At 71.5% G+C, this 115,343-nt stretch carries 100 protein-coding genes and 3 pseudogenes (2 of these 103 cut by a window edge); 78 read left to right on the top strand and 25 right to left on the bottom strand.

Going from position 1 to position 115,343, the window contains the following annotated elements:
- The 3 genes from ABEB28_RS21320 to ABEB28_RS43190 form a co-directional block, all read left to right on the top strand.
- Nucleotides 1–90, top strand: the 3' portion of a protein-coding gene (locus tag ABEB28_RS21320; RefSeq protein ID WP_345729914.1) for a phosphatidate cytidylyltransferase. 930 nt of this gene lie to the left of the window's left edge; the window shows 90 of its 1,020 coding nt (coding positions 931–1,020); its start codon lies beyond the left edge, outside the window; the stop codon is at nucleotides 88–90.
- Between the two features lie 183 nt (nucleotides 91–273).
- Nucleotides 274–1,374 (top strand): dual-specificity RNA methyltransferase RlmN, encoded by a 1,101-nt coding sequence (gene rlmN / locus ABEB28_RS21315; protein WP_345729913.1) that lies wholly within the window; start codon nucleotides 274–276, stop codon nucleotides 1,372–1,374.
- Between the two features lie 5 nt (nucleotides 1,375–1,379).
- Complete coding sequence (locus tag ABEB28_RS43190) at nucleotides 1,380–3,149, top strand: DivIVA domain-containing protein (RefSeq protein WP_376981171.1); 1,770 nt, start codon at nucleotides 1,380–1,382, stop codon at nucleotides 3,147–3,149.
- 64 nt (nucleotides 3,150–3,213) lie between these two features.
- On the opposite strand, the gene ABEB28_RS21305 is transcribed toward ABEB28_RS43190, so the two are convergent.
- The 3 genes from ABEB28_RS21305 to ABEB28_RS21295 all read right to left on the bottom strand — a co-directional run bounded on the left by ABEB28_RS21305 (nucleotide 3,214) and on the right by ABEB28_RS21295 (nucleotide 5,455).
- On the bottom strand, nucleotides 3,214–3,435 hold the full coding sequence (locus ABEB28_RS21305) for a DUF2631 domain-containing protein (RefSeq protein WP_345729912.1): 222 nt from the start codon (nucleotides 3,433–3,435) through the stop codon (nucleotides 3,214–3,216).
- Nucleotides 3,436–3,527: 92 nt separating this feature from the next.
- On the bottom strand, nucleotides 3,528–4,922 hold the full coding sequence (locus ABEB28_RS21300) for an aspartate aminotransferase family protein (protein ID WP_345729911.1): 1,395 nt from the start codon (nucleotides 4,920–4,922) through the stop codon (nucleotides 3,528–3,530).
- Nucleotides 4,919–5,455: an Lrp/AsnC family transcriptional regulator gene (locus ABEB28_RS21295; RefSeq protein ID WP_376981169.1), complete on the bottom strand. Its 537-nt coding sequence runs from the start codon at nucleotides 5,453–5,455 to the stop codon at nucleotides 4,919–4,921. Before ABEB28_RS21295 ends, ABEB28_RS21300 begins: the two co-directional genes overlap by 4 nt.
- A 216-nt stretch (nucleotides 5,456–5,671) precedes the next feature.
- On the opposite strand from ABEB28_RS21295, the gene ABEB28_RS21290 reads away from it, so the two are divergent.
- Nucleotides 5,672–7,096 (top strand): gamma-aminobutyraldehyde dehydrogenase, encoded by a 1,425-nt coding sequence (locus ABEB28_RS21290; RefSeq protein ID WP_345729910.1) that lies wholly within the window; start codon nucleotides 5,672–5,674, stop codon nucleotides 7,094–7,096.
- A gap of 82 nt (nucleotides 7,097–7,178) precedes the next feature.
- On the opposite strand, the gene ABEB28_RS21285 is transcribed toward ABEB28_RS21290, so the two are convergent.
- The gene (locus ABEB28_RS21285; protein ID WP_345729909.1) at nucleotides 7,179–8,567 is read right to left on the bottom strand and encodes an NAD(P)/FAD-dependent oxidoreductase; all 1,389 of its coding nucleotides are present in this window, start codon (nucleotides 8,565–8,567) and stop codon (nucleotides 7,179–7,181) included.
- A gap of 308 nt (nucleotides 8,568–8,875) precedes the next feature.
- Between ABEB28_RS21285 and ABEB28_RS21280 the strand changes: the two genes are divergently transcribed.
- The 7 genes from ABEB28_RS21280 to ABEB28_RS21250 all read left to right on the top strand — a co-directional run bounded on the left by ABEB28_RS21280 (nucleotide 8,876) and on the right by ABEB28_RS21250 (nucleotide 16,443).
- Complete coding sequence (locus ABEB28_RS21280) at nucleotides 8,876–10,423, top strand: gamma-aminobutyraldehyde dehydrogenase (protein WP_345729908.1); 1,548 nt, start codon at nucleotides 8,876–8,878, stop codon at nucleotides 10,421–10,423.
- A gap of 132 nt (nucleotides 10,424–10,555) precedes the next feature.
- Nucleotides 10,556–11,764: a polyamine ABC transporter substrate-binding protein gene (locus ABEB28_RS21275; RefSeq protein WP_345729907.1), complete on the top strand. Its 1,209-nt coding sequence runs from the start codon at nucleotides 10,556–10,558 to the stop codon at nucleotides 11,762–11,764.
- Nucleotides 11,761–12,921 (top strand): ABC transporter ATP-binding protein, encoded by a 1,161-nt coding sequence (locus ABEB28_RS21270; RefSeq protein WP_345729906.1) that lies wholly within the window; start codon nucleotides 11,761–11,763, stop codon nucleotides 12,919–12,921. The genes ABEB28_RS21275 and ABEB28_RS21270 overlap by 4 nt, the downstream gene beginning before the upstream one ends.
- A complete protein-coding gene (locus ABEB28_RS21265) occupies nucleotides 12,918–13,763 on the top strand; it encodes an ABC transporter permease (protein ID WP_345729905.1) in 846 nt (281 codons plus the stop codon). The genes ABEB28_RS21270 and ABEB28_RS21265 overlap by 4 nt, the downstream gene beginning before the upstream one ends.
- A complete protein-coding gene (locus ABEB28_RS21260; RefSeq protein WP_376981185.1) occupies nucleotides 13,760–14,641 on the top strand; it encodes an ABC transporter permease in 882 nt (293 codons plus the stop codon). The genes ABEB28_RS21265 and ABEB28_RS21260 overlap by 4 nt, the downstream gene beginning before the upstream one ends.
- Before the next feature lie 394 nt (nucleotides 14,642–15,035).
- Nucleotides 15,036–15,836, top strand: a complete 801-nt coding sequence (locus ABEB28_RS21255; RefSeq protein WP_345729904.1) for a GntR family transcriptional regulator — start codon at nucleotides 15,036–15,038, stop codon at nucleotides 15,834–15,836.
- Between the two features lie 58 nt (nucleotides 15,837–15,894).
- Entirely contained in the window at nucleotides 15,895–16,443 is a 549-nt protein-coding gene (locus ABEB28_RS21250; protein WP_345729903.1) for a DUF6328 family protein, read from the top strand.
- A gap of 16 nt (nucleotides 16,444–16,459) precedes the next feature.
- Here ABEB28_RS21250 and ABEB28_RS21245 read toward each other — a convergent pair whose 3' ends face one another.
- A complete protein-coding gene (locus ABEB28_RS21245; RefSeq protein WP_345729902.1) occupies nucleotides 16,460–16,678 on the bottom strand; it encodes a hypothetical protein in 219 nt (72 codons plus the stop codon).
- Between the two features lie 297 nt (nucleotides 16,679–16,975).
- Here ABEB28_RS21245 and lon point away from each other — a divergent pair, with 297 nt between their 5' ends.
- The 6 genes from lon (at nucleotide 16,976) to metX (ending at nucleotide 25,224) form a co-directional block, all read left to right on the top strand.
- A complete protein-coding gene (lon, locus tag ABEB28_RS21240; protein WP_345729901.1) occupies nucleotides 16,976–19,402 on the top strand; it encodes an endopeptidase La in 2,427 nt (808 codons plus the stop codon).
- 199 nt (nucleotides 19,403–19,601) lie between these two features.
- Nucleotides 19,602–19,871 carry a hypothetical protein gene (locus ABEB28_RS21235; RefSeq protein ID WP_345729900.1) on the top strand — a complete coding sequence of 90 codons (270 nt, stop codon included), beginning with the start codon at nucleotides 19,602–19,604 and terminating at the stop codon, nucleotides 19,869–19,871.
- The gene (locus ABEB28_RS21230; RefSeq protein WP_345729932.1) at nucleotides 19,868–20,086 is read left to right on the top strand and encodes an EAL domain-containing protein; all 219 of its coding nucleotides are present in this window, start codon (nucleotides 19,868–19,870) and stop codon (nucleotides 20,084–20,086) included. Before ABEB28_RS21235 ends, ABEB28_RS21230 begins: the two co-directional genes overlap by 4 nt.
- Before the next feature lie 59 nt (nucleotides 20,087–20,145).
- Entirely contained in the window at nucleotides 20,146–22,620 is a 2,475-nt protein-coding gene (locus ABEB28_RS21225; RefSeq protein ID WP_345729899.1) for a putative bifunctional diguanylate cyclase/phosphodiesterase, read from the top strand.
- A gap of 152 nt (nucleotides 22,621–22,772) precedes the next feature.
- The gene (locus ABEB28_RS21220) at nucleotides 22,773–24,089 is read left to right on the top strand and encodes a bifunctional o-acetylhomoserine/o-acetylserine sulfhydrylase (RefSeq protein ID WP_345729931.1); all 1,317 of its coding nucleotides are present in this window, start codon (nucleotides 22,773–22,775) and stop codon (nucleotides 24,087–24,089) included.
- A complete protein-coding gene (metX, locus tag ABEB28_RS21215) occupies nucleotides 24,055–25,224 on the top strand; it encodes a homoserine O-acetyltransferase MetX (protein WP_376981183.1) in 1,170 nt (389 codons plus the stop codon). Before ABEB28_RS21220 ends, metX begins: the two co-directional genes overlap by 35 nt.
- Here the strand turns inward: metX and ABEB28_RS21210 are convergent.
- From ABEB28_RS21210 to ABEB28_RS21200, 3 genes are read right to left on the bottom strand one after another with little or no spacing between them, the layout of a single operon-like run.
- Nucleotides 25,198–26,907, bottom strand: coding sequence for a glycoside hydrolase family 9 protein (locus tag ABEB28_RS21210; RefSeq protein WP_345729898.1), 1,710 nt, complete (start codon nucleotides 26,905–26,907; stop codon nucleotides 25,198–25,200). The genes metX and ABEB28_RS21210 overlap by 27 nt on opposite strands.
- Complete coding sequence (locus tag ABEB28_RS21205; protein ID WP_345729897.1) at nucleotides 26,904–27,524, bottom strand: TrmH family RNA methyltransferase; 621 nt, start codon at nucleotides 27,522–27,524, stop codon at nucleotides 26,904–26,906. The genes ABEB28_RS21210 and ABEB28_RS21205 overlap by 4 nt, the downstream gene beginning before the upstream one ends.
- Complete coding sequence (locus ABEB28_RS21200) at nucleotides 27,521–28,126, bottom strand: class I SAM-dependent methyltransferase (RefSeq protein WP_345729896.1); 606 nt, start codon at nucleotides 28,124–28,126, stop codon at nucleotides 27,521–27,523. The genes ABEB28_RS21205 and ABEB28_RS21200 overlap by 4 nt, the downstream gene beginning before the upstream one ends.
- Before the next feature lie 180 nt (nucleotides 28,127–28,306).
- On the opposite strand from ABEB28_RS21200, the gene ABEB28_RS21195 reads away from it, so the two are divergent.
- From ABEB28_RS21195 to ABEB28_RS21185, 3 genes are all read left to right on the top strand, one after another.
- Nucleotides 28,307–29,854, top strand: coding sequence for a Rieske 2Fe-2S domain-containing protein (locus ABEB28_RS21195; RefSeq protein WP_345729895.1), 1,548 nt, complete (start codon nucleotides 28,307–28,309; stop codon nucleotides 29,852–29,854).
- Nucleotides 29,855–30,250 (top strand): hypothetical protein, encoded by a 396-nt coding sequence (locus tag ABEB28_RS21190; protein WP_345729894.1) that lies wholly within the window; start codon nucleotides 29,855–29,857, stop codon nucleotides 30,248–30,250.
- A 131-nt stretch (nucleotides 30,251–30,381) separates the two neighbouring features.
- Nucleotides 30,382–31,596 carry a saccharopine dehydrogenase family protein gene (locus tag ABEB28_RS21185; protein ID WP_345729893.1) on the top strand — a complete coding sequence of 405 codons (1,215 nt, stop codon included), beginning with the start codon at nucleotides 30,382–30,384 and terminating at the stop codon, nucleotides 31,594–31,596.
- Here ABEB28_RS21185 and ABEB28_RS21180 read toward each other — a convergent pair.
- From ABEB28_RS21180 to ABEB28_RS21170, 3 genes and pseudogenes are all read right to left on the bottom strand, one after another.
- A complete protein-coding gene (locus ABEB28_RS21180) occupies nucleotides 31,556–32,947 on the bottom strand; it encodes an EAL domain-containing protein (protein WP_345729892.1) in 1,392 nt (463 codons plus the stop codon). The two genes, ABEB28_RS21185 and ABEB28_RS21180, sit on opposite strands and share 41 nt — an antisense overlap.
- Nucleotides 32,948–33,194: 247 nt before the next feature.
- Nucleotides 33,195–33,830, bottom strand: coding sequence for a TetR-like C-terminal domain-containing protein (locus tag ABEB28_RS21175; RefSeq protein ID WP_345729930.1), 636 nt, complete (start codon nucleotides 33,828–33,830; stop codon nucleotides 33,195–33,197).
- 6 nt (nucleotides 33,831–33,836) lie between these two features.
- Nucleotides 33,837–34,004 (bottom strand): annotated as a pseudogene (locus ABEB28_RS21170) (helix-turn-helix domain-containing protein); the annotation flags it as partial.
- A gap of 385 nt (nucleotides 34,005–34,389) precedes the next feature.
- On the opposite strand from ABEB28_RS21170, the gene dxr reads away from it, so the two are divergent.
- The 4 genes from dxr to ABEB28_RS21150 all read left to right on the top strand — a co-directional run bounded on the left by dxr (nucleotide 34,390) and on the right by ABEB28_RS21150 (nucleotide 39,136).
- Nucleotides 34,390–35,664: a 1-deoxy-D-xylulose-5-phosphate reductoisomerase gene (gene dxr / locus ABEB28_RS21165; RefSeq protein ID WP_376981167.1), complete on the top strand. Its 1,275-nt coding sequence runs from the start codon at nucleotides 34,390–34,392 to the stop codon at nucleotides 35,662–35,664.
- A gap of 6 nt (nucleotides 35,665–35,670) precedes the next feature.
- A complete protein-coding gene (locus ABEB28_RS21160; RefSeq protein WP_345729890.1) occupies nucleotides 35,671–36,921 on the top strand; it encodes a M50 family metallopeptidase in 1,251 nt (416 codons plus the stop codon).
- A 13-nt stretch (nucleotides 36,922–36,934) separates the two neighbouring features.
- A complete protein-coding gene (ispG, locus tag ABEB28_RS21155) occupies nucleotides 36,935–38,101 on the top strand; it encodes a flavodoxin-dependent (E)-4-hydroxy-3-methylbut-2-enyl-diphosphate synthase (protein WP_345729889.1) in 1,167 nt (388 codons plus the stop codon).
- A 192-nt stretch (nucleotides 38,102–38,293) separates the two neighbouring features.
- Nucleotides 38,294–39,136, top strand: coding sequence for a GNAT family N-acetyltransferase (locus tag ABEB28_RS21150; RefSeq protein WP_345729888.1), 843 nt, complete (start codon nucleotides 38,294–38,296; stop codon nucleotides 39,134–39,136).
- Between the two features lie 133 nt (nucleotides 39,137–39,269).
- On the opposite strand, the gene ABEB28_RS21145 is transcribed toward ABEB28_RS21150, so the two are convergent.
- Complete coding sequence (locus tag ABEB28_RS21145) at nucleotides 39,270–39,917, bottom strand: fasciclin domain-containing protein (protein WP_345729887.1); 648 nt, start codon at nucleotides 39,915–39,917, stop codon at nucleotides 39,270–39,272.
- Between the two features lie 86 nt (nucleotides 39,918–40,003).
- Nucleotides 40,004–41,350 carry a transaminase gene (locus ABEB28_RS21140; protein ID WP_345729886.1) on the bottom strand — a complete coding sequence of 449 codons (1,347 nt, stop codon included), beginning with the start codon at nucleotides 41,348–41,350 and terminating at the stop codon, nucleotides 40,004–40,006.
- 432 nt (nucleotides 41,351–41,782) lie between these two features.
- Between ABEB28_RS21140 and ABEB28_RS21135 the strand changes: the two genes are divergently transcribed.
- From ABEB28_RS21135 to ABEB28_RS21095, 9 genes are all read left to right on the top strand, one after another.
- On the top strand, nucleotides 41,783–42,199 hold the full coding sequence (locus tag ABEB28_RS21135) for a DUF6504 family protein (RefSeq protein WP_345729885.1): 417 nt from the start codon (nucleotides 41,783–41,785) through the stop codon (nucleotides 42,197–42,199).
- On the top strand, nucleotides 42,196–42,705 hold the full coding sequence (locus ABEB28_RS21130; RefSeq protein WP_345729884.1) for an SAV_6107 family HEPN domain-containing protein: 510 nt from the start codon (nucleotides 42,196–42,198) through the stop codon (nucleotides 42,703–42,705). Before ABEB28_RS21135 ends, ABEB28_RS21130 begins: the two co-directional genes overlap by 4 nt.
- A gap of 187 nt (nucleotides 42,706–42,892) precedes the next feature.
- Complete coding sequence (locus ABEB28_RS21125) at nucleotides 42,893–43,696, top strand: hypothetical protein (RefSeq protein ID WP_345729883.1); 804 nt, start codon at nucleotides 42,893–42,895, stop codon at nucleotides 43,694–43,696.
- The gene (locus ABEB28_RS21120; protein WP_345729882.1) at nucleotides 43,693–45,255 is read left to right on the top strand and encodes a DNA polymerase Y family protein; all 1,563 of its coding nucleotides are present in this window, start codon (nucleotides 43,693–43,695) and stop codon (nucleotides 45,253–45,255) included. The genes ABEB28_RS21125 and ABEB28_RS21120 overlap by 4 nt, the downstream gene beginning before the upstream one ends.
- 61 nt (nucleotides 45,256–45,316) lie before the next feature.
- Entirely contained in the window at nucleotides 45,317–48,649 is a 3,333-nt protein-coding gene (locus tag ABEB28_RS21115) for an error-prone DNA polymerase (RefSeq protein WP_345729881.1), read from the top strand.
- A gap of 51 nt (nucleotides 48,650–48,700) precedes the next feature.
- Nucleotides 48,701–49,423 (top strand): methyltransferase domain-containing protein, encoded by a 723-nt coding sequence (locus ABEB28_RS21110; RefSeq protein WP_345729880.1) that lies wholly within the window; start codon nucleotides 48,701–48,703, stop codon nucleotides 49,421–49,423.
- A complete protein-coding gene (locus tag ABEB28_RS21105; protein ID WP_345729879.1) occupies nucleotides 49,420–50,634 on the top strand; it encodes an alkaline phosphatase family protein in 1,215 nt (404 codons plus the stop codon). The genes ABEB28_RS21110 and ABEB28_RS21105 overlap by 4 nt, the downstream gene beginning before the upstream one ends.
- Before the next feature lie 142 nt (nucleotides 50,635–50,776).
- Nucleotides 50,777–52,063: a DNA polymerase IV gene (locus ABEB28_RS21100; RefSeq protein ID WP_345729878.1), complete on the top strand. Its 1,287-nt coding sequence runs from the start codon at nucleotides 50,777–50,779 to the stop codon at nucleotides 52,061–52,063.
- Between the two features lie 201 nt (nucleotides 52,064–52,264).
- Nucleotides 52,265–52,681: a DUF3040 domain-containing protein gene (locus ABEB28_RS21095; protein ID WP_345729877.1), complete on the top strand. Its 417-nt coding sequence runs from the start codon at nucleotides 52,265–52,267 to the stop codon at nucleotides 52,679–52,681.
- A 245-nt stretch (nucleotides 52,682–52,926) separates the two neighbouring features.
- On the opposite strand, the gene ABEB28_RS21090 is transcribed toward ABEB28_RS21095, so the two are convergent.
- The 4 genes from ABEB28_RS21090 to ABEB28_RS21075 form a co-directional block, all read right to left on the bottom strand.
- Complete coding sequence (locus ABEB28_RS21090; protein ID WP_345729876.1) at nucleotides 52,927–55,260, bottom strand: transglutaminase TgpA family protein; 2,334 nt, start codon at nucleotides 55,258–55,260, stop codon at nucleotides 52,927–52,929.
- Complete coding sequence (locus ABEB28_RS21085; RefSeq protein ID WP_376981179.1) at nucleotides 55,257–56,699, bottom strand: DUF58 domain-containing protein; 1,443 nt, start codon at nucleotides 56,697–56,699, stop codon at nucleotides 55,257–55,259. Before ABEB28_RS21085 ends, ABEB28_RS21090 begins: the two co-directional genes overlap by 4 nt.
- Nucleotides 56,700–56,709: 10 nt before the next feature.
- Nucleotides 56,710–57,696 carry an AAA family ATPase gene (locus ABEB28_RS21080; RefSeq protein WP_345729929.1) on the bottom strand — a complete coding sequence of 329 codons (987 nt, stop codon included), beginning with the start codon at nucleotides 57,694–57,696 and terminating at the stop codon, nucleotides 56,710–56,712.
- A gap of 132 nt (nucleotides 57,697–57,828) precedes the next feature.
- Nucleotides 57,829–58,158 (bottom strand): hypothetical protein, encoded by a 330-nt coding sequence (locus ABEB28_RS21075; RefSeq protein ID WP_345729874.1) that lies wholly within the window; start codon nucleotides 58,156–58,158, stop codon nucleotides 57,829–57,831.
- A gap of 152 nt (nucleotides 58,159–58,310) precedes the next feature.
- On the opposite strand from ABEB28_RS21075, the gene ABEB28_RS21070 reads away from it, so the two are divergent.
- From ABEB28_RS21070 to ABEB28_RS20985, 18 genes and pseudogenes are all read left to right on the top strand, one after another.
- On the top strand, nucleotides 58,311–61,235 hold the full coding sequence (locus ABEB28_RS21070; RefSeq protein WP_345729873.1) for a leucine--tRNA ligase: 2,925 nt from the start codon (nucleotides 58,311–58,313) through the stop codon (nucleotides 61,233–61,235).
- A gap of 329 nt (nucleotides 61,236–61,564) precedes the next feature.
- Nucleotides 61,565–61,996, top strand: a complete 432-nt coding sequence (gene mraZ, locus ABEB28_RS21065; RefSeq protein WP_073252599.1) for a division/cell wall cluster transcriptional repressor MraZ — start codon at nucleotides 61,565–61,567, stop codon at nucleotides 61,994–61,996.
- A 281-nt stretch (nucleotides 61,997–62,277) separates the two neighbouring features.
- A complete protein-coding gene (gene rsmH, locus ABEB28_RS21060; RefSeq protein ID WP_345729872.1) occupies nucleotides 62,278–63,315 on the top strand; it encodes a 16S rRNA (cytosine(1402)-N(4))-methyltransferase RsmH in 1,038 nt (345 codons plus the stop codon).
- 76 nt (nucleotides 63,316–63,391) lie between these two features.
- Nucleotides 63,392–63,955, top strand: a complete 564-nt coding sequence (gene ftsL / locus ABEB28_RS21055; RefSeq protein ID WP_345729871.1) for a cell division protein FtsL — start codon at nucleotides 63,392–63,394, stop codon at nucleotides 63,953–63,955.
- Nucleotides 63,955–66,261 carry a peptidoglycan D,D-transpeptidase FtsI family protein gene (locus tag ABEB28_RS21050; RefSeq protein ID WP_345729870.1) on the top strand — a complete coding sequence of 769 codons (2,307 nt, stop codon included), beginning with the start codon at nucleotides 63,955–63,957 and terminating at the stop codon, nucleotides 66,259–66,261. Before ftsL ends, ABEB28_RS21050 begins: the two co-directional genes overlap by 1 nt.
- A 22-nt stretch (nucleotides 66,262–66,283) precedes the next feature.
- Nucleotides 66,284–67,825: a UDP-N-acetylmuramoyl-L-alanyl-D-glutamate--2,6-diaminopimelate ligase gene (locus ABEB28_RS21045; RefSeq protein ID WP_376981165.1), complete on the top strand. Its 1,542-nt coding sequence runs from the start codon at nucleotides 66,284–66,286 to the stop codon at nucleotides 67,823–67,825.
- Nucleotides 67,822–69,288: a UDP-N-acetylmuramoyl-tripeptide--D-alanyl-D-alanine ligase gene (locus tag ABEB28_RS21040; protein WP_345729869.1), complete on the top strand. Its 1,467-nt coding sequence runs from the start codon at nucleotides 67,822–67,824 to the stop codon at nucleotides 69,286–69,288. Before ABEB28_RS21045 ends, ABEB28_RS21040 begins: the two co-directional genes overlap by 4 nt.
- The gene (mraY, locus tag ABEB28_RS21035) at nucleotides 69,285–70,361 is read left to right on the top strand and encodes a phospho-N-acetylmuramoyl-pentapeptide-transferase (RefSeq protein WP_345729868.1); all 1,077 of its coding nucleotides are present in this window, start codon (nucleotides 69,285–69,287) and stop codon (nucleotides 70,359–70,361) included. The genes ABEB28_RS21040 and mraY overlap by 4 nt, the downstream gene beginning before the upstream one ends.
- Nucleotides 70,358–71,770, top strand: a complete 1,413-nt coding sequence (murD, locus tag ABEB28_RS21030) for a UDP-N-acetylmuramoyl-L-alanine--D-glutamate ligase (RefSeq protein ID WP_345729867.1) — start codon at nucleotides 70,358–70,360, stop codon at nucleotides 71,768–71,770. Before mraY ends, murD begins: the two co-directional genes overlap by 4 nt.
- Nucleotides 71,771–71,852: 82 nt before the next feature.
- Nucleotides 71,853–73,181, top strand: a complete 1,329-nt coding sequence (gene ftsW / locus ABEB28_RS21025; RefSeq protein ID WP_345729866.1) for a putative lipid II flippase FtsW — start codon at nucleotides 71,853–71,855, stop codon at nucleotides 73,179–73,181.
- On the top strand, nucleotides 73,178–74,293 hold the full coding sequence (locus tag ABEB28_RS21020; RefSeq protein ID WP_345729865.1) for a UDP-N-acetylglucosamine--N-acetylmuramyl-(pentapeptide) pyrophosphoryl-undecaprenol N-acetylglucosamine transferase: 1,116 nt from the start codon (nucleotides 73,178–73,180) through the stop codon (nucleotides 74,291–74,293). Before ftsW ends, ABEB28_RS21020 begins: the two co-directional genes overlap by 4 nt.
- A gap of 61 nt (nucleotides 74,294–74,354) precedes the next feature.
- Nucleotides 74,355–75,776 (top strand): UDP-N-acetylmuramate--L-alanine ligase, encoded by a 1,422-nt coding sequence (gene murC, locus ABEB28_RS21015; protein ID WP_345729864.1) that lies wholly within the window; start codon nucleotides 74,355–74,357, stop codon nucleotides 75,774–75,776.
- 265 nt (nucleotides 75,777–76,041) lie between these two features.
- A complete protein-coding gene (locus tag ABEB28_RS21010) occupies nucleotides 76,042–76,833 on the top strand; it encodes a cell division protein FtsQ/DivIB (protein WP_345729863.1) in 792 nt (263 codons plus the stop codon).
- A 463-nt stretch (nucleotides 76,834–77,296) separates the two neighbouring features.
- A pseudogene (gene ftsZ / locus ABEB28_RS21005) lies at nucleotides 77,297–78,263 on the top strand (cell division protein FtsZ); the annotation flags it as partial.
- A gap of 364 nt (nucleotides 78,264–78,627) precedes the next feature.
- Nucleotides 78,628–79,324 (top strand): annotated as a pseudogene (locus ABEB28_RS21000) (YggS family pyridoxal phosphate-dependent enzyme).
- 71 nt (nucleotides 79,325–79,395) lie between these two features.
- Nucleotides 79,396–80,028, top strand: a complete 633-nt coding sequence (locus ABEB28_RS20995; protein WP_345729861.1) for a cell division protein SepF — start codon at nucleotides 79,396–79,398, stop codon at nucleotides 80,026–80,028.
- A 14-nt stretch (nucleotides 80,029–80,042) separates the two neighbouring features.
- Nucleotides 80,043–80,342, top strand: a complete 300-nt coding sequence (locus ABEB28_RS20990; RefSeq protein ID WP_073250795.1) for a YggT family protein — start codon at nucleotides 80,043–80,045, stop codon at nucleotides 80,340–80,342.
- 46 nt (nucleotides 80,343–80,388) lie between these two features.
- Nucleotides 80,389–81,222, top strand: coding sequence for a DivIVA domain-containing protein (locus ABEB28_RS20985; RefSeq protein WP_345729860.1), 834 nt, complete (start codon nucleotides 80,389–80,391; stop codon nucleotides 81,220–81,222).
- Between the two features lie 452 nt (nucleotides 81,223–81,674).
- On the opposite strand, the gene ABEB28_RS20980 is transcribed toward ABEB28_RS20985, so the two are convergent.
- Entirely contained in the window at nucleotides 81,675–82,127 is a 453-nt protein-coding gene (locus ABEB28_RS20980; protein ID WP_345729859.1) for a hypothetical protein, read from the bottom strand.
- Nucleotides 82,128–82,617: 490 nt separating this feature from the next.
- On the opposite strand from ABEB28_RS20980, the gene ABEB28_RS20975 reads away from it, so the two are divergent.
- The 9 genes from ABEB28_RS20975 (at nucleotide 82,618) to ABEB28_RS20935 (ending at nucleotide 90,032) form a co-directional block, all read left to right on the top strand.
- On the top strand, nucleotides 82,618–83,460 hold the full coding sequence (locus ABEB28_RS20975) for a hypothetical protein (RefSeq protein ID WP_345729858.1): 843 nt from the start codon (nucleotides 82,618–82,620) through the stop codon (nucleotides 83,458–83,460).
- A complete protein-coding gene (locus tag ABEB28_RS20970; RefSeq protein ID WP_345729857.1) occupies nucleotides 83,457–83,774 on the top strand; it encodes a DUF167 domain-containing protein in 318 nt (105 codons plus the stop codon). The genes ABEB28_RS20975 and ABEB28_RS20970 overlap by 4 nt, the downstream gene beginning before the upstream one ends.
- 230 nt (nucleotides 83,775–84,004) lie before the next feature.
- Complete coding sequence (locus ABEB28_RS20965) at nucleotides 84,005–84,532, top strand: TraR/DksA family transcriptional regulator (RefSeq protein WP_345729856.1); 528 nt, start codon at nucleotides 84,005–84,007, stop codon at nucleotides 84,530–84,532.
- Nucleotides 84,496–85,299, top strand: coding sequence for a signal peptidase II (lspA, locus tag ABEB28_RS20960; protein ID WP_345729855.1), 804 nt, complete (start codon nucleotides 84,496–84,498; stop codon nucleotides 85,297–85,299). The genes ABEB28_RS20965 and lspA overlap by 37 nt, the downstream gene beginning before the upstream one ends.
- Nucleotides 85,292–86,272 (top strand): RluA family pseudouridine synthase, encoded by a 981-nt coding sequence (locus ABEB28_RS20955; RefSeq protein ID WP_345729854.1) that lies wholly within the window; start codon nucleotides 85,292–85,294, stop codon nucleotides 86,270–86,272. Before lspA ends, ABEB28_RS20955 begins: the two co-directional genes overlap by 8 nt.
- Nucleotides 86,269–87,096 (top strand): hypothetical protein, encoded by an 828-nt coding sequence (locus ABEB28_RS20950; protein ID WP_345729853.1) that lies wholly within the window; start codon nucleotides 86,269–86,271, stop codon nucleotides 87,094–87,096. The genes ABEB28_RS20955 and ABEB28_RS20950 overlap by 4 nt, the downstream gene beginning before the upstream one ends.
- 58 nt (nucleotides 87,097–87,154) lie before the next feature.
- Nucleotides 87,155–88,120, top strand: a complete 966-nt coding sequence (locus ABEB28_RS20945; protein WP_345729852.1) for a GNAT family N-acetyltransferase — start codon at nucleotides 87,155–87,157, stop codon at nucleotides 88,118–88,120.
- A gap of 225 nt (nucleotides 88,121–88,345) precedes the next feature.
- Complete coding sequence (locus ABEB28_RS20940) at nucleotides 88,346–89,278, top strand: MinD/ParA family ATP-binding protein (RefSeq protein ID WP_425558982.1); 933 nt, start codon at nucleotides 88,346–88,348, stop codon at nucleotides 89,276–89,278.
- Between the two features lie 16 nt (nucleotides 89,279–89,294).
- A complete protein-coding gene (locus tag ABEB28_RS20935; RefSeq protein ID WP_345729851.1) occupies nucleotides 89,295–90,032 on the top strand; it encodes a DUF2567 domain-containing protein in 738 nt (245 codons plus the stop codon).
- Between the two features lie 4 nt (nucleotides 90,033–90,036).
- On the opposite strand, the gene ABEB28_RS20930 is transcribed toward ABEB28_RS20935, so the two are convergent.
- A complete protein-coding gene (locus ABEB28_RS20930; protein ID WP_345729850.1) occupies nucleotides 90,037–90,774 on the bottom strand; it encodes an LON peptidase substrate-binding domain-containing protein in 738 nt (245 codons plus the stop codon).
- A gap of 172 nt (nucleotides 90,775–90,946) precedes the next feature.
- On the opposite strand from ABEB28_RS20930, the gene hisD reads away from it, so the two are divergent.
- Genes hisD through hisF form a run of 7 tightly spaced genes read left to right on the top strand, consistent with a single transcriptional unit; the run spans nucleotide 90,947 to nucleotide 96,636 of the window.
- A complete protein-coding gene (hisD, locus tag ABEB28_RS20925; protein ID WP_376981141.1) occupies nucleotides 90,947–92,362 on the top strand; it encodes a histidinol dehydrogenase in 1,416 nt (471 codons plus the stop codon).
- A 53-nt stretch (nucleotides 92,363–92,415) separates the two neighbouring features.
- Entirely contained in the window at nucleotides 92,416–93,510 is a 1,095-nt protein-coding gene (locus ABEB28_RS20920) for a histidinol-phosphate transaminase (RefSeq protein WP_376981147.1), read from the top strand.
- Nucleotides 93,507–94,109 (top strand): imidazoleglycerol-phosphate dehydratase HisB, encoded by a 603-nt coding sequence (gene hisB / locus ABEB28_RS20915; protein ID WP_345729848.1) that lies wholly within the window; start codon nucleotides 93,507–93,509, stop codon nucleotides 94,107–94,109. Before ABEB28_RS20920 ends, hisB begins: the two co-directional genes overlap by 4 nt.
- Complete coding sequence (hisH, locus tag ABEB28_RS20910; protein ID WP_345729847.1) at nucleotides 94,106–94,717, top strand: imidazole glycerol phosphate synthase subunit HisH; 612 nt, start codon at nucleotides 94,106–94,108, stop codon at nucleotides 94,715–94,717. Before hisB ends, hisH begins: the two co-directional genes overlap by 4 nt.
- A 40-nt stretch (nucleotides 94,718–94,757) precedes the next feature.
- Nucleotides 94,758–95,144, top strand: coding sequence for a hypothetical protein (locus tag ABEB28_RS20905; RefSeq protein WP_345729846.1), 387 nt, complete (start codon nucleotides 94,758–94,760; stop codon nucleotides 95,142–95,144).
- Nucleotides 95,141–95,866: a bifunctional 1-(5-phosphoribosyl)-5-((5-phosphoribosylamino)methylideneamino)imidazole-4-carboxamide isomerase/phosphoribosylanthranilate isomerase PriA gene (gene priA / locus ABEB28_RS20900; RefSeq protein ID WP_345729845.1), complete on the top strand. Its 726-nt coding sequence runs from the start codon at nucleotides 95,141–95,143 to the stop codon at nucleotides 95,864–95,866. The genes ABEB28_RS20905 and priA overlap by 4 nt, the downstream gene beginning before the upstream one ends.
- Nucleotides 95,863–96,636, top strand: coding sequence for an imidazole glycerol phosphate synthase subunit HisF (gene hisF, locus ABEB28_RS20895; protein WP_345729844.1), 774 nt, complete (start codon nucleotides 95,863–95,865; stop codon nucleotides 96,634–96,636). The genes priA and hisF overlap by 4 nt, the downstream gene beginning before the upstream one ends.
- A 69-nt stretch (nucleotides 96,637–96,705) precedes the next feature.
- On the opposite strand, the gene ABEB28_RS20890 is transcribed toward hisF, so the two are convergent.
- The 5 genes from ABEB28_RS20890 to ABEB28_RS20870 all read right to left on the bottom strand — a co-directional run bounded on the left by ABEB28_RS20890 (nucleotide 96,706) and on the right by ABEB28_RS20870 (nucleotide 100,607).
- Nucleotides 96,706–97,410 carry a hypothetical protein gene (locus tag ABEB28_RS20890; protein WP_345729843.1) on the bottom strand — a complete coding sequence of 235 codons (705 nt, stop codon included), beginning with the start codon at nucleotides 97,408–97,410 and terminating at the stop codon, nucleotides 96,706–96,708.
- Nucleotides 97,411–97,814: 404 nt separating this feature from the next.
- Nucleotides 97,815–98,447, bottom strand: coding sequence for a TIGR03085 family metal-binding protein (locus ABEB28_RS20885; protein WP_345729842.1), 633 nt, complete (start codon nucleotides 98,445–98,447; stop codon nucleotides 97,815–97,817).
- A gap of 24 nt (nucleotides 98,448–98,471) precedes the next feature.
- Entirely contained in the window at nucleotides 98,472–99,074 is a 603-nt protein-coding gene (locus tag ABEB28_RS20880; RefSeq protein WP_345729841.1) for a TetR/AcrR family transcriptional regulator, read from the bottom strand.
- Nucleotide 99,075: 1 nt separating this feature from the next.
- Nucleotides 99,076–99,810, bottom strand: a complete 735-nt coding sequence (locus ABEB28_RS20875; RefSeq protein WP_345729926.1) for an ABC transporter permease — start codon at nucleotides 99,808–99,810, stop codon at nucleotides 99,076–99,078.
- Between the two features lie 59 nt (nucleotides 99,811–99,869).
- On the bottom strand, nucleotides 99,870–100,607 hold the full coding sequence (locus ABEB28_RS20870) for an ABC transporter ATP-binding protein (protein WP_345729840.1): 738 nt from the start codon (nucleotides 100,605–100,607) through the stop codon (nucleotides 99,870–99,872).
- 110 nt (nucleotides 100,608–100,717) lie between these two features.
- Here ABEB28_RS20870 and ABEB28_RS20865 point away from each other — a divergent pair, with 110 nt between their 5' ends.
- The 3 genes from ABEB28_RS20865 to hisI are packed head-to-tail and all read left to right on the top strand — an operon-like array spanning nucleotide 100,718 to nucleotide 102,474.
- Nucleotides 100,718–101,110, top strand: coding sequence for a MerR family transcriptional regulator (locus tag ABEB28_RS20865; RefSeq protein WP_345729839.1), 393 nt, complete (start codon nucleotides 100,718–100,720; stop codon nucleotides 101,108–101,110).
- Nucleotides 101,107–102,090, top strand: coding sequence for an aldo/keto reductase (locus ABEB28_RS20860; protein ID WP_345729838.1), 984 nt, complete (start codon nucleotides 101,107–101,109; stop codon nucleotides 102,088–102,090). Before ABEB28_RS20865 ends, ABEB28_RS20860 begins: the two co-directional genes overlap by 4 nt.
- A gap of 9 nt (nucleotides 102,091–102,099) precedes the next feature.
- Nucleotides 102,100–102,474 carry a phosphoribosyl-AMP cyclohydrolase gene (gene hisI / locus ABEB28_RS20855; protein ID WP_345729837.1) on the top strand — a complete coding sequence of 125 codons (375 nt, stop codon included), beginning with the start codon at nucleotides 102,100–102,102 and terminating at the stop codon, nucleotides 102,472–102,474.
- Here hisI and ABEB28_RS20850 read toward each other — a convergent pair.
- Nucleotides 102,451–103,650 (bottom strand): PP2C family protein-serine/threonine phosphatase, encoded by a 1,200-nt coding sequence (locus tag ABEB28_RS20850; RefSeq protein ID WP_345729836.1) that lies wholly within the window; start codon nucleotides 103,648–103,650, stop codon nucleotides 102,451–102,453. The genes hisI and ABEB28_RS20850 overlap by 24 nt on opposite strands.
- Nucleotides 103,651–103,744: 94 nt before the next feature.
- Between ABEB28_RS20850 and ABEB28_RS20845 the strand changes: the two genes are divergently transcribed.
- The 8 genes from ABEB28_RS20845 to gltB all read left to right on the top strand — a co-directional run.
- Nucleotides 103,745–105,259 carry an anthranilate synthase component I gene (locus ABEB28_RS20845; protein ID WP_345729835.1) on the top strand — a complete coding sequence of 505 codons (1,515 nt, stop codon included), beginning with the start codon at nucleotides 103,745–103,747 and terminating at the stop codon, nucleotides 105,257–105,259.
- On the top strand, nucleotides 105,256–105,852 hold the full coding sequence (locus tag ABEB28_RS20840) for a Trp biosynthesis-associated membrane protein (RefSeq protein ID WP_345729834.1): 597 nt from the start codon (nucleotides 105,256–105,258) through the stop codon (nucleotides 105,850–105,852). Before ABEB28_RS20845 ends, ABEB28_RS20840 begins: the two co-directional genes overlap by 4 nt.
- 190 nt (nucleotides 105,853–106,042) lie before the next feature.
- Nucleotides 106,043–106,855, top strand: coding sequence for an indole-3-glycerol phosphate synthase TrpC (gene trpC, locus ABEB28_RS20835; protein ID WP_345729833.1), 813 nt, complete (start codon nucleotides 106,043–106,045; stop codon nucleotides 106,853–106,855).
- Between the two features lie 117 nt (nucleotides 106,856–106,972).
- The gene (gene trpB, locus ABEB28_RS20830) at nucleotides 106,973–108,193 is read left to right on the top strand and encodes a tryptophan synthase subunit beta (RefSeq protein ID WP_345729832.1); all 1,221 of its coding nucleotides are present in this window, start codon (nucleotides 106,973–106,975) and stop codon (nucleotides 108,191–108,193) included.
- A 1-nt stretch (nucleotide 108,194) separates the two neighbouring features.
- Nucleotides 108,195–108,989, top strand: coding sequence for a tryptophan synthase subunit alpha (trpA, locus tag ABEB28_RS20825; protein WP_345729831.1), 795 nt, complete (start codon nucleotides 108,195–108,197; stop codon nucleotides 108,987–108,989).
- A 203-nt stretch (nucleotides 108,990–109,192) separates the two neighbouring features.
- Entirely contained in the window at nucleotides 109,193–109,837 is a 645-nt protein-coding gene (locus tag ABEB28_RS20820) for a VanZ family protein (protein ID WP_345729830.1), read from the top strand.
- A 69-nt stretch (nucleotides 109,838–109,906) separates the two neighbouring features.
- Complete coding sequence (lgt, locus tag ABEB28_RS20815) at nucleotides 109,907–110,947, top strand: prolipoprotein diacylglyceryl transferase (RefSeq protein WP_345729829.1); 1,041 nt, start codon at nucleotides 109,907–109,909, stop codon at nucleotides 110,945–110,947.
- 521 nt (nucleotides 110,948–111,468) lie between these two features.
- A protein-coding gene (gltB, locus tag ABEB28_RS20810) for a glutamate synthase large subunit (RefSeq protein WP_345729828.1) crosses the window boundary here: on the top strand, nucleotides 111,469–115,343 show its 5' portion. Its footprint extends 691 nt past the window's final position; only the first 3,875 of its 4,566 coding nucleotides appear in the window; its start codon is at nucleotides 111,469–111,471; the stop codon falls past the right edge of the window.

Raw genomic sequence — 115,343 nt, 5'->3', positions numbered from 1 at the left:
CACGGCGGCCTGATGGACCGGCTGGACTCCCTGCTCTTCGCGGCGCCGGTGGCGTACCTGCTGTTGACGGCATTTGCGCCCGCCGCGTGACCGCCGGAAAACAGTGAGCGAAAAAGTGATCGCGAAAATGCGCGAACCCATTGCTGGCTGCGATCGTAGAACTACTGAGAGCTGTGAAACGGTAGCAAGTCACTGTGAGAGACGCCTTCGTGGCGGATGCCTCTGTCCGAGACCAGCCGCGAGCCCGCTGCGGCGTGTGACAATAAGCAAGCGATGACGACGACACTCCCTTTGGTGCTTGACGCGCCCCGCCGAACCGCCCCGCCCCGCCACCTGGCGGATCTCGACCCAGCGGAGCGTCGTGCGGCCGTGTCCGCCCTGGGTCGTCCCGCCTATCGGGCCAAGCAGCTGTCCGCCCACTACTTCGGGCGTCTGAACTCTGATCCGTCTGCCGACCCGGCCGGGATGACCGACCTGCCCGCTGCCGACCGTGCACCGCTCGCCGAGGCGCTGCTGCCCCGACTGCTGACGCCGGTGCGGTCGGTCGCGTGCGACGACGACTCGACCCGCAAGTGGCTCTGGCGCACGTTCGACGGCGCGCTCGTCGAGAGCGTGCTGATGCGCTACCCCGACCGCGCGACGGTCTGCATCTCCAGCCAGGCCGGCTGCGGCATGGCGTGCCCGTTCTGCGCCACTGGTCAGAACGGCCTGACCCGGAACCTCTCGACGGCTGAGATCGTCGAGCAGGTGATGGTGGCGGCACGGGAGATGGCGAAGACGGGCGACCGACTGTCCAACGTGGTTTTCATGGGCATGGGCGAACCGCTCGCCAACTACAAGCGGGTGCTCGCGGCGTTCCATCGGATCACCGACGCCCCACCGGACGGCCTGGGTCTCTCCCAACGTTCGGTCACCATTTCCACGGTGGGCCTGGTACCTGCGATCAAGCGGTTGACAGGCGAGGGTATTAACGCCACTCTCGCGGTGTCCCTGCACGCGCCTGACGACGAACTACGAGACACCCTGGTACCGGTGAACTCCCGATGGAAGGTCGCTGAGGTTCTCGGGGCGGCTTGGGAGTATGCCGAGCGAACCGGGCGACGCGTCTCGATCGAGTACGCCATGATCAAGGACGTGAACGATCACCCCTGGCGAGCGGACCTGCTGGGTCGGCTGCTGGCGGGCCGGCTCGCTCACGTGAACCTGATTCCGCTCAATCCGACCCCGGGCAGTGACTGGGACGCCAGCCCGAAGTCAGTGGAGCGGGAGTTCGTGCACCGGTTGCGGGCCGCAGGCGTCCCGACCACGGTCCGGGACACACGCGGTCGAGAAATCGACGGCGCATGTGGCCAGCTCGCGGCAGCGGAGGTATGAGGACGATGGCGCAGGGCGACAGGTTCCGCCGCAAGGCTCTGAAGCGGGGATACAAGGTCGACGAGGTCGACGAGTTCCTCGACCGGGCCGAGGCGACGCTGGCGCGGCGACCCATTGGCGAGCCGCTGACCGCCGCGGACATCCGGGACGTGGTGTTCCGCACCCGCTTCGGCGGCTACGACGAGTGGCAGGTGGACCTCCACCTCGACCGGCTCGAGAAGGAGCTGGACGAGCTGGCCTCCGGCCTACCGCCGCGCGGCTCGAACGGATTCCGCGCGCTGGAAGCCGGTCCGTCGGCGTACCAGGACCGCGAAGAGGTGCCCGCATACGGCGCGGCTGGTGCCGCGGCGCTGCCGCCCGAGCCGGCCACGTACGGCGGCGGTGGTGGGTTCCGCAACGAGCCCTCCGGCGCGTACGGCCGTCCCGGCTTCCGTGACGAGCCCGCCGGCGTGTACGGCCAGAGCCCGTACCGCGACGAGCCGGACGACCGCGCGGGCTTCCGCGACGAGCCGGGCGTCTACGGCGGCGGGGGCTACCGCGAGGAGCCGTCCTACGGTGGTGGCTACCGCGGTGCGGAGCCCGGCTTCGCGGCCGGGTACGACCGTGGTGGGCCGGCCCGCGAGCCGATGCGTGAGGCCGCGACGATCCACCAGCCGGCCCCGATGCGCGAGCCCGCGGAGTACCGGGGTGCCCCGGTCAGCGGCGGTGGCTGGAACGAGCAGCCCGAGCCCTACCGCGACGACCGCTACCGCGACAGCGCGCCCTACCCGGAGCAGGCGCCGTACGGCGACCGCTACCGGGAGGAGCCGTCCTACGGCGGTGGCGCCGGGTACCGCGGTAACGAGCGGTACGACAACGCGCCGCCCTACGTCGACCAGCCGTCCTACGGCGAGGGCGCGCCCTACGCCGAGCAGGTGGCCTACGCGGACCGCCCGGGTGCCGGGCGGTACCAGGAAGCCCCGACGCAGTACCCGGAGCAGGCGCCGTACCTCGACCAGACCGCGTACGCGGAGGTGCCGCCGTACGGCTCTGCGGGTGGGTACCGGGAAGGCCCCTCGTACGCCGAGGGAGCGCCGTACCGGGAGGGCCCGTCCTACCCGGAGGGGCAGCCGTACTCCGGCGCTCCGTACGGCGGTGGGCGGCCGCGCGGTGGTTACCCCGAGCCGACGCCGTACCAGGAGGGCCCGTCCTACGGTGACGTGCCCGCCCGCGAGTTCGCCGGCCAGTACCGAGGCGGCCAGTACCCGGGTTCCGACCAGTACCAGACCTCCGGCGAGTACCGCACCGGCGGACGCTACCCGGAGCCCGAGTCGACCGGCCCGCAGCCGGTGGTCTCCGGGATCCCGGTCTCCGGATCGGTGCCGCCGCCCCGCGGCGGTCGCCAGTTCGGCGGCGAGTCGTCGTTCCGCGAGCTCCCCGCCGGCCGCGGCGCGGCCGAGCCCGAGTACGCGGGCCGGTACGGCAAGGAGATGACGATGGAGATGGGGGCGGTTCCCGGCCTCGTCTCGCCGTTCACCAACGAGGACAAGGCCGTCGTCGCCGAGCTGCGGTCGAGCTTCCGCCCCCGTCGCTTCGGCTCCGGGTACGACCCGGGTCAGGTGGAGCGGCTGTTCGATGCGATCCAGGCGATGATGGAGGGCCGCAGCGGCGGCCAGGTCTCCGACAGCGACCTGATGCCCGGCCAGTTCGGCCTGGTGCAGGGTGGCTACTTCGAGGACGACGTGGACGAGGCGCTGCGCCAGGTCCGCGGCCTCTACAGCCGCCGAGTCGGCTGACGCGTTACCAACGGAGAAGGGCCCCGGGGTGATCCCGGGGCCCTTCGTCGTTCGATGCGGGGTGTCAGCGCTTGACGCCGTACCGCCGCTGTACGGCGTCCCACGCCAGCGCGAGGGCGATGAAGGCCGCGATGCTGATCAGGATCAGATCCTCGACGCGTCCCTCGTGGTTGCCGATGATCATCAGCAGCAGCGAGACGATCGAAGCGACGGCAAGCCAGCGCCACAGCTTCGGGTGTCCCTCCCTCAGCTGGTCCGGTGCGATAACCGGCTCGTCCTCAGCCACGGTTCCCTCCTCGTCCACGGGCCCAACGGTGGCATCTTCCCACGCGTCGGCGCCCCGGTTCCGCCGGGGCGCCGACACGCCGTAGAAGGGGGCTAGATCTTCGTCCAGGCTTCGGTGAGGACGCCGCGGAGGATCTGCTCCATCTCGTCGAAGTGCGCCTGGTCGGCGATGAGCGGCGGCGAGAGCTGGATCACCGGGTCACCCCGGTCGTCCGCCCGGCAGTACAACCCGGCCTCGAACAGGGCCTTGGAGAGGAATCCGCGCAGGAGCCGCTCGCTCTCCTCGGCGTTGAACGTCTCCTTGGTCGCCTTGTCCTTGACCATCTCGATGCCGTAGAAGTACCCGTTCCCGCGCACGTCACCGACGATCGGCAGGTCGTAGAGCCGCTCCAGCGTCGACCGGAACGCGCCCTCGTTCGCGAGCACGTGCTCGTTGAGGCCCTCGCGCTCGAACAGGTCGAGGTTCGCCAGCGCCACCCGCGCCGAAACCGGGTGTCCGCCGAACGTGTAGCCGTGCGGGAAGTACATGTCCTCCTGCAGGAACGGCTCCATGATGCGGTCGGAGAAGATCGCCGCACCGATCGGCGAGTATCCCGAGGTCATGCCCTTGGCGCAGGTGATGATGTCCGGCACGTAGTCGAACTTGTCGCAGGCGAACATCGTCCCGAGCCGGCCGAACGCGCAGATCACCTCGTCGGAGACGAGCAGCACGTCGTGGCGGTCGCAGATCTCCCGGAGACGCTGGAAGTATCCCGGCGGCGGCGGGAAGCACCCGCCGGAGTTCTGCACCGGCTCGACGAAGACGGCGGCGACCGTGTCCGGCCCCTCCATCACGATTGCCTGCTCGACCTGGTCGGCGGCCCAGCGTCCGAAGCGCTCGAGGTCGTCGCCGTGCTCCGGCGCGCGGTAGAAGTTCGTGTTCGGAACCTTGTGCGCGCCCGGCACCAGCGGCTCGAAGTACTTCTTCGCGTCCGGGATACCGGTGATCGAGAGCGCGCCCTGCGGCGTGCCGTGGTAGGCGATCGAGCGGCTGATCACCTTGTGCTTTAACGGTCGGCCGGTGAGCTTGAAGTACTGCTTCGCGGCCTTCCATGCGGTCTCGACCGCCTCGCCGCCACCGGTGGTGAAGAACACCCGGTTGAGGTCACCGGGGGCGTAGTGGGCGAGCCGCTCGGCCAGCTCGATCGCGCCCGGGTGGGCGTACGACCAGAGCGGGAAGAACGCGAGCTCCTGCGCCTGCTTGTAGGCCGCCTCGGCGAGCTCCACGCGGCCGTGCCCGGCCTGGACGACGAACAGGCCGGCGAGCCCGTCCAGGAACCGTCGGCCGTGGGTGTCGTAGATGTACACCCCATCGCCACGGACGATCGTGGGGACGGGCTCGGAGGCGTACGACGACATCCGAGTGAAGTGCATCCACAGGTGGTCGTACGCGGTACGGGAGAGCTTGTCCCCTCCTGCCCCGGAAGTATCGATCGGGGTGGTGGTCATCTGGTCCCCCAGGAGTAGGTCTGCTTCACCAGACGCAGGTACATGAAGATCTCGGTGCTCCGCACACCGGGTACCTGCCGGATCAGCTCGTTGACGACGCGCAGCAGGTGGTCGTCGTCCTCGGCGACCACCTCGAGCAGGACGTCGTACGACCCAGCGGTCAACACGACGTAGTCGATCTCGTCCAGCTTGCCGAGGCGCTCGGCCACCTCACGGAGATCGCCCTCCGCGCGGACACCAACCATCGCCTGACGCCGGAACCCCAGCATCAGCGGGTCGGTGACCGCGACGATCTGCATCACCCCCGCCTCGAGGAGGCGCTGGATCCGCTGGCGAACTGCTGCTTCGGAGAGGCCGACGTCTTTCGCGATCGCCGCGTAGGAGCGTCGCCCGTCCCGTTGGAGCTGCTCGATGATCCGTTTCGCGATGTCGTCGAGGACGACAGGCGGGCCAGCGGAGCGACTCGAGGAGGTGGGCTGCACCCGCTCATGGTCGCGGAGGAGGGGCCAGTTCTGCAAGTGATTCCGTTGCATGGGCTCCAACTTCTTGCGGATTCCGTTACGGATGCCGTGAGATAGTGAGTGCTCCGCGCGTCCCCCGGGTGTTGCCACGAGACTGATGGCCGTCCGGGACAGGCCCCGGAGTGGATTCTTTCGACCGGCGCCGGCTGAGGTCTCAACCAGGGCGACGGCCGGAGGTCGCAAAGAGTTCAGTGCCCTGTGCAGGTCAGGCGAGGTTACGGAGAGACGATGACGCTGCAGAACTTCGTCGGTGGGGCGCGCGCGGCCGCCGCCGACGGTCGGACGCTCGATGTGGTGGACCCGAGTACCGGAGACGTGTACACCAGCGCTCCGCTCTCCGGCGCCGCCGACGTGGATCGTGCGGTGCAGACCGCGCGGACCGCGTTCGAGTCGTGGCGGGACTCCACCCCGAGCGAGCGGCAGCGGGCGCTGCTCAAGCTCGCGGACGCGATCGAGGAGCGCGCCGAGGAACTCGTGAAGGTCGAGTCGGAGAACACCGGCAAGCCGATCCAGCTGACGATGGAGGAAGAGATTCCTCCGATGGTCGACCAGATCCGGTTCTTCGCCGGCGCGGCCCGGGTGCTGGAGGGCAAGTCGGCCGGCGAGTACATGGCCGGGCACACGTCGATGATCCGGCGGGAGCCGGTGGGCGTCTGCGGGCAGGTCGCGCCGTGGAACTACCCGATGATGATGGCGGTGTGGAAGTTCGCGCCGGCGATCGCCGCGGGCAACACCGTGGTGCTCAAGCCCTCCGACACCACCCCGGCATCCACGCTCCTGTTGGCCGAGATCGCGGCCGAGTTCCTTCCCGAAGGCGTGTTCAACGTGATCACCGGTGACCGGGACACCGGCCGAGCGCTGGTGGACCACCCGGACGTGGACATGGTGTCGATCACCGGTTCGGTGCGGGCGGGCATGGAGGTCGCCGGGGCGGCGGCGCGCGATCTCAAGCGCGTCCACCTGGAGCTGGGCGGCAAGGCGCCGGTGATCGTGTTCGACGACGCCGACCTGGAGGCCGCCGCGGAGGCGATCGCTGTCGCGGGCTACTTCAACGCCGGTCAGGACTGCACGGCGGCCACCCGGGTGCTGGTGGCGCCGGGTCTGCACGGCGACTTCGTGGCGGCCCTGGCCGAGCAGGCGCGGGGCACTCGCACGGCCCCGCCGTCGGACGGCGACGCGCTGTACGGGCCGGTCAACTCCGCGGCGCAGCTGGAGAAGGTGTCCGGCTTCATCAACCGGCTGCCCGACCACGCGTCGCTCGACGCGGGCGGCGCCCGGGTGGGCGACCGTGGGTTCTTCTACGCGCCGACGGTGGTGTCGGGCCTCAACCAGGACGACGAGATCGTGCAGAACGAGGTGTTCGGGCCGGTCATCACCGTGCAGAAGTTCTCCGACGAGGACGAGGCCCTGCGTTGGGCCAACGGGGTGAAGTACGGGCTCGCGTCGTCGGTGTGGACGAAGGACCACGGGCGGGCGATGCGGATGGCCAAGAAGCTGGACTTCGGGTGCGTCTGGATCAACACGCACATCCCGCTGGTGGCCGAGATGCCGCACGGTGGCTTCAAGCACTCCGGCTACGGCAAGGACCTGAGCATGTACGGCCTGGAGGACTACACCCGCATCAAGCACGTCATGACCAACATCGACGCCTGACCCCCGCGTCAGAAATCTGGCCAGTTATCGACCTGTCACCGGCCGGCGATAGGTCGATAACTGGCCAAAGAATTGCGGGGGGCTAGCCGCCGAGCACACCCTGCATCAACGAAGCGCGGCGGGCGGTGCGGCCGGTGCGGGCCTCGACACGATCGGCGCTGGTCATCGCCCACAGCCCCCCGGACATCCCCAGCCACCGCAACGGCTCGGGCTCCCACTGCGGCGACCGGTGCCCGACCCACGGCAACCGCGTGAGGTCGGTGTCCCGTCGCAAGATCAGGTCGGCGAGCGTCCGGCCGGCGAGGTTCGTCGTCGAGACGCCGTCGCCGACGTACCCACCGGCCCAGCCGAGGCCGGTGGAGTGATCCAGCCCCACCGACGCGTGCCAGTCGCGGGTCACGCCCAGCGCCCCACCCCAGGTGTGGGTCACCGCGGCGCCGGTGGCGCCCGGGAACAGCTCCAGCAGCGTCTGGTGCAGGGCGGAGAACACCGCCTGGTCCCGCTCGGCCTCCGGCCGCAGCTTCGAGCCGTACGGGTACGGCGCCCCCCGGCCACCCAGCGCGATGCGGTCGTCCGCGGTCCGCTGCGCGTAGATGATCAGGTGCCGTCCGTCGGTGAGCGTCTCCCGCGCCCCCCAGCCGACGTTCTCGAAGAACGAGGCAGGCAGCGGCTCGGTCGCGATCATCAGTGAGTAGAGCGGCGCCACCGCACGCCGGTACCCGGGCAGCGACGGGGTGTACCCCTCGGTGGCCCGGATGACCACGTCGGCGGTGACGGTGCCGGCCCGCGTGACCGCACGACCGGGCTCCACCCGCAGCACCCGGGTCTGCTCGAACAGCCGGACGCCCCGCGCCTCCACCAGGTCGGCCAGGCCGCGGGCGAGCTTCGCCGGGTGCAGCGCCGCACAGTGCGGCGTGTAGAGCGCACCGCGCACCTCGGTGGCCACGTCGACGCGGGCCCGCGCCTCGTCCGGGCCGAGCCATCGGTAGTCGTCGGCGCCGAACCCCCACTGCCGCTCGTCCTCCAGTTCGGCGCGGAGGCGCTCCTCCTGGGCTGCAGCGGCGGCGCCGGCCGCGAGCGTCAGCGTCCCGCCCTTGGCCCAGTCGATGTCGAGGTCCTCCGCCGCGGCGACGCGCCCCACCTCGTCGACCGTGTCGAACATCGCCCGGCGCAGCGCGATCGCGGCGTCCCGACCGTGCTCCCTGGCGATCCGGGCGGTGGACGCTGGGAACAGGGCCGAGCACCAGCCACCGTTCCGTCCGGACGCCCCGAAACCGGCGAACTCCGCCTCGAGGACCGCGATGCGCAGCCCCGGGTCGGCTGCCGCGAGGTAGTACGCGGTCCACAGCCCGGTGAAGCCGGCGCCGACGATCGCGACGTCGACGGCGAGGTCGCCGTCGAGTGCGGCACGCCGGGCGGCCGGGCCGGGTGCCCGGCCGTCGAGCCAGAGGCTGAGTACTGATTCCGGCATGCCGTTACTCCTCGGAACGAATACAACACCGACGGCGTCCGCTCGACGGACCGAAAAGCGGTCCGAAGGGACTCATCGGAAAGCGTCGCGAACCATAGTTACCGAAATGTTTCTGATGCTCCACAACGGATTCAACATCCGAGACAGGATTGTTTCACGGATTCCTTGCCCCACGGCCATCTCGCCTGACATTCTCAGCCCATCCGGCCGGTACCTGGGCCCGGATCGGTTGTCCGCCGCCGACTACCGTTCCCGCGCTGAAACCGGCATGACGTAATCTCGCGGCGCGAGAAGAGGACGGGCATCGGGTGCACCAGTACATCGCCGGGCAACGGTCACGTGGCTCCAGTGGGACTCGCTACGACGTGATCGACCCCTCGACGGGGGAAACGGTCGAGACGACTGAGCTCGCCAACACCGACGACGTCGACCGTGCGGTCGCCGCAGCCAGTGCCGCGTTCGGCGAGTGGTCTCGCGCGACGCCGGGGGAGCGGTCGGCCGTTCTCACCAAACTCGCCGGCCTGCTCGAGGCCGAGGCCGAAGGCCTCGCGACGCTGGAGAGCAGGCAGACCGGCAAGCCCATCCGCCTCTCCGGGGAGTTCGACGTCCCGGGAACGGTCGACAACACCGCGTTCTTCGCCGGTGCGGCCCGGGAACTGGCGGGTAAAGCAGCCGCCGAGTACTCGCCCGACCACACGTCGATGGTGCGGCGAGAGCCGGTCGGCGTCGTCGGTTCGGTGGCGCCGTGGAACTACCCGCTGCAGATGGCGGCGTGGAAGGTGCTCCCGGCGATCGCCGCAGGCAACACGATCGTGCTCAAGCCGGCCGAGAACACGCCGCTCACGTCGCTGCGCCTGGCCGAGCTGGTCACCGAGGCCGGTGCGCCGGCCGGCGTCGTGAACGTGATCACCGGCACCGGGCCCGTCGCCGGAGAGGCGCTCATCTCCCACCCGGACGTCGCGATGGTGTCGTTCACCGGGTCGTCCCCGGTCGGACGCCGGGTGATGGAGCTGGCCAGCGGCGGCCCGAAGCGCATCCACCTGGAGCTCGGCGGCAAGGCCCCGTTCGTGGTGCTCGACGACGCCGACCTGGAGGCCGCCGCCCACGGTGCGGTCGCCGGCGCCCTGATCAACACCGGCCAGGACTGCACCGCCGCCACCCGTGCCTACGTCCACCACTCCCGCTTCGCGGAGTTCGTCGACCGGGTGGCCGAGCTGATGGCCGCGGTCCGGCTGGGTGCGCCGCTCGACCCGGCGACCGACCAGGGACCCCTGATCCACCGGGCCCAGCAGGAGCGGGTCGCGGGGTTCGTCGACCGGGCCCGCGGTTACGGCGCTCGGGTCGTGGTCGGCGGTGAGATCCCGAAGACCGACGAACTCATCAGAGGTTCGTACTACGCGCCGACGCTGATCGTCGACGTGGCGCAGGACGCAGAGATCGTTCAGAGTGAGATCTTCGGTCCGGTGTTGGTCGCCCTGCCGTTCGGAAGTGGCGCCGCCCGCCAAGGTGGGGACGACCCCGACCTTGACGAGGCGATCGCGCTGGCCAACGACACCCCGTTCGGGTTGGCGGCCTCGGTCTGGACCCGGGACGTCCACCGCGCGATGCACGCCACGCGCGCGATCCGCTCCGGGTGCGTCTGGGTGAACGACCACATCCCGATCATCAGCGAGATGCCGCACGGCGGCGTCAAGGCATCCGGCTTCGGTAAGGACATGTCGAGCTACTCGTTCGAGGAGTACACCACGGTCAAGCACGTGATGTACGACTTGACCGCTAATGCGGCGAAGTCCTGGCACCGAACCGTGTTCCGCGACACCCCGCCCAGCGCGATGCATCCGCTGGCCGGCGCGTAGGTCGCGTGGGAACACGACCTAATTCATTGAACCGTTCGCCTCAGCCGCACCGTAGCGGAAGTATTACCCCGACACATCTATACAGTCACGGTCCGCTATCGCGGCCCACCCAGGTTTGAAGGAGCAGCCCCGATGACGGATGTCGACCCGGACGTAATGCGGTCGCTGCGCCAGCTGCTGTCGCGTCGGTCGGTGCTCCGTAGCGCCGGTGCCGCGGGCTTACTGGCCGCCGGCGGACCGCTGTTGGCGGCGTGTGGCACGGAAGGCGCCTCGAAGACCGAGGCCGAGCAGGCCGCCGCGACCGACCTGTCCGACAAGGACAAGGTCGTCAACTTCTCGAACTGGCCGTTGTACATCGACGTGGACGAGAACGACGAGAAGGTCCACCCGACCCTCGACAAGTTCAAGCAGCAGACCGGCATCTCGGTCAACTACGTCGAGGACATCAACGACAACGACCAGTTCTTCGGCAAGGTCCGCGCCGACCTCGCGGCCGGGAACGACATCAAGCGCGACGTCATGGTGCTCACCGACTGGATGGCCGCCCGGCTGATCCGGCTCAAGTGGGTCCAGAAGCTCGACCCGAAGAACGTGGCGAACAAGAAGAACATCGAGCCCTCGCTCACCGAGGTCGAGTTCGACGCGGCGCGGGAGTACTCGCTGCCCTGGGCCGGGATCATGGCCGGCATCGCCTACAACGAGAAGGTCACCGGACCGGTCACGTCGATCACCGACCTGCTGACCCGCAGCGACCTCAAGGGCAAGGTCACCGCGCTCACCGAGCTGCGCGACACGATGGGCCTGATCCTGCTGGAGAACGGCAACGACCCGGCGTCGGTGACCGACGCCCAATTCGACGAGGCGCTCGCCACGTTGGACGCCGCGGTCAAGAGCGGCCAGATCCGCCGCTTCACCGGTAACGACTACACGCAGGACCTCGCGGCCGGGAACGTCGCCGCCTGTATCGCGTGGTCCGGCGACATCGTCCAGCTGCAGGCCGACAACACGGACATCAAGTTCGTCACGCCGGAGGCCGGCGGTATCCGGGCGAACGACAACATGCTGATCCCGAACAAGGCAGCCCACAAGAAGAACGCCGAGCTGCTGATGAACTACTACTACGAGCCTGCGGTCGCCGCGGAGCTCGCCGCCTACGTCAACTACATCTGCCCGGTCGTCGGGGCGAAGGAGATCCTGGAGAAGTCCGCTCCCGAGGTCGCGAAGAACGAGCTGATCTTCCCGACCGAAGCCACGCTGGCGAGGCTGCACACCTTCAAGGCGTTGGACGACGCCAGCGAGCGCGCCTTCTCCGACAAGTACGCAAAGGTCATCGGCGCGTGACCGGGCCGGGCACGGGGCGGGACCTCCGGCTGGTCGAGGTCTCGAAGCGCTTCGGACCGATGACCGCCGTCGACAACCTGACGCTGACCATCCCGGAAGGGTCGTTCTTCGCGCTGCTCGGCCCGTCCGGCTGCGGCAAGACGACGACGCTGCGGATGGTCGGCGGACTCGAGGAGCCGACCGAGGGACGGATCCTGCTCGGGCAGGACGACATCACGACGAAGAAGCCGTACCAGCGGCCGGTCAACACGGTGTTCCAGAGCTACGCGCTCTTCCCGCACCTGACGATCTTCGAGAACGTCGCGTTCGGCCTCCGCCGTCGCCGCCAGTCCGAGGTCAAGGCCAAGGTCGTCCAGGCGCTGGAGATGGTGGAGCTGGGTGACCTCGCCCAGCGGAAGCCGACCCAGCTCTCCGGTGGCCAGCAGCAGCGCGTCGCGCTGGCCCGTGCGCTGGTCAACCGTCCGCAGGTACTCCTGCTGGACGAGCCGCTCGGCGCACTCGACCTCAAGCTGCGCCGTCAGATGCAGCTGGAGCTCAAGCAGATCCAGACCAGCGTCGGATCGACGTTCGTGCACGTCACGCACGACCAGGAAGAGGCCATGTCGATGGCCGACACGATCGCGGTGATGAACCAGGGCCGGGTCGAGCAGCTCGGCGGTCCGGTCGAGCTGTACGAGACCCCGGCGACGGTGTTCGTCGCGAACTTCCTCGGTCAGTCGAACCTGCTCACCGGTACGGTCACCGGACGCAACGGCGGTGACCTGCTGCTCGACGTCTCGGGGCACCGGATCGTGCTGCCGACCGCACGGTCGGTGTCGGCGTCGAACCGGCTCTACGTCGGCGTCCGGCCGGAGAAGCTGCACCTGAGCCCGAACGGCGCACCGGTCCCGGACCGGCACAACCGGCTCGACGCGCAGGTGATCGACTCCAGCTTCATCGGCGTGAGCACGCAGTACCAGGTGCGCACCCGGTGGGGCCAGCAGCTCTCGGTCTTCGCCCAGAACCTGTCCTCCGACCTCGGCCCGCGGCCGGGGCACGAGGTGCAGATCCACTGGGACCCGGCGTCGGCATTCGGTCTGGACGGCACTCAGGACGCGCAGGCGGGCGCGATCCTCGACCCGGAGCTGGGCGGGGTGCCGGCGGGAACGGTCTCATGACCGCGCGGAAATCGACGGCGTACCTGCTGATCCTGCCCGGCCTGCTGTGGCTGGGCGTGTTCTTCATCATTCCGACGATCACGCTGGTCAGCCAGTCGCTGCAAGAGGGCTCGCTGGAAACCGGGTACGTGATGACCTGGAACTTCGCGGTCTACGCAGAGGTCATCCAGGACTACGCGCCGCATTTCCTCCGGTCGCTGATCTACGCCAGTCTGGCCACGCTCGCGGCACTGATCATCGCCTATCCGCTGGCCTACACGATCGCGTTCAAGGCCGGTCGATGGCGGAACGTGCTGCTGATCCTCGTCGTGGCGCCGTTCTTCACCAGCTTCCTGGTGCGGACGCTTGCCTGGAAGATCATCCTCGCCGACGAGGGCTGGGTCGCCGACGTGCTGCGCGCGATCGGGCTGCTGAACTTCACCGACGACCGGCTGCTCGCGACGCCGATCGCGGTGGTCTGTGGTCTGACCTACAACTTCCTGCCGTTCATGACGCTGCCGCTCTACACGAGCCTGGAGCGCCTCGACGGCCGGTTGCTGGAGGCCGCCAACGATCTGTACGCGAACCCGTTCACGACGTTCCGCAAGGTGACGTTCCCGCTGTCGCTGCCGGGCGTCGTGGGCGGCACGCTGTTGACGTTCATCCCGGCCGCGGGTGACTACGTCAACGCGGAGTTCCTCGGCACGCCGCAGACCTGGATGATCGGCAACGTCGTCCAGCAGAAGTTCTTGGTCTCGCTGGACTACCCGGGCGCGGCCGCGCTTTCGGTGATTCTGATGGTCGCGATCATTTCGATGGTGCTCGTGTACGTCCGCCGGGCAGGGACGGAGGAGCTGGTCTGATGACCACGGCTACCGAAAATCGACAGGGTGAGTGGACCGGTGGCGGGCATCGGGCCCAGCGGACCCGGCCTCCGCTGTCGGCGGCGCTGTCCTGGATCCGTGAGCACCTGGTGACGTTCGCCGGCCTGGCGGCGTTGGGTTACCTGCTGCTCCCGGTCGCGGTCGTGTTCGTCTTCTCGTTCAACGATCCGGCGGGGAACTTCAACTTCGCGTGGCACGAGTTCTCGCTCGACGCCTGGACCGACGTCTGCGGCATCGGCGGGATGTGCGACAGCCTCTGGCTCTCGATCCGGCTGGCTCTGGTCGCGACGCTCGGCGCCACCGTGCTCGGAACGCTGCTGGCGTTCGCGCTGGTGCGGCACCGCTTCCGCGGGCGGCAGCCGACGAACCTCCTGGTGTTCCTACCGATGGCGACCCCGGAGGTCGTGCTGGGTTCGTCGCTGCTGGCGCTGTTCGTGCAGGGCGGCGTGGGGCGCGGGTTCACGACGCTGTTCATCTCGCACGTGCTGTTCTGCATGAGCTTCGTCGTCGTGACGGTGAAGGCGCGATTGCAGGGGATGGATCCACGCCTCGAGCAGGCTGCTGCCGACCTGTACGCCACGCCGTACCAGACGTTCCGGCGGGTCACGCTGCCGCTGGTACTGCCGGGCATCGTGGCGGCGTCGCTGCTGTCGTTCTCGTTGAGCTTCGACGACTTCATCGTCACGAACTTCAACTCGGGCAACCTGGTGACGTTCCCGATGTTCGTCTTCGGGGCCAATCAGCGAGGCGTTCCGCCGCAGATCAACGTGATCGGCTCGATCATGTTCTTCCTCGCGCTGTTCCTGGTGCTCGCGGCGCAGTACCGCACGAAGGCTTCCCGCCGCGCGACGAAGTAGGACGACCTAAGCGACGTAGAAGACAGCTAAGTGTGGTGTGGGCCCTCGCCCACACCACACTTAGCTGTTTCCGGATTCGGACGGGTGGCGGCCCTCGGGGTTGGCGACCGGGAGGCCTGCGCGGCGCAGAACCTCCATGGACCACCGCCAGCGCCCGCACGGCCAGGGCGGCGCCTTCGCCCCGACTGCGCAGGTCAGCGCCGGGCACTGTCCGTTGTGATCGGACCGGTGCTGATCGATCAACAGTTGAGCGGTCTCGATTTGCTCGGCGTCCGGTTCCGCGGGCAATACGAACGAATTCATCCCGCATCCCCTTTGCTTCGTCGAAGTGATTCGCCCTGTGGGGGCAAGCACGACCGTAGTGCAACTTGTACCAACGTGTCAACGAGCTATCGTGAGAACGACCGTCGGTAGCGTCCCCGGCATGATCGATCCGCACGGTGACCGGGCCGTTTACCGGCAGTTGGCCGACCAACTGCGCGCGGACATCGCCAGCGGGGAGTACGGGCCCGGCTCGTTGATCCCCTCCGAGATGACCCTGATGCAGCGGTACGGCGTCGCCCGGAACACCGTGCGCCTCGCGATGACGATGCTGCGAGAGGAGGGCCTGGTCGTCACCCACCACGGCCGCGGCACCTACGTCCGCGACGCGTTGCCGATCCGGCGCGTCGCGTCGAGCCGGTACCGCCAGGCCCTCGACGCCGCCACGACCGGTGCTCCGCTCGATTGGGCGGAGTACCGGGCCGAGTCGTCCTTCCAGGAGGTTCCGGCCACCGATCAGGTCGCCGGGCTGCTGGGCATCGACACCGACACGTCGGTGCTGGAGCGCCGGATCCTCTTCCTCGACGGCAACCTGCCGCAGCAGCTGAGCATGTCGTACCTGCCGCTCGACCTGGTGGCGGGCACTCCGGTGGCCGATCCGCGCAACGAGCCGTGGGTCGGGGGCACGGTCGCGGCGCTGGCCAGCATCGGCGTGACCGTCACGCGCGTCGACGAACTGGTGCGGGCGCGGATGCCGCGGCCCGAGGAGACCCGCGCGCTCTCGGTCGCGGTCGGTACCCCGATGCTCACGATCACCCGGACGATGTTCGCCGGCGACCGCGCGGTGGAGACCGCGGTCGACATCGTGGTGCCCGGCGATCGCGCCGAGCTCGAGTACCGCATCGACCTGGCGCCGGTGGCGACCACCGAGTAGCTGCGCCACCGCAGGTGAACCAGGATTGAATAGCCCCTGAACGGGGGACGACGGTGCCATGACCACCGACGAGCACCCAGTACGAAACAAGGATGAAAGCGGTCATCTCTGGCGGGATGAGACGCCGGCGGAGCGGCTGGACCGCAACATGAACGAGTTGCTTCAGGAGTTGCGGGTCGCACAGACCGGCGTCCAAATTCTCTTCGCGTTCTTGTTAACGATCGTGTTCCAGCAGCGCTTCACCGAGGTCGACTCGTTCGGCCGGGCGGTCTACGTCGGTGCTCTGATCTGCGCCCTGCTCTCCAGTGGCTTCCTGATCGCGCCGGTCGGCTACCACCGCCTGGTTTTCCGTCGTGCGATGAAGGACGAACTGGTCAAGATCGCGAACATCTTCGCGCTGACCGGCCTGGTCTGGCTTTCGTTAGCGCTCGGTGGCGCGCTGACCGTCATCCTCGACGTGATGTTCAGCAAGGAAGTCGCGATGGCCGGCGGTGCCGCCGCGCTGCTGTTCCTCATCGTGCTGTGGTTCCTGATTCCGTGGACGCGGATGCGCGTCAGGCGCGCGGAGGCCAACGCCGACGGGAAGTCCGGCGCCGACGGGCGGTGAGACTTCGACCGGACGATCAGTCGCTGGGTGGGTCGTCGATCTCGCCTCGCTCGTCGGCCGCGAGGACGGCGACCGCCCAGCGGTGGCGGGCGCAGGGCCAGAGAGTCGGCGTGTAGTGGGTCGCGCTCGCGCAGTAGGACCGGTCGTGGCCGTCCGGGGCCGTGGGTTGGTGCATCGAGAGCAGCCGGTGGGCCGTCTCGACGTCTTCCTGGAGCAACGGCCGGTGGTACTGCACTAGCCCTCCCTTTCGATCCGCGTTTCGCGGCCTGTCATCGGCCCGTTACCGAACACGCGGACCATGGCACAATTCCCCGAGCCGGAAGGCCTAATTCTCGGCTGCCGTCCCCCATTTGGGGCCATGTTCTACCGGATTGGCCGATACATCCGTCTCGTCCGCCTCACGGGCTTCACGGTCGGCTGTTCCGCTCGGCGGCTCTGCTCAGAGCGAACAGCCGACCGGCGAGGGAATGATCGCAACGCTGTAAGCATTGAGCCGGTCGGACTCAACTTCCGACTGCTGTGAGGTACGGCGATGGATCGATCCCCCGGCGGGCCGCGCGGGCCCGTCACCACTCTCACCCTGCCGGTGCTGCCGCTGGCCGACGCAGTCGTGCTGCCCGGAATGGTGATCCCGGTCGAGCTCGACGGCGAAGCGCGAGCCGCCGTGGACTCGGCCAGGGCGAAGGACACGAACGACGACGACGCTCGTTTACTGATCGTCCCTCGCATCGAGGGCCAGTACCGCGAGGTCGGCGTCCTGGCCACGATCGACCAGGTGGGCCGCCTGCCCAACGGACGCCCGGCCGCCGTGCTGCGTGCGGTCTCGCGAGCCAAGGTCGGCCGCGGCGTGAACGGGCCGGGCGCCGCACTCTGGGTCGAGGCCACCACGCTGCCCGACCGCGTCAGCGCCACCGACCAGGAGAAGGTCGACACGCTCGCGGCCGAGTACCGCGAGGTCGTCCAGGAGATCCTGGGTCACCGGGAGAGCGACAACGGCGGCTGGCAGGTCGTCGAGATGATCCGGCGGATCACCGAGCCCGGTGAGCTGGCCGACATCGCCGGCTGGGCTCCCTACCTGGAGATCGACCAGAAGCTGCGTCTGCTGGAGACCCCCGAGGTCGTGGCCCGGCTGGAGCTGGTGCTCGACTGGGGCAAGCAGCAGCTGGCCGAACTGCAGGTGGCGGCGACCATTCGGGACGACGTCCGGGAATCGATGGAGAAGACGCAGCGGGAGTTCCTGCTGCGCCAGCAGCTGGCCGCGATCCGCAAGGAGCTCGGCGAGATCTCCGGCGACGACGACAACCCCGAGGCGGACCCGCGGGCCCGCGTCGAGGCCGCCGACCTGCCGGAACAAGTCAAGAAGGCGGCGCTGCGCGAGGTCGACAAGCTGGAGCGCACCGGTGACCAGTCGCCGGAAGCGTCCTGGATCCGCACCTGGCTGGACACGGTGCTGGAGCTGCCGTGGAACGTCCGCACGGACGACGCCACCGACGTCTCCGCGGCGAGGAACGTGCTCGACGCCGACCACGCCGGCCTGGACGACGTCAAGGACCGGATCGTGGAGTACCTGGCGGTACGCAACCGCCGGGCCGCGCGCGGCCTGGAGATCGTCGGTGGCCGGGGGAGCGGCGCGGTGCTCGCGCTCGTCGGTCCGCCCGGCGTCGGCAAGACCTCGCTCGGCGAGTCGGTCGCGCGGGCGCTCGGGCGGAAGTTCGTCCGGGTGGCGCTCGGCGGCGTGCGGGACGAGGCCGAGATCCGTGGTCACCGGCGCACCTACGTCGGCGCGCAGGCCGGTCGCATCGTCCGGGCGATCAAGGAGGCCGGTGCGATGAACCCGGTGGTCCTGCTCGACGAGGTCGACAAGATCGGCGCCGACTACCGGGGCGACCCGGCGGCCGCGCTGCTCGAGGTGCTCGACCCGGCGCAGAACCACACGTTCCGCGACCACTACCTGGAGGTGGAGCTCGACCTGTCCGACGTGCTCTTCCTCGCGACGGCGAACGTCGCCGAGGCGATCCCGGAGGCGCTGATCGACCGGATGGAGGTCGTCCGGCTGGACGGCTACACCGAGGTCGAGAAGGTTGCGATCGCGCGGGACCACCTCTGGAAGCGCCAGCTGGAGCGCGCCGGCCTGGAGCCGGGTGACGTCACGATCGACGAGGGCGCGCTGAAGCTCATCGCCGGTGACTACACCCACGAGGCCGGGGTCCGTCAGCTGGAGCGCTCGCTCGCGCGGGTGCTGCGGAAGGTCGCGACGAAGCTGGCTGGTGACAACCCACCGGCGACGCCGGTCGACGTGACGGCCGGGACGCTGAAGGACTACCTGGGCCGGCCCCGGTTCACCCCGGAGTCCGGCGAGCGCACCGCGGTTCCGGGTGTGGCGACCGGTCTGGCCGTCACCGGCGCCGGTGGCGACGTCCTCTTCATCGAGGCCAACATGGCCCCGGGTGCCGAAGGTTCCAAGGGGGAGCCGGAGCTGGTTCTCACGGGCCAGCTGGGTGACGTCATGAAGGAGTCCGCGCACATCGCGCTCTCCTACCTGCGGAGCCAGGGCGACCGCTTCGGCGCCGACCCCGAGGACCTGCGCGGACGTCGGCTGCACGTGCACGTGCCGGCCGGAGCGGTGCCGAAGGACGGCCCGTCCGCGGGGGTCACGATGGTCACCGCGCTGGCGTCGCTGCTGACCGGGCGGCTGGTCCGGGCGGAGGTCGGCATGACCGGCGAGGTCTCGCTGACCGGGCGGGTGCTGCCGATCGGCGGCGTCAAGCAGAAGCTGCTCGCCGCGCACCGGGCCGGGCTGACCGAGGTGCTGCTGCCGGCGCGCAACGCTGCTGACCTGGACGACGTCCCGGCCAGCGTCCGGGACGCGCTGACGATCCACCTGATGGAGGACGTGGCGGACGTGGTCGCGCTCGCGCTGGAGCCGGCCGTGCCCGCGCAGGCCGTCCAGGCTGCCTGAGGCGGCACCGACCCGAAGGGCGCCGGGTATCCCGGCGCCCTTCGGCGTGCCAGGGATACCCGGCGCCCTTCGCCGTGCCGACCACCGGCGTGGACGCGGCGCCGCCCTCGGTCGCACAACGTGAACGAGGTATAGCTAGAGCGCGCCGAGAACGCGACTGACAGGGCTGCCGGGACCGCTGCGCGGCCTGGGGCGTCCGTTGGCGGGTGGCCTGCTGCCGCTCTGCGTCCTGCCGTTGCTGCCGATGGCCGCTGCGGTCGCGGTCTACGCGGGCGCGGTGACCTGGCTGGTCGTCACGGTCCTCGCCGACCAACTGCCGCGCCTGCGCTACTCGACGCCGGGCGCGCCGATGGTGCTCGTCGGGATCGGGCTGACGCTGCTCGGCGACGGGGTCATCGCTGCGCTGCTGGCCACGGGCACCCGGCCGGCCCCGCGGTACCGGACGCCCCCGTCGTCGACGCGGCGCTGACCGGAGCCGTCCTGCAGATCTGCCAGACGCTCCAGCTGCGCGTCGTCGCCGAGCACGTGGAGACCGCCGAGCGTGCCGAGTGGCTGCGCGCGCTGGGCTGCCGGTACATGCAGGGCGACTACTTCTCCCCGCCGGTACCGGCCGATCGGGTCGAGGAGTGCCTGGCTGCCCGGCCGTGGGCCGAACCGGAGCAGTACTCCACTACCGGGTTGTGATCGCCACGAGTCCTCAGGTCGGGTGCCTCCCGTCCGTACAAAGAACCGTGCAAACCCACATGGTCCCGCCGACGCCGGCGGTGGCCGATCTCCCGACCGACGGCCTGGTCGTCCGGACCAGGACCGGCGAGGTCACGCCGATGGACGGCGGGTCCGCAACCAGCGCGCTCGCGCGGGAAGCGGACCGCCGGGCTGCCCGTGAGCGGACGATCACGGTGGTCGCCATCGGCGCCACCCTGCTGGCGCCGTGGCTTCTGTACGTGCTGCCCGGCCCGCTGACCCCGACGTTCTACCTGGCCATCGTCGTGTGGGCGATCGCCTGGTACGCCGTCGGCGTCGCCGCGCGCCGGCCGAGCCCGGCGTGGCCCTGGTGGTTGATCGGCGCGGGTGTCCTCGCGCGCTTCTGCGGCCTGATCGCCGCCGAGGTGGTCCCGCACCACCCGGTTCTGCCGGAGTCGCCACTGACCGTGGCGCTGGCGATCCGGCTGGTGTCGTTCCCGCTGCTGGTCGCTGGCCTGATCGGCATCGTGAAGCGGAGCGGGCCGTTCCGCACCCAGGGGATCGTCGACGGGCTCGCGGTCAGCTACGGGGTCGGCACGATCGGGTGGCTGCTGGTGCTGGCCCCCTACCTCCGTGCCCTGAGCGGGGCCGAGCGCGCGCTCGCGTTCGTCTTCGTCATCGCCGACCTCACGCTGCTGACGATGGCGGTGATCGTGCTGGTGGTGGCGATCCGGCACACCGCTCAGGCGCTGGTAGGCCTGGCGTCGCTGCTGTTCGTCGCCGGCGACTTCCTCTGGGGCGTCGACAGCGGCGCACACCCGGTGGGCATGATTCCGACGGCCGGGCCCGGCGTCATCGTGCTTAGCGGCTATCTGTTCCTGGCGATCGCCGCCGGCCACCGGTCGACCGCCGTCCGGCGCCAGGAGCCGCAGGGCGAGCTGCCCGCCGGACGCCTGAAGATGGCGCTGTTCGGCGCCGCGACGTTCGCCTACCCCGCCTTCGCCGTGTTCGCCGCGGTCGAGAAACGGCCGATCGATCCGCTGGTGGACGTCGCGTACCCGGTGGCGATGACCACGGGCTTCTGCTTCTACCTGGCCGTCCGCAGCGCCGGGCTGGCGCGGGACGCCTACCGCCGGGAACAGGAGCAGGCCGCGCAGGCGGCCGCGCTCGGCGCGGCCCTCGCCGAGCAGCAGGCGTTGCAGGGCCAGCTCACCTACCGAGCGCTGCACGACCCGCTGACCGGGTTGCCGAACCGGTCGAAGCTGACCGACGCGCTGGACGGGACGCTGGCCGATGCGCGCCGACCGGAGTACGCCGACCGGCCCTACGCCCTGGTGCTGGTCGACCTGGACGGGTTCAAGGACGTCAACGACACGCACGGGCACCCGGTGGGGGACGAGCTGCTGATCCAGGTCGCGGCCCGGTTCACCGCGGCGCTGCCGGAGGGCACCCTGCTGGCGCGGCTCGGCGGGGACGAGTTCGCGGTCCTGCTGACCGATGCCGACACCGAACACGCGTCGATGATCGGCCGACGCCTGACCGAGGCACTGTGGGGACCGTTCCGCGTCGCCGCGCACGACCTCTACCTCACGACCAGCGTCGGCCTGTACGTCGGAACCGGCCCGGCCACCCCGAGCGACGTCCTGCGCAACGCCGACCTGGCGCTCTACGCCGCGAAGGGCGGCGGCAAGAACCAGGTGGTCGGCTACCGGCCGGAGCTGCGCACCGCACATCTGGAGCAAGTGGAGCTGCTGGCCGGACTCCGCCGTGCGGTGGCGATGGGCGAGTTCGTGCTGGAGTACCAGCCGGTCGTGGATCTGGTCACGGAGCGGATCAGCTCGGTCGAGGCGCTGCTGCGCTGGGACGCCCCCGGCGCGGCCCGGGTGTCGCCGGCGGACTTCGTGCCGGTCGCCGAGGAGAGCGGCCTCATCGTGCCGATCGGCGCGTGGGTGCTCGGACAGGCCTGCGTGGACGCCACCGACTGGTACTCGCGCTTCGGCATCTCGGTGGCGGTCAACGTGGCCACCGCCCAGCTGCGGGACCCGGAGTTCGTCACGACCGTGCTCGGTGCACTCCGGTTCAGCGGGCTGCCGCCGCAGGCGCTCGTGCTGGAGATCACCGAGTCCACGATGATCGCGGCCACGGCGGCGGAGACCGAGATCGTGGTGGCACGGCTGCAGCAGCTCCGCAGCCGCGGGATCCGGATCGCGATCGACGACTTCGGCACCGGCTACTCGTCGCTGTCGTACCTCCGCCGGCTGCCGGTGGACATCCTGAAGATCGACCGGGCGTTCAGCATGGAGGGTCCGGAGGGGGCGGACAGCGAGGACACCGCGCTGACCAAGGCCATCCTGCAGCTGTCCCACTCGCTGGGGCTGTCCACGGTGGCCGAGGGGGTGGAGACGGCCGAGCGCGCGGACGTCCTGCGCGAGCTGCGCTGCGACCGCGCCCAGGGGTTCCTGTACTCCAAGCCGGTGGACGTGAGGGCACTGGACGCGCTCCTCGAGGCACCGCATTCCCTATCTTCTCGATAGGCTATGGCGTTAATCCGGGATCTGTGTCAGGGTGAGGTCGAGCCGGGGGTGGGCTTTCCGCTGCACCCGGCGTTCGCCGCGTACCGCACCCAGGAGGCCCCGTGTCCGAACTCTCGTCCGATCCCGGGCCCCAGGCGACCGCTCCGGAAACCGTGCCCGACTCGCCCCGGGAGCGGGACACCAGCGCCTGGTCGTTCGAGACCCGGCAGATCCACGCCGGCGCCACCGCGGACCCGGCGACCGGTGCCCGGGCGACGCCGATCTACCAGACCACCTCGTACGTGTTCCGCGACACCGACCACGCCGCCGCGCTGTTCGGCCTCGCCGAGCCGGGCCACATCTACACCCGGATCAACAACCCGACCCAGGACGTGCTGGAGCAGCGCGTCGCCGCGCTGGAGGGCGGTGTCTCCGCGGTCGCGCTGGCGTCCGGCCAGGCCGCCGAGACTGCGGCGATCCTGACGCTGGCGAGGAGCGGTGACCACTTCGTCTCCAGCGCCTCGCTCTACGGGGGCACGTACAACCTGTTCCACTACACACTCCCCAAGCTCGGCGTCGAGGTGTCGTTCGTGGAGGACCCGGACGACCTCGAACAGTGGCGCGCGGCCACGCGTCCGAACACGAAGTTGTTCTTCGCCGAGACGCTGGGGAACCCGCGCAGCAACGTGCTGGACGTCCGGGCGGTCGCCGATCTCGCCCACGAAGTGGGCGTACCGCTGGTCGTCGACAACACGGTGCCGACGCCGTACCTGCTCCGGCCGATCGAGCACGGCGCGGACTTCGTGATCCACTCCGCGACCAAGTACCTCGGCGGGCACGGCACCGCGATCGCCGGTGTCGTGGTGGACGGTGGCACGTTCGACTTCGGTGTGCATGCCGATCGCTTCCCCGATTTCCACGAGCCGGACCCGAGCTACCACGGCCTGCGGTACTGGGACGCGCTCGGGCACGGTTCCTTCGCGGCGAAACTCCGGGTGCAGCAGCTGCGCGACACCGGTGCCGCGATCGCGCCGCTGAACAGCTTCCTCATCCTGCAGGGCATCGAGACGCTGTCGCTGCGGATCGAGCGGCACGTCCGGAACGCCCAGGCGATCGCGGAGTGGCTCACCGAACGGGACGAAGTGGAGACCGTGCACTACGCCGGCCTGCCGACCAGCCCGTGGTACGCCGCGGCACAGAAGTACCTGCCCGCCGGTGCGGGTGCGGTGGTCTCGTTCGAGCTGCGCGGTGGCGTGGAGGCGGGCAAGCGGTTCGTGGACTCGCTGGAGCTGTTCAGCCACCTGGCGAACATCGGGGACGTCCGCAGCCTGGTGATCCACCCGGCCAGTACGACGCACAGCCAGTTGACGCCCTCCGAGCAGCTATCCACCGGTGTGACGCCGGGGCTGGTCCGGCTGGCGGTCGGGCTGGAAGGGCTGGAGGACCTGCTGGCCGATCTGGACGCGGGGTTCCGGGCAGCCAAGGCCTGAGGTGCCGATCCTGTCGCTGGGGCCGCTGGCTCTGGAGTGCGGTGGTGCGTTGCCGGACGTGCGGATCGCGTACGAATCCTGGGGCACCCCGGCGCCGGACCGGTCGAACGCGGTGCTCGTACTGCACGCCCTCACCGGCGACAGCCACGTCGTCGGTCCGGCCGATCCGGACCATCCGACACCGGGCTGGTGGGACGGGCTGATCGGACCGGGCCGAGCGGTCGACACCGACCGGTGGTGGGTGGTGGCGCCGAACGTCCTCGGCGGGTGCCGGGGCAGCACCGGCCCGTCGTCGGCGGCTCCGGACGGACGGCCGTGGGGGAGCCGCTGGCCCCGGGTGAGCGTCCGGGACCAGGTCGCGGCCGAGCTCGCGTTCGCCGACGCGCTCCGCGTACCGGCCTGGGCCGCGGTGCTCGGTGGCTCGATGGGCGGGATGCGGGCGGTGGAGTGGGCCGTGTCGGCGCCGTCCCGGGTCGAGCGCCTGTTGCTCCTGGCGACCACCGCGGCGGCCTCGGCCGAGCAGATCGCCTGGGCGTCACCACAGCTGCACGCGATCCGCGCCGATCCGGGCTGGGCCGGTGGGGACTACCACCCCGGGCCCGGTCCGGTCGCCGGGCTGGGCATCGCCCGGCGGATCGCCCACGTCACGTACCGCTCGGAGGTCGAGCTGGCCACCCGGTTCGGGCGCACCCGGCAGGACGCCGACCGCTTCGCGGTCGAGTCCTATCTCGACCACCACGCCGCGAAGCTGGTCCGGCGCTTCGACGCCGGGAGCTACGTGACGCTGACCGAGAGCATGAACGGGCACGACGTCGGTCGTGGCCGCGGCGGTGTGGCGGACGCCCTGCGGCGGATCACCGCACGGACGATGGTCGCCGGGGTGGACAGCGACCGGCTCTATCCGCTGGCGCAGCAGCGGGAGCTGGCCGCGCACATCGCGGGAGCCGGGGACGTGCGGGTGATCCGGTCGCCGTACGGCCACGATGGGTTCCTGATCGAGGTCGAGCAGGTCGCGGCGATCGTCACCGACCTCCTCGCCGCTCCCACTCAGCCGGCTGTCGTCCCGGGGCCGGCCACCGCCGGCCGGTTGGACGGAGCAGGGGATGGGTCACGCCGCCGCGGCGCCCGGACGTAACGAGCGGGCCGGGGCCAGCCGTGCGGCCACGTGCCCGGCCACCGCGGCGAGCGCGGCGTTCCACCCGATCGTCACCTCGTTCGTCGCGTACGAGCCGACGTCGTCGATCCAGCACCGCTGCGGAGCCGCACCGCTGAGCGCGGCGGCGGCCACCGGATCGTCGAGCCCGCTGTTCGGGCCGCCGACGACGACGCCGGGCGGTGGCGGCGGGTACGCGGTGTCGACCGCCCGCGCGAAGAAGCGGTGGTGCGGCCGGGACGCGGGCCGCGCGCCGTACCCGATCACCTGGCTCACCCCGGTCGCGTTCCGGCCGAGCAGGTAGTCCAGGCACGCCAGCTCGCCAGCGAAGTACCGCCGGTCGCCGGTGTGGTCGGCGGCCGCACCGAGCGTCAACGCGTGCGCGAGCACCCGGGAGTTCGACCCCCAGCAGTAGCGGCCGTCCGGCGGTGCGTACGGCGTCCCGTGGCCCTCGGCGTCGATCGTCGCCAGCAGCGTCTCGGCGGCGGTCGCCAGCGCAGCCCTCGCCGCGGTGGCCGCCGACGCGGCGACCCACCCGGTGCCCAGCGCGAGCGTCAGCTGGGCCGGCGGCAGCATCGAGCGCCAGTCGAACCCCTCGCGCAGCGCCGCGATCGGGTCCAGCCCGGAGTGCAGCATCGCGTACCGGTACTCCTCCGCGCCGGTGAGCGCCGCCAACTCGGCGGCGGCCCAGTACCGCTCGTCGCGGACGTCGGTGTCGTCGTACGGGCCGCCGCCCTCGGTGACGTCGGCGGGCGTCGCGTACACGGTGGGTTGGCCGGTCGCAGCGTTCCACGCCCGGTCGGCGGCGGTCGTGCAGCGGGCCGCGAAGACCGGATCGTGGACTTCCCAGACCCGGGCGGCCTGCGCCGCGACCGCCGCGAGCCCGTACGTCGCCGCGGTGCTCGGCGCCCGGACGGTCCGGGGCTCGGGATCCTGCTCGGGGCGCAGCGGCAGCCCGGTCCACCGGACGTCGTGCACGGCGTGGAACACCATTCCGGCCTGCGGATCCCCGGTCGGCAGCTGTGCGGCGAGCAGGAACTCCAGCCCCCAGCGGGCCTCGTCCAGCAGAGCCGGGTCGCCGCCCCTTGTGCGCTCCTCGATGTGCTGCAGCAGCCAGACCGTGAGCGCGGTGGTCACCGCGTACTTGCCGTGGTCGCCGGCGTCGTACCAGCCGCCGCGCAGATCGTGCCCACGGCAGCCGAACAGCCACCGGCGACGCGGACAGTCCGGCCGGTGGCACGCCACCGCGGCATCACCCCGGTTCGGCGCGACGTCCACGTGCCCGGCCGGACGTCCGTACTCGGGATCGTCGATCGGCGTACCGCTGCGCTGCAGGTAGAGGAAACGGGCGGCGTCGTGGGCGAGGCCGCCGTACCGTCCGGCGGCGGGGGCACCGACCGCGAACGCCGGGCTCTCGACGCCGTCGACGACGAGCGTCCACCCCTCACCCTCGCCGGCGACGGTCGGCACGGTGACCGTGTGCACGGTTTCGCCTGCGGCCCGGTCGAACCCGTGGACCGTGGTCTCACCGGCGACGACGGTCGCCCCGGTGGCGTTCCGGAGGTGCCAGCCCAGCGGCGCGGACGCGTCGGTCGCCACGGTGGCGCGCAGTGGCCACCCGGCCGGGTAGCCCAGCTGGTTGACCCGCACCGCCGTGACCGTCATCCGAGGTCGTCGCCCTCGTCCTGGTCGGCCTCGTCCTGGTCGGCCCCGTCCTGGTCGGCCCCGTCCTGGTCGTCGGCGCCGCTCTCGGCCCAGCCTTGCCGCCGCACCTCGTAGCAGGCGATCGCCGCCGCGGTCGCGACGTTGAGCGAGCCCACCCGTCCGATCAGCGGCACGTAGCCGATGGCGTCGCACTCGGCCAGGCCGGTCGCCGAGATGCCACGCTCCTCGTGCCCGAGCACCAGGCAGACGTCTGCGGCCAGCTTCAGGTCGGCCAGCGGTGCAGCTGGATCGGCGAGCTCGATCCCCACGACCCGGTAGCCGTCCGCACGGGCAGCGGTGATCGCCTCGGTGATCGTGGCGTGTTCGGACCACTGCAGGTACCGGTCGGTGCCGAGCGCGGTCTTGGCCGCCTTCGGCGCCCGCGGCGACACCGACGAACCGGACAGATAGAGGTGATCGACGCCGAACGCCGCCGCCGACCGGGTGATCGAGCCGACGTTGTACGGGTTGCCGACGTCGTCCAGCAGCAGCGCGAGCCGGCTGTCGCTGCGGCGGCGCCAGGTGCGGTGCAGCCGCTTGAGCTCGGTACCGCGGAGCTGGTGGATGGGGCGGGTCACGAGGCTTCTTTCGCTCGAACGGTCAGGATTCGATATCCCTTGCGAGAGGCTAGCCGCTCGGTCGGGAATCCCTCGGTGTCCAGCCAGCGGTGCAGCGAGTCCGCGCCGAGATGCCGTTGGACGACGAGGTACGCCACGCCGTCCGCGGTGAGGCGCGGCAGCCACTGCCGGAGCATGCCGTGCAGCACGCCCTTGCCCACTTTGATCGGCGGGTTCGACCAGATGGTGGCGAAGCGCACCGTGTCCGGAACGTCGTCCGGCGCTTCGATGCGGACGCCCGCGCAGCCGGCGCTCGCGGCGTTGGTCCTGGCCAGCTCGCGGGCGCGCTCGTTGACGTCGACCCCCCAGACCGTGGCGTCTGGGGCGCGCCGGGCCAGCGTGATCGTGATCGGCCCGTAGCCGCAGCCGAGATCGAGCAGGTCGCCGGTGGACGGCGGAGGCGGCACGGTCTCCAGCAGGACGAGCGTGCCGGCGTCGACGGCGGTGGGGGAGAAGACGCCGCTGTCGGTGGCCAGGCCGACCTGTACGTCCCGCAGAGCCAGCCGCACGCGGCGCGGCGCGCTCGCGGCGGTCGGTTCGGACGAAAAGTAATGCTCCCCCACAGTGACTCCACCCTAGTGGAGGCGACCGTGCGGCGGCTTTCCGGGAAGACCGCCCCCCTCCGCCCGCCGCGAGCGCTGGTTTTTCGGGAACACCACCTCACGGCTACGGTAGGAGGCCGAACAGGAGTCGGTTGATGGTGGCGACGTCGCTCGCCGCGGGAGGGTCGGAACGCTGTGCGAGTGACGGGCCTGGGCCACGCGAGTGCCCTGATCGAGACCGCTCACGGCAGTGTGCTCTGCGATCCGTGGGTTAACCCGGCGTACTTCGGGTCGTGGTTCCCGTTCCCGGACAACTCCGAGCTCGACTGGGACGAGATCGGCAAGGTCGACTACCTCTACGTGTCGCACCTGCACCGCGACCACTACGACCCGGAGAACCTGAAGCGGATCTCCAAGTCGGCCACCGTGCTGCTGCCGGAGTACCCCACCGACGAGCTCCACGACGCCCTGCGCGACCTGGGCTTCACGAAGATCTTCCGGACGACCAACGGTGTGGTCCACGACCTCGACGGTCTGAAGGTGATGATCCAGGCGCTGATCTCGCCGACCGACGGGCCGATCGGTGACTCGTCGCTCTGGCTCGACGACGGCACGACGAAGCTGCTGAACCAGAACGACGCCCGACCCACCGAGCTGTCGGCGTTCGCCGAGCTCGGCCACGTCGACATCCACATGCTGCAGTACTCCGGGGCAATCTGGTACCCGATGGTGTACGAGCTCACCGACCACGCCAAGCAGGTCTTCGGCGAACAGAAGCGGGCGCGTCAGTTCGACCGGACGATCCGGTACATCGACGACCTCAAGGCCACCTGGGTCGTGCCGATCGCGGGGCCGCCGTGCTTCCTCGACGAGCAGCTCTGGCAGTTCAACGACCTCGGCACCGATCCCGGCAACATCTTCCCCGACCAGCAGGTCTTCCTCGACCACATGGCGGAGAAGGGCTACGACAACGGGCGGCTGCTGCTGCCCGGGTCGGTCTGCGACTTCGCCGCCGACGGCGCTCCGGTCGCTCACCCGTACGACCCGGCGACGGTGTTCGGCGAGAACAAGGAGCCGTACCTGCGGGCCTACGCGGCACGCAAGAAGGACGTGCTCGAGGCCGAGAAGGCGAGCTGGGCGCACCCGGAGATCGACCTGCTGCCCGCGCTCAAGGAGTGGATCGAGCCGCTGATGCGGCAGGCCGACAAGATGGCCGAGGGCATCAACGGCCCGGTGCGGCTCACCGCGGTCGACGCCGAGCGCGGCGACGTCGACATGGTGCTCGACTTCGTGGCGCGGGAGTTCCGGGCGTGGGACGGGGAGCGGGCGCGGTACCGCTTCTCGGCTCCGCGGGAACTGCTGGAGCACCTGGTCGCGATCCACGAGATCGACTGGGTGAACAGCCTGTTCCTCTCGTGCCGGTTCTCGGCGGCACGGGTCGGCCCGTACAACGAGTTCGTCTACGCGTTCTTCAAGTGCCTCGGTGAGGAGCGCCTCAACTACGCCGAGGGCTGGTACGCCGAGCAGAGCACCGACGACGAGGACACCGAGCTCGACGGCTGGGTGGTGCAGCGGCGGTGCCCGCACCTGAAGGCCGACCTGCAGCGGTTCGGGAAAGTGGAGGACGGCGTCCTCACCTGCCAGATGCACGGGTGGAAGTGGCGTTTGAAGGACGGCTCGTGTCTCACGTCGGTCGGGCATCCCCTGCGGAGCAGCCCGGCGGGAGAGACCGCGGCGGCGCAGGCCTGAGTGGCTGCTCCCTCCGACGGCGATCTACCGGCTGATCCTCCGGGGCCGACCGGCCGGCGGCTGAGCGTCGCTGTCCGGCCGGTGCGGAAGGGTGGGCTGGCCGGCCTGTTCCGACGCAAGCCGTCGGCGACGGAGGAGCCCGCGCTCGTCCTCGGGCCCGACTTCTTCACGGTGCTCGGGCGCGTCCCCGAGGGGTGGACGCGGACGCTGGACGCACTGTGGTCCGCGGAGGGCGACGTGGTGTTCGGCCCGTTGGAGATCCGGATGGCCGTCACCGAGCTGAGCCGGATCTCGCCGTACGCGGAGAGCGCGGCGGAGCAGCACGAGTTCGGGGCGTTCCGCACGCTGGTCGGCGCGGTGCCTCCCGACCACGAGCTGGTGCTCACCACCGCCTGACCCGCTCCTCGTGGACTACCCATGCGGTACGGAATCTGCGGTGTTCGCGGCAGATACATGCGCAAGCGGTGGTGACAGGTGTTCGGCGCCACGGTTATCGTGGCGAGCGATGCCTGGGGAGGCTGAGCGACATGCGCGTATTAGTGGTCGGAGCGGGTGGAGTGGGCAGCGCGGTCGCCGCGATCGCCGCCCGCCGGGAGTTCTTCGAGGCGATGGTGGTCGCCGACTACGACCCAGCGCGGGCCGCCCGGGCCCTGCCCGCGGCCGACCCCCGTTTCGCGGCCGCCGCCGTCGACGCCTCGGACCAGGCCGCGATCGAGGCCCTGATCGCCGAGCACCGGATCACCCACGTGCTCAACGCCGTCGACCCCCGCTTCGTGCTTCCGATTTTCGCCGCCGCCCAGAGCGCCGGCGTCGACTACCTCGACATGGCGATGTCGCTCTCCGCGCCGCACCCGACCGAGCCGTACCGGCAGGTCGGTACCGCGCTGGGGGAGGCCCAGTTCGCCGCCGAACCGGCCTGGAAGGACGCCGGGCGGCTCGCGCTGGTCGGCATGGGCGTCGAGCCCGGGCTCTCCGACGTGTTCGCGCGGTACGCCGCCGACCACCTCTTCAGCGAGATCGACGAGATCGGGATTCGGGACGGCGCGAACCTGGTGGTGACCGGCGACGACGGCGAGCCGATCTTCGCGCCCTCGTTCTCCATCTGGACGACGATCGAGGAGTGCCTCAACCCCCCGGTCGTCTACGAGGCCGGTCGGGGCTGGTTCACCACCGAGCCGTTCAGCGAGCCGGAGATCTTCGACTTCCCGGCCGACATCGGCCCGGTGGAGTGCGTGAACGTCGAGCACGAAGAAGTCCTGCTCATCCCGCGCTGGGTCGGGGCGAAGCGAGTGACGTTCAAGTACGGGCTCGGTGCGGAGTTCATCGGCGTCCTCAAGACGCTCCATCAGCTCGGGCTCGACCGGACGACCCCGGTGCGGGTCGGGGGTGTCGAGGTCTCGCCGCGGGACGTCGTCGCGGCCTGCCTGCCCGACCCGGCGACGCTCGGCGACCGGATGAGCGGCAAGACCTGCGCCGGTACCTGGGTGACCGGCACCGGCGTCGACGGGCGTCCACGCGAGGTGTACCTGCACCACGTCGTCGACAACGCTTGGACGATGGCGGAGTACGGGGCGCAGGCCGTGGTCTGGCAGACCGCGGTCAACCCGGTGGTCGCGCTGGAGCTATTGGCGTCGGGGGTCTGGTCGGGGACCGGCGTCCTCGGCCCCGAGGCGTTCGACGCGGTGCCGTTCCTCGACCTGCTCACTGCCTACGGTTCTCCGTGGGGCATCCGGGAGGCGTGAGCGCGGCGACCACCGCACCGGCGGCTGCGGCGACGGTCCGCGCCGGGCGCAGCTCCGCTCGGCTCCAGGGATGTTCGTGGCGCCGTCCGCAGACCAGCAGACCCACCGCGCGCCCCGCCGACACCAGCGGGAAGAGCACCATCGACCGAGTTCCGGTGGCGGTGAGCCAGGTGCACTCCGCGGTGTCCGGCGCGACGGCACTGGCGAGCACCTGACCGACCGCTCGCTCCTCCACGACCTGCTGTGCGATCGGCGCCCGCCGTAGCGGCCACGGCCACCCCGGCCCGCCCGGACGATCGGCGTGGGGATCCGGCGCACCCTCCGGCGTCAGCAGGCGTAGCAGGGGCTGATCGGCTGCGGAGGCGGCCGGCTCCAGCACCGCCAGCCCGATGGCCTGGCACCCCAGCAGCGTCGCGGCGCCGGCGAGAACGGCGGCGGCCGCGTCGAGCGTCCGGACCTCGGCGAGGCTCTCCAGCACCTCGGCGAGGTCGGGCAGTTGTCTCGGGCGCAGGCCGGGTGCCCGGCCTGCGCCCGGTTGACCCGCCGTCCACGCCTGTCTGGCGACCGGGTCGACGGCCGCGAACTCCGCGGTCGGGCGTCCGATCAGCCAGCCCTGCCCGAGCCCGACCGCGAGATCCGTCACCGCCGCGAGATCCTCGACGGTCTCCAGGCCCTCCGCGCACACCCGGGCACCGGTTCGTGCCCCGAAGTGCACGATCGCCTCGACCAGCGCCACTTTGCGTGGCTCCCGGCTGACCCCGGCGACCACCGTCCGGTCGAGCTTGAGGACGTCCGGCGCCACCGTGACCAGCCGCTTGAAGCCGGCGAAGCCCGCGCCGACGTCGTCCACCGCGATCCGCGCACCCCGACGGCGAAGCCGGTCCAGCGCGGCGAGCAACTCGACGCCGTCGTGGGCCAGTTCGTGCTCGGTGACCTCGAACTGCAGACCGGTCAGGTCGTCCGGCAGGACCGCCTGCAGTTCCGGTGAGTCGATGACGCTCGGGCTCACGTTCACCGACAACACGGTTCCCGCCGGACGCCGCGCACCCAGTTCGAGCGCTTTGCCGACGGTGTAGGCCTCCAACTGGGCGCCGATGCCGGCCCGGTGGGCGGCGGCGAACCAGTCGTCCGGCGTTGCCGCCGGGAAACGTCGGAACCGGGCGAGCGCCTCGTAGCCGCTCAACGCGCCCGACACCAGGTCGAGGATCGGTTGGGCGTAGACCTGGGGCCCTCGGTCGCCGTCACCGGGTGCGTCGGCCAGCAGCCGCCGGACGTCCGCCGGACCCGGACGCCGGCCACTCCGGCGCCGAGGCGCCGGAGTGTGGGGCTGCGCCGAACTGCTGGTCGGCACGGTCGTAACCGGACCGGCGGCTCCTCGGAGCACGGCCGCGTGGCCGCATCCGAGGTCCGCGGCGCGCAGGTTCACCGGCGTGCGCTCCCCTCCGGGCTGGAGCTCAGGAGCTCTTTCGACCTCCGACCTACCCTCGCGGTCGAGCGACCTCGGCAGCCGCCGGTCGAAAAGAGTTCACTGGAGACAAGACGGACCCCGGTGCGGCCCGGTTCCGCACCGACACGCTCCGACGGAGCGTGGAAAGCGGTCAGTGTAGGGCCGGCTCGACGTCGGTGATGCCCAGCCGTGCCGCGATCTCCGCCAACTCTCCCTCGAAGAACGGCTCGGGGTCCTCGAGCGCGAAGCTCATGTGGTTGAAGACCTCGAGGCTGACCAGTCCGTAGAGCCGCATCCAGCAGCCGAACACCACCGCGAGCGCACCCAGCGGGAGCGTGCTGCCCAGCCGCTGACGGTAGGCCGCCAGCTGCTCGGTGAGGCGCGGGGGCAGGTCGTCCGCGTCCGGAGTCGGGAATCGACGCTCCCGCCAGACGTCCGCGAAGGCCGACAGGAACAGCCGGCCGAACCGCGCACCCCCGTTGTCCAGCCGCTCGGCCGCGGGCGCACTCTCGTCCCCGTCCGAACCGACCGAGTCGCTCGCCGCCGCCCGGCTGGTCTGCGTCGGCGTCAGCCCGCTCGGGCCGGCCCCGTAGGCCGGGGTGCCGTACCCCGGCGTCGGCGCGCCGAAGATCAACCCGAACTCCGCCGGGTGACCGACCGACCAGGCACGGAACGCCCGACACACCGCCAGCAGCCGCGCGCCGGCGTCGTCCGGCGACGCCAGGTCGCGGGCGTGCTCCACGGCCGCGCACAGCTCCGTCGACAGATCGGTCACCAACGACTGCACTAGATGATCAAAACTGGGGAAGTACCGGTACAAAGCCGGTGCGGTCATTCCCATCTCTCGGGCGATGGCCCGCAACGAGACCGCTGATGGCCCGTCGCCGACCAGCTGCCTCCGCGCCACGTCCTTAATTTCCTGGACCGTCGCCGCCCGGACGCGCTCCCGACGGTTCACCATCACAGTCACGACTCCAAGACCCCCTCGCGAACTTCCGCTGCGGCGGTCCCGTACTGACTGCCGAGGAGCCGCCCGGTGCTCCATCGACTCGGCGGAACCGCCCTGCCATCCCGCTCAACGAGCCCGGCGGCTTTCGGTAACCGCCCGAGTGCGAACTGTTCATCGTTAGTGTCATTGACCGAGATCTCGCTAACCGTTCGGATGATTTGTAGTTCGACGTCCTGTCTGTCCGGACTGGTCCGGACGGTTCGGCGGCGGAGCCCCCGTCGGATCGGGCGGCCCACCCCGTCCTCTGCGGTCTGACCTGCTCAGATGTGGACACCGAGCAGCAGAACGATTTGGGCCGCCCGCGCGGTCCGCGGCCCGGTACGGGACAATGGGCACCATGAGTTCGCGCGAGGTGGTCATCCTCGGTAGTACCGGCTCGATCGGCACCCAGGCCCTCGACATGATTCGCCGACACTCCGACCGGTTCCGGGTGGTCGGTCTGGCCGGCGGCGGTGCACAGGTCGAGTTGCTGGCGGCCCAGGCGCTGGAGTTCGGCGTCGAGGCGGTGGCGGTCGCGCGGGCGAGCACCGCCCAGGATCTCCAGCTCGCGTTCTACGCCGAGGCGCAGCGTCGTGGTTGGAGCGAGGGCCGGTTCGCCCTTCCGAAGATCCTCGCCGGCCCGGACGCCGCGACCGAACTCGCCACGTGGTCCATGGCGGAGAACGGGCTGGTGCTCAACGGCATCACCGGGTCGATCGGTCTGGCGCCGACGCTCGCCGCGCTGAAGGCCGGACGGACTCTCGCGCTCGCCAACAAGGAGTCGCTGGTCGCCGGTGGCCCGCTGGTCCGAGCGATCGCGGCGCCAGGGCAGATCGTCCCGGTCGACAGCGAGCACTCGGCGCTGGCGCAGTGCCTGCGCGGCGGTGCCGCCGCCGAGGTGCGGAAGCTGATCCTCACCGCCAGCGGCGGCCCGTTCCGCGGGCGGAAGCGCGCCGACCTCGCCGACGTCACGCCCGATGACGCGCTCGCCCACCCCACGTGGTCGATGGGCCCGGTCATCACGATCAACTCGGCCACGATGGTGAACAAGGCGCTCGAGGTGATCGAGGCGCACGAACTGTTCGGCCTGCCCTACGACCGCCTGGACGTCGTCGTCCACCCGCAATCGCTCGTCCACTCGATGGTCGAGTTCGTCGACGGGTCGACGCTCGCCCAGGTCAGCCCGCCGGACATGCGGCTGCCGATCGCGCTCGGCCTGGCGTGGCCGGACCGCGTGCCGGATGCCGCCACCCCCGTCGACTGGACGAAGGCCTCCACCTGGACGTTCGAGCCGCTGGACGACGACGCGTTCCCGGCCGTGCGCCTGGCCCGCGAGGTGGGCCAGGCCGGTGGGCTGCTCCCGGCCGTCTTCAACGCGGCCAACGAAGAGTGCGTCGCCGCTTTCCTCGCCGGTGTGCTCCCGTTCACCGGTATCGTTGACACCGTACGTTCTGTGGTCGAATCGGCTGAAACAGCGGGATCCGACGCGGGCGAACTATTGGACGAGCCAGGTAGCGTCGAGGACGTTCTCTCCGCCGAGCGTTGGGCGCGGTCGGAAGCGAATCGCCGTGCGTACGGGCCCGGCGCCGGACCAGCTGTGACAGCTACATCAGCTGTAGAAGGGTCGAGGTAAGCGCCGATGGCGTACACGGGTGGAATTATTCTCTTCGCCCTCGGCATTTTGATCTCCGTCGCGCTCCATGAGGCCGGCCACATGTGGAGTGCCCGGGCCTTCGGAATGAAGGTCACGAGGTTCTTCATCGGCTTCGGCCCGACGCTGTTCTCGTTCCGCCGCAAGGAGACCGAGTACGGCCTCAAGGCCATCCCGGCGGGCGCGTTCGTCAGCATCGTCGGCATGACCCCACTGGACGAGGTCGACCCCGCCGACGAGTCGAAGGTCTTCTGGAAGCGGCCGGTCTGGAAACGGACGATCGTCCTGTCCGCCGGATCGATGATGCACTTCATCCTCGGCATCCTGCTGCTCTGGATCACGGCGGTGTTCGTCGGTCTGCCCAACCCCGAGCGGGTCAACTACGACGCGAACAAGGAACCGGCCGTCCTCGCCGCGGTCAACGACTGCGTGCCTGCGAGCCCGGACTCCGTCAACTGCTCGCTGGAGAAGGGCGATCCCAAGTCCCCGGCGGCCGCGGCCGGACTGAAGCCCGGCGACCGGATCACCGCGTTCAACGGCGTGGGAACGCCGACCTACGGGGAACTGGTGGCGCTGGTCCGCAAGGCGCCGGCGGGACCGGCCTCGCTGACCTACGTCCGGGACGGTCGGACGGTGACGACGACGGTCACGCCGGTCCGCCGCAACGTGGACATCAGCAGGACCGACAAGCCGAACGTGCAGGAGGTCGGGTTCCTCGGGGTCTCCCCGAAGGGCTCGGACGCCCCGCTGACCGTTACCTACGGTCCGATCGACGGCGTGGGCCAGGCGCTCGACTACACCGGGCAGATCTTCGCCGGCACGTTCCGGGCGATCGCCAACTTCCCGGAGAAGATCCCGAAGCTCTGGGATGCCCTCATGGGCCAGGAACGTGACCCGGAGACCCCGGTCAGCGTCGTCGGCGCCAGCCGAATCGGTGGTGAGGTCGTCGAGCGCGGCATCTGGCCGATCTTCTTCCTGCTGCTGGCCAACCTGAACTTCTTCATCGGCGTCTTCAACCTGTTCCCGCTGTTGCCGCTGGACGGCGGGCACATCGCGATCGCCTGGTTCGAGAAGGTCCGGTCGTGGTGGGCGGCCAAGCGTGGGAAGCCCGATCCGGGTCGGGTCGACTACACCAAGCTGCTGCCGGTGACCTATGCCGTGGTGCTGATATTCGGCGGCATCACCTTGCTCACGGTCGCGACCGACATCATCAACCCGATCACGCTCACCACCCGATAAAAGGACCCTTGCTGTGACCGCCGTCTCCCTCGGCCTGCCCCGTCCCCCTGCTCCCAAGCTCACCGAGCGCCGGGTGTCCCGGCAGATCATGGTCGGCAACGTGCCGGTGGGTGGCGACGCTCCGGTCAGCGTCCAGTCGATGACCACGACGCCGACGGCGGACGTCAACCGGACCCTCCAGCAGATCGCCGAGCTGACGACGTCCGGATGTCAGATCGTCCGGGTGGCCGTCCCCAGCCAGGACGACGCGGACGCGCTGCCGGCGATCGCGAAGAAGAGTCCGATCCCGGTCATCGCGGACATCCACTTCCAGCCGAAGTACGTCTTCGCGGCGATCGACGCCGGCTGCGCGGCGGTGCGGGTCAACCCGGGCAACATCAAGCAGTTCGACGACAAGGTCAAGGAGATCGCGAAGGCGGCCTCCGACGCCGGCGTGCCGATCCGGATCGGGGTCAACGCGGGCTCGCTGGACAAGCGTCTGCTGTCCAAGTACGGGCGCCCGACGCCGGAAGCGCTGGTCGAGAGCGCGCTCTGGGAATGCTCGCTCTTCGAGGAGCACGGGTTCCGTGACATCAAGATCTCGGTCAAGCACAACGACCCGGTCGTGATGATCAACGCCTACCGGCAGCTGGCCCGGGCCTGCGACTACCCGCTGCACCTGGGTGTCACCGAGGCCGGCCCGGCGTTCCAGGGCACGATCAAGTCCGCGGTCGCGTTCGGGGCGCTGCTCGCCGAGGGCATCGGCGACACGATCCGGGTCTCGCTGTCGGCTCCGCCGGTGGAAGAGGTCAAGGTCGGTAACCAGATCCTGGAGTCGCTCGGCCTGCGGGAGCGCGGGCTGGAGATCGTCTCCTGCCCGTCGTGCGGCCGTGCCCAGGTGGACGTCTACACGCTGGCCGAGGAGGTCACGGCGGGCCTGGAAGGGCTGCCCGTGCCGCTCCGCGTCGCCGTGATGGGCTGCGTCGTGAACGGCCCGGGGGAGGCGCGCGAGGCCGACCTCGGCGTCGCCAGCGGCAACGGCAAGGGCCAGATCTTCGTCAAGGGACAGGTCATCAAGACCGTTCCGGAGTCGCAGATCGTCGAGACGCTGATCGAGGAGGCGCTCAGGCTCGCCGAGGAGATGGGTGCGGAACTCCCCGAGGAGCTGCGCGGCCTGGGCCCGACGGTCGAGGTCCACTGACCTCTCCGCACCCTCCGGTCCTTCGTCGAGATCGAGCGACCTCGACGAAGGCCGGTCGAAGAATGCACGGACCGCTCCTCCCTGAGGCCGGATCCCGATGTCGTGGCCGTCGGGCCAGTGGGCCAGAGCCCCTGGTTCATGGCAGGCTGGAAACGTGAGTCACGAACCGGGAGCCGGTGGTCGGAGCCGTCCGTGCTGACCACCAGGCCGGTGCGCGTCCTACGGGACGCCGACCGCGCCGAGGTCGAGGAGTTGCTGGACGCCGACCCGGTCGCGAGCGTGTTCGTCGCCGCCCGGGTGGGGTCGCACGGCATTTCTCGTTGGCGGCTGGGTGCGCAGCTCTGGGGTTACACCCTGGATGGGGTCATCTGCGGCCTCTGCTACTCCGGCGCGAACCTGGTGCCGCTCTCCACCGAGCCGGAGGCGGTCCGAGCGTTCGCCGACGTGGCGAGGGAGCAGGGACGGGTCTGCTCGTCGATCGTCGGGCCGGACAAGGCGGTGCTGCCGCTCTGGGACGACCTGGTGGGGGACTGGGGGCCGCCGCGGGAGGTCCGGGCCTCGCAGCCGCTACTCGCCACCGCAGTGCTGCCCGAGGTGGTCCCCGATCCGTGGGTGCGCCGGGCTGACATGCGCGACTTCGATGCCCTGCTGCCGGCCTGCATCGCGATGTACACCGAGGAGATCGGGGTCTCGCCGGTCGAGTGGGACGGCGGGGTCGCCTACCGGGCGCGGGTCGCCGAGCTGGTCCGCGCCGGGCGCTCGTACGTGCGGATGGAGAACGGCGAGGTCGTTTTCAAGGCCGAGCTCGGGGCGGTCAGTTCCCGGGTCGCGCAGGTGCAGGGCGTCTGGGTGCACCCGGACCGGCGCGGTACCGGGGTGGCGACGGCGGCGATGGCGGCGGTGGTCGCCGACACGCTCCGGACGGTGGCGCCGATCGTCAGCCTCTACGTCAACGACTTCAACCACGCGGCCCGCACGGTCTACGACCGCTGCGGCTTCACCCAAGTCGGCACCTTCGCCACGGTCCTGTTCTGAGGGCGGCCCGCTCAGGACGACGCTGACAGGCGAGCGGGCCTCCTTATGACGGCCAGCCAAATGTCACGGCGTCGGCCCGCTCGACTGCCAGCGCCGCCCTGAACGGGGTCCAGGTCAGAGCGAACTACTACGTTTACGTCGGCAGTAAGACGGTGTCGACGAAGTAGATCGTGGCGTTCTTGGTGGGGATGTTGCCGCAGGTCACGTGGGCGTTCTGGGCGCCGAGCCGCAGCTTCTCGCCGAAGCCGCGGACGCGCAGTTCGCTGCCCTCCACGGTGGTGAACGGCCCGTCGAGGTTCAGCTGCTTCGGGTTCAGCGGCTTCTCGATGACGTGGTAGGTCAGGATGTCGGTGAGCATCGATTTGTTCGACAGCGCCAGCTTCAGCTGCCACCCCGGTACCTTGTCGAACGCCGCGTCGGTGGGCAGCAGCATGGTCAGCCCGGTCCGACCGTCGAAGCTGTCCAGCATGCCGGCCTTCTTCACCGCGTCCCGCAGCGTGGTGAGTTGCGGGTGCCGTTCGACGACCTCCCGGACCGGCCGCCCGCGCATCCCGGACGGTGACGCGGGGTCGGACGGGCTGTCCGGCAGCGCGTCGCACCCGCTGCCGAACAGCGCCGTCGGGTCGGTGGGTACCGACGTCGACATCGCCTGGGTAGAGACCGGGGCTTGTCCGCCCCGCCCGGCGACCGCCCAGGTCACCGCTAACCCGACCGCGACCACGAGGCCGAGGACCACCAGTAGCCACCGACGCCGGGTGGGCAGGAAGCGCAGCGAGGACACCGTCGTCTCCCTCGAGCCGTGAGCAGAGTGCGAGATGTGACGGTAGCGGCTTGCGAGCCTGTTGGTGCCATTTTCCGATGGAATGGTCAGACGAGGTCGGCGACCGCGGCGTCGAGCACCTCGAGGTGGGCGTCGACGTCGGCCTCGGTGGTCTCCGGGCAGACCAGCGCCATGTTGTGGAACGGCGTCAGCAGCACGCCCCGGTTCGCGGCGTAAACGTGCAGGTAGTCGTCGAGTTCGGCGTCGCCGGCGGCGTGCGACTCGCCCCCGTTGCGCGGCGCCGGGTCCGCGAACCGGAACTCGGCCCGCGCCCCGAGCTGCGCCACCGACCACGGCACGCCGTGCCGGGCGATCAGCGCCGCCGTGCCCTCGGCCAGGCGGGTACCGAGCGCGGTCATCCCGGCGAACGCCGCGTCGGTGAGGACGTGCTCGAGAGTCGCCCGGGTCGCCGCCACCGAGAGTGCATTGCCCGCCAGCGTCCCGCCGACCCCGCCCATGTCGATCAGGTCCAGGTCGTCGCGAGCCTCGATCCGGGCGGTCACCTCGTCGGACAGCCCGTAGGCGCCGACCGGGACGCCGCCGCCGATCGCCTTGCCGATCGTCAGCACGTCCGGCTCCAGGTCCCAGGCGCGGGTGCATCCGCCGGGGCCGGCCGAGAACGTGTGCGTCTCGTCGTTGATCAGCAGCGCGCCGTGCTCCCGGGTCAGCCGCCGGACACCCTCCAGGTAGCCGGGCTCGGGCAGCACGATGCCGATGTTCGTCAGCGCCGGCTCCATCAGCACCGCGGCGACGTCGCCGTTCGCGAGCTCGGCGGCGAGCCCCTCGAGGTCGTTGAACTCGGCGACGCGGCTGGTCATCCGGGTGTCGACCGGGGCGCCGACGTTGCCCTCGCGGACCTCCGGCTTCCCGTCCGGCCCCACCACGATCAGCGACTCGTCCACGCTGCCGTGGTAGCAGTAGCTGTTGACCAGGATCTTCGACCGGCCGGTGACGGCGCGGGCCAGCCGGATCGCCCAGCGGTTCGCGTCGGTGGCGGTCAGTGACAGGCTCCACTGCGGCAGGCCGAACCGGCGGGTCAGCTCCGCACCGACCCACGCGGCGTCCTCGGTGGGCATCATCGCCGTGGCGCCGCCGAGGACGCCTAGGCGCTGGTTGACGGCCTCGACGACCGGTGCGGGGGAGTGGCCGGCCATCGCACCGGTGTCGCCCAGGCAGAGGTCGATGTACGTGTGCCCGTCGAGGTCGGTGACCCGGGCGCCGCGTGCGGTCGCGAGGTAGAGCGGGAACCCGCCGGCCTGCTTGGCCATCCAGGTCATCGGGGTGCGGCCGAACAGATGCTTTGCGTTCGAGAACGCGGACGCCGAACGCGGGTGCTGTTCGGCGTACCGGGCGCGTTCGCGGCTGATCAGGTCGGCGAGACGACGACGGTCCACGGTGTTCTTGCTCCTTGCGATGGTCTGTTCCGGTTTTGGGTGGGGGCGTAGGGGGCGGTGAATCGGTTGCCCACCACTCTGCCGTCGAAGGAATCCGTGGCGAAAGGGTTTCCGGGGATCGTTATCCGTCAGGCAGCGAACACGCTGGGCAGACGGCGTCGCGTCGGCGTTGCGCCGGTTCCGGGGCAGGGTTACTGTAGAAGAGGTTCGAACACTCGTTCGAACCTTTCCGGTAGCGGGTGTCGCGACCCACCGCCGGATTCCTTCACCGCCGGTGGGTCCGACCCTACTGACCGGCGGTGAAGGCTGCTGCCGGCTCGGGTAAGGCGAGGGGAAGCGCCTTGCCCGAGCCGGTGGCGCCGCTCTGCCTTCCCCTCGAGCGGCGCCGGGTGCCCATCCGGGCACTCGGCAGTACGGCGTGGAGGGGAAACGGTGACCGAGGAGACCGAGGTCCGGCGCGGTGGTGGCGCGGACGCTCCGGTGGAGTTTCGCTGGAACGGTCAGATCCACCGGGTGCGTGAGGTTCTCACGCACCACCGCATCCGACACTCATCCCGGTCAGCCCCCTCCTCCACGCGTCCCGACCTTCCACCACCTTCCCCGCCCGTGGTGGACGAGCTCGAAGCCCGCCGGCTGGCGCGTGCCGCCGATCCGGAGGACCCCACCGAGCTGTCCACCCCACCGCCGGCCGCATCCCGTCCACCTGACGAGGAGGTCTGGCGGGTCCTGGCGAGCCCGTCGGCATTGCAGCCGGCCCCCGCCCTCGCCGGCGTCTTCGACCTGCGCTTCGACTGGACTGTCGGGCGCTGGACCGTCACCAGGATCGACATCCTCGAGGAGGAAGAATGACTTATCCGGTCCCCGTCTCGGTCCGGCCGTCCACGGCCGTCGGCGACGCATCCGGGGGGACGCCGGTCTCGGTGCCGGCCTCGGCGCTGCCGCACCGCACTCCGCGGGAGCTGCTCGCCCTGGCCAGGCACGGGCTCGGGGAGGCCGCGGTCACCCAGTCGGCCGGTCCCCGCTACGCCACCGCGCACCTGGCCGCTCTGCGAGCCGCCGCGGCTGTGCTGGCAGTCCGGGCGCGCCCGCTCCCGCCGGGCGTCCGCCGTCCCCGGTCGCGGCCGACCAGCGTCTGGGTGCTGCTCACCCAGGTGGCTCCGGAGATGGGGGAGTGGGCCGCGTTCTTCGCCACCGCCGCGGTGAAGCGGGCCGCCGCCGAAGCCGGGCTGCCCCGTGCGGTGACCACGCGCGAGGCCGACGACCTGCTCCGCGACGCGGAGCGCTTCTGCGCGCTGGTCGAGACCACGCTCGGATTTCCGGCCCAGCTGCCGGAGAGCGCACCCCGCGCGGGCTGAGCGGGCTGTGCGGTCGGGGAAGGCCGCACGAACACCAACGCTGTTCCGCCGGTTCCGGGCGGCAGTACGGGCGGAGACGATCAGGGGGCGTTGGCGCGATGCATGCGCAACGGGGGAGTGGAGCAGACGGGGCGCACCCGCTGCGCGCGCTCGGGCGGTGCCCGGCGGAGATGGGCGGGTGGTCGCGGTGAGTGCGAAGGCAGCTGCTCGGGCCGCGCTCGCCGAGAAGATCACGGCGGCGTCGACGCTGACGCAGAAGCACCAGGTCACCGACTTGCTGCCGGTACCGGAGCCGCTGGAGCCGCTGTTCGGAGCCGGTGGGCTGCCGCGCGGCTCGACGCTCGCGGTCGGCGGTTCGACCAGCCTGCTGGTCGCGCTGCTCGCGGCGGTCTCGAGCGCCGGATCCTGGTGTGCGGTCGTCGGACTGCCGACGCTCGGCGTGGTCGCTGCGGCCGAGGCCGGCGTCAGGGTCGACCGGCTGGCGCTGGTGCGTGAGCCCGGCGCGGATCCGGCTGGGGTGGTGGGGGCGCTGCTCGACGGCGTCGATCTGGTGGCGGTGGGGAACCCGGGGATGCTCGGGCTCGCGGAGGTACGCCGGTTGGCGGCACGCGCCCGGCAGCGCGGAGCGGTGCTGGTCGGGATCGGCTCCTGGCCCGGTGCCGACCTGCGTCTCTCGCTCACCGACGCGGTCTGGCACGGCGTCGGACGGGGCGACGGGCGCCTCCGGCAGCGCCGGGTCACGGTGGTGGCCGAGGGGCGTGGCGGCGCGGCACGGCCCCGGCGAGTAGTGGTGGTGCTCCCGACCGCGGACGGTCGGATCGCGCCGTTCGTCCAGCCGGCCGCGGTGCCCGCCCGTCCGGAGCCGATCGGGCGGCCAGAACCGGTCGGGCGGCCGGAACCCGTCGGGCGGCCGGAGCCGCTGGGGCGGACTCCTGCCGTTCGGATCCGGCCGGTCGTGCCGGACCTCAGAACCGCCGTGGAGGCGGGATGAGCGCCACCCCCACGCGGGTCGCGGCCGTCTGGGCGCCGGACTGGCCGGTGGTCGCCGCCGCATCCGCCGCCGACGTTCCGCTGCACCTCCCGGTCGCGGTGCTCGCCGCGAACCGCGTGGTGGCCTGCTCCGAGGTGGCCAGGGCCGAGAACGTCCGCCGTGGCCTGCGCCGCCGGGAGGCGCAGGCGCTCTGCCCCGATCTGGTGCTGCTCGACGCCGACCCCGATCGGGACGCGCGGGCGTTCGAACCGATCGTCGCGGCGGTGGAGGAGCTCGCTCCGGGCGTCGAGATCGTCCGCCCGGGGCTGTGCGCGTTCCGGGTCCGCGGCCCCGCCCGCTACTTCGGATCGGAGCCGGAGGTCGCCGAGCGGGTGGTGGACGCCGTCGCCGCGGCGTGCGGCGTCGAAGTGCTGGTTGGTGTCGCCGAGGGGGTGTTCGCGGCCGCACTGGCCGCCCGCCACGGCGGCATCGTTCCGCCCGGGGAGAGCCCGGCGTTCCTGGCGCCGCTCGACCTCACGGTGGTCGACCGGCCGGACCTGGTGAGCCTGATGCGACGGCTGGGCGTCCACACCGTGGGTGACTTCGCCGCGCTACCGGCCCGGGACGTCCTGGCCCGGTTCGGCCCGGACGGCGCGGCCGCGCACCGGCTGGCCCGTGGGCTGGAGCCCCGCCCGCTGGTGGCGCGACTCCCGCCGGTGGACCTGTCGGCCCGCCGGGAGATCGATCCGCCGGCCGAGCGGGTCGACACGGTCGCGTTCGTCGCCCGGACGCTCGCCGAGGAGTTCGCCGAGCGGCTCGCCGCCCACGGGCTCGCCTGCACCCGGCTGATCATCGAGGCCGCGACCGCGAACGGTGAGGAACTGAGCCGAACCTGGCGGCACGACGGCGTGCTCACCGTCGCCGACATCGCCGACCGCGTCCGCTGGCAGCTCGACGGCTGGCTGACCGGGCGCTCGCGGGAAGACCGGCCGACGGCGGGCGTCACCGTGGTCCGGCTGGCGCCGGAGGACGTCGTCGAGCACGGCGGCGCGCAGCTGGGTCTCTGGGGCGACACCGGCGCCGACGACGAGCGGGCGCACCGGGCGCTGACCCGGGTGCAGGGCCTGCTCGGTCCGGACGCGGTGGTGACGCCGGTCCTCGGCGGCGGTCGCGACCCGGAGAGCCGGGTCCGGTACGTCGCCTGGCGTGACGCCAGGGAGCCGGCGTTGCCCCTCGAACCACCGTGGCCGGGGCGACTCCCCCCGCCCGCCCCGGCCACGGTGCCCCCCGGTCCGCCTCCGGTCAGCGTCCTCGGGGCCGACGGCGAGCCGGTCGGGGTGACCGGCCGGCACCTACTCACCGGTCTGCCTGCTCAGGTGCGGCTCGGCAGCGGTCCCGGCCGTGACGTCCTCGGGTGGGCCGGTCCGTGGCCCGCCGACGAGCGCTGGTGGAGCCCGGTGCAAGCCCGTCGGCGGGCCTGGCTGCAGGTCGTGCTGGACGTGGCCGAGGGCACCGAGCCGTCGGCCTTGTTGCTCGCGCTGGAGGGCGGTAGCTGGCAGCTCGTCGGTGTCTACGACTGAGATCCGCCGGCTCGTCCGGCGTCCGCATCAGTAGTTGTTCGGGTGGGAGGGGAGCACGGACATGGGGTGGGGCAATCCACCTGTGCCGTGGAAGGAGCTGGAGCGCGCGCTCTCCGGGGAGATCCCGGACGGCGGCGACGCCCCCGGCTGGTCGCGGAAGCGGGAAGCGTACGAACCGGCGCCCGCGGCCCGCCCGCGGGAGACCGTTCCCTACGCCGAGCTGCACTGCCACTCGAACTTCAGCTTCCTCGACGGCGCCAGCCACCCGGAGGAGCTGGTCGAGGAGGCGGTCCGGCTGGGGCTGACCGGGCTCGCGCTCACCGACCACGACGGGATGTACGGGGTGGTCCGGTTCGCCGAGGCGGCCGCCGCCCACGGCCTGGCGACGGTGTTCGGCGCGGAGCTGAGCCTGGGGCTGTCCGGCCCGCAGAACGGGATGGCCGATCCGGAGGGCGACCATCTGCTGGTGCTCGCCCGCGACCCGGACGGTTACCGCCGGCTCTGTACGGCGATCAGCGAGGCGCACCTGCGCGGCGAGGAGAAGGGGCGGCCGGTCTACCGGCTGGACGAGCTGGCCGAGGCCGCCGACGGGCACTGGCTGGTGCTCACCGGCTGCCGCAAGGGCACGGTGCGGCGGGCGCTCGACGCCACCGGCGCCGACGGGACGCTCCCGGTCGTCGACGGGCCGCGCGACGCCGACCGGGCGCTGCGGAGCCTGATCGACCGGTTCGGCCGGGACAACGTCGTCGTGGAGCTCACCGACCACGGCGACCCGCTGGACTCCGAGCGCAACGACGTCCTCGCCGCGCTCGCCGCCGAGCACCGGCTGCAGCTGGTCGCGACCAACAACGTGCACTACGCGGCGCCGGCCCGGCGCAAGCTGGCCACCGCACTCGCCGCGGTCCGGGCCCGGCGCAGCTTGGACGAGATCGAGGGCTGGCTACCGGCCGCGGCCACCGCCCACCTGCGGTCGGGTACGGAGATGGCCCGGTTGTTCGCCCGCTACCCGGGTGCGGTGGCGAACGCCGCGAAAATAGCCGCCGAGTGCGCGTTCGACCTGCAACTGATCGCCCCGAACCTGCCCGACTGCGAGGTCGGGGCCGGTCACACCGAGATGAGCTGGCTGCGGCACCTGACCGAGATCGGTGCCCTCGACCGGTACGGCACCCGGAAAGAGCGTCCGGACGCCTACGCCCAGATCGACCACGAGCTGGACGTGATCGAGCGGCTCGGGTTCCCCGGCTACTTCCTGATCGTCGAGTCGATCACCACCTGGTGCAAACAGAACGACATCTTCTGCCAGGGCCGGGGCTCGGCCGCCAACTCCGCGGTCTGTTACGCGCTGGGCATCACGAACGTCGACGCGGTGGGGTACGGGCTGCTCTTCGAGCGGTTCCTCGCCCCGGAGCGGGACGGGCCGCCCGACATCGACCTCGACATCGAGTCCGGCCGTCGCGAGGAGGTCATCCAGCACGTCTACGAGACGTACGGACGCCGCCGGGCCGCCCAAGTCGCGAACGTGATCAGCTACCGGCCGAAATCGGCGATCCGTGACGTCGCCAAGGCGTTCGGTTTCTCACCCGGCCAGCAGGACGCGTGGAGCAAGCAGCTGGAGCACTGGGGGAAGATCGGCGAAGCCGAGGTGCCCGCGCCGGTGGCCGAGATGGCCGAGCAGCTGTTGAAGTTCCCCCGTCACCTGGGCATCCACTCCGGCGGCATGGTGCTCTGCGACCGGCCGGTGACCGAGGTCTGCCCGATCGAGTGGGCCCGGATGGAGAACCGCACGGTCCTGCAGTGGGACAAGGACGACTGCGCGGCCGCCGGGCTGGTCAAGTTCGACCTGCTCGGGCTCGGCATGCTCACCGCGCTGCACTACTGCCGGGACCTGGTGCGCGACCACCACGGGCTGCTCGTCGACCTGCACCGGATCCCGCTGGACGACAAGGCCGTCTACGCGATGCTCTGCGAGGCGGACTCGGTCGGGGTGTTCCAGGTCGAGAGCCGGGCCCAGATGGCCACGCTGCCCCGGTTGAAGCCGCGGGAGTTCTACGACCTGGTCGTCGAGGTGGCACTGATCCGGCCGGGGCCGATCCAGGGCGGATCGGTGCACCCGTACATCCGGCGGCGCAACGGGCAGGAGAAACCCCGGTACGCCCACCCGCTGCTGGAGAACGCGCTGCACAAGACGCTCGGCGTCCCGCTGTTCCAGGAGCAGCTGATGCAGATGGCGGTCGACGTCGCCGGGTTCAGCGCGGCCGAGGCCGACCAGCTGCGCCGGGCGATCGGCTCGAAACGGTCCCCGGAGCGGATGGACGCGCTGAGGGATCGCTTCTACGCCGGCATGGCCGCGAACGGCATCACCGGCGAGCTCGCCGACCAGATCTTCGGCCAGCTCGCCGCGTTCGCGAACTTCGGCTTCCCGGAGAGCCACGCGATGAGCTTCGCCGCGCTGGTGCTCTACAGCTCCTGGTTCAAGCGGTACTTCCCAGCCGCGTTCTGCGCCGCGTTGCTCGCCGCCCAGCCGATGGGGTTCTACTCGCCCCAGTCGCTGGTCGCCGACGCCCGGCGGCACGGCGTCACGGTGCGCGGGCCCGATCTCAACGCGAGCCTGGCCAAGGCCACGCTGGAGCCGCTGGGCGTGCCGGACGGCCCCTCGGCGTTCCCACCGCCGGGGACACCACCCCGGCTCGACCACGCGGTCCGGCTGGGGCTCGCCGCGGTCCGGACGATCGGCGACGACCTGGCGGACCGGCTGGTGGCCGAGCGAGCGGAGCACGGCCCGTACACCGACATGACGAACCTGACGCAGCGGATCGCGCTCACCACCGCGCAGGTCGAGGCGCTGGCCACGGCCGGGGCCTTCGACTGTTTCGGGCTCTCCCGGCGGGCCGCGCTCTGGGCCGCCGGCGCGGTGGCGCAGGGGCGGCCCGACCGGCTCGCCGGGGTCGTGATCGGGGTGGAGGCGCCGATGCTGCCCGGGATGTCGGAGGTCGAGGAGGCGATCGCGGACGTCTGGGCGACCGGGGTCTCGCCGGACAGCTACCCGACGCAGTTCGTCCGTTCGCAGTTGGACGCCCGGGGCGCGGTACCGATCGCGTCGCTCGGTGCGTTCCGGGACGGGAGCCGGGTGCTGGTCGGTGGGGTGGTGACGCACCGGCAGCGGCCGGCGACCGCGGGCGGCGTCACGTTCGTCAACCTCGAGGACGAGACCGGGATGCTCAACGTCGTCTGCACGCAGGGGGTCTGGACCCGGTACCGGCGGGTCGCGCGCGGCTCGGCGGCGCTGCTGGTGCGCGGACGGCTGCAGAACGTCGAGGGTGTGATCGGCGTGAGCGCGGAGGTGCTGGAGCCGTTGCCGCTGCGGGTGACGTCGACGTCGCGCGACTTCCGGTGAGCCGCGGCACTAGGGTCGACGGGAACGATCTCGAACTCCGGAGGTGCTCCAGTGCCCCGCACCCGCACGCAGGCCAACCCGCGCTACGCCGTGGTCTGGGCCGTGCTGAACGCGGAGCTCGACCGTCGTGCCGCGACCGACGGTGCCCCCGCGCACGTCGTCGACGCCGGCGGCGGTACCGGCGGCTTCGCGGTCCCGCTGGCCAAGGCTGGGCACCGGGTCACGGTGGTGGATCCGAGCCCGGACGCGCTCGCCGCGCTGGCCCGGCGGGCCGCCGAGCGTGACGTCGCCGACCGGATCACCGCGTACCAGGGCGACGCCGACGATCTGCCCAACCTGGTCGAGCCCGGCACCGCCGACGTGGTGCTCTGCCACAGCGTCCTGGAGGTCGTCGACGATCCCGCCCGGACGCTCGCGGCGGTGGCCGCGGCGCTGCGTCCCGGTGGGTGCGCGAGCGTGCTGGTGGCCAACCGGGTCGCGACGGTGCTCGCGCGGGCTCTGGCCGGGCACTTCGGTCAAGCCCAGGACGCGCTCAGCGGCGACCTGGAGCCCCGCCGCTATGACTTGGAGGCGCTCGCCGCGCTCGTCACCAAGGCCGGCCTTGCGCCCGAACGGTGGCACGGTGTCCGGGTGCTCGCCGACCTGGTGCCGGGCGCCGTCGTCGACGTCGAGCCCGACGCGCTGGAGGCACTGGTGGCACTCGAACTGGCGCTGGCCGAGCGTCCGCCGTACCGGGACATCGCTACCCAGCTCCACGTCCTGGCCCGGCGGTGACGACCGCCCCTCCGGCCGAGCCCGGCGGCTCGACCGCGCTCGGTGCGCCGGTCCCACCCGCGTACGGGCGTCGGTCCGCGGCGGAACTGCTGCCGGCGGCGGTCCGGGCGCTCGGCGTCCGCCTCGACGAGGCGGACGGTCAGTCCCCCGACGGCGAATACTCGGACCGGCTGCGGCTACCGGCTGCGAACCGGGTCTGCGTCTTGATCGTGGACGGTCTGGGCACGGCTCTGCTGCGGCAGCACACCGCCGACGCGCCTTTCCTCGCGTCGCTCGACGGGGAGCCACCGCTGACCGTCGGCTTCCCGTCCACGACCGCGACGAGCATGGCCGGCTTCGGCACCGGGCTGCCGCCGGGCGAGCACGGGATGTTCGGCTACCAAGTGCGCGATCCCGAGCGCGGTGTGCTGCTCAACCTGCTGCGCTGGGACAAGACGACCGTGCCGGAGCGGTGGCAGCCCCGGCCGACCGTGTTCGAGCAAGCGGTGGCGGCCGGCCTACCGGGGTTCCACGTCGGTCCGGGGGCGTTCGCGCAATCCCCACTGACCCGAGCGGTCTGGAGAGGGCCGGAGTACCGGCCGGCGGACAGCCCCGGCGCATTGGTGGCCCGCACGGCGGAGGCGGTCGCTGAACAACCGCGCTCGCTGACCGTCGCCTACTACTCGACGGTCGACGGCACCGGGCACGTCTACGGGTCGCGTTCGGCCGCCTGGCGGCACGAGCTCGCGGTGGCCGACCGGATGGTGGAGCGGCTGGCCGCGGCGCTGCCCCCGGACGCCCTGCTGGTCGTCACCGGTGATCACGGCATGGTCGACCCTCCCGTCCGGATCGACCTGGACGCTTATCCCGCGCTCGGCGAGGGGGTGGCACTGCTCGGCGGCGAGGCGCGGGCCCGGCACGTGTACGCGGTCCCCGGCGCCGCGGACGACGTCCTCGCGGCGTGGGCGGAGACGCTCGGCAACGCTGCCTGGGTGCTCTCCAGGGACGCGGCGGTGGAGGCCGGCTGGTTCGGGCCACGGGTGCGGCCGGAGCTGCTGGGACGGCTCGGTGACGTGATCGTCGCGGCGGGCCCGGAGACCGCGCTGATCGCGACCGAGCAGGAGCCCCGCGAGTCCCGCCTCGTCGGCCTCCACGGTTCGATCGCGCAGTCCGACCTCGAGGTGCCCCTCCTCCTCGCTCGAGAGGGTCGAAGTGTCGGAGGCACCGCCTAAGCTCCGAGCATGCTCCCCGAACTTCGGACCTGGAGCCCGTCGTGGGCGGGGCTGACGTCCGCGCGCGAGGCCGCCGCGACCTTGCTGTGGTCTCAAGGCCTTGCGCGCGGCTGTCAGCGTCGTTCACGACGGGCCGTGCAGCATGGGTAGGAGTCAAGGGCTGGGGCGGGTGGGGCCGGGGGACGGGTCCGCCGACGACACCGGGTGCCGGATCCTGCACGTCGACATGGACGCGTTCTTCGTCTCGGTCGAGGTCCGCCGCGATCCCTCGCTGCGGGGACGCCCGGTGGTGGTCGGCGGCACCGGCCCACGCGGGGTCGTCTCGTCCGCCAGCTACGAAGCGCGCCGGTTCGGGGTGCGGAGCGCGATGCCGACCGCCCGGGCCCGGCGGCTGTGTCCACAGGCCGTGTACATCCAGCCCCAGCACGGCGCCTACACCGAGGTATCCACCGCGGTGATGAAAATCTTCCGCGACGTCACGCCGTTGGTCGAGCCGCTCAGCCTCGACGAGGCGTTCCTCGACGTCGCCGGCGCCCAGCGGCTGCTCGGCTCCCCGGCCCGGATCGGGCAGTTGATCCGCGAGCGGGTCCACGACGAGCAGCAGATCACCTGCTCGGTCGGCGTCGCGACGACCAAGTTCGTGGCCAAGCTCGCTTCGACGCTGTGCAAGCCCGACGGTCTGCAGGTGGTGGCGGCCGACGGCGTCCTCGATTTCCTGCACCCGCTCCCGGTCGGTGCGCTCTGGGGCGTCGGCGACCGCACGGGCGAGCAGCTCGACCGGCTGGGTCTCAAGACCGTCGGTGACCTCGCCCGGCTGCCGTTGCCGGTGCTCCGTCGCTCGGTGGGGGCGGCGCAATCCGCTCACCTGCACGCGTTGGCCTGGGGCCGCGACCCGCGGTCGGTCGTCCCGGACACGGCCGACAAGTCGATCGGGGCCGAAGAGACGTTCGACGTCGACCAGTCGGATTCGGAAACGATCAATCGGGAACTACTCCGTCTAGCGGAGAAGACGGCGGCCCGTCTGCGGTCGACCGGGCAGGTGGGGAGAACAGTCGTGATCAAGGTACGGTTCGCGGACTTCTCCACGGTCAACCGGTCGCGCACGTTGCCGTCGCCGACCGACGGCACCCAAGAGATCTACGACACAGCGCGGCGATTGTATGTTGGGTTGTCGCCCACGATGCCGATCCGTCTGGTCGGTGTCCGGGTGGAAGGGATCGGTTCGGCGGCGGCAGTCGCTCGCCAGCCGACGCTCGGGGAAGCCGACCGCGGCTGGACCGAAGCCGACCGCGCGGTGGACGCGGCAGTGCGGCGATTCGGAATCGGTGCGGTTCGTCCGGCGGCGTTGGTGCGTCCGGCGGATCGTGGGGAAAGAAAAGGTCAGAAGGTCCCGAAAGAGGGCTACGGGGAGGGAAACGGACAGCCGTGATCGGGTTTCGGAGCAGTGAACACCGCCTCTCGACCGTGTCCTGTCCGGTCCCCGACTACCAGCGTGGCCGTCTGTCTTTCCGACATCGCGGACCGCTCGTAAACTCATGGTCGGAAAGCCGCAATGGCCGTTCCACGGCGGTCGCCCATGTCCGGGCTTCCGGATCGGTTGGAGCGGCCCTGAAGAGCGGGGAGGAGTGCCGTGCCGCTCTCTGAGAACGAGCAAAGGCTGCTCGAGCAGATCGAGCGCGGCTTGCTCGCGGATGATCCGAAGTTCGCGGACAAGGTGCGCTCGACCGACCCCCGGCATCGCGCAGTCCGACGTGGTGCGCTCGCGGTCGCTCTGTTCCTCGCTGGTGTTGCGATCATGGTCTTCGGCCTGGTCAGCAAGATCGCCCCTGGTGGAGTGCCGCTGCTGGGGATCCTCGGTTTCGTCGTGATGTTCGGTGCCGCCGTGCTGGGGGTCCAGTCCTACCTGTACACCGGACGCGGTGAACAGAGGCCCCTCCACGCCGTCGGTAGCGAGCCGAAGACCAAGGGACGGAGCCGGGGGCACCGGTCGTCGCTTCTCGATCGCCTCGAGGAGCGGTGGCGGCGCCGGGCCGACGAGGATCGCTGACCGCAGCGAGCGGGGAGCGTCGACCGTCGTCGGCACTCCCCGTCTTCGAGTACCTCTGCGCTGACCGGTAGCACCGGTCAGCGCAGGCGTCTCAGGTGACGCTCCCGCACGCAGTTTTCACAGTGGCCGCGCCCGCTCCGGGCGGCGGCCACTGTGTTTCTTGTCACCTCGACACCGGGCCGCCCAGGTGTGCCACGCGGCCGGGCACCGCCCACGGGAGGTCCCGCGTGGGCGGCTTCCCGGGGCTACTTGCCGCGCGCCCGCTGGGGGAGCGAGCGGACGGCCGAGCCGACGCGCTCCAGCGTCGAGGCCGGCACGAACTCGGCCATGATGCGGCGTCGCCGTGGCGTCCGCTGGTGCAGCGCCGCCCGTACGGTGACGACGGCTTGGGCCAGCCCGGGCACCGCCGTGACGCGCGGCGCGTACCGCGCTTGCTCCTCCGCCTGCGCCAGCAACGCCAACGCTCCTTGCGCCGAGCCGTCCAGCCCGTCCGCCCGGAGCCGTTGAGCCAGCACGCGCGGTGTGTCCGCGCTGGTCTCCGCCGCGCTGTCCAGGTCGACGAGCGTGTCGACGACCTCGTCCCACGCCGCGTGTGCAGCCGCAGCCGGGTCGCCGCCGCCGACCGCCGCCACCAGCCGCTGCGTCCGCACCCAACGTCGCACCAGGGCAGGCGCGATCACCAGCGCCAGCACCACGAGGCCGCCGAGCGCCCAGATCAGGATCGTGCGGATGATCTCCAGCAACGACGGCCCGTCGTCCTTGTCCTTGTCCTCGTCCTTCTTGGCGGTGTCGACCGACTTGCTCGGCGTCGGCTCGGCCCTGGGGGCGGCCGGCGCCGCCGCGGCCTCCCTCTCCTCGGCCGGGGTCTGGCCGGTGACTTCGCCCGGATCGGTGACCTCGCTGTCGACCCAGGCCAGGTCACCGGACTGCCCCGCGCCATCCGCCGGCGTCGGGTCGAACGGCACCCAGCCGATGCCCGCGAAGTGAATCTCCACCCAGGCGTGTGCGTCGTGGCTGGTGACCGACCAGAAGTCGCCGTTCCGGGTGCCGCCCCCGAAGCCGATCGCCACCCGGGCCGGGAGCCCCGCCAACCGGGCCATGTACGCCATCGCGGACGCGTACTGCTCGCAGTAGCCGCGCCGGGTTTCGAGGAACGAGACGATCGCGCTCTCGGTGGTGCCGGCGGCCGTCTTCAGGTCGTAGACGAAGCCGTTCTCCGTGGAGAAGAAGCTGTTGAGCGCGACGGCCTTCTCGTACTGCGAAGTCCTGCCCTCGACGAGTTCGTCCACCTGCCTCTGCACGCTGGCCACCGGATCGTCGATCTCGGTGTACCGGCGGACGAGGTCGCTGTTCGCCTGCGGCTCCGGCGCGTCCCGGAGCATTTCGGAGCTGTAGACGACCCGCCGGGACTGGAACGAGTACTCGAGCCCTTCGGTGGTGTCCACGGTGCTGAACACGGCTTCCGAGCCGCGGTCGAACCGCCAGTCGCCGTCCACCTCGACCGAGGTCGGGTTGGAGTAGAGCGGCAGGTAGCGCGACTGGCTGAGCCCGACGATCTCGATCGACGACTCCTGGGAACGAGTCGGGATGCCCGCGTCGATGCCGGAGACGTTCGGCACGCCGTTGCGCACCCGGGCCTCCGGCTTGGCTTTCATGTCGCGGAGCGTCCAGCCGCTGCCGTTGAACCGCTCCAGCGTGGCCAGCTTCAGGTAGAACGGATCGGCGTCGTTGGTGCGGACCCGCAGCATCTCGACCGGGTCCTCCTGGTTGAGCTGTCCGCGCAGCTCGGTGACCGGGTTGATCGCGGTGACGGTCCGGCCGCTGCCGGTGCCCGGCAGACCGCCCTTGAACAGCGAGTGCAGGCCCTCCGCGGACATCGCCGGGACACCGGCCGGCAGCAGCACGGCCAGGAGGATGCCGAACACCGCGAGTCGGCCGGCGACCAGGGCTCCGACTCCGCGCAGCGGGTCCGGGGCAGCGGGGTTGCCGGTACCGAACGGTCGGCCCCAGCGCCGCAGCGTAGTGCCGTGCTGAGCGGCGAGCAGCCAGCAGAAGCCGGCGGCGCCGAGCGCGAACGGGAGCCAGCCGATGCCCTCGCGGTCGACCGCGACGGGCACCGTGTACAGGCCGAGCAGCGGGAGACCGGCCAGCGCAGCCCGCCCGAGCACCGACGCGAGGAGGTCGACGAGGATCGCGACCAGTCCCACACCGCAGACCGCGAGCAGCAGGATTCCGGGCCGGGGCGGTACCGGGGCGGCCAGCTCGGCGATGTCGGCGAACGCGGTGGAGACATCGGTGCGGAGGCCGGCGATCGTGGCCGGCGTCGGGACGATACCGAGGAAGCGATCGTGCCCGAACACGACCGTGGTGTAGAGCAGCACGGCCACCGCGCCCACCACCGGCTGCAGCCAGGGCGGCGTCCGCAGCGCGCGAGCGCCGACGCCGGCCAGCGTCACGACGATGATGCTGCCGGCGACCACCGGCAGCCAGGACCAGCCCTCCAGGACGCCGGTCAGCGACGTCGCGGACAACAGGGTCGCGATGCCCGCGACCATCGAGACGTGAGTGCGTCGGTTCATCCAGCCGCTCCCGGGCGCCCACCGTTGCCGTTGGTGGCGCCGAACCCGTTGGTGGTTCCGTAACCGTTCGTCAGGCCGTGCCCGTCGGGCACCCCGATGCCGTGCGAAGCCCCGTAGCCGTTCGTCGTCCCGTGGCCGTTCGTCGTCCCGTAGCCGGATCCGGCGCCTCCGGACGAGGGTCCGATCGCCGCACCCGGCCCCGCGCCGTGCCCGCCCGCCAGCGTCCACAGACTGCTGATGCGCGCTCCCGGCCGTGCCGGGAGCACCCTCCACCCGGCGGCCGAAAGGCGGCCGATGTTCTCTTGGTACTTGCGGTCGGCCTCGGCCTTCGCGCCGGCCGGCAGGGACGCCCACGCGGTCGAGTCGATCAGTACGGCGATCGACGTGCCGCCGGTCCGCGCGGCGGCCAGCCGGCTGCACTCTTCCGGGCTCAGCAGGCCGACGATCGCCACCAGTAGCTGGTCACGCTCGTGGTGGAACCGGTCGAGGGCCATGCCGAGCGACTGGATCCGGCTCGCCTCGATCTCGGCCAGCAGCCCGAGCGCGACGCTCTCGCCGGTGGGTGTCGTGATCGCCTGGTCGGTGCCGGCGTCGGTGACCAGATGCAGGTCGAATCCGGCCCGCAACAGGTGACAGGTGATGCTCGCGGCCGTACTCACCGCCCACTCCAGGCTGGACGCCGGGCCGCTGCCGCGGTGGGCGCCGAACCGGGTGTCGAGGAGGACGGTGCCGGTGGACTCCCGAGGCTGCTCCTCCCGGCGCACCATCAGCTCGCCGGTGCGGGCGGTCGACCTCCAGTGCACCCGGCGGCGGTCGTCGCCGTGGCGGTACTCGCGGGTGCTGACCGAGTCCTCGCCGCGCGCCATCGTGGACCGCGGCTGGCTGGAACTGGTCCCGGACCGGTCGCCGTCCAGCGTGATCGCGGCCAGCGGAGCGACCTGCGGGGTGACGATGATCCGCTCGGTGCGGGTGAACGACCTGGTGAGCTCGCAGAGGCCGAACGGGTCCGAGAGCCGGACGGTCAGCGGCCCGATCTCGTACCGGCCCCGGACGTCCACCCGGATCGGGTACTCCACGCTGCCGGACTGCCGGCTGGCCAGCCGGTCGAGCACGAACCGCGGCGGCTCGCCGAGCGCTGCGGGCAGCTGTTCCTCGAGCAGCAGGACGCCGGTCGGGACGCGGGACAGGTTCTCCAGCCGCAGCGTCACGGCGGCCGGCATGCCCGCCTGGATCCGGGCCGGATGGACCGCACGGGTGCAGGACAGCCGGTATCGCGTCCGGGCCACCGCGATCACGGCCAGCACCGGGAGCGCCGCCAGCAGGCCGGCGACCTGGAGGAGCTCTCGTTCACCAAGCACGAACGCGGACAGCGTCGCGGCCGCCGCGGCCGCGAGGAAACTGCGGCCGCGGGTCGTGAGACCCCGGAGGGCGGCTCGGATCACGCCGGCCTCATCGGGGGCGACGCCCGCCCCTGGCGTCCGGCACCGGAACCCTGGCGACCAGGTCGGCGAGGATGACCTCGGCGGTTCGCCGGTTGAAGACGGCTTCCTCGGTGGGGATCAGCCGGTGGGTGAGCACCGGAGCCGCCAGCCGCTGGATGTCGTCGGGAAGGACGTAGTCGCGGCCCTCGATCGCCGCGAACGCCCGCGCGGTGCGGAGGAGCTGCAGGCTGGCCCGCGGGCTCGCGCCCAGCCGTAGGTCGGGGTTGTTGCGGGTGGCGCTGACCAAGTCGATGACGTACCACTTGACCGGCTCCGCGACGTGGATCCGGCGGACCGATTCGACCAGCACCCGGATCTCGTTGCCGTCGCACACCGGCCGCAGCCCGTTGAGCGGATCCTCTTCGCCGTGCCCGTCGAGCATCGCCAGCTCCGACCGACGGTCGGGGTAGCCCATCGCCAGCCGGGCGGTGAACCGGTCGCGCTGCGCCTCGGGCAGCGGGTAGGTACCGGCCATGTGCGTCGGGTTCTGGGTGGCGACGACCATGAACGGGTTCTGCAGCGGATAGGTCACGCCGTCGACCGTGACCTGGCGCTCCTCCATGCACTCCAGCAGCGCCGACTGCGCGTGCGGCGACGCCCGGTTGATCTCGTCACCGACGACCAGGTTCGCGAACACCGGGCCCGGCTTGAACTCGAACGAGCGGGTCTCCGGGTTGTAGATGCTCACCCCGGTGACGTCGGACGGCAGCAGGTCGGGGGTGAACTGGATGCGCCGGACCGAACCGTCGATCGAGCGGGCGAGCGCCTTCGCGAGTTTGGTCTTTCCGACACCGGGCACGTCCTCGATCAAGAGGTGACCCTCGGCCAGGAGAACGGCGACCGCGAGCGTGATCGTCGACGTCTTGCCCTCGATCACCCGCTCGACGTTGGCGACGATCCGGTCGGTGACGAGCCGGACACCACCGAAATCAGCCGGTGGACCGTAGTTCTCCAGAGTGCCGTGCGTCGTCACCGACTGCCCTCTTCCTCGGGCCGCTGCGGGAGCGGCTCGGACGGTACTGCGAGCGCGGATCCGCGGCGCTGCGCAGGATCTACCTGGGATTACTGAGGCGGAACTCCAGCCTGGTTACGTTGCGTCCCCGAGGGTGCACAACAGCCAGGAGTCGTCCGGACCTGTCGCCATTCTTCCAGGATCCAGCTCGACCGCCAGGCGATCCGCGCTGCCCAGCACATCCGTACCGTTGTGCACTGTTTTGTCAGGCGGCGTCAGGCGGTTTACGGCGTCGGCGATCGGATCGGGGTAGCGGTATAGTGCCGTCATGGTGAGCGCCGAGGTATCCACCCCTGTGGCCGGCACCCAGTCTCCTGGCGCCGGGCTGCTCCTTATCGTGCCGTGCTGACGCGCGGCACGCCGTCGAATACCGACGGTGGAGCCACCAACGCGGTCGGTCAGCACGGCTACCCCTCCTAGGTGAATTCCTTTCGACCGACCCTGAGGGCGGTGCCCAGCCTGCGAGATCAGGTGAGGTTGAAAAGAGTTCATACGAGGGGTTTTTTCGTGTCTCGAGCCCTCCCTTATCCAGTCTTTTCAGTCCAAGGAATCCCACGATGAGCGAGCAGAACCCCGGCGAGACCGGCTCCGGCGTCGCGGCCGCCGACGCGCCTGCCCACCGCTACACCGCCACGCTGGCCGCGGCGATCGAGAAGCGCTGGCAGGACCGCTGGGAGGCCGAGGGCACGTTCCACTCGCCGAACCCCACCGGTCCGCTGGCGGCTCCGACGCCCGGCTGGCACAACGACGGCGGCCGGCCGATGTTCGTGATGGACATGTTCCCCTACCCGTCCGGTGCCGGCCTGCACGTCGGGCACCCCCTGGGGTACATCGGCACCGACGTCTACGCCCGCTACCACCGGATGCTGGGCTACAACGTCCTGCACCCGATGGGTTTCGACGCATTCGGCCTGCCCGCCGAGCAGTACGCGGTGCAGACCGGCACCCACCCCCGGAAGACCACCGAGGAGAACATCCAGCGCTACCGGGCGCAGCTGCGCCGGCTGGGCTTCGGCCACGACAGCCGCCGAGCGCTGGCCACCACCGACGTCGGCTACTACCGCTGGACGCAGTGGATTTTCCTGCAGATCTACAACTCGTGGTACGACCGCGACGCCGGCAAGGCCCGTCCGATCGCCGAGCTGGAGGCCGAGTTCGCGGCCGGCACGCGTTCGACGCCGACGCCCTGGGCGGAGATGTCCCGGGTCGAGCAGCGCAAGCTGGTCGACAGCTACCGGCTGGCCTACCTGTCCGACGCGCCGGTCAACTGGTGCCCCGGCCTGGGCACGGTGCTGGCCAACGAGGAGGTCACCGCCGACGGTCGGTCGGAGCGCGGCAACTTCCCGGTGTTCAAGCGGCGGCTGCGCCAGTGGAAGATGCGCATCACCGCCTACGCCGATCGGCTGGCCGACGACCTGGACCAGGTGGACTGGCCGGAGTCGATCAAGGCCATGCAGCGCAACTGGATCGGCCGCTCGACCGGCGCCTACCTGGACTTCCGGGTAGCGACCGGCGCTGCGGACGGCGAGGCCCGCGGACGGCACTCCGCCCCGGCGGCCCCGATTCGGGTGTTCACCACCCGCCCGGACACGGTCTTCGGAGCGACGTACCTGGTGCTGGCGCCGGAGCATCCCCTGCTGGACGCGATCGTCCCGGACGAGTGGCCGGCCGACGTCCCCGCCTCCTGGAAGGGTGGCGCGGCCGGGACCGGTGGCGCGCCCACGCCGGCGGACGCCGTCGCGGCGTACCAGGCAGCCGCGTCCGCGAAGTCCGATATCGAGCGGTCCGGGGACGCGCGGCAGAAGACCGGTGTGTTCACCGGCGCGTACGCGATCAACCCGGCCAACGGTGAGCGGCTCCCGGTGTTCGTCGCCGACTACGTGCTGACCGGCTACGGCACCGGCGCGATCATGGCGGTGCCCGGCCAGGACGAGCGCGACTGGGAGTTCGCCGAGGTCTTCGGCCTGCCGATCATCCGGACCGTGCAGCCGACCGAGGGCTTCGACGGGAAGGCGTTCACCGGCGAGGGGCCGGCGATCAACTCCGGCTTCCTGGACGGGTTGGGCGTCGCCGAGGCCAAGAAGCGGATCCTCGACTGGCTGGTCGAGAACGGGCACGGCGAGGCGACCACCACCTACAAGCTGCGCGACTGGCTGTTCAGCCGTCAGCGGTACTGGGGTGAACCGTTCCCGGTGGTGTACGACGAGGACGGTCTGCCGGTCGCGCTGCCCGATTCGATGCTGCCGGTGGAGCTGCCGGAGATCGACGACTACTCGCCGCGCACGTTCGACCCGGACGACGCGGACACCGACCCGGAGCCGCCTCTGGCGCGCGCCGACGAGTGGGTGACGGTCACGCTGGACCTGGGTGACGGCCCGAAGCAGTACCGGCGCGAGACCAACACGATGCCGCAGTGGGCCGGTTCGTGCTGGTACGAGCTGCGCTACCTGGACCCGACCGACGACGGCTCGTTCGTCGACCCGGCCAACGAGCAGTACTGGATGGGCCCCACGCCCGCCAAGCCGGCCGGCGGCGTCGACCTGTACGTCGGCGGCGTCGAGCACGCCGTGCTGCACCTGCTGTACGCGCGGTTCTGGCACAAGGTGCTGTTCGACCTGGGCCACCTGCGCTCGTCCGAGCCGTTCGGGCGGCTGTTCAACCAGGGGTACATCCAGGCGTACGCCTACACCGACGAGCGCGGCACGTACATCCCGGCGGACGAGGTCGTCGAGGAGAACGGCGTTTACACCTGGCAGGGCCGGCCGGTGAACCGCGAGTACGGCAAGATGGGCAAATCGCTGAAGAACGTCGTCACTCCGGACGAGATGTGCGCCGACTTCGGTGCCGACACGTTCCGCGTGTACGAGATGTCCATGGGTCCGCTGGACGTGTCGCGTCCGTGGGAGACCCGCGCGGTCGTCGGCTCGATGCGGTTCCTGCAGCGGCTGTGGCGCACCGCGGTCGACGAGGAGTCCGGCGCGCTGCGGGTGACCGACGAGCAGGCCGACGAGAAGACCCGGCGGCTGCTGCACCAGACCATCGAGGGCGTCCGCGGTGACCTGGAGGGCCTGCGCACCAACACGGCGGTCTCCAAGCTGATCGAGCTGACCAACCACGTGACGTCGGCTTACGGCAACTCCGCCGGAACGCCGCGCGAGGTCGTGGAAGCGATGGCGCTGATGGTGGCGCCGTTCGCCCCGCACCTGGCCGAGGAGCTGTGGGAGAAGCTGGGCCACGAGGAGAGCCTGACCTACCACCCGTTCCCGGTCGCCGATCCCGCCCTGCTGGCGGCGGCCGAGGTCGAGTACCCGGTTCAGGTGAACGGCAAGGTGCGGGCCCGGATCACGGTCCCGGCCGACGCCGACCGGGACGCCGTAGGCGCGGCCGCGCTGGCCGAGCCGAAGGTCGCCGCGATGCTGGGCGGCGCGCAGCCCCGCAAGCTGATCGTGGTGCCGGGCCGGATCGTGACGATCGTGGCCTGACGCCGAGCACCCGCCGCGGAGGCGGGTGACGTACTTCACCGGGCCGGTGCCCCCGAGTGGTCGGGGTCACCGGCCCGGTGTGTTAGAGCCCACCGTCGCCCCGTCGTGGCCCCCGGTGGACCTCCGCCACGCTCCCGTTGCGCACGGTGCTGGAGCGTCGCTCGGGTGTGCCAACCTGCTCCACTCCCGCTCCACCGCCCTGACCTGCGGAGACATCACCCGGATACCTGACCGCTACGGGTTTGAGTCGTTGACGGTGGGGGGAAGTGGAGTACAGTGGGGCGTGATGGAGCGTCTGGGATGCTCCATTCCAGGGGGTGGTGAGTGCGATGTTCCTTGGCACGCACACGCCCCGCCTGGACGAAAAAGGTCGGCTCTTCCTGCCGGCGAAGTTCCGCGACGAGCTGGCAGGAGGATTGGTGGTGACGAAAGGGCAGGAACGATGCCTCTTCGTCTTCCCGATGGCCGAATTCAGCCGCGTCGCCGAGCAACTCCGCGCGGCTCCCATGACGCACAAGGCGGCCCGGGCCTACAGCCGGGTGTTTTTCGCCAGCGCCCACGACGAGGTCCCTGATCGCCAAGGGCGCATCACGATCCCCGCTCACCTGCGCGAGTACGCCGGTCTCGACCGGGACTGCGTGGTGATCGGGGCGAGCACGAGGGTCGAGATCTGGGACCGGCAGGCCTGGGACAACTACCTGGTCGAGTCCGAGGAAGCGTTCGCCGAGGTCGAGGAGGAGGTGCTGCCCGGGGTGTTCTGACCCGCGGCGATGAGGGGGCTCACGGCCGCGACACCGAGCAGACCCCACGACATCGCAGAACGAACTGATTCAAGGGCCGGACGAGGCCCGTGACGTGAGGTCTCCAGCCGCTTGGCGGTCCTCCTGGCGCACCTTCCCCGGCGCCAGGCCACGCGAAGCGGATGGGGACCTGGCGACACGGTCAGCCACCCGGCCTTCGATACCGGAGACAAGGTCACCGGAGACGGGTCACCGGAGGACTGAGTCACCGGAGGGACGCGCACCGGAGCCAAGGGGGCGGCATGGCGGACGACCAGACGTGTGCGCACGTCCCGGTCCCCGGCAGTGCTGGCAGCGCCGCTCCCCACTCGGATGTGCACGTACCGGTCTTGCTCGACCGGTGTCTCGAACTCCTCGCGCCGGTGGCGAGCGTCCCCGGCGCGGTCGTCGTCGACGGCACCCTGGGCCTGGGCGGCCACACGGCCGCGCTGCTCGCCGCACACCCCGATCTGACGGTCGTCGGGATCGACCGGGACCCGGAGGCGCTGCGCCGCGCCGCTGAGCGTCTCGGCCCGGCCGCGGCTCGGGTCCGGTTCGTGCACGCGGTCTACGACGAGATCCCCGAAGCGCTGGAGCAGGCCGGGGTCGAGGCGCCGGACGGTTTCCTCCTCGACCTGGGCGTTTCGTCACTGCAGTTGGACGAGGACGAGCGGGGTTTCTCCTATTCCCGGGACGCTCCGCTGGACATGCGGATGGACACCACTCGTGGTCCGACCGCGGCCGAGATCCTCAACACCTACTCGCAGAACGACCTGGCTCGGATCCTGCGGACGTACGGCGAGGAACGGTTCGCGCCGCGGATCGCTGCGGCGATCGTCCGGGAGCGAGCACGGACTCCATTGAGCTCCAGCGCGCGCCTGGTCGAGCTGGTCCGCGACGCGATCCCGGCAGCGGCCCGACGGACCGGGGGCAACCCGGCGAAACGCACGTTCCAGGCGTTGCGGATCGAAGTCAACGGCGAACTCGACGCGCTGCGGGACGCGTTGCCCGCCGCCTTGGACGCGGTCCGACCCGGCGGGCGCATCGTCGTGATGGCGTACCAGTCCTTGGAGGACCGGCTGGTGAAGCAGGCGTTCGCCGCGGTGACCCAGGACCGGACGCCGGCCGGGTTGCCGGTCGAGCTGCCCGAGTACGGCCCCCGGTTCCGGGCGCTGACCCGTGGCGCCGAGACCGCGAGCCCGGAGGAGATCGCGGCCAATCCGCGGGCCGCGCCGGTGCGGCTGCGCGCGGTGGAACGGCTCGGTGCGGCGACGTCCGGTGGAACGGCGGAACGCCGCTGAGCGAGGTGAACGGAACGGGCTCGGGGCCACCGAACGGCTTCGGACTCGAGGAACTCAGTGAGGGCGAGGTGACATGATGTCGAGCTCACGTGCCGGCCTGCGGTCGCGTCCCGGTGCCGTCCGGGAAGGACGACCCCTCCAGACCAAGTCCGCCCGGTCCGGCCGGTCGGCCGCGAACGCCGCTCAGCCGGCCGGCGGCAGGCGACGCCAGGCGGCCCCGATCAGCGTCCCGCCCTCGCCCTCGGTCCCGTCCCGCACTGTCACCGCGTCCTCCCGGGCGCCGTTCGTCGTCCTCGTGCTGGCGCTGGCGATCGGTGGTCTGATCGGCCTGGTCCTGCTGAACACCGCCGTGAACGAGAACGCGTTCCGCCTGCACGACCTCGAAACCCGGCAGGAGAAGCTGGACGAGGAGGAGCAGCGGCTGCAGCAGGCCCTGGAGAACCAGGAGTCGCCGGAGAAGCTGGCCAAGCGGGCGCAGGAGCTGGACCTCGTTCCCGCGGGTGACCCGGGCTTCGTCGTGCTGCCCGAAGGGAAGGTCGTGGGGACGCCGGTGCCGGCCACCCCGCCGCCGTCGCCCACCCCGTCCGCGTCCGCGTCGTCCGGCTCGTCGGCCTCGCCGTCGCCGTCGGCGGGCCGCTGATGGCGGCGAAGCCCCCACGGGACGATCGGCCGTCCGCCGGCCGGGCCAACGCCGCCGGAAAAAAGGCTGCCAACGGCCGGGGCAAAACCGCCGGTGGCCGGGGCAACGTCGCCGCCGGTGGCAATGCCGCCGGTGGAAGGGCCGTCGCCGGTGGACGGACCGGCCGGAACGGCAAGGCCGGGCGGTCCGGTAGCGCCGAGAACGTGGTGCCGTTCCGCCCGCGGGAGAGCCGCACCCGGGACCAGCGCCGCTCGTCGGAACCGGATCCGCCCCGGCGGCAGAGCCCTCCGCGGGAACCGAACCCGTCGCGGGAGCGGGAACGTCCTCGCCGGTCCGGGCTCGCCGAGTCGCAGCAGTACCACCCCCGCGGACGCACGGTCCGGGAGAGCGCTGAGCAGCCGGCGCGGCCACCGAAACCCCGCACGGCCCGGACCCCACGTCCCCCTGCCTCGGCCCGGGTGCGCCACGCCGACCGTCCCGAGCGTGGCCGATCCCGGCGCGTCCGGACGGATCCACCGCCGCGTCGGCGGCAGACGGTGCACGTCCCTCCGCCCCGGCCCCCGCGCCGGAAGCGGGGCATCGCCCGGCTCGGTAACCCGAGCGCTCGGCTGCGGGTGTCGCTGGCCGTGCTACTCGCGCTGTTCACCGTGGTCGGCGGCCGGCTCGTCCAGATCCAGACCACCGAGGGTTCGCAGTACGCGACGATGGCGGCCACCGACCGCCGGGTCAGTGAAGAGCTGTACGCCCCGCGCGGCGCGATCCTCGACCGGGACGGCAACGTGCTCGCCCACGACGTCCAGGGTGCGACGATCGCGGCCGACCCCGGGTACATCAAGAACGACGCCGAGGCCAGCGAGGTTGCTACGGCGGTCGCGCCGCTACTCGGTATGACCACCGCGGCGGTGAAGCAGAAGCTGGTTCGGAAGACCCGCGAAGACGGCACGCTGAACCGCTACGTGGTGCTGAAGAAAAAGGTGCCGCTCGCGGTCGGGGACGCGGTCGATCGGCTGCGGGAGACGATCCCCAGCCTCATCGTGCAGGAAGATCAGGTGCGCGAGGTGCCCGGTGGGAACCTGGCGGCGAACGTGGTGGGCTACACCGGTACCGACGGCACCGGCCTGGCCGGGCTGGAGGCCGGGTACAACTCCGTCCTGCAGGGCGTCAACGGCAAGCGGGTGTACGACAAGGGCACCGGCGGCCAGGAGATCCCGGACGGCTATCACCGCACGGAGCCGGCGAAGGCCGGTTCGGACCTGGTCCTGACCCTCGACCGTGACCTGCAGTATCAGACGAACAAGTTGCTCGTCGAGCGGCTCGCGGCGACCAAGGCCTGGAACGGCTCGGCGGTCGTGATGGACGTGCGGAGCGGCGAGATCCTCGCGATGGTCAGCGCGGACCGGACCGGCCCGAAGAAGCGTCCGACCCTCGACCTCGCGACCGCGGCCGTCGTCGAACCCGGCTCCGTCCACAAGGCACTGACGGTCGCCGGCGCCCTCGACGCCGGGGTGATCAAGCCGAACACGGTGCTCGATCTGCCGGACCACATCGACAAGGGCGGGGAGCAGTACACCGACACCCACGAGCACACGGTGTCGTCGCGGTACACGCTGATGGGCATCCTGGCGCAGTCGAGCAACATCGGCACGATCATGATCGCCGACAAGCTCGGCGCCGCGCGCCTCTACTCGTACCAGCGAGCGTTTGGTCTGGGGACGAAGACCGGGATCGGGGTGCCCGGCGAGTCGCGGGGCATCGTCCAGCCGCCGGAGAACTGGAGCGGCCCGTCCGCCGGGTCGATTCCGATCGGGCTGGGCGTCGCGGCGACGCCGCTGCAGATGACGGCGCTCTACGCGACGCTGGCCAACGGCGGCATGAAGGTTCAGCCGCAACTGGTCAAGAGCGTGGTCGGCCCCGACAACACGGTCCGGGCGACCGAGCGGGCGAAGCCGGAGCGGGTGGTGAGCGAGGAAGCGGCGGCGACCGTCGTCCGGGACATGACCGCGATCGCGACGTCGGAGGGCACCGCGCCGCTGGCGGCGGTCCCCGGTTACCTCGTCGCCGGTAAGACGGGCACCGGTAAGCGGGCCGAGGGCAACAAGTACATGGAGGGTGACGTGTCGTCGTTCATCGGCATCGTTCCGGCCGACAACCCGCGGTACGTCATCAGCATCTTCATTCACACTCCGGAAGGGCTCGGCGGCCCGGTCGCCGGTCCGGTCTTCTCCGACCTGGCCGGATTCACGCTTCGCCGTTACGGCGTGTCACCGTCGGGCAGGGCGGCCCCACCGATCACCTTGTACGGATAGGTCGGCGGTAGGGTCTGTGGCCGTGTCCTACGCCAGCGCCCCGCGGCCTGCTGCCCCGGCGGAAGTTCCCCTGACGGAACTCGCCGGGCTGGTGGGCGGTAGCGCGACCGGAGACGTCGGGATCACCGGTGTCACGCACGACAGTTCGGCGATCCGGCCCGGTGACCTGTTCGCCGCGCTGCCGGGTGCCCGCACCCACGGCGCGCGGTTCGCGGCCCGGGCCGCGGAGGCCGGTGCGGTCGCCGTACTGACCGATGCCGCCGGCGCGGACCTCGCCCGCGACACCGGGTTGCCGCTGCTCGTCGTCGACGCACCCCGCGCCGTGCTCGGCAGGGTCAGCGCCCGCGTCTACGGCGACCCCAGCGCGGCGCTGACCGTCGTCGGCATCACCGGTACCAACGGCAAGACGACGACTTCCTACCTGGTGGAGGCCGGGCTCCGGGCAGCCGGGCACACCACCGCGCTGCTCGGCACCGTGGAGACCCGGATCGCCGGGGAACGGCTCCGCTCGGTACGGACCACCCCGGAGGCCCCCGACCTGCAGGCGCTGCTCGCGGTCGCGAAGGAGCGCGGCGTCACCGCGGTGGTGATGGAGGTCTCCAGCCACGCGCTCGCCCTCGACCGGGTGGCCGCCGTCCGGTTCGCGGTCGGCGCGTTCACCAACCTCGGTGTCGACCATCTCGACTTCCATGCCGACCTGGAGGACTACTTCCAGGCCAAGGCGCGCCTGTTCGACGGTCGCTCGGCCCGCGAGGTGGTCAACGTCGACGATGCCGCGGGCAAGCGGCTGGCAGGCCCGGACACGATCACCGTCTCCGTCGCGGGGGCACCCGACGCCCGCTGGCGCGTCGTCGAGCGCGGGCCGGACGGGTTCGTACAGGACTTCACGATCGCCGGGCCGGACGGCGTCCCTACCCCCGCGCGGGTGGCGATGCCCGGCGCCTACAGCGTCGAGAACGCGGCGCTCGCGATCGCGGTGCTGACGACCGTCGGGGTGCCGTCGGCGACCGCGGTGGACGCGGTGGCGAACGCCGGCCAGGTGCCGGGGCGGATGGAGCGGGTCTCCCCGGGATCAGGCGGCCCGGTCGGCGTCGTCGACTACGCGCACGATCCCGGCTCGGTGGCGGCGGCGCTGGCCGCCCTGCGTCCGGTCACCAGCGGGCGGCTGATCTGCGTGTTGGGCTGCGGCGGAGACCGGGACGCCGGAAAGCGTCCGCTGATGGGTGAGGCGGCGGCCCGCGGGGCGGATTTGTTCGTCGCCACCGACGACAATCCCCGTTCGGAGCAGCCGGCGGCGATCCGGGCGGCGATGCTCGCCGGCGTCGCCCGGGTGTCGACCGAAGAGCGCGCCGAGGTCGTCGAGGTCGGCGACCGGGCGGCCGCGATCGCCGCGGCGGTGGAGCGGGCCGGTCCCGGCGACTGCGTCGCGGTGCTGGGCAAGGGACACGAGCAGGGCCAGGAGGTCGCTGGAGTGGTGCACCCGTTCGACGATCGCGAGGTGCTCGCGGCCGCGTTCGCCGGGCTTCCGGTAGCCGCCCGCACTTCCGGGGGAGCGCGGGCATGATTCCGCTAACGCTGGCGGAGGTCGCCGCCGCCACCGGTGGTGACCTCCGCAACTGCGACCCGGCCACGGTGGTCACCGGCACGGTCGAGTACGACTCGCGGCAGGTGACCGACGGCGGCCTGTTCGTCGCGCTGGCCGGCGACCGGGTGGACGGCCACGACTTCGCCGCCGGTGCGATCGCCGCCGGTGCCGTCGCAGTGCTCGCGACCCGACCGGTCGGCGACGTCCCGACCGTGCTGGTGGACGACGCGCTCGTGGCGCTCGGCAAGCTGGCGAGGGCGGTGGTCGACCGGCTGCCGCAGCTGACGATCGTCGGCGTCACCGGGTCGAGCGGGAAGACGTCGACCAAAGATCTGCTGGCCGGCGTGGTCGTCCGGCTCGGCCCGACCGTCGCACCGCCCGGCTCGTTCAACAACGAACTCGGCCACCCGTGGACGGTGCTCCGCGCCGACGAGAACACGCGTTATCTGGTGCTCGAGAAGAGCGCCAGGGGGGTCGGCCACATCCGCTGGCTGACCGAGATCGCGCCGCCGCGGATCGGCGTCGTGCTCAACGTCGGAACCGCACACGTCGGCGAGTTCGGCTCGGTCGAGGTGACCGCGCAGGCGAAGGGTGAGCTGGTGGAGGCCCTGCCGACCGGTAGCGCAGGAGGGCTCGCCGTCCTGAACTCCGACGATCAGCGGGTACGTGCCATGGCGCCCCGGACGAAGGCCCGGGTCGTGCTGGTCGGTCAGGCACCCGATGCCGACGTGCGGGCGACCGATGTCCGCCTGGACGCCGTCGGACGGCCGAGCTTCACGCTCGCGGCCGGGGACACGACGGCCGAGGTCACGATGCGCCTGCACGGCGAGCACCACGTCGGCAACGCGCTGGCGGCGGCCGCCGTCGGGCTGGAGCTGGGCCTTCCGTTGCAGGAGGTCGCCGCCGCGCTGGGCGCCGCGGTACCGGTGAGCCGCCGTCGGATGGAGGTCACCGAGCGGGCCGACGGGGTGACGATCGTCGACGACAGCTACAACGCGAACCCGGACTCGGTGCGGGCCGCACTGAAAGCGTTGCGCGCGATGTCTGTGCCGATAGCTCCGGCGCCCGACGTCGGCGCGGAGCCGCGGGGGCGGCGCCGGGTGTGGGCAGTGCTGGGTGTCATGGCCGAGTTGGGCGAATCCAGCCGTGAGCAGCACGACGCGATCGGCCGGCTGGCCGTGCGGCTGGACATCGACCGCTTGGTCGTGGTGGGCCCGGAGGCCGGCGCAATCCACGCCGGCGCGGTCCTGGAAGGGTCCTGGGGAGAGGAGTCGGTGCACGTGCCGGACGTGGACGCCGCGGTGCGGCTGCTCAGCGAGCAGCTGACGCCGGGCGACGTGGTGCTGGTCAAGGCGTCTCGGTCGGCACGGCTCGACCGGGTGGTCGACGCGCTGCTGGCCGAGTCGGTGGCCGCGCCTGCGGCCGGGGGTGGCCACGCGTGAGGAGTGTTCTGGCCGCGGCGTTCGTGGCCTTCGTCGTATCGATCTTCGGCACCCCGGTCGCCATCCGCTATCTCCACCGGCTGAAGTTCGGCCAGGAGATCCGCGAGGAGGGCCCCAAGCACCACCAGTCCAAGCGTGGGACGCCCACGATGGGCGGCATCGTCTTCATCCTCGCGACGGTGATCGCGTACGTGGTCGCCCAGATCGTCATCGGGGACCACCGGATCAGCCCGACCGCGGTCACGCTGCTCGGTCTGTTCGTCGGGATGGGCGCGGTCGGCTTCGTCGACGACTACATCAAGATCCGGAAGAAGCGCAGCCTCGGGCTGAACAAGCGGGGGAAGCTGATCGGCCAGGCCGTGGTCGCGGCGGGGTTCGCGTTTCTCGCGCTGAACCTTCCGGACGAGCAGGGTTACACGATCGCGTCCGAAAAGCTCTCGTTCATCCGGGACATCAGCTGGGCGAATCTGACCCAGGTCGGGGCGGCGCTGTTCTTCGCGTTCGTCGTCATCGCAGCGGCCAACGGCGTCAACCTCACCGATGGTCTGGACGGCCTGGCCACCGGTCCGTCGATCATGGTTCTGTCCGGGTACATCCTGATCGGCTTCTGGCAGTACCGGCACCTCTGCGACGGGCTTCCCGGGCCGAACGGGTACTGCTACGAGGTCCGGGACCCGCTGGACACCGCACTGATCGCCGCGGCCGCGGCCGGCGCGCTCGCCGGCTTCCTCTGGTGGAACGCGCCGCCCGCCCGGCTGTTCATGGGTGACACCGGCGCGCTCGGCATCGGCGGACTGATCGCGGGTCTGGCGCTGACCACCCGGACGACGCTGCTGCTGCTGATCCTCGGCGGGCTGTTCGTCATCGTGACGATGTCGGTCGTCATCCAGATCATCTCGTTCCGCAGCACCGGACGCCGGGTCTTCCGGATGGCACCGCTGCAGCACCACTTCGAGCTGGCCGGGTGGCAAGAGACCACGATCGTCGTCCGATTCTGGATCATCGCCGGGTTCTTCGTCGCCGCGGGACTCGGGATCTTCTTCACCGACTACCTGGGTGTGCTGCAGCAATGACCTCCCGGAGGTGGTACTCGGGCCGGCACGTCGTCGTCGGCGGAACCGGGGTCACCGGCGCGGCGGTGACCCGCGCCCTGCGCGAGGTCGGCGCTCGGGTCACGGTGTTCGACCGGGTCGACTCACCGGCACTGGCGGCGCTGGCCGACTCCGGGGTCGACGTCCTGGTCGACCCCGCGGAGCTGCCCGGCGACCTCGAGCAGATCGTGGTCTCGCCGGGCTTCCGGCCCGACCACCCGCTGCTGGCCGGTCCGCTGGCCGCGGGTATCGAGGTGTTCAGCGAGCCGGAGCTGGCGTGGCGGCTACGCCCCAACGACACTCCCTGGCTCACGGTCACCGGCACCAACGGCAAGACCACGACCGTGACGATGCTCGCGACGATCCTGCGGAGCGCCGGGCTGCGTGCGACCGCGGTCGGCAACATCGGGACGCCGCTGATCGACGCCGTGCTCGCTGGGTCGGACTCCGGGAGCGAGCCCTACGACGTCCTCGCCGTCGAACTCTCCAGCTACCAGCTGCACTGGTCCTCGACGCTGGCCCCCGCCGCCGCGGCGCTGCTCAACCTCGCCGACGACCACCTGTCCTGGCACGGCGACTTCGCCCGGTACGCGGCGGCGAAGGCGAAGCTGTGGCACTCGCCGGAGACCGTCGCGGTCGGCAACATCGGCGACGCCAGGGTAGCCGAACTGCTCGCCGCGGCGCCCGGCCGCCGGGTGGGCTTCAGCCTCCACACGCCGGCGTCCGGCCAGTTCGGCGTCGTCGAGGACCTGCTGGTCGACCGCGCGTTCACCCCCGACCCGGCGCAGGCCACCGCGGTGGGGACGCTCGGCGAGATCCGGCCGCCCGGGCCGCACAACGTCGCGAACGCGCTGGCCGCCGCGGCGTTGGCCCGCTCGCACGGCGTCGACCCGGCCGCGGTCGCCGCGGGGCTGGCCGCGTATCAGCCGGAGCCGCACCGCAACGCGCTGGTGGCCACCCGCGGCGGCGTGGCCTGGGTGGACGACAGCAAGGCCACCAACCCCCACGCGGCCGAAGCGTCGCTGCGGGGCTATCCCCGGGTGGTCTGGGTCGCCGGGGGACAGCTGAAGGGCGTCGACGTCGCGCCGCTGGTGGCGACCGTGGCCGATCGGCTCGCGGGCGCAGTGCTGCTCGGCGTCGACCGGGCCGAGGTCGCCGACGCGTTGCGCCGACACGCGCCGCACGTCCCCGTGCGGGAGGTGTCGAGGGCCGATGATGGAGCCATGACCGAGGTCGTCGCAGCCGCCGCCGAGCTGGCCCGCCCCGGTGACACCGTTCTGCTGGCCCCGGCCGCCGCCTCCCTGGACATGTTCCCGAGTTACGCCGCGCGCGGGCACGCGTTCGCCGAGGCGGTCGAGAAGCTGGCGGCGGCGTCCCCTCTGGACGGCTAGTGCTCCGCGCCGTCGAACCGTTCCCGCCAGGCGCCTCCGCCACCGCTGAGGTCAGCACGCGGCCGGACGAGGTGCCGCTCTAGTGGCGGCGCCGGCGGGCCTGGAGGCCCATACCGCGTCCGGTCGCTACGTGGGGGTGGTGACCGGGCTGCTGCGCCGCCCGATGGCGTCCTACTACGCGCTCCTGGCGAGCACCGGTCTGCTGCTCGGGCTCGGGCTGATCATGGTGCTCTCCGCGTCGAGCATCGACTCGTACGCCAGCTCGGGCAGCGCGTTCACGATCTTCACGAAGCAGCTGACGTTCGCGCTGATCGGGATCCCGGCGTTCTGGCTGGCACTGCGGCTGCCGATGCGCGTCTGGCCGATGCTGGGCTGGCCGCTGGTCGTGCTCGCCACGATTCTGTTGGTGCTGCTGCCGTTCTTCGGCAAGGAGGTCAACGGCGCGACGCTGTGGCTGGACTTCGGGTTCGTCCAGATCCAGCCGGTCGAGGTGGCCAAGCTCGCGCTCGTGCTGTGGGGCGCGGCCGTCCTGGTGCGCAAGCGTCCGCTGCTGACCGAGTGGCGGCACCTCGCGGTGCCGCTCCTCGTCGGCTCGGTCGTGCTGTTCGGGCTGGTCGGCATCGAGGACTTCGGCGGCATGATCCTGCTGCTCTTCATCCTCGTCGCGTTGCTCTGGACCGCCGGGGTGCGGTTCCGGGTGTTCGCGACGCTCGGCGCGATCGGCGTCGTCGGGCTGGTGCCGTTGATCGTCGGGAACGAGGAGCGCATCTCGCGACTGACCACGTTCACCGACCCGTTCGCCCACCAGGACGGCGACACCTATCAGCTGGTGCGAGGCTTCTACTCGCTCGGCACCGGCGGCTGGTGGGGCCTCGGTCTGGGCCAGAGCCGGGAGAAATGGGGGGCACTGCCGGAGGCCCACAACGACTTCATCTTCGCGATCATCGGCGAGGAGCTGGGCGTTCTCGGCTGCCTGGTCGTCGTGGCGCTGTTCGGCGTCCTCACGTGGGCCGGCATGCGTATCGCGGCGCGGGTGGACGACCCGTTCCGCCGGCTCGTTGCGGCCGCCGGTACGGTCTGGCTGGCCGGACAGGCACTGGTGAACATGGGGGGCGTGGTGGGGCTGCTGCCGATCACTGGCGTCCCGCTGCCGCTGATCTCGGCCGGCGGCAGTTCGCTGGTGCTGACCATGTTCGTGATCGGAATGCTGGCCAGCTTCGCCAGGCACGAGCCCGAGGCCGTGCTCGCGCTGCACGCCCGCGGCCGCGCCTGGTGGGTCCGCTGGGCGGGGATCCCGCTGCCCGAGCTGCCCGGGCGCCCCGGACGGGCCCGGCAGGCGTTACGGTCTGGCAGGGCCGGGCGCCCGTTAGGTAGGTCCACCCACCGGGCACGGACAGGAGGTCGTCGGTGACGGCGTTGCGATCGGTCGTCCTGGCCGGAGGCGGGACGGGTGGCCACATCGAGCCGGCACTGGCGTTGGCCGAGTGCATCCGGCGGTACCACCCGGACGCGCGGATCACCTGCCTCGGCACCCCGAAGGGCTTGGAGACCGAGATCATCCCGGCCCGTGGCTGGGACCTGGAGCTGGTACCGGCCTACCCGCTGCCCCGGCGCCCCAACGCCGACCTCGCCCGGACGCCCGGCCGCGTCCGCCGCAGCGTGGCCGCGGTCGCCGAAGTCCTCGACCGGGTGGACGCCGAGGTCGTCATCGGGTTCGGCGGGTACGTCGCGCTCCCGGCCTACCTGGCCGCGCGCCGGAAGAAGCTCCCGCTGGTCGTGCACGAGGTGAACGACCCAGCGGGGGTCGCGAACAAGGTCGGGGCCCGGCTGACGCCGTTCGTCGGGCTCGGCGGGGACCACGTCACGCTGCGGCACGGCACCGTTGTCGGGGTGCCGCTGCGCCGCGGGATCGCCACCCTCGACCGGGCCGCGGCACGAGCGGCCGCCCGCGAGCACTTCGGCCTGGACCAGGACAAGCCGGTGCTCTTCGTCTCCGGCGGGTCCCAGGGCGCGCACTCGATCAACCTGGCGGTCACCGCCGCGGCCGGCGCGCTCGGCGCCGCCGGGATCCAGGTGTTGCACGTGATCGGTGCCCGCAACACGCTCGACATCATGCCCGAGCGGACCGGTTCGAAGTACGTGACGCTGCCGTTCCTCGACCGGATGGATCTCGGGTACGCCGCGGCGGACGTGATGCTGTGCCGGGGCGGGGCGCTGACCTGCGCCGAGGTCGCCGCGGTCGGGCTGCCCGCCGTCTACGTGCCGTACCCGCACGGGAACGGCGAACAACGGCGCAACGCGCTGCCGGTGACGCGCGCCGGTGGCGGACTGTTGGTGGAGGACGCGGAGTTGTCCGCGTCGTGGCTGGAGGAGAACGTGATACCGCTGTTGGGTGAACCCGACCGGATCGCGGCCATGGGCCGCGCGGCTGCCGGGTACGGTCGCCGGGACGGTGACGAGGCCCTGCTCGCGCTGGTGTACCAGGCGGTCCGGGAGAACCAGCGGGCGGAGGAGCGGGCCTGATGTCGGGGTACACAGTCGAACCTGAGGACATGACGGCGCCGAGCGCTAGCGAGGTGCCGGCATGACCGAAGACCTTTCCAAGCTGTCGGCCGAAGACCTCGGCCGGGTGCACGTCATCGGCATCGGTGGCGTCGGCATGCTCGGCGTGGCGCGACTGCTGCTCACCCGAGGCATTCCGGTCAGCGGCAGCGACATCAAGGAGTGGCCGGCCCTGGAGACGCTCCGCGCGCTCGGTGCGACGATCCACCTCGGACAGGCCCCCGCGAACGTCGCGGACGTCGACACGGTCGTCTACTCGACCGCGATCCCCGCCGACAACGTCGAACTGGTCGAGGCCCGGCGACGCGGGCTGCGGGTCCTGCACCGGGCCGAGGCGCTGGTCACCGCGATGAACGGTCGCCAGGTGATCGCGATCGCCGGGACCAACGGCAAGACCACGACCACCTCGATGGTGACGACGGTGCTGCAGCACTGCGGCGTCGACCCGTCGTTCTTCATCGGCGGCGAGTTCGCCGACGCCGGGGTGGGTGCGCACCACGGCAGCGGGCAGCACTTCGTCGTCGAGGCCGACGAGAGCGACCGCACGTTCCTGCTCTACTCGCCGTACGTGGCGATCATCACGAACCTCGAGGCCGATCACCTCAACACCTACGGCGACATGGCCGGCCTGGAGGCCGCCTTCCGCCAGTTCATCGACCGCGTCGACCGGAACGGCGTCGTGGTCGTCTGCGCCGACGACGCCGGTGCGACGCGCCTGGGGGAGTACGCCCGGTCGACCGGGCGGCGGGTCTTCACGTACGGACGCGCGGCCGACGCCGACCTCCGGCTCACCGAGGAGGCCAGCGACGTCGCCGGAACCTCGTACGTCGCGGTGCTGAACGGCGTGAAGCTCGGCGCGGTGAGCGTCGCGGTGCCCGGCGTCCACCTGGCGTTGAACTCGGCGGCCGCACTGCTGACCGCGGTCAAACTCGACCTGGACGCGGGCAAGGCGGTGGAGTCCCTCGGGCAGTTCCGCGGTGTCCGGCGCCGGTTCGAGCTCAAGGGCGTGGCCGCGGGTGTGCGGGTCTACGACGAGTACGCCTACCACCCGACGTCGATGACCGCGGCGCTCACGACGCTGCGCGGGCTCGCCGGGCAGGGCCGGCTGATCGTGGCGTTCCAGCCGTACCGGATGTACCGAACGGTCGCCTTCCAGGACGAGATCGCCGCCTCGCTGGGGCTGGCCGATGAGGTCGTCGTCATGGAGGTCTTCGGGCCCGGGGAGGAGCGCCTTCCCGGCCAGGGCGGAGCGCCGCTCGCACGGGCGGTGCCGCTGCCGCCCGACCAGGTGGTGTTCGAGCCCTCGTGGTCCGCGGTCGCCACCGAGGTGGTTCGACGTGCCCGTCCGGGCGACCTCGTCGTCACGATGGGTGCTCCGCCGATCTCGATGCTCGGCGCGGAGATCCTGACGGCGCTGGAGGAGCAAGCCGGCCTGGTGAGCTGACCGGCGCCCGGGGCCTGCGGGCGCGCGATCGTTTTCGGGAAGGCCACCTCTCAAACCGCGCCGAGAGGTGGCCTTCCCGAAAATCCGTCGTTCCCGACGCTGGCACGGGTGGTCTTCCCGAAAGTGGGCTGGCGGTGTGGTGCCCTGGGGAACGCCTGTCGGGCGACACTCCGTGTGACCTAGGTCTTGGGTGTCGCTGCCGGAGCGGCCTCGCTGGGCGTCGGTACGCTCGGCCCTCTGACGGGCGGCTGGGCGGGAGGAGACCGTGGCGCGGACACCGACGAACGGCAAGTCGGATCGTCCGGCACGGCGCTGGCGGCTCCGGCGGGACGCGGTCAACAGGTCGGCGCGTACCGGCGGACGGCGGGCGTTCCGGAAGGGACGTCGCGGGCTCCGAGCGGTGGCGCCGTATGCGCTGGTGGCGGGCGTCGTCGTTGTCTCGTCGGTCGCGGTGTGGGCGCTGCTCGGCTCAGCGCTGCTCGGCGTTCGGACGATCTCCGTGCGCGGGGAACGGACGGTCACGACCGAGCAGGTCGCCCGCGCCGCCGCGATTCCGGTCGGGACACCGCTGGCCCGGCTCGACACCGCGGCGGCCGCGGCCCGGATCGGGAAGCTGCCTGCGGTCGCGTCGGTCCAGGTGCGCCGGGCGTGGCCGAACACCGTCGTCGTGACGATCGTCGAGCGGACCGCGGTCGCGGTGGCCGCCCGCGGCGTCGGGTACGTCCTGGTCGACGCGGAGGGCTACCCGTTCCGCGCCGTGGCGTCCCGTCCGGCCGGGCTCCCGCTGATCCGGGTGCCCGACCCGGAGGCCGGCGACCCGGCCACCCGCGCCGCGCTGACCGTCGCGAGTGCCCTGACGCCGCAGCTGCGTGAGCTCGTCTCGGTGGTGGTCGCGGTGACGCCGCAGCGGGTCGAGGTCCGGCTCACCGACAAGCGCGTCGTGTTCTGGGGCGGGCCGGACGACAGCCCACGCAAGGCGAAGATCGCGACCGCGCTCCTCGGCGAGTCCGGCAAACGAATCGACGTCAGCGCGCCGGACGTCGTGACCGTGCGCTGACTCGTGAGCGGCCGTACCGCTGAGAAACGGCTATAACAGAGTGTCTGGAAAGTGGACCTGAGGCTCAGGGTGAGGGTGGTCGTACGGCGACGCGCGGGGTAGCGCACGAAGCAGGGGTACGGAAAGCTGGGACCGCTTGGTCGCTTGAAGTCGGTCAACGCCGATCACTTTGGACATTTACCTCTTATAGGGAACAATGTGGCATTGACGGTCAGGTCCGGGCGTGCGCCGCGATCCTCGCGAGACACGCCCGCGTGGCTGCTTGAATCACGCCCGCGCAGGCGCCTACCGTCCGATCACAGCAACACTTGACATAACAGTAACGCTCTACTAGAGGGTGAGAGTTCGGCCACGTGAGCTGCGTCGCCGGTTCAAATGGGCGTCGGGCCACCCTCGACCGGGCTCCGACGCCTATGGGTTCTCCATCGCTCACGGGACCATTGCTCACTAGGAAGGCACACCGATGACACCTCCGCACAACTACCTGGCGGTCATCAAGGTCGTCGGCATCGGCGGCGGCGGTGTCAACGCCGTCAACCGGATGATCGAGGTGGGCCTCAAAGGGGTCGAGTTCATCGCGATCAACACCGACGCCCAGGCGCTGCTGATGAGCGACGCCGACGTCAAGCTCGACGTCGGTCGTGAGCTCACGCGGGGCCTCGGTGCCGGCGCGAACCCGGACGTCGGCCGGAAGGCCGCCGAGGACCATAAGGACGAGATCGAAGAGGTGCTCAAGGGCGCCGACATGGTGTTCGTCACGGCGGGCGAGGGTGGTGGAACAGGCACCGGCGGTGCGCCGGTGGTCGCCAGCATCGCCCGGAAGCTCGGCGCGCTGACCATCGGTGTGGTCACGAGGCCGTTCGCGTTCGAGGGGCGCCGGCGCGCGGTGCAGGCCGAGACGGGTATCGACGACCTGCGCAACGAGTGCGACACGCTGATCGTCATTCCGAACGACCGGCTGCTCTCCCTCGGCGACCGCGACATCAGCATGATGGACGCGTTCAAGATGGCCGACCAGGTCCTGCTGCAGGGTGTCCAGGGCATCACCGACCTGATCACCACGCCGGGTCTGATCAACCTGGACTTCGCGGACGTGAAGAGCGTCATGAGCGGGGCTGGGTCGGCGTTGATGGGAATAGGGAGTGCGCGCGGAGAGAACCGCGCCGTCGAGGCCGCGGAAGCGGCGATCTCCAGCCCGCTGCTGGAGGCCAGCATGGAGGGTGCGCACGGCGTGCTGCTCTCCATCGCCGGTGGCTCCGACCTGGGCCTGTTCGAGATCAACGAGGCCGCCTCGCTGGTCGCGGACGCCGCCCACCAGGACGCGAACATCATCTTCGGCACGGTCATCGACGACGCGCTGGGCGACGAGGTGCGGGTCACGGTCATCGCGGCCGGGTTCGACAGCGGCGCGCCCGCCTACCGGGCGGCGAACACGCGGGTGTCCTACGCGGAGCAGGCCCAGCAGCGCTACAGCGGCGACCAGTCCGGCTACGCGCCGCGGCAGCCGGCCAACCAGCCGGTCTCCGCTGCGCCGCACCAGACTCCGCAGCCGCCGACCCCGCAGCCGGCCACCCCGGCGCCGAAGCGCGTCATCTTCGACGACGTCGACGTGCCCGACTTCCTCAAGAACGGGGCGTGACGCCCCTGTCCCCGGCCGAAGGCGGGACCGGCTCTGCCGGTCCCGCCGCGTCGGATGCTGCCTCCTCCGGGCCGGCGGCGTCCGGCTCGGAGCAGGCCGACCCCGGCTCGGCCGGGTCCGTCTCGGCCGAGCGGCGGGCCGAGCTCGCCGCGGGGCTGGAGCACGTCGAGCGTCGGCTGGCCGCGGCTTGTGCGGACGCCGGGCGGGATCGCGCCGACGTGACGCTGATCGCAGTCACCAAGACGTGGCCCGCGGGCGACGTGGCGGCGCTGGCGTCGCTGGGCGTCCGGGACGTGGCGGAGAACAAGGATCAGGAAGCCAAGGCCAAACACGCGGAGCTGCCCACCCTCGACGTGCGGTGGCACTTCGTCGGGCAGCTCCAGCGGAACAAGGCCCGCTCGGTCGTCCGGTACGCGGACGTCGTCCACAGTGTCGATCGTCCGGAACTGGCCGCCNCTGGCCGCCGCGCTCGCGAGCGCGGCCGAGCGGCTGCGGGACCAGCCGCTGGACGTGCTGCTCCAGGTGGACCTGGAGGAGGGCGCGTCCGCCGGCCGTGGCGGCGTGGCGCCGTCCGGAGTGGCGGCGCTCGCCGACGAAGTGGCGGGGAGTCCCGCGCTGCGGCTGCTCGGCCTGATGGCGGTCGCGCCGTTAGGCGGCGATCCCGACCGCGCATTCGCACGACTCGCCGAACTGGGCGCCACGCTGCGGGGGGACCATCCCGAAGCGCGGTGGATCTCGGCCGGAATGAGCAGCGACCTCGAGTCGGCTGTCCGACACGGCGCGACACACGTGCGTGTCGGATCCGCTTTGCTCGGGAAACGGGTGTCCGGACACGGTAGTGTGAGGCCTTGAAAATGCAGAATCACACGCGTGTCATTTAGCATCGGTCGTGTCTATCGCCGACGAGGAGGAGGGGGCGCTCCATGGGTGCATGGCGGAAGGCAGGCGTCTGGCTCGGCCTCGTCGAGGACGACCCTCGCTATGAGGACGGTCCGTACGAGGACGGTCGCTACGACGACAAGTCTTATGGGGGCCGTCGTTTCGACGACGGCCGGTTCGCCGACCGTCGGTACTCCGACGACGAGCTCGACACCTATGAGGACGAGTTCGAGGAGCCCGCGACCCGACCCACGCGTCTGGAGCGCAACCCGAGTCGGACGGTTAGCAGGATGCCGGCCACGCCGGCGCCGCCGACCCACGACAACCTGGCGCTCGCGCCGCAGCTGTCACTTCGCGAGAGGGCGGTGGTGAGTGACGTGAGCGAGCCCGAAGAGACGTCGTACCGGATCACCACGCTTCATCCGACGAATTACAACGAAGCGCGGATGATCGGAGAGCAGTTCCGTAATCACATTCCGGTGATCTTGAACCTCACCGAAATGGACGAGGCGGATGCAAAGCGACTGGTTGACTTCGCGGCCGGACTCACCTTCGGCTTGCGCGGTAGCATCGAGCGCGTGACCAACCGGGTCTTCCTGCTCTCGCCGGCCAATGTCACCGTCACCGCGGAGGACAAGGCTCGGATCGCCGAGGGCGGCTTCTTCAACCAGAGCTAAGGACGTCGTACTCCGTGTTGCTCGTGTGGCAGCTCGCCTATTTGCTGCTCTACTTGTTCCTTTTGGTACTTCTTGGGCGGCTAGTAGCGGAGTACGTGCTTGTCTTCGCACGGCGCTGGCGGCCAGGCCGTGCGGCGTCCGCCGCGCTCGAGGTCGTGTACAGCACCACCGATCCGCCGCTCAAGGCGCTGCGCCGGGTGATCCCCCCGCTTCGGATCGGAAGCGTTAGCCTCGACCTTGGTTTCCTGTTGCTGCTCATGATCGTCACCATCCTCATGAGCGTGGTCCGACGGCTGTCCGAGACGTCATACTGACCGCACGCCGTCCAGCAGCCACCCACACGTGTCCGGAGGAGTTTCGATGCCGCTGACCCCCGCCGACGTTCATAACGTCGTCTTCAAGAAACCGCCGATCGGCAAGCGCGGTTACGACGAGGACGACGTTGACGCCTTCCTCGACGAGGTGGAGCGGGAGCTCGCTCGGCTGATCGAGGAGAACAACGACCTCAAGGCGCAGGTGGAGCGCGGCCGTACCGGCGGGCCGGCGGCGGCGCCGGCGGCTGCGGCGGGTGCCGACCCCGACGTGCGTCGGCTGCACGCCGAGAACGGCGAACTCAAGCAGCAGGTCGACCGCCTACGCCAGGAGGCGCAGCAGGCGAAGCAGGCCGCTGCCGCCGCCCAGCAGCAGGCCCAGAGCGCCCAGAGCCAGGTGAGCAGCTCCGCGCTGCCCGCCGTGCCCGGCGGCGACGACCAGGGCGAGAAGGCGCTGCGGGTCCTGATGCTCGCGCAGCGCACCGCGGACGACCACGTCGCGGACGCCCGGCGCGAGGCCGACAAGCTGCTCTCCGAGGCACGCGCCAACGCCGAGGAGCTCACCCGGGACGCCCGGGCGAAGGCCGAGGCGCTGGAACGGGACGCTCGCCAGCGGCACCAGGAGGCCATGGGTGGCCTGGAGGCCAAGCGCACCGCGCTGCAGAAGCACATCGAGCAGCTGAAGGCGTTCGAGCGCGAGTACCGCACCCGGCTCAAGGCGTACCTGGAGAGCCAGCTGCGTGACCTCGAGGCGCGGGGCCAGGCCACCGAGGCCGAGATCAACCGTGAGGGCGTCGGCACGTCGAGCCTCTCCGGAGCGTTCGGCGGCCCGCACACCGGCCTGCCGCGGTCCGGTGACGTCGCCGACTCCTACGGTCGCTGATCTGGTCCGGGCCATGGGCCGGGGCTTCGCCACGCCGTGATCGTCGTCAGCCTTCTCTTCGTCTGCGCGTCGGCCGTACTTCTGGGTGCGGGAGTCGTGCAGACGAGTGACGGCTTCGTCCTGGCCTCCATCGCCACCTGTCTGCTCGCGGGCGCGTTCCTGGCGTTCGGCATCCGCCGGCAACGCGCCCTCGCGGCGGCGGCCGCAGCGACAGGAGAGCCGGAGATGGCCGCGGCGTCAACGCCGCCGGCGCTGTTACGGGTGAAGGCGGAGCGACTCCGGGCCGTGGAAGAACCGGCCGGGCGCTCGCAGTCGGTCCCGGCTGACCAGCCGTCACCGGCGGAGTCGACCGCGGCCGCTCCCCGGGACCGTCAGTACGCGCACGAAGAGCGTTACCCGCAGCACCGGGAGAGCCAGCGCCGGCCGGAGCCCCCCTACCGGCCGGAGCCCGACTACCGCCAGCCGGAGCATCGGCAGGAGCCGTACCGGCGTTCCGACCAGTCGGTGCCGTCTCGACCCTCCGCTGACCGGTCGCGGCCCGCGGCGGCCCAGTCCAGCCCGGCGGCGGCCCAGTCCAGCCCGGCGGCGGCCCAGTCCAGCCCCGCGGCGGCCCAGTCCAGCCCCGCGGCGGCCCACTCGGGCTCGGCGGCAGGGCAGTCCGCCGGTCCGGTCCGGCCGACCTCGGGCGGGCACGGGCGCAGTGACCGCTCCTCCGCCCCGTGGGTCGACCCCGGGCACGCCCGGCCGAGCGCCCAACCCCGGCCGATGAGTCGGCCCCATCCCGGGCAGACGCAGCCGGCCCAAGCGCAGCCGGCCAAGACCCAGCCGGCGCAGCCCCAGTACCCGGCTGCGGCCGCCCACCGTCCGCCTGGACCGCGGGAAGCCGACGCCAGGGACCGCGTCATCCCGCTCGCCGCCGAGGGTTTTCCGACGGCCGCACGCCCGGCCGATCGGCGGTACGCCGCCGATACCGGTCGTGGCACCGGAGCGGCCTACGCCGGTTCGCCGGGTCGGCCGGTCCATCCCGGTCAGCCACCGTCCTCCAGCCGGTCCGGCCCGTCGTTGCCGGCTCCGGAGCGGGCACCGTACTCGGACCAGCCCTACCCGGGGGAGTCCTACCGCCCGTCGCAAGGTCGGCCGCAGGCGCAATCGCCCGGCCCGCATGCACCCGGCCCGCATGCACCCGGTCCGCACGCGCCCGGTCCGCAGGGGCCCGGCCCGCACGTCCCCGGTCAGGGGCGTCATGGGCAGGGACGCCCGGATCACGCCCGCCCGGATCACGCCCGCCCGGATCAGGGGCGCCCGGATCAGGGGCGCCTGGATCAGGGGCGCCCGGATCAGGGGCGCCCGGATCAGGGGCGCCCTGATCGGAGCAGTTCGGGTCGGCCGTACTACGTGCCCGGCGAGCGCGTGCCGGAGACCGCGGAGACGATCGAGGTCGCCGACGTCGTGGCCGAGATCATCGACGTGCAGCCGACCACGCCCGATCGGAGCCGTGACGACTTCCGCCGGGTGGCCGACGCGGACGTGGTGGACGTCGTGGTCGAGGGCCACGACGTGGACGACGACGAGGCGGGCACGACCGCGACGATCACGCTCGACGGCCCGCCGGTGCTGGTGGTCGAGTCGACCCGGGAGCCCGAGCCGGACACCGAGCCGATCACGCTGCCGCGCGTCACCTCGGCGCCGCCCACCGCTCCCGAGCCGCGCATGCCCGCCGACCAGCAGGCCACCCGGCCGGTTTCACCGGCCGCCACCTCCGGCGGCACGGACTCGGCGCCGGAGACAAACGCCGCCGCCCGACCGGACGCCGGTTCCCAGCCGAACGCCGGTTCCCGGCCTGACACGGCCGCCCGGCCGGAGGACGGTGCCCAGCGGGGCGCCGCTCCCCGGCCAGAGGCCGCTTCGGGGCCGGACGCCATGGGTCCCGGCCCGTCCGATGCCGCGCCGGTAGCCACGCCGGTCGGCGGTGGCGCGCTGCCCAGCCCCACCGGCGACGACAGCGATCCGGAACCCGCCGCGGAGCTCCTCCTCTCCTCGGAGAAGAAGAAGCTCGCCGGCGCCGACGAGCCGGTAGTGGTCGTCGACGCCCGTCCGCGTTACCACCTGGACGCCTGCCCCCAGGTGGAGGGTCGTACGCCCGTCGAGCTGTCGGTCGCGCAGGCGATCGAGCTCGGCTTCACGCCGTGTAGCCGCTGCGCGGCCGCGACGCGGCTCCTGGTCGCCCTACGGCGGTGACGCGGGGTAGGGACGGCGTCGGCACCACCGATCGGTTCGTGGTGCCGGTGCGGGTGAAGCCCGGTGCGAGCCGGGCTCGTGTCGGTGGCAGCCATGCCGGGCCGCACGGGCCTGCGCTCGTCGTCGCGGTCACCGCCCGGGCGGTCGAGGGCCGGGCCACCGACGCCGTGATCGAGGCGGTCGCCACCGCGTTCGGCGTCCGGGCCGCCGCCGTCTCGCTGCTGACCGGCCGGACGAGCCGGGACAAGCTACTCGCGCTCACGCCCGCCCCACCGGACGCCGAGGCGCGGTTGTCCACGCTCCGCGACGGGTGAGAGCGCGGCTGCGCCCTAGAAGTCAGGTTTGCGAGACCTCCCCGAGACGGTATGTGAGAGAAGACTCACAGGGCGCGCACGCTCCGGCAACGCGCGACTGCGGGCGACACGAGCGTGTACGGCGTCAGCATTGGTGCGCGTCGCATTGTCGCGACGGGCATCGCTACGTATCCTGAGCGCTCTGACCAACCGCCGGGCTCAGCACGGCGAACCGGGCGGAGGTGGCCGCGATGGCGGAGCAAGCGAAGGCCACGAAAGACACCCCACGACGGGCAACGGGCAAGACCGGCACCCGCCGGTCGACCCGCACTGCGGCGACGGGGGCAACCGCGGGGGGAGCGGCGGAGGCGACAGCCCCGCGCGCTCGATCGAAGACCGACTCCCCGGCGGTACCGGCCGACGACAGCAGGCACGAAGAACTGCGCGCCGTACTCGAAGCGCGGCTGCAGGAGCTCACCACCGAGTACGACGAGGCGGTGGTGGTGCTGACCGATCTGCAGCGCAGCCGGGTGGCCGACGGCGCCGGCGACGATCAGGCTGACACCGGCACCAAGACCTTCGAGCGGGAGCAGGAGCTCTCCCTCGTCCACGGGTTGCGGGAGCGGGTCCAGCAGGTCGAGCACGCGCTGGCTCGGCTCGCGGAGGGAAAGTACGGCTCCTGCGAACGCTGCGGGAACCCCATCCCCACCGCGCGGCTGGAGGCGTTCCCTAGTGTGACCCTGTGCGTGAGCTGCAAGCAGATCGAGGAACGCCGCTGACCCGCCCCGCGGACAGCGCCTCCGCCGCCCCCGGCGACCCTCGGGACGCGTCGGCCGACGGGCAACCGCCCGCCGAGACCGACGCTCCCGACGTGGCGACCGGTGCCGTCGGGGACTCCGAGGCGGTCGCGGAGACCGAGGCCGCCGGGGAGACCGACGCGCCCGGGGACTCCGGGAAGCCGGCGGTGGATGCGGAGGCGCCGGCGGAGGGCACCACCGACGTGGCCGCCCCCGCCGGGTCGGGGACGCGGCGCGGCCGATGGCTGTTCGCCCTGGTCGCGCTGCTCACGTTGGCCGCGGACGTGATCAGCAAGCTGGTCGTGGTCACCCGACTGGAGGACACGAACCATCCTCCGGTCGAGGTGCTCGGCAACGTTCTGTACCTGGTGCACACCCGGAACACCGGCGCGGCGTTCTCGCTCGGCTCCGGCTACACGTACGTGCTGACCGCGATCGCGGTCGGCGTGATCGTGGTGATCATCCGGAGCGCCCGCAAGCTCGCCTCGACCGGCTGGGCGCTCGCGCTCGGGCTGGTGCTCGGCGGCGCCTGCGGCAACGTCGTCGACCGGCTGTTCCGGGAGGGCGGTGGCGTCGTCGACTTCCTGGCGCTGATCGATCCGTTCGACCCGCCGTGGCCGGTCTTCAACCTCGCCGACTCCGCGCTCTGCGTCGGCGTCGCGATCATCGTCGGCCTCGAACTGACCGGTCGGCGGATCGACGGGACCCGGGTGACAAAATCGGGCCGTGCACAATCGAAGGATGACTGACACCGAGCACCCCGTCGTCCCCGACGGAGCGCCGGCGGTCGTCCGTGGTGAGCACCGCACCCTCCCGGTGCCCGACGGGCTCGAGGGCATGCGTCTGGACGCCGCGCTGGCCCGGCTGTTCGGCCTCTCCCGGACGGCGGCCGCCGCACTGATCGAGGGCGGTGACGCCTTCCTCGACGGCGCTCCGGCCGGCAAGTCCGACCGGGTCTCCGGCGGCGCGTGGCTCGAGGTGACGCTGCCCGCCCCCGCCGCACCACCGTCCGCGGCGCCGGAACCGGTGCCCGGACTGCGGATCGTGTACGCCGACGACCACATCGTCGTCGTCGACAAGCCGGTCGGCGTCGCGGCCCACCCGAGCCCGGGCTGGACCGGTCCGACCGTGGTCGGGGGCGTGGCGGCGATGGGTTACCGGATCTCCACGTCCGGCGCGGCCGAGCGGCAGGGCGTGGTGCATCGGCTCGACGCCGGAACCACCGGCCTGATGGTGCTGGCCACCAGCGAGCGCGCTTACACGCTGCTCAAGCGTGCGTTCAAGGAGCGCGAGGTCAGCAAGGTCTACCACGCGCTGGTGCAGGGCCACCCCGACCCGAGCCGGGGCACGATCGACGCGCCGATCGACCGGCATCCCTCCTCGGACTGGCGGTTCGCGGTCGTGGCCGGAGGCAAGCCGAGCGTCACGCACTACGACACGGTCGAGGCGTTCCGGGCGGCGTCGCTGCTGGAGGTGACGCTGGAGACCGGTCGCACGCACCAGATCCGCGTGCACTTCTCCGCGCTCCGACACCCGTGCGTCGGCGACCTGACCTACGGCGCCGACCCCACGCTGGCCGCTCGTCTGGGTCTGACGCGGCAGTGGCTCCACGCGATGCGGCTCGGTTTCGACCACCCGGACACCGGCGAGTGGGTGGAGTTCACCAGCGAGTACCCGAGCGACCTGCAGAGCGCGCTGGACCGCGTCCGCGCCGAGTCATGAGCGGAGAGCCGGGCTCCGGTGTCGGGCGTTGGGCCGCGGTGCTTCGGGGCCGCGTCCTGCCCCGGTTGGGACGGGGCGCGCGGCGGCTGAGCCGCTCCTGGACGGCGCTGGTCACGCTGGTCCTCGTCGTCGGCCTGGTCGTCGTCGCGTACCGGGCCGGTACCCGGACGGCGCCGGTGGACTACACGGTGGGCAACGTGCCGCGGGTCGGGCCGGTCGACGGTCAGCAGGTCGACGCCTACCGGTCCGACGCATCCGGTGAGCTCGGCGGGCTACCGGCCGGGACGGCGGTGTGGGCGTTGGTCGGGTTGGCGGAGTACCAGCGGCCCGCGGCCCTTCCGACGCTGCTCTCCGGTTACTCGGTGAGCCGGGTGGTCGCCCGGGTTCCGCTGCCCGACGTCCAGACCCAGCTGGTGACGCTCGTCGTCGACCGCCTGGCCGTCGACGTGCCGGCCGGCATGCAGCGCACCGCCGCGGCGAAGGAGCAGGAGGCGTCGACGGCGGAGAGCGCCGCCGCGTCCGCGGACGATGCCGAACTGGCCCGCGTCCACACCGCGGGCGCGGCGCTGGAACGCCGGGAGGCCGCGGCCTACCGGGAGTTGTGCGCCTGCGTGTACGCCGCGGTCGTCCGGGCGACGCCGGAGCAGCTCCGGGCGCTCGCGGAGCGACCGGGGATCCGGGTGGTCGATCCCGCGCCGGAGGTGAGCAGGCTGGACCGGGCGACGTTCGTACCGTTGCTGCCGGAGCAATCCGGAACTGTCGGTCCGCCGTCCGATACTGCTGTCGGCCCGAGCGCGACGCCGTCTCCGTCGGCCGCCGGTTGAGGCTCGGTCCGCACGGCTGAGCTTCGGGATCCGAATGAAAGGGCTGTCAGGAATGCACATGAAGACCCGTGCCGGTTCACTCTGGGTGACGGAGGTGACCCGTGCCGAGCTCCCGGCCGTGTTCGCGCTGCGTCACGACGTCTTCGTGACCGGTCAGGGGGTGCCGGCCGAGCTGGAGCGGGACGCGGCCGACGAGACCGCGGTCCACGTCGGGGCCTGGGAGACGGTTCCGGAGGCACCGGCGAGCGCGCCGATGCGGCTGGTCGGCACCGGTCGGCTGGTGGGTCGCCCGCCCGCGTCCGGCCGGATCGGGCGGATGGCGGTCCGGTCCGACGCCCGCGGCGGCGGCGTGGGCACCGTGGTGCTGCGCGGGCTGGAGCGGGCAGCACTGCGACGAGGCTTCCCCGAGCTGGTGCTCCACGCGCAGCTCCACGCCGAAGGCTTCTACGAGCGGGCCGGCTACACCCCGGTCGGCGCGGAGTTCGAGGAGGCCGGGATCCGCCACGTGGAGATGCGCAAGGCGCTCCCGGTCATCCGTCCGGTCGCCGATTCCGACTCCGCCGGGCTGATCGAGCTGATCGGCACGGTGTGGGGCGAGTACCCCGGCTGTGTCCTCGACGTGGACGCCGAGGAGCCGTGGCTGCGAGCCCCGGCGTCCTACTACGCGGCCAACGGCGGCCGGATGTGGGTGGCCGAGCTGGACGGGGCGATCGTGGGTTCGGTCGCGATCCGTTCGGGTGCGGAGAGCGATACGGCGGAGCTGAAGAGCTTGTACGTGGGCGCCGCCGCGCGCCGGCACGGCCTCGGTGAGGTGCTGACCTCGCTGGCCGAGGAGGAGGCGGTGCGCCTCGGCGTCCGACAGGTCGAGCTGTGGACGGACACGCGCTTCGCCGACGCCCACCGGTTCTATGCGCGCCTCGGTTACACACAGCTCCCCGGTACCCGCGAGCTGCACGACCTGTCCGGCACCGTCGAGTACCCGTTCGTGAAGGCGTTTCCGTACGCCGCCGATCTGGTCGGATGACGATCCGGATCCCGACCACCGAGCACAACGGGGCGGAAGGTACGTAGGCTGGCGGTGACCTGGCCGATGCGGCGGGGATCGCGACTCAGCGGCCGGGTGATCTGACCGCAGGGGCGTCCAGACGGGTGGGAGGTGCCGGTGGGGCCGAGTGAGCCCGCCGACCGGGGCGAAGCGGTCAGACGTTGGCGCGCGTTACTCGGTCGATCCCGGAGCCGTCCCCGCACGGTGGGCGTCGCCCAGCCGCTGGCACCTCCGTTGGCGCCGCCGGCCCCGCCCGCGCAGCGGATCGGTGACGGGCCGATCCTGGCCGACCCGCCGCCGCCTCCGCCGCTGGTCGGCGCCGTGCCGGTCCACCAGGCGCTCGAGATCGTCCGCGCCGACGTCGGCGCGCCCAAGGCGGTGGCGTTCATCAACCCCAAGGGCGGCGTCCACAAGACGACCGCCACCGTGCTCACCGCCGCGACGCTCGGCAGCGTCCGTGGTGGCGGCGTCCTCGCGTGGGACGACAACGAGCTGCGCGGCACGCTCGGGCTGCGGGCGGGCACCGCTCGGCACGCCCGCACGGTCAAGCACCTGATCAGCGACCTCACCGGTGTGGAGAACGCGATCCACGCGGGCCACGGCATCCACGAGGTGCTGGAGAACTACCTGCGGCACGCGTCCGACGGCTCCTTCGACGTGCTGGCAGGCGACGAGGACCCGCGCGTCGCCCGGCACCTCGACCCGGACACCGTGCGCCGGCTGATGGCGCTGCTGACCGCCGCGTACGACATCGTGTGCGTGGATACCGGCAACAACGTCGAGAGCCCGAACTGGAAGACGGTGATCGAGCAGAGCGACCGGTTGGTGGTGACGACGCTGCCCCGCGAGGACGCGGCGTTCACCGCGGACTGGATGCTCGACCTGCTCGAGGAGGACGGCCACGCCGACCTGGTCGCGGACGCCGTCACGATCCTGAGCTGCCCCAGCCCGATCCGGTCCCCGCTGCTGGAGGAGCTCGCCGAACACTTCTCGCACCGCACGCGCGCGGTCGCCGTGATTCCGTACGACCCTGCCCTGGAGTCCGGTTCGACGATCGTGTTCTCGCAGATCGCCGACATCACCCGGCGGGCATGGCTGGACGCGTCCGCTGCCCTGGTCCAGGGGTGGGGGCGGTGAGCACTATGGTTGAGCAGTGCGCCAGGAATCGCCGAGTTCGTCGGACGGCGTGACGACGCCGCCGACCGCGAGTGGGCCGTCCGATGGGGTGTCCCGGCCGGGCGCGGAGTTGGTTCCGGTCGTGCGTCGCCGGCACGCCGGTGACGAGCCGGACGATCCTCTCGCGCTCACACCCGCCGCACTGTGGACCGGCCTTCGGGCGTCGGTGAGCCTGCGGGACGTCGTCGCCGCGCTGGTGCTGGCCGGGATCGTCGTCGCGCTGGGCGTCGGAACCGGGGTGCTCTGGGCCTGGATCGGACCGCACGTCCCGGTCCTGATGACCACGAACGGACCGATCCTCGCCGAGTACTACGGCGAGTCGGCGTTCGGGCAGCAGGCCACCTACGGCGGGCTGGCGCTGGTCGTCGGGCTGGTGCTCGGACCCGCCGCCTACCTGGCGCGCCCGTGGCGTGGCCCGATCGTCCTGCTCGGCCTCGCGCTCGGGTGCCTGGCCGGTGCCTGGGTCAGCTGGAAGGTCGGCACCTGGGTGGGGCGCGAGGAGTACGAGTCACTGCTGCAGCATGCGGCACCCGGACGAACGTTCTCGACGCCGGTGAAGCTGAACGCGCACGGCCTGCTGTTCCTGGAGCCGCTGGTGGCGGTGCTCGGCTACGTGGTCGTCGCGGCGTGGTCGCGATATCCCGACCTCAAGGTCGACCCGGCGCTGAACCGCGGGCACGGCCGCCACTGGGGAGGGCGTCCGCCGGACCAGTGACGCGCTAATTCGGCGACTGGGCGACCTGCAGCTGGGCGAGCGGCACCGACACCGCGTGCAGCCGGGACAGCATCGTCGCCTCACGCTTCAGCAGCCGGAGTTGCCGTCGCAGCCGTCCGACCGGGTCGTCGATCGCCAGCAGGCTCTGCTGGTCGTCGAGCGTGAGCGGTGCCGCGGAGCCGACCAGGTAGGACAGCATCGCGGGGTCGCTGGGCAGCGGTAGCGCGGGCAGCACCGCCTGTCCGGCGCTGTCGACACCGTCCTCCCGGGCCTTCTCCCCGGCTCGCAGCGTCGCGTGCAGCAACGTCCGGCAGCGGGCGAAGATCTCGCGGACCCCGGCCGCCAGCACCTCGGCTTCCTCACCCGTCCGGGCATCCGCGATCGCCTCCGGGAGCCGCTCGATCCGGCCGCGCAGGTACGGCACGTCTCCGTCGGCGGGTATGACCTCGAGCAAGCGGAACCGGTCGCGTCCGGCCGTCACCACGTCGAAGCGTCCGTCCCGGTACGGATGCACCTGGCGGAGTTCCGCGGTGCAGCCCACCTCGTAGAGCGCGGTCACGGCGTCGTCGCCGACCTCCCAGCCCTGCCGGATCGCGCACACGCCGAACTGGCGCGCGTCGGGCCCGGCGGTCATCAGGTCGCGGGTCAGTGCCCGGTAACGCGGCTCGAAGATGTGCAGCGGGAGCACCACTCCCGGGAACAGGACGGTGCCGAGCGGAAACAGCGGAATGGTCTCGGCCACGTGTTCAGCCTAGGAGCGGAGCCGCAACGCTGCGCGCCGAACTCGTACGCTGCGTCGGTTACCACACTGTGCTGCCCTGAGGTGGCGGAAAGTATTGATCGGGTCTCTGTGTTCACGAGAGCAGCACAACCACGGCGGGAAACCGGTCGGTGCGCTCCGTAGACTCGTAGCCGTGCTGACCCGAATCGACCTCCGCAGCTCTGCTGCCGATGCGCGCGGCAGCGCGGCGAGCCGTTCCGCTGCCGACCTGCGGGGCGTGCTGCCCCGCGCCGCCCTCGACGTGGACTCCGCAGTAGCGCAAGTCCGTCCGGTGGTGGAGGCGGTCGCGCATCAGGGTCTGCCGGCCGTACTCGACGCCACCCGGCGGTTCGACGGTGTGGAGGCGACCGGGGTGCGGGTGCCGGCCGAGGCCATCGCGGCCGCGGAGGCCGGGCTCGACGACGCGGTCCGGGACGCACTGCGGGAGTCGATCCGCCGCGCCCGGCTCGTCCACGCCGACCAGCGCCGCACCGACGTCACGACCCGGGTCGTCCCCGGCGGCACCGTGACCGAGCGCTTCGTCCCGGTCGGCCGGGTCGGGCTCTACGTCCCGGGTGGGCTCGCGGTCTACCCGTCGAGCGTCGTGATGAACGTGGTTCCGGCGCAGGAGGCGGGCGTGCCGTCGCTGGCTGTCGCGTCGCCGCCGCAGAAGGAGTTCGGTGGCCTTCCGCACCCGACGATCCTGGCGGCGTGCGCGCTGCTCGGCGTCGACGAGGTCTACGCGGTCGGCGGTGCGCAGGCGATCGCGGTCTTCGCGTACGGGCTGGCCGAGGCCGGGCTGAGCGGATCCGAGGGGGCAGCCGGCCCGGTGGAGCCGGTCGACGTCGTGACCGGGCCCGGCAACATCTGGGTCACCGCCGCGAAGCGGCTGCTGCGCGGCGTCATCGGTATCGACTCCGAGGCCGGCACCACCGAGATCGCGGTGCTCGCCGACGACACCGCCGACCCGGTGCACGTCGCCGCCGACCTGATCAGCCAGGCCGAACACGACCCGGCGGCCGCCTCGGTGCTGGTGACGGCGTCCACGGCCCTGGCGGACGCGGTGGACGCGGAGGTCGTGCGGCAGGTCGCGGTCACCAAGCACGTCGAGCGCGTGCAGGCCGCGCTGTCCGGACCGCAGTCGGGCATCGTGCTCGTGGACGACCTGGAGCAGGGTCTGCGGGTGGTGGACGCCTACGCGGCCGAGCACCTGGAGATCCAGACGGCCGACGCCCGTGCGGTCGCGGCCCGGGTGCGCAACGCCGGGGCGATCTTCGTCGGCGCGTGGTCGCCGGTGTCGCTCGGCGATTACTGCGCCGGGTCCAACCACGTGCTGCCCACCGGCGGCTGCGCGCGGCACTCGTCCGGCCTGTCCGTGCAGACGTTCCTCCGCGGCATCCACGTGGTGGAGTACACCGAGGAGGCGCTGCGCGAGGTGGCCGATCACGTCACCACGCTCGCCGACGCCGAGGACCTCCCCGCGCACGGGGCCGCTGTCCGAGCACGGTTCGGGAGCCGCCCCGAGGTGGCGACGGCCGGCGGTCCGAGCCAGGCCGGGTCCCCGAAGTGAGCGCGCCGACGCTGCCCGCGCCCGGTCCCGACGGGCGGTGGGCCGATCGTCTCGTGACCCTCGCCGACCTCCCGATCCGCGACGAGCTGCGCGGCTCCGAGCCCTACGGCGCACCGCAGCTGGACGTTCCGGTCGCGCTGAACACGAACGAGAACTCCTACCCGGTGCCCGAGCAGGTCGTCGAGGCGATCGTGGCCGCGGTCCGGGCCGAGGCGGCCGGTCTCAATCGGTACCCCGACCGGGAGGCGGTCGCGCTCCGCGACGGCCTCGCCCGCTACGTCGGTCACGGGCTGACCGTGCACAACCTCTGGGCCGCGAACGGCTCGAACGAGGTCCTGCAGCAACTGCTGCAGGTGTTCGGCGGCCCCGGACGCACCGCGCTGGGGTTCACGCCCGCGTACTCGATGCACCCGATCCTGGCCACCGGCACCGGCACCGCCTGGGTCGACGGGCGGCGGAAGGCGGACTTCTCGGTGGACGCCGAGAACGCCGCCGCGGACGTCCGGAAGCACGATCCGGACATCGTGTTCCTCTGCTCGCCGAACAACCCGACCGGCACCGCGCTCGGCCTCGACGTCGTGGATGCGGTGCTCGCCGAGTCCCGCGGCATGGTCGTGGTCGACGAGGCGTACGCCGAGTTCGCCCGGCCGGGCACGCCGAGCGCGTTGAGCCGGCTCGGCGCGAGCCCGCGGTTGGTGGTCACCCGAACGATGAGCAAGGCGTTCGCGCTGGCGGGTGCCCGGCTCGGTTACCTGGCCGCGGATCCTGCCGTGATCGACGCGGTCCGCTTGGTGCGTCTGCCGTACCACCTCTCCGCGCTCACCCAGGCCGCCGCCAGGGCCGCGCTCGCCCACGCGGACGCGCTGCTGGCGACCGTCGAGGCGATCAAGCAGCAGCGCGACCGGATCGTCGACGAGCTGACCGCCCGGGGCCTCGACGTGGTGCCGAGCGACGCGAACTTCGTGCTGTTCGGCGGCGTCGGCGATCAGAAGACGGTCTGGCGGCGGGTCTTGGACGAAGGGGTGCTGATCCGGGACGTCGGGCTACCCGGCTACCTCCGCGTGACCGCGGGAACCCCGGCCGAGACCGACGCGTTCCTCGCGGCCCTCGACGCCGCCCTTCGCGACAAGGAGCAGAAACCAGCATGAGCCGCACCGGACGGATCGAACGGGTCACCGGCGAGTCCAAGGTGCTCGTCGAGATCGACCTCGACGGGTCGGGGAAGTGTGACATCTCCACCGGCGTCGGGTTCTACGACCACATGCTGAACCAGCTCGGCAAGCACGGCGGTTTCGACCTGACCGTGCAGACCGTCGGTGACCTGCACATCGACGCCCACCACACGGTGGAGGACACCGCGATCGCGCTGGGCCAGGCGTTCAACCAGGCGCTCGGTGACAAGGCAGGCATCCGGCGGTTCGGCGATGCGCTGGTGCCGCTGGACGAGGCGCTGGTTCAGGTCGCCGTCGACCTCGCCGGCCGTCCGTACCTGGTGCACGAGGAGCCCGCCGTGATGGAGGTGGCCATGATCGGCACCGCGTTCCCGGGCACGCTGGTGCGCCACATCTGGGAGGCGTTCACCCACAACGCGTCGATCGCGCTGCACGTGCTGGTCCGCTCCGGCCGCGACCCGCATCACATCGCGGAGTCGCAGTTCAAGGCCGTGGCCCGCGCGCTGCGGGACGCCACCGCGTTCGATCCCCGGGTCACGGGGATCCCGTCGACGAAGGGACGGCTGTCCGGATGAGCCCGCGCGTCGTCGTGCTCGACTACGGGTCGGGCAATCTCCGGTCCGCCGAGCGGGCCCTGGTCCGCGCCGGCGCCGACGTCACGGTCACACCCGACCTGGACGCCGCCGCGGAGGCCGACGGGCTGGTGGTGCCCGGCGTCGGTGCGTACGCCGCCTGCATGGCCGGGATCGAGAAGCTCGGGGCGCAGGACGTCGTCCACGCACGGGTGGCGGACGGGCGGCCGGTGCTCGGGATCTGCGTCGGCATGCAGGTGCTGTTCGAGTACGGCGTCGAGCACGGTGTGCGTACCCACGGGCTCGGCGTCTTCCCCGGCGGCGTCACCCGGCTGACCGCGGAGCGTATCCCGCACATGGGGTGGAACACGGTCGCGGTGGGCGAGGGTTCCGCGCTGTTCCGCGGCGTGGAGGGGGAGCGGTTCTACTTCGTCCACTCGTACGCGGCACCGGCGACCGGCATCGACGGTGTGCTGACCACCGCGACCCACGACGAGCCGTTCCTCGCCGCGATCGAGCGTGGCCCGGTCGCGGCGACCCAGTTCCACCCGGAGAAGTCCGGGGACGCCGGTGCTGCGGTGCTGGGGAACTGGGTACGGGCACTGACATGACGACTTCCCGATCCGGTGCGGCTCCCGTCGGAGGCGTGCGATGACCAGCCGTGCGCGGGCGCTGGCCCGCGCTGCCCGCGAAGCCGAGGCCGAACGCCTCCGTCGCGAAGCCGAGCGGCGCGCCCGCCGGAGAGCGATCCTCACCGCCCCGTGGCGTGCGGTTCGGCGAGTGGCGGGCATTCACCCCGCGGAACCTCGCCGTCGTGGCCTGTTCCGCCGTGGCCGTACCGGCAAGCTGCGGACTCGTCGTGACCGCGCCCAGGTGGCGGCGATCGTGATGGGCCTCCTCGTCGCGCTCGTGATCGTGTTCGTCACGATCGACTCCTGGGCCCTGCGGATCGGCGCAGCCGTGCTCGCGTTACTCCTGGCCCCTGTCCTGCTCGCCCTGACTCGAACCGATTACTCCCGGAGTGTGCACCGATCATGACTAGGCTCGAGCTGCTTCCCGCCGTCGACGTCGCTGATGGCCAGGCGGTCCGGTTGGTGCAGGGGGAGGCGGGCAGCGAGACCTCGTACGGGGACCCGCTGGAGGCCGCGCTCACCTGGCAGCGTGACGGCGCGGAGTGGATCCACCTGGTGGACCTGGACGCGGCGTTCGGACGTGGATCCAACGCCGCGCAGCTGGCCGACGTGGTCAAGGCGCTCGACGTCCAGGTGGAGCTCTCCGGCGGAATCCGCGACGACGCGTCGCTGCGGGCCGCGCTGGCCACCGGGTGCACCCGGGTGAACATCGGTACGGCCGCGCTGGAGGACCCGGAGTGGTGCGCCAAGGCGATCGCCGAGCACGGTGACCGGATCGCGGTCGGGCTCGACGTCCGGGGCACCACGCTGGCCGCTCGCGGCTGGACCAAGGACGGCGGCGAGCTGTTCGAGGTGCTGGCCCGGCTGGACGCCGAGGGCTGCGCCCGCTACGTGGTCACCGACGTGCGTCGGGACGGCACGCTCACCGGCCCGAACGTGGAGCTGTTGAAGCAGGTGTGCGCGGCCACCGACCGGCCGGTGATCGCGTCCGGTGGAGTGTCCACCCTGGACGACCTGCGGGAGCTGGCCACGCTGGTCCCGCTCGGCGTCGAGGGCGCGATCGTCGGCAAGGCGCTGTACGCGGGGGCCTTCACGCTGCCCGAGGCGCTCGCGGCGGTGGCGGAGTGACCGTCGCGGTACGCGTCATCCCGTGCCTCGACGTCGACAAGGGCCGGGTGGTGAAGGGCGTCAACTTCACCCGGCTGCGGGACGCCGGTGACCCGGTGGAGCTGGCCCGGGCGTACGACGCGGCCGGCGCCGACGAGCTGACGTTTCTCGACATCACCGCGTCCTCCTCGGGCCGGGAGACCACCTACGACGTGGTGCGCCGCACCGCCGAGACGGTGTTCATCCCGCTGACCGTCGGCGGCGGGGTCCGCACCACCGCGGACGTCGACGCGTTGCTCCGCGCCGGTGCGGACAAGGTCGGGATCAACACCGCGGCGATCTCCCGTCCGGAACTGCTGCGGGAGGCCGCCGAGCGGTTCGGTTCGCAGTGCGTCGTGCTCTCGGTGGACGCGCGGCGCGTGGTCGACGGGCCGCCGACGCCGAGCGGTTTCGAGGTGACGACGCACGGCGGACGCCGGGGCACCGGCATCGACGCGGTGGAGTGGGCGGCGCGCGGCCAGGAGTACGGGGTCGGCGAGATCCTGCTCAACTCGATGGACGGCGACGGGACCAAGGACGGGTACGACCTGCCGTTGATCACCGCGGTGCGAGCCGTGGTGGACGTGCCGGTGATCGCCAGCGGCGGTGCGGGGACGCTGGAGCACTTCCCGCCCGCGGTGGCGGCCGGCGCCGACGCGGTGCTCGCCGCGAGCGTCTTCCACTTCGGCGACCTCACGATCGGCGAGGTGAAGGCCACCCTCCGCGCGTCCGGCGCCCCGGTCNCAGCTTGACCCCGCTGATTTACGCCAAAACCGTTTCCACGGCGGCCGTGGAGGCGGATTCGACGTAAATGGGCGTCCTCAGAGCTGCAGGAGGCGGCCTATTACTTCTCGGTGGCGCAGCAAGGCCACGCGGAGGTCTTCGGTGCCTTCGGCGGCCTCGGCCGAATCGGTGACCGACCGACGGAGCTTCTCCAGGCCCCGCCCGATCGCCGCGATCGAGTCTTCCAGCACGACGCTGGCTTCCCGCACCGCGCTCTCCGGGTCGTCGACGAACGCCGACTGAACGCCGAACCAGCGCTCGCGGACGGTCGCCGCGTACTCGGCGTCCAGTAGCGGCTGGACGTCCGGCCGCGCCGCGGGCGCCGCACCGTCCCGGCCGCCGTTCAGCCCGGAGCGCCCGCCGCCGGCCGGCCGCGCTGCGGGCACCAGGCCGGCGGTGCTGCTCTCGGTGCTGGTGGCGCTGCCGCCACCGAACGTGGAGTTCGGCGTGGTGGCGGCGCCGGGCGTCGCAGGCGAACCGGTGGCGGGTGCGGGCGCACTGGTCGCCGGAGCACCACTGGCGGGGGTGGCAGGTGCGCCGGTGGCGGGGCTACCGCTGGTGGACGCGCCGGTCGCGGGGGCGCCGGTCGGGGAGCTCGGCGTGCTCGTCGTGCTCGACGACGCGCCGGATCCGGGCGGCGTCGCGCTCGCGGGTGCGCCCGGTGCCCGCGGAGCGGGCGTCGCCGGAGGCGTGGTACGCGCACCGTCCCCGGCCCGGTCGCTCGTGTCGACGTCTGACTGCACTCGAGACTCCTGTCCTTTGCTCCGTTGGAGGGCCGCCCAGAGGTTATCGACGACCTCTTCGGCCGACTGCCCCGCCGGGTCGGACCCGTTGGACGTGGCAGGCGATTGCCGCCACGGAGGCGGGGCGTCCGTGCCGGGCGCGGTCGGCCGGGAACGGTCACCGGGGTGCATCTGAAGGTCCTCTCCTCATGACGGGACCGCGAGGCTCCGGTCAGCGGCGCGTCGCACGCCCGCGGAGACCTCGGGTAACCGCGGGGCGACGGTAGCGTCCGTGTGCACGGGGCCCCGCGGCGGCTCCGGCGAACCCCCCGGATCGCCGGTACCAGACCGGCACGTTACCAGCAGCTATTCGGATGAACGGCGTTTTCTCGCCCGTCGCGGGACGTCACACCACCCACATCGAGTCAGATGCCGAGGTCGGTGGTGCGGAGGCGTTCAGCCGCCGCGGCGTCGCCCTCGATCGTCACCCGGCTGTGGTCCTGCCTACCGAAGCAGAACAGCACGAGTTCGCCCGGCTCGCCGGTCACCACGACCATCGGCTCGCCGGGCTTGGCCACGCGCTCGCCGAATCCGGGTGCGGCCAGCGTCACGCCGGACGGTGCGGAGCGGAGCAGCATCCGGGCCGTGCCGAGCGTCCGCCACAGTGCTTTCTGGGCGCCGGCCGGCAACGGACGCGGTTCCCAGCCGTCCTGGGCCCGCCGGACGTCCTCGTGGTGCACGAACATCTCCACCGAGTTGGCGAGCCCGTCGACGCCGGGGAGCCCGAACGGGCTCCACCGGGGTGGGCCGGAGCGCAGATCGGTGATCAGGCCCTCGTACCCGCGGTCGCGCAGGGCGCCCAGCCGGACGCGCTCGGTCCATCCGGCGAGAGCGGCCACGCGGATACCGGGCGCACTGTCCGGACGTCGCTCGCGGACGACCAGGTGCGCGGCGAGGTCCGCGGTCGTCCAGCCGGAGCAGAGCGTCGGTGCGTCCGGGCCGATCGCCTCGAACAGGTCGGCGAGGGCGGCACGCTCGGACTGCGCGATCGTCGGCATGACCCGAGCGTAGGCGCCGGGGGACTAGCCGGTCGGCAAATTCAGCGGCTCGGTCAAGTAGCGCTGGAGAGTCGGGCCGATGCCGGCGACGAGCTCGTCCGGAGTGGCTTCGACCATCGCGGGCAGCTTGAGCAGGTACCTCGTCATCACCAGCCCGGCGATCTGCGAGGCGACCATGCCGGTTCGCAGCTCCGGGCGGTCGGCGTCGATCGCCTTCACGACGGTGGAGAAGATCGCGCTGGTCGCGAACTCGCGGAACATCGCGGCGGCCCGCTCGTGCGTCATCGCGCTCCGCAGCAGCGCGGCGAACGGGTTCTGCTCGCCCATGCCGTCCCAGATCGACAGCAGCATCCGGACCAACCGCTCGCCGAGGCCGTCGAGGCCCGGTTCGAGCAGCGTCGGGAGGAGCACCGACGGCTCGAACGGCAGCTCCATCGCGGCGACGAAGAGGTGCTCCTTCGTCCCGAAGTAGTGGTGCACGAGGGCGGGGTCGACCCCGGCCTTCCCGGCGATCCCGCGGATCGTCGCACCGTCGTACCCGAATTCGGTGAACGCCGTCCGGGCGGCGTCGAGGATCGCTTGCTGCGTCCCCGAGCCGCCGCCCGGTCGTCGTCCGGTTCGTGCCACGTCAGGCGGTCCGCCGCCGCAACGTCGCTGCTCCGAGTGCCAGCGCCGCGACCGTCGCGCCGACGACGACGGCGAGGTCGCCGACGAGTGCGGCGGTCACTTCGGGGTTGCTCTTCACTTCGTTGAGAGCATCGACGGCGTAACTCATCGGCAATACGTTACTGATCGCCTCCAGCCACCCGGCCATCGCCTCGCGCGGGGTGAGCAGCCCGCACAGCAGCACCTGGGGCAGGACGATCGCCGGCATGAACTGCACGGCCTGGAACTCGGTCTTGGCGAACGCGCTCGCCCAGAGACCCAGCGCCATGCCGAGGATCGCGTCCGCCACTGCGACGACCAGCAACAGCCACACGGGGCCCGCGGTCGTCAGATCGAGCAACCAGTAGGCGGTCGCGCACGCGACGCTCGCCTGGGCGGTGGCGGCGATCGCGAACGCGATGCCGTAGCCGAGCAGGAGGTCGGCCTTGGCCATCGGCGTGGTGAGCAGACGCTCGAGCGTGCCGGACGTCCGTTCACGCAGCATCGCCACGCTGGTCAGCAGGAACATCATGACGAAGGGGAAGACGCCGAGCAGCGCCGGTGCGATCCGGTCGAACACCAGCTGATCGTCGAAGACGTACCGGAGCAGCACCATCAGGACGCTCGGCACGACCAGGATCATCGCGACCGTGCGCCGGTCACGGACGAGCTGGGTGAGCACCCTCCTCGCCGTGACCGCGGTGGTCCGGGCGGACAGCAGCCGCCAGGACGGGCGGGACTGCCGAACCGGCGCGGCGGTCGCCAGGTCGCTGGACATCACACCACCTCCGAGGGTGCCGCAGCGGCTGCGCTCTGCCGGATGATCCGGAGGAACGCCTCTTCCAGGTCGTCGGTTCCGGTGGCCGCACGCAACGCCGCGGGTGGGTCGTCGGCGACGAAGCGGCCGTCGCGCATGAGCAGCAGACGGTCGCACCGACCGGCCTCGTCCATCACGTGGCTGGACACGACGAGCGTGGTTCCCGCTCGGGCGAGCGCGTGGAACTGTGCCCACAGCTCCTCCCGGAGCACCGGATCCTGACCGACGGTCGGTTCGTCCAGGACGAGGACCTCGGGGCGGCTGAGCAGCGCACAGGCGAGCGAGGCGCGGGCGTGCTGGCCGCCGGAGAGCGCACCGACGAGCTGGTCGGCGTGGGTTGCGAGGCCGACGTCGACGATCGCTTGGTCGGCGGCGGTTCCGCTGACGCCGAGCACGCTGGCGAAGTACCGCGCGTTCTGCCGGACGGTCAGGTCGGCGTAGACGGACGGGGCCTGGGTGAGGTAGCCCACCCGGTGGCGCAGGGAAGCGCTGCCGGCGGGCTGGCCGAGCACGGTGACCGTGCCGGACCCGATCTTCTGCACGCCCACCAGGCAACGCATGAACGTGGTTTTTCCGCAGCCGCTGGGGCCGAGCAGGCCGACCACCGTGCCGGGCGACGTGGTGAAGCTGACGCCATGCAGCACGCGACGCTTGCCGCGGTCGACGACGAGGTCGCGGACCGCTATCGCCGCCTCCATGAGGGCCTCCTAGAAATCATCAGGTGTTGAATTCAACGGTAGTGGAAATACGCACTCGCCCGCAAGGGTCGGCTTGACTTAGAGCGCGCTCGAAGGAGGAGGGTGAACGCATGACGCCAGGGCTCACCGTGCGGGAGGCCGCCGACAAGACCGGGCTGACCGGGCACACGCTGCGGTACTACGAACGGGTCGGTCTGATCTGGGACGTGCCGCGGGATGCCGCCGGGCATCGCCGGTACACCGCGAAGCAAGTCGAGTGGCTGCTCCTGCTGACCCGCCTGCGGGCCACCGGGCTGCCGATCGCCGGAATGCTGCGCTACGCGGAGTTGGTGCGGTCCGGGCGGGGCGAGGAGGACCGGCTGGACCTGCTCCAGAACCACCGGATCGAGGTCGCCGCCCGGCTCGCCGAGCTCACCGCCGACCTGGCGCTCATCGACCGCAAGATCGAGACGTATCAGCGGCGGCTGGCCGCCGCCGCACCTCATGAGGAGGAATCAGCGTGAAGCACCGCATGCTCGGCCGGGACGGCCTGGAGGTCTCCACCCTCGGCCTCGGCTGCATGGGCATGAGCGCGTTCTACGGCGCGAGCGACGAGGCCGAATCGGTGGCGACTCTGCGCCGGGCGATCGAGCTCGGCGTGACGTTCTGGGACACCAGCGACATGTACGGCTTCGGCGCCAACGAACGCCTGCTGGCGACCGTGCTCGCCGAGCACCGCGACGCCGTGCAGCTCGCCACCAAGTTCGGGATCACCACGGATGCCGACGGCAGCCGCCGGGTCCGGAACGATCCGGAGTGGATCCGCCAGGCGATCGACGCGTCGCTGCAGCGGCTCGGCACCGACCACGTCGACCTGTACTACCTGCACCGACGCGACCCGGCCGTGCCGATCGAGGAGGCCGTCGGCGCGATGGCTTCGCTGGTGGCCGAGGGCAAGGTGCGGTACCTGGGGCTGTCCGAAGTGAACGGCGAGACGCTGCGCAGGGCACAGGCCGTGCACCCGATCGCGGCCGTCCAGAGCGAGTGGTCGCTCTGGACCCGCGATCTGGAGGACGACGTCGTCCCGGTCGCCCGCGAGCTCGGCGTCGGACTCGTGCCGTACTCGCCGCTCGGGCGTGGTGCGCTGACCGGAGCGGTCACCTCGCTCGACCAGCTCGCGCCGGACGACTTCCGTCGCAGCAACCCGCGGTTCGCGGACGGCAACCTCGACCGGAACGCCGTGCTGGTGCGGGCCGTCGCCGACGTGGCGAAGGAGATCGGCTGCACACCCGCCCAGGCGGCACTGGCGTGGCTACTCGCGCAGGGTGACGACGTGGTGCCCATCCCCGGCACCCGCAAGGTGCACCGGCTGGGGGAGAACGCGGCGGCGGCCGATCTGGTGCTGACGCCCGCGCAGGTCGAGGCCCTCTCCCACGCTGTTCCGCGAGAGGCTGTGGCCGGCCAGCGCTACGACGCGCGCGGGATGGCCGGAGTGAATCTTTAGACTGGAGGGATGACCGCACCTGCCCGTCCCTCGCAGCTCGACCCGGAGATCGCCGCGCAGCTCAAGCGCGACGCCGACGGCCTGGTGACGGCGGTGGTCCAGCAGCACGACACGGGCGAGGTGCTGATGGTCGGCTGGATGGACGACGAGGCGCTGCACCGCACCCTCACCACCGGTCGCGCCACCTACTGGTCGCGCAGCCGGGGTGAGTACTGGGTCAAGGGCGAGACCTCTGGGCACCGCCAGTGGGTGCGGTCGGTCGCGCTCGACTGCGACGGCGACACGCTGCTCGTCGGCGTCGACCAGGAGGGCGCGGCCTGCCACACCGGCGACCGCACCTGCTTCGACGCGAAGGTTCTGCTAGCGGCACCACTCGACGAGTAGCACGGTTGCGTCGTCCTGCAAGTGTCCGTGCTGGTGGTCCAGGATCGTCCGGATCAGGCGGCGCAGCGTCTCCGGGGCGGGCAGCGCGTCGGCGTCCCGCCGGATCACGAAGTCGACCAGCCGGTCCAGGCCGAATTCGGCGCCGTCTTCGTCGCGTGCCTCGGTGACGCCGTCGGTGTAGAAGAGCAGCCGGTCGCCGGGCTCCAGCTGCACCGATCCGAGTTCGGTCGGCCGCAGGACCCCGACCCCCATCGGCAACCCCGGCTTGAGCCAGAGCGTCTTCACCCACTTGCCGTCCCGGATCAGGACGGGCGGCGGGTGGCCGCGCAGCACCCACTGCAGCCGTCCGCTGCCCGCGTCGAAGTGCGCCAGGACGCCGGTGACCAGCTCCGGCGGCCCGAACCGCGCCTCGACGGCGCGGTCGATCGCGTCGCCCAGCTCCACCAGCCCGAGGCCGGCCCGGCGTCCCTGCCGGTACGCCGCCGCGGCCAGCCCGACCACGACGGCCGAGTTCAGGTCGTGCCCGGCCGCGTCGAACAACGCCAGGTGGACGCCGTCGTCGACGACGCCGTAGTCGAACGTGTCACCGGCCACCTGGTAGGCCGGCTCCAGCGCCCCGGTGACCACGATCCGCTCGGTCGAGAACGTCAACGGCGGCAGCAAGCCCCACTGCATCTCGGCGGAGAGGCTCATGTCGTCCCGCCGGGTCAGCTCGACCAGCGTGTCGCTGTACGCGCGTTTGCTGACGACCAGCAGCGCGACCAGCGACGCCAGCCGCCGGGCCCGGCGGGCGATCACCGGATCGAGCCGGTGCCGTGCGTCGGCGTCCACGGTGAGCCGTAACACCCCGAGGCGCTCACTGCCGTCCAGCAGCGGGAGCCACATCTGGCAGCGGCCGTCCTCGATTCCCACGGTACGCACCTGGTTCCGCCGGAAGACTCGCCCGATCGACGTCGTGTCGACGGGTAGCCGTTCGTCCGGCCGGATCGGGCCGCGAATCCGGCCGCGCGGCACCCGCACCAGGTTCACCTGCTGCAGGTCGGCCAGGTAGAGCGCTGGATCGTGCAGCCCGACCGGTGCCGCGTGCTCGGCGATCAGATCGATCAGGTCCTCGGGATGGCACCGGTGGGAGTCGTGCAGCAGGCCGTCGAACATTCCCTCACCGAGGTCGCTCACTCCGGCTCCTCTCCGACGTTCCGCCCAGGGGGTTACCCGGCTCGCAGGCAGTTACCCGGCTGCTGTGAGGGCCCACGTCGGCCACAATAGGGCGGTGACTACTGGCACCGACGGCACGTTCAGCCCCGACCGCGACGAGTTCGCCCGCCTGGTCCGCGACCGGCGGGTGGTCCCGGTGACCCGACGCCTGCTCGCCGACGGCGAGACCCCGGTCGGGCTCTACCGCAAGTTGGCCGGTGGACCGGGCACGTTCCTGCTCGAGTCCGCCGAACACGGGGGCGTCTGGTCGCGCTACTCGTTCGTCGGGGTACGCAGCGTCGCGACGTTGACCAGCCGCGACGGCCAGGCGCACTGGCTCGGCGACCCGCCGCCGGGGCTTCCGGTCGACGGCGACCCGCTGGCCGCGCTGGGCGAGGTCGTGCAGGCGCTGGCGTCGCCGGTGCTTCCCGGCCTCCCGACGCTGACCGGTGGGATGGTCGGTTACCTGGCCTACGACATCGTCCGGCGGATCGAGAAGCTGCCGAGCAGCGGCATCGACGACCTGGAACTGCCCGAGCTGGGCATGATGCTCGCGACCGACCTCGCCGCGCTCGACCACACCGACGGCTCGCTGCTGCTGATCGCCAACGCGATCGTGCCCGCCGAGGCCTCGTCGGACGAGGTGAACGAGGCCTACTTCCGGGCGGTCGGCCGGTTGGAGTCGATGACGACCGCGCTGTCCCGGCCGACGCCGCACAGCGTCTCGACGATGAACCCGGTACGGGTCGGCCAGTTCCGCAGCCGGATGCCCGAGGGCGACTACCCGAAGGCCGTCGAGATCGCGAAGGAGGCGATCCGGGCCGGCGAGTGCTTCCAGATCGTCCCCAGCCAGCGGTTCGAGGTGACGACCGAGGCCGACCCGCTCGACGTCTACCGGGTGCTGCGCGCCACCAACCCCAGCCCGTACATGTACCTGCTGCGGTTCGACGGGTTCGACATCGTCGGCTCGTCGCCGGAGGCGCACGTCAAGGTCGCCGACGGCCGGGCGTTGCTGCACCCGATCGCCGGTACCCGCTGGCGGGGCGGCACGCCGGAGGAGGACGCCCGGTTGGCGGCCGAGCTGATCGCCGACCCGAAGGAGCGGTCCGAGCACGTCATGCTCGTCGACCTCGGACGCAACGACCTCGGCCGGGTCTGCCGGCCCGGCACCGTCGACGTGGTCGACTTCATGGAGATCGAGCGCTACAGCCACGTCATGCACATCGTGTCGACGGTGGTGGGGGAGATCTCCGCCGGACGTTCCGCGTTCGACGTGCTGACCGCGACGTTCCCCGCCGGGACGCTCACCGGGGCGCCGAAGGTGCGGGCGATGGAGATCATCGATTCGCTGGAGCCCACTCGGCGGGGTCTCTACGGCGGCACGGTCGGGTACCTCGACTTCGCGGGCAACCTCGACATGGCGATCGCGATTCGCACCGCGCTGATGCGCGACGGAACCGCGTACGTACAGGCCGGCGGCGGTGTGGTGGCCGACTCCGATCCGCTCGCCGAGGAGCGCGAGTCGCAGAACAAGGCGGCCGCGGTGCTGTCGGCGATCGCGACCGCCGAGACGCTCCGGGCCGCCCGATGAGCGGTCCCGACCCCGCGGACCCGTCCGACCCACCGGCCCCGTCCGATCCGGCCGGTGGCCGGGGCGCGGGCGCGCCGCGGCGAGGGCTGACGGTCGCGGTGCTGACCGCGGTCGCCGGAGGGGCCGCCGGGTACTTCGCGACCGGCCGGGTGTGGGCGTCGGCCACCGTGGAACGCGTCGCACCGCTGCCGCCGGAGACCGTCCACACCACCGGGCGCGACCTCGTGCCGTGGGCGGCGGCCGCGGCGCTGGTGGGGGCCGCGGGCGGGCTGGCGCTGCTGGCCACCCGTGGCCGCGGCCGGCTCGCGGTCGCGGTCCTGCTGGGCCTCGCCGGGATCGCGACGGCCGTCGGTGGCGTGCGCGGTCTGACCGGCGACAGCACGTTCGGGTGGCCGCTGCTCTGCGTCGCCGGTGGGGCGCTCGTGCTCGCGGCCGGCGTCGTGGCGCTGGCCCGCGGACGCGGCTGGGCCGCGATGGGCGCGCGGTACGACGCCCCGTCCCCGCGGGCGAAAGCACCCGCCGCGGTCGGCCCGGATGCGCCACCCACCGCGCTGTGGGACGCCCTCGACCGCGGTGACGACCCCACCCGATGAGAGCCTGATCCATGGACCGCTCGGCAGCAGGGGCAGCTCCAACGATCCGTCGGCAACGCCCCGGAATCTGCTGTGAATTGGGGGATTTGTACGGCGGTGAGCCGTGTAAAGGGCACCCGGAGTCACCCCGGATCCATCCGGTCTGGCACTCTCGTTACGATTCCGCCATGGCACCACGGGATGGAGCCGCATGACGAGCGCGCTGGACGAGATTCTGGTCGGGGTCCGAGCCGACCTCGCCGACCGCGAGAGCCGCGTCCCGTTCGAACGGGTCAAGGAGCTTGCTGCCGCGGCCCGGCCGGCACGGGACGCCTGGGCGGCGTTGCGTGCGCCCGGCGTCGGCGTGATCGCGGAAGTGAAGCGAGCCTCGCCGTCCCGCGGTGCGATCGCTGACATTCCCGACCCCGCCGCACTGGCGAGTGACTACGAGGCCGGGGGAGCCCGGTGCATCAGCGTCCTCACCGAAGAGCGCCGCTTCGGCGGTTCGCTGGCAGACCTGGACGCGGTCCGCGCGGCCGTCGAGGTTCCGGTGCTGCGCAAAGACTTCATCATCTCGACGTATCAGGTGCACGAGGCCCGTGCGCACGGCGCCGACCTGGTGCTGCTGATCGTCGCCGCGCTGGAGCAGAACGTCCTGATGGGGCTGCTCGAGCGCGTCGAGTCGCTGGGCATGACCGCGCTGGTCGAGGTCCACACCGAGCAGGAGGCCGACCGCGCGCTGGAGGCCGGCGCCCGGGTGATCGGCGTCAACGCCCGTGATCTGCGGACGCTCGACGTCGACCGGTCGGTCTTCGAGCGGATCGCGCCCGGCCTGCCGTCGCAGGTCGTCAAGATCGCCGAGTCGGGGGTCCGCGGCCCGCACGACCTGATCTCGTACGCCGCGGCCGGGGCCGACGCGGTGCTGGTCGGCGAGGGCCTGGTCACCGACCGGAGCCCGCGTCAGGCCGTGGCCGACCTGGTGACCGCGGGATCGCACCCGGCTACCCCGCGCAGCCCTCGCTGAGCCGATGGCCACCACGTACCGCACGGGGGACGACAGGGCACGTCCCGACGGGAGACGATGGCGTCGCGGCTGAGGTCGTCCGCCCACGCCGTTCGTTCCCGAAGGATTTAGCTCACCATGACCGTTCTGCCTGACAAAACTGGACACTTTGGCCCCTTCGGTGGTCGATTCGTCCCGGAAGCCCTGATTGCCGCCCTGGACGAGCTCGACGCCGAGTACACGAAGGCCCAGTCCGACCCGGAGTTCCGCGCCGAGCTGACCCGCCTGCTCGACGACTACGCCGGACGGCCCAGCCGGCTGTACGACGCGACTCGGTTCTCCGAGGTCGCCGGCGCCCGCATCCTGCTCAAGCGGGAAGACCTGAACCACACCGGCGCGCACAAGGTGAACAACGTCCTCGGCCAGGCGCTGCTCACCCGCCGGATGGGCAAGAAGCGCATCATCGCCGAGACCGGTGCCGGCCAGCACGGCGTCGCCTCGGCCACCGCGGCGGCGCTGTTCGGCCTCGAGTGCACCGTCTACATGGGCGAGGTCGACACCGAGCGCCAGGCGCTCAACGTCGCCCGGATGGAGTTGCTCGGCTCGACGGTCGTCCCGGTCAAATCCGGCAGCCGGACCCTCAAGGACGCGATGAACGAGGCGTTCCGCGACTGGGTCACGAACGTCGACACCACGCATTACCTCATCGGCTCGGTCGGGGGTCCGCACCCGTTCCCGGTGATCGTCCGCGATTTCCAGAAGATCATCGGTGAGGAGGCGCGCGAGCAGACGCTGGCGCTCGCGGGCCGGCTGCCCACCGCCGTCTGCGCGTGCGTCGGCGGCGGGTCGAACGCGATCGGCATCTTCCACGCCTTCCTTCCCGACGCCGACGTCAAGCTGTTCGGCTTCGAGGCCGGCGGCGACGGCGTCGACACCGGACGGCACGCGGCGACGCTGACCGGCGGCGCGCCGGGCGTCCTGCACGGTGCCCGCTCGTACGTCCTGCAGGACGAGGACGGCCAGACCATCGAGTCGCACTCGATCTCGGCCGGCCTGGACTACCCGGGCGTCGGGCCGGAGCACGCGTACCTGCACGACAGCGGCCGGGTGAACTACCAGCCGGTCACCGATGCCGAGGCGATGGAAGCGTTCCGCCTGCTCTGCCGCACCGAGGGCATCATCCCGGCGATCGAGAGCTCGCACGCGCTCGCCGGTGCGCTGCGGATCGCCAAGGACCTCGGCCCCGACGCGACGATCCTGGTGAACCTCTCCGGGCGCGGTGACAAGGACGTGGCCACCGCGGGTCGGTGGTTCGGATACCTGGACGAGCAGGACGTCGAGAGCAGCGAGGGCCGCTGAGATGAGCGTCTCCGAGGTGTTCGCGAAGGCCAAGGCCGACGGCCGCGGTGTGCTGGTCGGTTATCTGCCGGTCGGGTTCCCCGACGTCCCGGGGTCGCTGGACGCGATGAAGGCGATGGTGGACGCCGGGGTCGACGTCGTCGAGGTCGGCGTGCCCTACTCCGACCCGGTGATGGACGGGCCGACGATCCAGGCCGCCGCCGAGCAGGCGCTGCGCGGCGGCGTCCGGGTGAAGGACGTCTTCAAGGCCGTCGAGGCGGTCGCGTCGGCGGGCGCACCGGCGCTGGTGATGACGTACTGGAACCCGGTCGAGCGATACGGGGTGGAGCGGTTCGCCGCGGATTTGGCGAACGCGGGTGGGGCCGGGCTGATCACGCCGGACCTGATCCCGGACGAGGCCGAGCCGTGGCTCACCGCGTCCGAGGCGCACGGACTCGACCGGGTGTTCCTGGTCGCGCCGTCGTCGACCACGGCACGGATCGCCTCGACGGTCGCGGTGTGCCGCGGGTTCGTCTACGCCACTGCCGTCATGGGGGTCACCGGGGCTCGGGAGTCGACGAGCGCGGCGGCGCCGACGCTGGTGGAGCGGGTCCGGGCGGCCACCGACCTACCGATCGGCATCGGGCTCGGCGTCTCGAACGGGGCGCAGGCCGCCGAGGTGGCCGGGTACGCCGACGGGGTGATCGTCGGGTCCGCTCTGGTGCGGTGCCTGCTCGACGCGGACGACCGCGCGGCCGGCCTCCGCGCGATCGCGGCCCTCTCCGCCGATCTGGCCGCCGGAGTGCGCCGCCGATAGTGCACGGCCCGCCGAGGGGCGAGCCTGACAGGCGAGCGAGCCTCGTCATGGCAGCAGCCCGAGGCCACGGCCTCGGCTCGCTCGACCGTCAGCCTCGTCCTCGGCGGGCTCCAGGTCAGAACCAACGCGCGCTACGCGCGGGTCCGATCGGTGGCGCGCGGAATCGGTGTGTGAAAGCGCAGTCCAGAGGGGAGTGTCCCTCCGTGACCAGCGTGACGCGCCCGAAGCCAGAGCCCGCCGTCGGCTGGGCCTCCACCCCCTCGACCCCCTCGACGAGCCGCGCGATCGACCGCTTGCGGACCCGGGTCCTCGCCGCGCCCTCGACCAAGTCCGGTAGTCGCTGGAAGACCCGGACGAAGCCCACCCCCGCCGAGCCCACGCCGCCGAAGACCGCGACTCCGCAGCGACGCCCGTTCCTGCGGATCGGACCGCTGCTGCTGCTCGTCGTCTACCTCGCGATCGCGGCCGCGATCACGCTCGGCCCCGGTGACCCCGAAGCCGCGGCCGGCGCCGCCGCCAGCGACAACTTCACGCCGTTCGCCGAGATCAACCGCTCGCTGGAGGACGGTTCGCTGCGCTCGCTGGCCCAGGTGCTCGGCAACGCGCTGCTGTTCGTTCCGTTCGGGTTGCTCGTCCCGCTCACGTTCCCGCGACTGCGCGTCCTCACCGCGGTGCTGGCGGCGGCGGCGGCGTCCGCGTGTGTCGAGTTGGTCCAGCTCACCCACATCGCCGGGCGAATGTTCGATATCGACGACGTGATCCTCAACGTGGGCGGTGCGATCCTCGGCGGTCTCCTGGTCGCGACGTGGCGTGGGCTGACGGCTCTGGTGCGGTGGGTCCGCCGCTGATCCCACCCGTTCGGCGCGAGTGTGCCAGCCGGGCTCAGCATCCTGGGCGACATGGCTTAGCGTGGGCGCGTGACCCTCGCTTCGCTCCCGAGCCCGACCACGAGCGTCTGGCACGTCGGGCCACTCCCGCTCCGTGCGTACGCGCTGTGCATTCTCGCCGGCGTCCTCATCGCGGTGTGGGTGTCCGATCGGCGGCTCCGGGCACGGGGCGGCCCGCCCGGGGTGATCGTCGACATCGCGGTCTGGGCGGTGCCGTTCGGCATCGTCGGCGCGCGGATCTACCACGTCATCACCTCGCCGGATCACTACTTCGGCACGGACGGCCAGCCGCTGGACGCGTTCAAGATCTGGGAGGGCGGCCTCGGTATCTGGGGCTCGATCGCCGGTGGCGCGCTCGGTGCCTGGATCGCCTGCCGCCGGATCGGGCTGCCGCTGCGCATCCTCGGCGACGTCGTGGCGCCGGGCATCGTCCTGGCCCAGGCGGTCGGCCGCTTGGGCAACTGGTTCAACAACGAGCTCTACGGGCGCGAGACGACGCTGCCGTGGGGGCTGCGCGTCCACGCGATGGGGGCGGACGGCCGCTCGGTCGGCGAGCTGCCCGGCACCTACCACCCGACGTTCCTCTACGAGGCGCTCTGGTGCATCGGGGTGGCGGTGCTGCTCATCGTCGCCGAGCGGAAGTGGCGGCTCGGGCACGGCCGGGTCTTCGCGCTCTACGTCATGGGGTACACGGCCGGCCGGGCCTGGATCGAACACCTGCGGATCGACGAAGCGCACGAGCTCCTCGGGCTACGGTTGAACGAGTGGACCGCGATGGTGTGCTTCCTCGGCGGGTTGCTCTGGTTCGTCACCCACCGCGGAGGGCCGGAGCGGCTGGCGGTGCAGGAGGACGGCCGGCTGGCGGTCCTCGACCCGGACTCCGGCACCGCCGAGGACGTCCGAGCGAAGGACGTCCGGGCCGAGGACGCCGAATCGTCGGACCCGGATACCCCGGACGACGGGCCGGACGGGACGACCGCGGAGGCGCGAACGGGCGCCGACGCTTCGGCGGCCACGCGCGTCGCGTCCCCCGAGAAGGCCGAAACCGACCCGAAACCTGAGCGGGACTGACCGAGGAGCGGCTCCGGGTGCGGATTCCGCACCCGGCCGCCGGCCCGGGGCCCCGCCGGGGTCTGGACCAGCGGGGTCAGTGCGCGGGATCGGTGTTTATGCGCCCGACGTCGGGCATAGTAGAAGGATCGCGCCCCGCGGACCGGCCCGACAGAGCCTCATCCGGGGAGACCAGGGCGGTTCTGGAACGTCCGGGGGCGCGCGAATACCGGGAAATAGGTCTCGTTGGGGGAGGAAATCGCTGATAGGAGGTCCGTGCTCGCGGCGGACAGGAACGGTTGATCGCTGACCGGCCGTCGCCTCGCAGAGCCCTGGACCGACTACTTGCCCGGAAGTGACTGCATTACCGGACGGCGTTGCGCGCCGCGCCGGTGAGCTTGTTCACTTCAGGACATGTTACCGGCGGGTCGCCACATGTGTAACCTCTAGGAAACCTGGGCCGACGTCGTCCCGCTTCGACCTTTGCCCGCCGATCGTGCAACCAGCCGATCCGCGCGGCCGACGACGGAAGGAGCCCGCGCGTGAATTTCTCTGCGCTCCCCCCGGCTCAGGGGCTCTACGATCCCGCGAACGAACACGACGCCTGTGGTGTCGCGTTCGTCGTGGACGCCAAGGGCCGTCGCTCGCATCGGATCGTCGAGCAGGGAATCACCGCGCTGGCCAACCTCGACCACCGCGGTGCCGCCGGTGCCGAGGCCAACTCCGGTGACGGCGCCGGCTTGATGCTGCAGATCCCGCACGCCTTCCTGCGGGAGGTCGTGGAATTCCCGCTCCCCGAGGCCGGCGCCTACGTCGTCGGTAACACGTTCCTGCCCGCCGACGCCGATGACCGGGCCCGCGCGATCGAGCTGATCGAGCGGGTCACCGTCGAGGAGGGCGTGACCCCGCTCGGCTGGCGTACGGTCCCCACCGACAACGACGGCGCCGACATCGGCCCCACCGCCCGTGCCGTCGAGCCGCACGTCGCCCAGTTCTTCTTCGCCGACAGCGTCGTCGGTGACACCCAGCCCCGCACCGGTCTCGACCTGGACCGGGTCGCGTTCGTGATCCGCAAGCGCGTCGAACGCGAGTCGCGTGAAGCCGGCATCGCCGTGTACTTCCCGTCGCTGTCCGCGCGCACCCTGGTGTACAAGGGCATGCTGACCACCAGCCAGCTGCCGCTGTTCTTCCCGGACCTGCTCGACCCGCGGGTGGAGAGCGCGATCGCGCTGGTTCACTCCCGGTTCTCCACGAACACGTTCCCGTCCTGGCCGCTGGCCCACCCGTACCGGTTCATCGCCCACAACGGCGAGATCAACACCGTACGGGGCAACCGCAACTGGATGCGGGCCCGTGAGGCGCTGCTGCGCTCGCCGCACACGACCGAGCTGTTCGGCGGCGACATCGAGCGCATCTTCCCGATCTGTACCCCGGGCGCCAGCGACTCCGCGACGTTCGACGAGGTGCTCGAGCTGCTCCACCTCGGTGGCCGCTCGCTCCCGCACGCGGTGCTGATGATGATCCCGGAGGCCTGGGAGAACAACACCGCGATGGACCCCGCGCGGAAGGCGTTCTACCAGTTCCACGCGTGCATGATGGAGGCCTGGGACGGCCCGGCCGCGGTCTGCTTCACCGACGGCACGCTGATCGGCGCGGTGCTCGACCGCAACGGCCTGCGCCCGGCGCGTTGGTGGAAGACGAAGGACGACCTCGTCGTGCTCGCCAGCGAGGCCGGTGTCCTCGACATCGATCCGGCCGACGTGGTGGCGAAGGGTCGCCTCCAGCCGGGCCGGATGTTCCTCGTCGACACCGAGGCCGGCCGGATCGTGGCCGACGACGAGATCAAGGCCGAGCTGGCCGGCGCCGAGCCGTACACCGAGTGGCTGCACGCGGGCCTGATGGACCTCGCCGACCTGCCCGACCGCGAGCACGTCACGTACGGCCACGAGTCCGTGCAGCGGCGCCAGCAGACGTTCGGCTACACCGAGGAGGACCTGCGGGTCCTGATCACCCCGCTCGCCCGCACCGCAGGCGAGGGCCTCGGCTCGATGGGCACCGACACCCCGATCGCCGTGCTCAGCAACCGGCCGCGGATGCTGTTCGACTACTTCAAGCAGCTGTTCGCCCAGGTCACCAACCCGCCGCTGGACGCGATCCGGGAAGAGATCGTCACCGCGGTCAGCAACATGATCGGCCCGGAGCAGAACCTGTTGGAGCCGGGTCCGGCGTCGAGCCGGCTGATCAAACTGCCGTTCCCGGTGATCGACAACGACGAGCTCGCGAAGATCGTCCACATCAACGACGACGGCGACAAGGCCGGCTTCCAGGCCGTCACCGTCTCCGGCCTGTACCGCGTGAAGGACGGCGCGGCGGGCATGAAGGCCCGGCTCGAGCAGATCTTCCAGCACGTCTCCGAGGCGATCGAGGACGGCGCGCGGCTGATCGTGCTCTCCGACCGCGACTCGACGCGTGACCTCGCCCCGATCCCGTCGCTGCTGCTCACCGCCGCTGTGCACCACCATCTGGTGCGGGAGCGGACGCGGACGCAGGTCGGTCTGATCGCCGAGTCCGGTGACGCCCGCGAGGTGCACCACATCGCGCTGCTGCTCGGCTTCGGCGCCTCCGCGGTCAACCCCTACCTGGCGTTCGAGTCGATCGAGGACATGACCTCGAACGGCGAGCTGGCCGGGATGGACCCGCAGAAGGCGATCCGCAACTACGTCAAGGGCCTCGGCAAGGGTGTCCTCAAGGTGATGTCGAAGATGGGCATCTCCACGGTCGCGTCCTACACCGGCGCCCAGGTGTTCGAGGCGATCGGCCTCTCCCAGGAGTTGGTCGACCAGTACTTCACCGGGACGACCTCCACCCTGGGCGGCATCGGGCTGGAGACGATCGCGGCCGAGGTCGAGGCGCGGCACCGCCGGGCCTGGCCGGAGAACGTCACCGAGCTCGCCTACCGTCGGCTCGAGGTGGGCGGCGAGTACCAGTGGCGCCGTGAGGGCGAGGTGCATCTCTTCAACCCGGAGACGGTGTTCCTGCTCCAGCACTCCACCCGTAGCCGGCAGTACGAGGTCTTCAAGAAGTACACCTCGACCGTCGACGAGCTGGCGGCCCAGTCCGGCACGCTGCGCGGGCTGTTCAAGCTCAAGACCGGCGAGCGGCCCCCGGTGCCGATCGAGGAGGTCGAGCCGGTCTCGGAGATCGTGAAGCGGTTCAGCACCGGTGCGATGAGCTACGGCTCGATCTCGATGGAGGCGCACCAGACCCTCGCGATCGCCATGAACCAGCTCGGTGGCAAGTCGAACACCGGTGAGGGCGGCGAGGACGCCGAGCGGCTCTACGACCCGACCCGGCGCAGCGCGATCAAGCAGGTCGCCAGCGGTCGCTTCGGCGTCACCAGCGAGTACCTGGTGAACGCCGATGACATCCAGATCAAGATGGCGCAGGGCGCGAAGCCCGGTGAGGGCGGCCAGCTGCCCGGCCACAAGGTCTACCCGTGGATCGCCAAGACCCGGCACTCGACGCCCGGCGTCGGCCTGATCTCGCCGCCGCCGCACCACGACATCTACTCGATCGAAGACCTCGCACAGCTCATCCACGACCTGAAGAACGCGAACGACGCGGCGCGGGTCCACGTGAAGCTGGTCGCGGAGATCGGCGTCGGCACGGTGGCGGCGGGTGTGTCGAAGGCGCACGCCGACGTCGTCCTCATCTCCGGGCACGACGGCGGAACCGGTGCCGCGCCGCTGACGTCGCTCAAGCACGCGGGGGCGCCGTGGGAGCTCGGCCTGGCCGAGACCCAGCAGACGCTGCTGCTGAACAACCTGCGGGACCGGATCGTCGTGCAGGTCGACGGCCAGCTCAAGACCGGCCGTGACGTGGTGATCGGAGCGCTGCTCGGCGCCGAGGAGTTCGGTTTCGCGACCGCTCCGCTGGTGGTCAGCGGCTGCATCATGATGCGCGTCTGCCACCTCGACACCTGCCCGGTGGGCGTGGCGACGCAGAACCCGGTGCTGCGGGAGAAGTTCAGCGGCAAGCCGGAGTTCGTCGTCACGTTCTTCGAGTACATCGCGGAGGAGGTCCGGCAGTACCTCGCCGAGCTGGGCTTCCGCTCGATCGACGAGGCGGTCGGCCACGCCGAGCTCCTCGACGTCTCGGGCGCGATCGATCGGTGGAAGGCCGACGGACTCGACCTCTCGCCGATCTTCGCGGTGCCCGAACTGCCGGACGGCGCGTCGCGCAAGCAGATCGTGGAGCAGGATCACGGCCTCGACCGGGCGCTGGACAACACGCTCATCCAGCTCTGCGAGGGTGCGCTGCTGGACGGCTCGCCGGTGAAGCTCGAGATCCCGGTGCGCAACGTCAACCGGACGGTCGGCACCATGCTCGGCTCGATGGTGACCCGCCGCTACGGCGG

Origin of the sequence: Cryptosporangium minutisporangium, assembly GCF_039536245.1 — a bacterium.
GTDB lineage: Bacteria > Actinomycetota > Actinomycetes > Mycobacteriales > Cryptosporangiaceae > Cryptosporangium > Cryptosporangium minutisporangium.
The sequence above is the reverse complement of the archived record's forward strand: the minus strand, read 5'-3'. Positions and strand labels throughout refer to the sequence as shown.

Excerpts from the sequence above, each read along its gene's own strand:
- ABEB28_RS20840 (WP_345729834.1), top strand. The coding sequence starts at position 105,256 with ATGAGCGGTCCCGACCCCGCGGACCCGTCCGACCCACCGGCCCCGTCC.
- hisI (WP_345729837.1), top strand. The coding sequence starts at position 102,100 with ATGACCGCACCTGCCCGTCCCTCGCAGCTCGACCCGGAGATCGCCGCG.
- rlmN (WP_345729913.1), top strand. The coding sequence starts at position 274 with ATGACGACGACACTCCCTTTGGTGCTTGACGCGCCCCGCCGAACCGCC.
- ABEB28_RS20985 (WP_345729860.1), top strand. The coding sequence starts at position 80,389 with ATGCCGCTGACCCCCGCCGACGTTCATAACGTCGTCTTCAAGAAACCG.
- ABEB28_RS21265 (WP_345729905.1), top strand. The coding sequence starts at position 12,918 with ATGACCGCGCGGAAATCGACGGCGTACCTGCTGATCCTGCCCGGCCTG.
- trpB (WP_345729832.1), top strand. The coding sequence starts at position 106,973 with ATGACCGTTCTGCCTGACAAAACTGGACACTTTGGCCCCTTCGGTGGT.
- ABEB28_RS21290 (WP_345729910.1), top strand. The coding sequence starts at position 5,672 with ATGACGCTGCAGAACTTCGTCGGTGGGGCGCGCGCGGCCGCCGCCGAC.
- ABEB28_RS21285 (WP_345729909.1), bottom strand. The coding sequence starts at position 8,567 with ATGCCGGAATCAGTACTCAGCCTCTGGCTCGACGGCCGGGCACCCGGC.
- ABEB28_RS21185 (WP_345729893.1), top strand. The coding sequence starts at position 30,382 with ATGCGCGTATTAGTGGTCGGAGCGGGTGGAGTGGGCAGCGCGGTCGCC.
- mraZ (WP_073252599.1), top strand. The coding sequence starts at position 61,565 with ATGTTCCTTGGCACGCACACGCCCCGCCTGGACGAAAAAGGTCGGCTC.
- hisB (WP_345729848.1), top strand. The coding sequence starts at position 93,507 with ATGAGCCGCACCGGACGGATCGAACGGGTCACCGGCGAGTCCAAGGTG.
- ABEB28_RS20905 (WP_345729846.1), top strand. The coding sequence starts at position 94,758 with ATGACCAGCCGTGCGCGGGCGCTGGCCCGCGCTGCCCGCGAAGCCGAG.
- dxr (WP_376981167.1), top strand. The coding sequence starts at position 34,390 with ATGAGTTCGCGCGAGGTGGTCATCCTCGGTAGTACCGGCTCGATCGGC.
- priA (WP_345729845.1), top strand. The coding sequence starts at position 95,141 with ATGACTAGGCTCGAGCTGCTTCCCGCCGTCGACGTCGCTGATGGCCAG.
- ABEB28_RS21160 (WP_345729890.1), top strand. The coding sequence starts at position 35,671 with ATGGCGTACACGGGTGGAATTATTCTCTTCGCCCTCGGCATTTTGATC.
- ftsL (WP_345729871.1), top strand. The coding sequence starts at position 63,392 with ATGTCGAGCTCACGTGCCGGCCTGCGGTCGCGTCCCGGTGCCGTCCGG.
- ABEB28_RS21090 (WP_345729876.1), bottom strand. The coding sequence starts at position 55,260 with ATGAACCGACGCACTCACGTCTCGATGGTCGCGGGCATCGCGACCCTG.
- ABEB28_RS21130 (WP_345729884.1), top strand. The coding sequence starts at position 42,196 with ATGACTTATCCGGTCCCCGTCTCGGTCCGGCCGTCCACGGCCGTCGGC.
- murC (WP_345729864.1), top strand. The coding sequence starts at position 74,355 with ATGACCGAAGACCTTTCCAAGCTGTCGGCCGAAGACCTCGGCCGGGTG.
- ABEB28_RS21225 (WP_345729899.1), top strand. The coding sequence starts at position 20,146 with ATGGTCCCGCCGACGCCGGCGGTGGCCGATCTCCCGACCGACGGCCTG.
- ABEB28_RS21295 (WP_376981169.1), bottom strand. The coding sequence starts at position 5,455 with ATGCAACGGAATCACTTGCAGAACTGGCCCCTCCTCCGCGACCATGAG.
- ABEB28_RS21050 (WP_345729870.1), top strand. The coding sequence starts at position 63,955 with ATGGCGGCGAAGCCCCCACGGGACGATCGGCCGTCCGCCGGCCGGGCC.
- ABEB28_RS21040 (WP_345729869.1), top strand. The coding sequence starts at position 67,822 with ATGATTCCGCTAACGCTGGCGGAGGTCGCCGCCGCCACCGGTGGTGAC.
- ABEB28_RS20870 (WP_345729840.1), bottom strand. The coding sequence starts at position 100,607 with ATGGAGGCGGCGATAGCGGTCCGCGACCTCGTCGTCGACCGCGGCAAG.
- ABEB28_RS20965 (WP_345729856.1), top strand. The coding sequence starts at position 84,005 with ATGGCGGAGCAAGCGAAGGCCACGAAAGACACCCCACGACGGGCAACG.
- rsmH (WP_345729872.1), top strand. The coding sequence starts at position 62,278 with ATGGCGGACGACCAGACGTGTGCGCACGTCCCGGTCCCCGGCAGTGCT.
- ABEB28_RS20885 (WP_345729842.1), bottom strand. The coding sequence starts at position 98,447 with ATGCCGACGATCGCGCAGTCCGAGCGTGCCGCCCTCGCCGACCTGTTC.
- ABEB28_RS20955 (WP_345729854.1), top strand. The coding sequence starts at position 85,292 with ATGACTGACACCGAGCACCCCGTCGTCCCCGACGGAGCGCCGGCGGTC.
- hisH (WP_345729847.1), top strand. The coding sequence starts at position 94,106 with ATGAGCCCGCGCGTCGTCGTGCTCGACTACGGGTCGGGCAATCTCCGG.
- ABEB28_RS21275 (WP_345729907.1), top strand. The coding sequence starts at position 10,556 with ATGACGGATGTCGACCCGGACGTAATGCGGTCGCTGCGCCAGCTGCTG.
- ABEB28_RS20950 (WP_345729853.1), top strand. The coding sequence starts at position 86,269 with ATGAGCGGAGAGCCGGGCTCCGGTGTCGGGCGTTGGGCCGCGGTGCTT.
- ABEB28_RS21210 (WP_345729898.1), bottom strand. The coding sequence starts at position 26,907 with ATGACGGTCACGGCGGTGCGGGTCAACCAGCTGGGCTACCCGGCCGGG.
- trpA (WP_345729831.1), top strand. The coding sequence starts at position 108,195 with ATGAGCGTCTCCGAGGTGTTCGCGAAGGCCAAGGCCGACGGCCGCGGT.
- ABEB28_RS20865 (WP_345729839.1), top strand. The coding sequence starts at position 100,718 with ATGACGCCAGGGCTCACCGTGCGGGAGGCCGCCGACAAGACCGGGCTG.
- ABEB28_RS43190 (WP_376981171.1), top strand. The coding sequence starts at position 1,380 with ATGGCGCAGGGCGACAGGTTCCGCCGCAAGGCTCTGAAGCGGGGATAC.
- murD (WP_345729867.1), top strand. The coding sequence starts at position 70,358 with ATGACCTCCCGGAGGTGGTACTCGGGCCGGCACGTCGTCGTCGGCGGA.
- ABEB28_RS20980 (WP_345729859.1), bottom strand. The coding sequence starts at position 82,127 with ATGACGCGGTCCCTGGCGTCGGCTTCCCGCGGTCCAGGCGGACGGTGG.
- ABEB28_RS20945 (WP_345729852.1), top strand. The coding sequence starts at position 87,155 with ATGAAGACCCGTGCCGGTTCACTCTGGGTGACGGAGGTGACCCGTGCC.
- trpC (WP_345729833.1), top strand. The coding sequence starts at position 106,043 with ATGACGAGCGCGCTGGACGAGATTCTGGTCGGGGTCCGAGCCGACCTC.
- ABEB28_RS21070 (WP_345729873.1), top strand. The coding sequence starts at position 58,311 with ATGAGCGAGCAGAACCCCGGCGAGACCGGCTCCGGCGTCGCGGCCGCC.
- ABEB28_RS21120 (WP_345729882.1), top strand. The coding sequence starts at position 43,693 with ATGAGCGCCACCCCCACGCGGGTCGCGGCCGTCTGGGCGCCGGACTGG.
- ABEB28_RS20995 (WP_345729861.1), top strand. The coding sequence starts at position 79,396 with ATGGGTGCATGGCGGAAGGCAGGCGTCTGGCTCGGCCTCGTCGAGGAC.
- ABEB28_RS21115 (WP_345729881.1), top strand. The coding sequence starts at position 45,317 with ATGGGGTGGGGCAATCCACCTGTGCCGTGGAAGGAGCTGGAGCGCGCG.
- ABEB28_RS21250 (WP_345729903.1), top strand. The coding sequence starts at position 15,895 with ATGACCACCGACGAGCACCCAGTACGAAACAAGGATGAAAGCGGTCAT.
- ABEB28_RS21100 (WP_345729878.1), top strand. The coding sequence starts at position 50,777 with ATGGGTAGGAGTCAAGGGCTGGGGCGGGTGGGGCCGGGGGACGGGTCC.
- ABEB28_RS21300 (WP_345729911.1), bottom strand. The coding sequence starts at position 4,922 with ATGACCACCACCCCGATCGATACTTCCGGGGCAGGAGGGGACAAGCTC.
- lon (WP_345729901.1), top strand. The coding sequence starts at position 16,976 with ATGGATCGATCCCCCGGCGGGCCGCGCGGGCCCGTCACCACTCTCACC.